This window comes from Streptomyces sp. NPDC104226 (assembly GCF_055584085.1).
This window is the reverse complement of record NZ_JBVJMS010000006.1, coordinates 53,168-166,936: the sequence shown is the minus strand read 5'-3', so window position 1 is coordinate 166,936 and position 113,769 is coordinate 53,168. Positions and strand designations below refer to the sequence as shown.

105 protein-coding genes and 3 tRNA genes (1 of these 108 running past the window's edge) are annotated in these 113,769 nt (G+C 71.7%); 50 read left to right on the top strand and 58 right to left on the bottom strand.

What is annotated here, in order from left to right; all coding sequences use genetic code 11:
- From ACZ60J_RS20025 to ACZ60J_RS19985, 9 genes are all read right to left on the bottom strand, one after another.
- Nucleotides 1–550: the 5' portion of a UDP-N-acetylmuramate dehydrogenase gene (locus ACZ60J_RS20025; protein ID WP_469683537.1), read on the bottom strand. 506 nt of this gene lie to the left of the window's left edge; the window shows 550 of its 1,056 coding nt (coding positions 1–550); it begins with the start codon at nt 548–550; its stop codon lies off the left edge, out of view.
- 92 nt (nt 551–642) lie between these two features.
- Nucleotides 643–1,068, bottom strand: a complete 426-nt coding sequence (locus ACZ60J_RS20020) for a DUF3291 domain-containing protein (RefSeq protein ID WP_469683536.1) — start codon at nt 1,066–1,068, stop codon at nt 643–645.
- Nucleotides 1,069–1,176: 108 nt separating this feature from the next.
- Entirely contained in the window at nt 1,177–2,688 is a 1,512-nt protein-coding gene (locus tag ACZ60J_RS20015; RefSeq protein WP_469684093.1) for a DHA2 family efflux MFS transporter permease subunit, read from the bottom strand.
- A gap of 168 nt (nt 2,689–2,856) precedes the next feature.
- On the bottom strand, nt 2,857–3,411 hold the full coding sequence (locus ACZ60J_RS20010) for a TetR/AcrR family transcriptional regulator (protein ID WP_469683534.1): 555 nt from the start codon (nt 3,409–3,411) through the stop codon (nt 2,857–2,859).
- Between the two features lie 200 nt (nt 3,412–3,611).
- Complete coding sequence (locus ACZ60J_RS20005; RefSeq protein WP_469683532.1) at nt 3,612–4,043, bottom strand: MaoC family dehydratase; 432 nt, start codon at nt 4,041–4,043, stop codon at nt 3,612–3,614.
- A gap of 1 nt (nt 4,044) precedes the next feature.
- Nucleotides 4,045–4,521: a MaoC family dehydratase N-terminal domain-containing protein gene (locus tag ACZ60J_RS20000; RefSeq protein ID WP_254387409.1), complete on the bottom strand. Its 477-nt coding sequence runs from the start codon at nt 4,519–4,521 to the stop codon at nt 4,045–4,047.
- A gap of 118 nt (nt 4,522–4,639) precedes the next feature.
- Nucleotides 4,640–4,804, bottom strand: a complete 165-nt coding sequence (rpmG, locus tag ACZ60J_RS19995; RefSeq protein ID WP_003956487.1) for a 50S ribosomal protein L33 — start codon at nt 4,802–4,804, stop codon at nt 4,640–4,642.
- 89 nt (nt 4,805–4,893) lie between these two features.
- Nucleotides 4,894–4,966, bottom strand: a tRNA-Met gene (locus tag ACZ60J_RS19990).
- Between the two features lie 48 nt (nt 4,967–5,014).
- Nucleotides 5,015–5,087: transfer RNA gene (locus ACZ60J_RS19985), tRNA-Thr, on the bottom strand.
- 1,608 nt (nt 5,088–6,695) lie between these two features.
- Here ACZ60J_RS19985 and ACZ60J_RS19980 point away from each other — a divergent pair.
- A complete protein-coding gene (locus ACZ60J_RS19980; protein WP_469683531.1) occupies nt 6,696–8,033 on the top strand; it encodes an amidohydrolase family protein in 1,338 nt (445 codons plus the stop codon).
- 54 nt (nt 8,034–8,087) lie between these two features.
- Nucleotides 8,088–8,744 (top strand): SDR family oxidoreductase, encoded by a 657-nt coding sequence (locus ACZ60J_RS19975; RefSeq protein ID WP_469683530.1) that lies wholly within the window; start codon nt 8,088–8,090, stop codon nt 8,742–8,744.
- A gap of 75 nt (nt 8,745–8,819) precedes the next feature.
- Here the strand turns inward: ACZ60J_RS19975 and ACZ60J_RS19970 are convergent, their stop codons facing one another.
- From ACZ60J_RS19970 to ACZ60J_RS19960, 3 genes are all read right to left on the bottom strand, one after another.
- On the bottom strand, nt 8,820–9,257 hold the full coding sequence (locus ACZ60J_RS19970; RefSeq protein ID WP_469683528.1) for a DUF3574 domain-containing protein: 438 nt from the start codon (nt 9,255–9,257) through the stop codon (nt 8,820–8,822).
- Nucleotides 9,258–9,343: 86 nt separating this feature from the next.
- Nucleotides 9,344–9,724, bottom strand: coding sequence for a hypothetical protein (locus ACZ60J_RS19965; protein ID WP_469683527.1), 381 nt, complete (start codon nt 9,722–9,724; stop codon nt 9,344–9,346).
- Between the two features lie 201 nt (nt 9,725–9,925).
- Nucleotides 9,926–10,007: transfer RNA gene (locus ACZ60J_RS19960), tRNA-Tyr, on the bottom strand.
- A gap of 198 nt (nt 10,008–10,205) precedes the next feature.
- Here ACZ60J_RS19960 and ACZ60J_RS19955 point away from each other — a divergent pair.
- The 3 genes from ACZ60J_RS19955 (at nt 10,206) to ACZ60J_RS19945 (ending at nt 13,651) form a co-directional block, all read left to right on the top strand.
- Complete coding sequence (locus tag ACZ60J_RS19955) at nt 10,206–10,694, top strand: YajQ family cyclic di-GMP-binding protein (protein WP_469683525.1); 489 nt, start codon at nt 10,206–10,208, stop codon at nt 10,692–10,694.
- A gap of 242 nt (nt 10,695–10,936) precedes the next feature.
- Entirely contained in the window at nt 10,937–12,370 is a 1,434-nt protein-coding gene (locus ACZ60J_RS19950; protein ID WP_469683523.1) for a SulP family inorganic anion transporter, read from the top strand.
- Between the two features lie 57 nt (nt 12,371–12,427).
- Entirely contained in the window at nt 12,428–13,651 is a 1,224-nt protein-coding gene (locus ACZ60J_RS19945) for an APC family permease (RefSeq protein WP_469684091.1), read from the top strand.
- 182 nt (nt 13,652–13,833) lie between these two features.
- Here ACZ60J_RS19945 and ACZ60J_RS19940 read toward each other — a convergent pair whose 3' ends face one another.
- The 13 genes from ACZ60J_RS19940 to ACZ60J_RS19880 all read right to left on the bottom strand — a co-directional run bounded on the left by ACZ60J_RS19940 (nt 13,834) and on the right by ACZ60J_RS19880 (nt 27,023).
- Nucleotides 13,834–14,868 carry a glycosyltransferase family 2 protein gene (locus ACZ60J_RS19940; protein ID WP_469683522.1) on the bottom strand — a complete coding sequence of 345 codons (1,035 nt, stop codon included), beginning with the start codon at nt 14,866–14,868 and terminating at the stop codon, nt 13,834–13,836.
- A 102-nt stretch (nt 14,869–14,970) separates the two neighbouring features.
- Nucleotides 14,971–15,363: a YccF domain-containing protein gene (locus ACZ60J_RS19935; protein ID WP_469683520.1), complete on the bottom strand. Its 393-nt coding sequence runs from the start codon at nt 15,361–15,363 to the stop codon at nt 14,971–14,973.
- Entirely contained in the window at nt 15,360–16,223 is an 864-nt protein-coding gene (gene htpX / locus ACZ60J_RS19930) for a zinc metalloprotease HtpX (protein ID WP_250740894.1), read from the bottom strand. The genes ACZ60J_RS19935 and htpX overlap by 4 nt, the downstream gene beginning before the upstream one ends.
- A 285-nt stretch (nt 16,224–16,508) precedes the next feature.
- Nucleotides 16,509–18,044 carry an NADH-quinone oxidoreductase subunit N gene (locus tag ACZ60J_RS19925; protein WP_469684089.1) on the bottom strand — a complete coding sequence of 512 codons (1,536 nt, stop codon included), beginning with the start codon at nt 18,042–18,044 and terminating at the stop codon, nt 16,509–16,511.
- Nucleotides 18,045–18,133: 89 nt separating this feature from the next.
- Complete coding sequence (locus ACZ60J_RS19920) at nt 18,134–19,702, bottom strand: complex I subunit 4 family protein (RefSeq protein WP_469684087.1); 1,569 nt, start codon at nt 19,700–19,702, stop codon at nt 18,134–18,136.
- Nucleotides 19,703–19,740: 38 nt separating this feature from the next.
- Nucleotides 19,741–21,807, bottom strand: coding sequence for an NADH-quinone oxidoreductase subunit 5 family protein (locus tag ACZ60J_RS19915; RefSeq protein ID WP_469683518.1), 2,067 nt, complete (start codon nt 21,805–21,807; stop codon nt 19,741–19,743).
- Complete coding sequence (gene nuoK, locus ACZ60J_RS19910; protein ID WP_469683516.1) at nt 21,804–22,184, bottom strand: NADH-quinone oxidoreductase subunit NuoK; 381 nt, start codon at nt 22,182–22,184, stop codon at nt 21,804–21,806. The genes ACZ60J_RS19915 and nuoK (ACZ60J_RS19910) overlap by 4 nt, the downstream gene beginning before the upstream one ends.
- Nucleotides 22,184–22,783 (bottom strand): NADH-quinone oxidoreductase subunit J family protein, encoded by a 600-nt coding sequence (locus ACZ60J_RS19905; protein ID WP_469683514.1) that lies wholly within the window; start codon nt 22,781–22,783, stop codon nt 22,184–22,186. Before ACZ60J_RS19905 ends, nuoK (ACZ60J_RS19910) begins: the two co-directional genes overlap by 1 nt.
- Nucleotides 22,783–23,397 carry a NuoI/complex I 23 kDa subunit family protein gene (locus tag ACZ60J_RS19900; RefSeq protein ID WP_469683512.1) on the bottom strand — a complete coding sequence of 205 codons (615 nt, stop codon included), beginning with the start codon at nt 23,395–23,397 and terminating at the stop codon, nt 22,783–22,785. Before ACZ60J_RS19900 ends, ACZ60J_RS19905 begins: the two co-directional genes overlap by 1 nt.
- The gene (locus tag ACZ60J_RS19895) at nt 23,397–24,365 is read right to left on the bottom strand and encodes a complex I subunit 1/NuoH family protein (RefSeq protein WP_469683510.1); all 969 of its coding nucleotides are present in this window, start codon (nt 24,363–24,365) and stop codon (nt 23,397–23,399) included. Before ACZ60J_RS19895 ends, ACZ60J_RS19900 begins: the two co-directional genes overlap by 1 nt.
- The gene (locus ACZ60J_RS19890; RefSeq protein ID WP_469683509.1) at nt 24,362–25,999 is read right to left on the bottom strand and encodes an NADH-quinone oxidoreductase subunit C; all 1,638 of its coding nucleotides are present in this window, start codon (nt 25,997–25,999) and stop codon (nt 24,362–24,364) included. Before ACZ60J_RS19890 ends, ACZ60J_RS19895 begins: the two co-directional genes overlap by 4 nt.
- Nucleotides 25,996–26,625 (bottom strand): NADH-quinone oxidoreductase subunit B, encoded by a 630-nt coding sequence (locus tag ACZ60J_RS19885; RefSeq protein ID WP_469683508.1) that lies wholly within the window; start codon nt 26,623–26,625, stop codon nt 25,996–25,998. Before ACZ60J_RS19885 ends, ACZ60J_RS19890 begins: the two co-directional genes overlap by 4 nt.
- Complete coding sequence (locus tag ACZ60J_RS19880; protein ID WP_250740903.1) at nt 26,616–27,023, bottom strand: NADH-quinone oxidoreductase subunit A; 408 nt, start codon at nt 27,021–27,023, stop codon at nt 26,616–26,618. Before ACZ60J_RS19880 ends, ACZ60J_RS19885 begins: the two co-directional genes overlap by 10 nt.
- A gap of 155 nt (nt 27,024–27,178) precedes the next feature.
- On the opposite strand from ACZ60J_RS19880, the gene ACZ60J_RS19875 reads away from it, so the two are divergent.
- The 6 genes from ACZ60J_RS19875 (at nt 27,179) to rarD (ending at nt 35,460) form a co-directional block, all read left to right on the top strand.
- Complete coding sequence (locus ACZ60J_RS19875) at nt 27,179–28,372, top strand: sensor histidine kinase (RefSeq protein ID WP_469683506.1); 1,194 nt, start codon at nt 27,179–27,181, stop codon at nt 28,370–28,372.
- Between the two features lie 410 nt (nt 28,373–28,782).
- Nucleotides 28,783–30,087: a sensor histidine kinase gene (locus ACZ60J_RS19870; RefSeq protein WP_469683505.1), complete on the top strand. Its 1,305-nt coding sequence runs from the start codon at nt 28,783–28,785 to the stop codon at nt 30,085–30,087.
- Nucleotides 30,088–30,463: 376 nt separating this feature from the next.
- The gene (locus ACZ60J_RS19865; RefSeq protein WP_308313410.1) at nt 30,464–31,123 is read left to right on the top strand and encodes a response regulator transcription factor; all 660 of its coding nucleotides are present in this window, start codon (nt 30,464–30,466) and stop codon (nt 31,121–31,123) included.
- Nucleotides 31,124–31,267: 144 nt separating this feature from the next.
- Nucleotides 31,268–33,244 (top strand): 2-oxoacid:acceptor oxidoreductase subunit alpha, encoded by a 1,977-nt coding sequence (locus ACZ60J_RS19860; protein WP_469683504.1) that lies wholly within the window; start codon nt 31,268–31,270, stop codon nt 33,242–33,244.
- Nucleotides 33,237–34,304: a 2-oxoacid:ferredoxin oxidoreductase subunit beta gene (locus ACZ60J_RS19855; RefSeq protein WP_469683502.1), complete on the top strand. Its 1,068-nt coding sequence runs from the start codon at nt 33,237–33,239 to the stop codon at nt 34,302–34,304. Before ACZ60J_RS19860 ends, ACZ60J_RS19855 begins: the two co-directional genes overlap by 8 nt.
- A 190-nt stretch (nt 34,305–34,494) precedes the next feature.
- Entirely contained in the window at nt 34,495–35,460 is a 966-nt protein-coding gene (gene rarD / locus ACZ60J_RS19850; RefSeq protein ID WP_469683500.1) for an EamA family transporter RarD, read from the top strand.
- A gap of 52 nt (nt 35,461–35,512) precedes the next feature.
- On the opposite strand, the gene ACZ60J_RS19845 is transcribed toward rarD, so the two are convergent.
- Nucleotides 35,513–35,914, bottom strand: coding sequence for a DUF6193 family natural product biosynthesis protein (locus ACZ60J_RS19845; protein WP_469683499.1), 402 nt, complete (start codon nt 35,912–35,914; stop codon nt 35,513–35,515).
- A 454-nt stretch (nt 35,915–36,368) separates the two neighbouring features.
- Here ACZ60J_RS19845 and ACZ60J_RS19840 point away from each other — a divergent pair, with 454 nt between their 5' ends.
- The 13 genes from ACZ60J_RS19840 (at nt 36,369) to ACZ60J_RS19780 (ending at nt 49,303) form a co-directional block, all read left to right on the top strand.
- Complete coding sequence (locus tag ACZ60J_RS19840; protein ID WP_469683498.1) at nt 36,369–37,046, top strand: YybH family protein; 678 nt, start codon at nt 36,369–36,371, stop codon at nt 37,044–37,046.
- A 185-nt stretch (nt 37,047–37,231) separates the two neighbouring features.
- Nucleotides 37,232–37,855, top strand: coding sequence for an isochorismatase family protein (locus tag ACZ60J_RS19835; RefSeq protein ID WP_469683497.1), 624 nt, complete (start codon nt 37,232–37,234; stop codon nt 37,853–37,855).
- Nucleotides 37,852–39,777 (top strand): anthranilate synthase family protein, encoded by a 1,926-nt coding sequence (locus tag ACZ60J_RS19830; protein WP_469683495.1) that lies wholly within the window; start codon nt 37,852–37,854, stop codon nt 39,775–39,777. Before ACZ60J_RS19835 ends, ACZ60J_RS19830 begins: the two co-directional genes overlap by 4 nt.
- Complete coding sequence (locus ACZ60J_RS19825) at nt 39,774–40,121, top strand: hypothetical protein (RefSeq protein ID WP_469683494.1); 348 nt, start codon at nt 39,774–39,776, stop codon at nt 40,119–40,121. The genes ACZ60J_RS19830 and ACZ60J_RS19825 overlap by 4 nt, the downstream gene beginning before the upstream one ends.
- The gene (phzG, locus tag ACZ60J_RS19820; RefSeq protein WP_469683493.1) at nt 40,118–40,738 is read left to right on the top strand and encodes a phenazine biosynthesis FMN-dependent oxidase PhzG; all 621 of its coding nucleotides are present in this window, start codon (nt 40,118–40,120) and stop codon (nt 40,736–40,738) included. Before ACZ60J_RS19825 ends, phzG begins: the two co-directional genes overlap by 4 nt.
- 44 nt (nt 40,739–40,782) lie before the next feature.
- Nucleotides 40,783–42,621: an asparagine synthase (glutamine-hydrolyzing) gene (asnB, locus tag ACZ60J_RS19815; protein WP_469683491.1), complete on the top strand. Its 1,839-nt coding sequence runs from the start codon at nt 40,783–40,785 to the stop codon at nt 42,619–42,621.
- Nucleotides 42,622–42,667: 46 nt separating this feature from the next.
- Entirely contained in the window at nt 42,668–43,159 is a 492-nt protein-coding gene (locus tag ACZ60J_RS19810) for a PhzA/PhzB family protein (RefSeq protein ID WP_469683489.1), read from the top strand.
- 51 nt (nt 43,160–43,210) lie between these two features.
- Entirely contained in the window at nt 43,211–43,621 is a 411-nt protein-coding gene (locus ACZ60J_RS19805; protein WP_469683487.1) for a VOC family protein, read from the top strand.
- Between the two features lie 113 nt (nt 43,622–43,734).
- Nucleotides 43,735–44,754: a methyltransferase gene (locus ACZ60J_RS19800; protein ID WP_469683486.1), complete on the top strand. Its 1,020-nt coding sequence runs from the start codon at nt 43,735–43,737 to the stop codon at nt 44,752–44,754.
- 16 nt (nt 44,755–44,770) lie between these two features.
- Complete coding sequence (locus ACZ60J_RS19795) at nt 44,771–45,256, top strand: DUF488 domain-containing protein (protein ID WP_469683485.1); 486 nt, start codon at nt 44,771–44,773, stop codon at nt 45,254–45,256.
- Nucleotides 45,256–46,971, top strand: a complete 1,716-nt coding sequence (locus ACZ60J_RS19790) for an asparaginase domain-containing protein (protein WP_469683483.1) — start codon at nt 45,256–45,258, stop codon at nt 46,969–46,971. The genes ACZ60J_RS19795 and ACZ60J_RS19790 overlap by 1 nt, the downstream gene beginning before the upstream one ends.
- Nucleotides 46,972–47,008: 37 nt before the next feature.
- On the top strand, nt 47,009–47,860 hold the full coding sequence (locus ACZ60J_RS19785; RefSeq protein WP_469683481.1) for a PhzF family phenazine biosynthesis protein: 852 nt from the start codon (nt 47,009–47,011) through the stop codon (nt 47,858–47,860).
- A gap of 69 nt (nt 47,861–47,929) precedes the next feature.
- On the top strand, nt 47,930–49,303 hold the full coding sequence (locus ACZ60J_RS19780; RefSeq protein WP_469683480.1) for a replication-associated recombination protein A: 1,374 nt from the start codon (nt 47,930–47,932) through the stop codon (nt 49,301–49,303).
- 53 nt (nt 49,304–49,356) lie between these two features.
- On the opposite strand, the gene ACZ60J_RS19775 is transcribed toward ACZ60J_RS19780, so the two are convergent.
- Nucleotides 49,357–49,752 (bottom strand): RidA family protein, encoded by a 396-nt coding sequence (locus ACZ60J_RS19775; RefSeq protein WP_407837737.1) that lies wholly within the window; start codon nt 49,750–49,752, stop codon nt 49,357–49,359.
- A 138-nt stretch (nt 49,753–49,890) separates the two neighbouring features.
- Here ACZ60J_RS19775 and ACZ60J_RS19770 point away from each other — a divergent pair, with 138 nt between their 5' ends.
- Together ACZ60J_RS19770 and ACZ60J_RS19765 are read left to right on the top strand one after the other, a co-directional pair.
- Nucleotides 49,891–50,889, top strand: a complete 999-nt coding sequence (locus ACZ60J_RS19770; RefSeq protein WP_469683478.1) for a helix-turn-helix transcriptional regulator — start codon at nt 49,891–49,893, stop codon at nt 50,887–50,889.
- Nucleotides 50,890–51,056: 167 nt separating this feature from the next.
- Nucleotides 51,057–52,373: a M28 family metallopeptidase gene (locus ACZ60J_RS19765; protein ID WP_469683476.1), complete on the top strand. Its 1,317-nt coding sequence runs from the start codon at nt 51,057–51,059 to the stop codon at nt 52,371–52,373.
- Nucleotides 52,374–52,421: 48 nt separating this feature from the next.
- Here ACZ60J_RS19765 and ACZ60J_RS19760 read toward each other — a convergent pair whose 3' ends face one another.
- From ACZ60J_RS19760 to ACZ60J_RS19745, 4 genes are all read right to left on the bottom strand, one after another.
- Nucleotides 52,422–52,844 carry a hypothetical protein gene (locus ACZ60J_RS19760; protein WP_469683474.1) on the bottom strand — a complete coding sequence of 141 codons (423 nt, stop codon included), beginning with the start codon at nt 52,842–52,844 and terminating at the stop codon, nt 52,422–52,424.
- The gene (locus tag ACZ60J_RS19755; protein ID WP_239516343.1) at nt 52,841–53,044 is read right to left on the bottom strand and encodes a ribbon-helix-helix domain-containing protein; all 204 of its coding nucleotides are present in this window, start codon (nt 53,042–53,044) and stop codon (nt 52,841–52,843) included. Before ACZ60J_RS19755 ends, ACZ60J_RS19760 begins: the two co-directional genes overlap by 4 nt.
- Before the next feature lie 110 nt (nt 53,045–53,154).
- A complete protein-coding gene (locus ACZ60J_RS19750; protein WP_469683472.1) occupies nt 53,155–54,393 on the bottom strand; it encodes a LolA family protein in 1,239 nt (412 codons plus the stop codon).
- Nucleotides 54,394–54,634: 241 nt separating this feature from the next.
- Entirely contained in the window at nt 54,635–55,645 is a 1,011-nt protein-coding gene (locus tag ACZ60J_RS19745; protein ID WP_407837741.1) for a polyprenyl synthetase family protein, read from the bottom strand.
- A gap of 201 nt (nt 55,646–55,846) precedes the next feature.
- Between ACZ60J_RS19745 and ACZ60J_RS19740 the strand changes: the two genes are divergently transcribed.
- From ACZ60J_RS19740 to ACZ60J_RS19730, 3 genes are all read left to right on the top strand, one after another.
- A complete protein-coding gene (locus ACZ60J_RS19740) occupies nt 55,847–57,364 on the top strand; it encodes a peptide MFS transporter (protein WP_469683470.1) in 1,518 nt (505 codons plus the stop codon).
- A gap of 14 nt (nt 57,365–57,378) precedes the next feature.
- Nucleotides 57,379–59,385 carry a CocE/NonD family hydrolase gene (locus ACZ60J_RS19735; RefSeq protein ID WP_469683468.1) on the top strand — a complete coding sequence of 669 codons (2,007 nt, stop codon included), beginning with the start codon at nt 57,379–57,381 and terminating at the stop codon, nt 59,383–59,385.
- 91 nt (nt 59,386–59,476) lie between these two features.
- Nucleotides 59,477–60,238 carry a hypothetical protein gene (locus ACZ60J_RS19730; RefSeq protein WP_469683466.1) on the top strand — a complete coding sequence of 254 codons (762 nt, stop codon included), beginning with the start codon at nt 59,477–59,479 and terminating at the stop codon, nt 60,236–60,238.
- Nucleotides 60,239–60,265: 27 nt separating this feature from the next.
- Here ACZ60J_RS19730 and ACZ60J_RS19725 read toward each other — a convergent pair whose 3' ends face one another.
- A complete protein-coding gene (locus ACZ60J_RS19725; RefSeq protein WP_469683465.1) occupies nt 60,266–61,072 on the bottom strand; it encodes a Cof-type HAD-IIB family hydrolase in 807 nt (268 codons plus the stop codon).
- Between the two features lie 141 nt (nt 61,073–61,213).
- On the opposite strand from ACZ60J_RS19725, the gene fahA reads away from it, so the two are divergent.
- The 9 genes from fahA (at nt 61,214) to ACZ60J_RS19680 (ending at nt 74,127) form a co-directional block, all read left to right on the top strand.
- Nucleotides 61,214–62,437, top strand: coding sequence for a fumarylacetoacetase (gene fahA, locus ACZ60J_RS19720; RefSeq protein ID WP_469683463.1), 1,224 nt, complete (start codon nt 61,214–61,216; stop codon nt 62,435–62,437).
- Between the two features lie 150 nt (nt 62,438–62,587).
- Nucleotides 62,588–63,358, top strand: a complete 771-nt coding sequence (locus ACZ60J_RS19715) for a GntR family transcriptional regulator (protein WP_469683461.1) — start codon at nt 62,588–62,590, stop codon at nt 63,356–63,358.
- Between the two features lie 32 nt (nt 63,359–63,390).
- Entirely contained in the window at nt 63,391–63,618 is a 228-nt protein-coding gene (locus ACZ60J_RS19710) for a 4Fe-4S dicluster domain-containing protein (RefSeq protein ID WP_030710222.1), read from the top strand.
- Between the two features lie 14 nt (nt 63,619–63,632).
- Nucleotides 63,633–65,015 (top strand): ABC transporter substrate-binding protein, encoded by a 1,383-nt coding sequence (locus ACZ60J_RS19705; protein WP_469683459.1) that lies wholly within the window; start codon nt 63,633–63,635, stop codon nt 65,013–65,015.
- Nucleotides 65,012–65,863, top strand: coding sequence for an ABC transporter permease (locus ACZ60J_RS19700; RefSeq protein ID WP_469683457.1), 852 nt, complete (start codon nt 65,012–65,014; stop codon nt 65,861–65,863). Before ACZ60J_RS19705 ends, ACZ60J_RS19700 begins: the two co-directional genes overlap by 4 nt.
- Nucleotides 65,864–66,477: 614 nt before the next feature.
- Nucleotides 66,478–67,212 (top strand): ABC transporter ATP-binding protein, encoded by a 735-nt coding sequence (locus tag ACZ60J_RS19695; RefSeq protein ID WP_469683455.1) that lies wholly within the window; start codon nt 66,478–66,480, stop codon nt 67,210–67,212.
- A gap of 11 nt (nt 67,213–67,223) precedes the next feature.
- Nucleotides 67,224–69,899, top strand: a complete 2,676-nt coding sequence (locus tag ACZ60J_RS19690; protein WP_469683453.1) for a fumarate reductase/succinate dehydrogenase flavoprotein subunit — start codon at nt 67,224–67,226, stop codon at nt 69,897–69,899.
- 664 nt (nt 69,900–70,563) lie between these two features.
- On the top strand, nt 70,564–71,175 hold the full coding sequence (locus ACZ60J_RS19685; protein WP_469683451.1) for a hypothetical protein: 612 nt from the start codon (nt 70,564–70,566) through the stop codon (nt 71,173–71,175).
- 198 nt (nt 71,176–71,373) lie between these two features.
- On the top strand, nt 71,374–74,127 hold the full coding sequence (locus tag ACZ60J_RS19680; RefSeq protein ID WP_469683449.1) for a PKD domain-containing protein: 2,754 nt from the start codon (nt 71,374–71,376) through the stop codon (nt 74,125–74,127).
- A gap of 70 nt (nt 74,128–74,197) precedes the next feature.
- Here ACZ60J_RS19680 and nuoN read toward each other — a convergent pair whose 3' ends face one another.
- From nuoN to ACZ60J_RS19610, 14 genes are read right to left on the bottom strand one after another with little or no spacing between them, the layout of a single operon-like run.
- Nucleotides 74,198–75,817, bottom strand: coding sequence for an NADH-quinone oxidoreductase subunit NuoN (gene nuoN, locus ACZ60J_RS19675; RefSeq protein WP_469684085.1), 1,620 nt, complete (start codon nt 75,815–75,817; stop codon nt 74,198–74,200).
- Nucleotides 75,818–75,855: 38 nt separating this feature from the next.
- The gene (locus ACZ60J_RS19670) at nt 75,856–77,448 is read right to left on the bottom strand and encodes an NADH-quinone oxidoreductase subunit M (protein ID WP_469683447.1); all 1,593 of its coding nucleotides are present in this window, start codon (nt 77,446–77,448) and stop codon (nt 75,856–75,858) included.
- Between the two features lies 1 nt (nt 77,449).
- A complete protein-coding gene (nuoL, locus tag ACZ60J_RS19665) occupies nt 77,450–79,345 on the bottom strand; it encodes an NADH-quinone oxidoreductase subunit L (RefSeq protein ID WP_469683445.1) in 1,896 nt (631 codons plus the stop codon).
- A gap of 12 nt (nt 79,346–79,357) precedes the next feature.
- A complete protein-coding gene (gene nuoK / locus ACZ60J_RS19660) occupies nt 79,358–79,657 on the bottom strand; it encodes an NADH-quinone oxidoreductase subunit NuoK (RefSeq protein WP_112449176.1) in 300 nt (99 codons plus the stop codon).
- Entirely contained in the window at nt 79,654–80,496 is an 843-nt protein-coding gene (locus tag ACZ60J_RS19655; protein WP_469683443.1) for an NADH-quinone oxidoreductase subunit J, read from the bottom strand. The genes nuoK (ACZ60J_RS19660) and ACZ60J_RS19655 overlap by 4 nt, the downstream gene beginning before the upstream one ends.
- The gene (gene nuoI / locus ACZ60J_RS19650) at nt 80,493–81,107 is read right to left on the bottom strand and encodes an NADH-quinone oxidoreductase subunit NuoI (protein WP_469683442.1); all 615 of its coding nucleotides are present in this window, start codon (nt 81,105–81,107) and stop codon (nt 80,493–80,495) included. The genes ACZ60J_RS19655 and nuoI overlap by 4 nt, the downstream gene beginning before the upstream one ends.
- A complete protein-coding gene (nuoH, locus tag ACZ60J_RS19645) occupies nt 81,100–82,470 on the bottom strand; it encodes an NADH-quinone oxidoreductase subunit NuoH (RefSeq protein ID WP_254387237.1) in 1,371 nt (456 codons plus the stop codon). Before nuoH ends, nuoI begins: the two co-directional genes overlap by 8 nt.
- Nucleotides 82,467–84,971 carry an NADH-quinone oxidoreductase subunit G gene (locus tag ACZ60J_RS19640; RefSeq protein WP_469683440.1) on the bottom strand — a complete coding sequence of 835 codons (2,505 nt, stop codon included), beginning with the start codon at nt 84,969–84,971 and terminating at the stop codon, nt 82,467–82,469. The genes nuoH and ACZ60J_RS19640 overlap by 4 nt, the downstream gene beginning before the upstream one ends.
- Nucleotides 84,968–86,317, bottom strand: coding sequence for an NADH-quinone oxidoreductase subunit NuoF (gene nuoF / locus ACZ60J_RS19635; RefSeq protein WP_469683438.1), 1,350 nt, complete (start codon nt 86,315–86,317; stop codon nt 84,968–84,970). The genes ACZ60J_RS19640 and nuoF overlap by 4 nt, the downstream gene beginning before the upstream one ends.
- Nucleotides 86,317–87,054, bottom strand: a complete 738-nt coding sequence (gene nuoE, locus ACZ60J_RS19630) for an NADH-quinone oxidoreductase subunit NuoE (RefSeq protein WP_469683436.1) — start codon at nt 87,052–87,054, stop codon at nt 86,317–86,319. The genes nuoF and nuoE overlap by 1 nt, the downstream gene beginning before the upstream one ends.
- Nucleotides 87,051–88,376: an NADH-quinone oxidoreductase subunit D gene (locus tag ACZ60J_RS19625; protein WP_469683435.1), complete on the bottom strand. Its 1,326-nt coding sequence runs from the start codon at nt 88,374–88,376 to the stop codon at nt 87,051–87,053. The genes nuoE and ACZ60J_RS19625 overlap by 4 nt, the downstream gene beginning before the upstream one ends.
- On the bottom strand, nt 88,376–89,116 hold the full coding sequence (locus ACZ60J_RS19620; protein WP_469683433.1) for an NADH-quinone oxidoreductase subunit C: 741 nt from the start codon (nt 89,114–89,116) through the stop codon (nt 88,376–88,378). The genes ACZ60J_RS19625 and ACZ60J_RS19620 overlap by 1 nt, the downstream gene beginning before the upstream one ends.
- The gene (locus tag ACZ60J_RS19615; RefSeq protein ID WP_243339941.1) at nt 89,113–89,667 is read right to left on the bottom strand and encodes a NuoB/complex I 20 kDa subunit family protein; all 555 of its coding nucleotides are present in this window, start codon (nt 89,665–89,667) and stop codon (nt 89,113–89,115) included. Before ACZ60J_RS19615 ends, ACZ60J_RS19620 begins: the two co-directional genes overlap by 4 nt.
- Before the next feature lie 14 nt (nt 89,668–89,681).
- On the bottom strand, nt 89,682–90,041 hold the full coding sequence (locus ACZ60J_RS19610; RefSeq protein WP_030010013.1) for an NADH-quinone oxidoreductase subunit A: 360 nt from the start codon (nt 90,039–90,041) through the stop codon (nt 89,682–89,684).
- A gap of 828 nt (nt 90,042–90,869) precedes the next feature.
- Here ACZ60J_RS19610 and ACZ60J_RS19605 point away from each other — a divergent pair.
- Nucleotides 90,870–91,727 (top strand): C40 family peptidase, encoded by an 858-nt coding sequence (locus tag ACZ60J_RS19605; RefSeq protein ID WP_469683432.1) that lies wholly within the window; start codon nt 90,870–90,872, stop codon nt 91,725–91,727.
- A gap of 161 nt (nt 91,728–91,888) precedes the next feature.
- Here the strand turns inward: ACZ60J_RS19605 and ACZ60J_RS19600 are convergent, their stop codons facing one another.
- Nucleotides 91,889–92,302 carry a hypothetical protein gene (locus ACZ60J_RS19600; protein ID WP_469683431.1) on the bottom strand — a complete coding sequence of 138 codons (414 nt, stop codon included), beginning with the start codon at nt 92,300–92,302 and terminating at the stop codon, nt 91,889–91,891.
- 379 nt (nt 92,303–92,681) lie between these two features.
- Between ACZ60J_RS19600 and ACZ60J_RS19595 the strand changes: the two genes are divergently transcribed.
- Nucleotides 92,682–93,008, top strand: a complete 327-nt coding sequence (locus tag ACZ60J_RS19595) for a hypothetical protein (RefSeq protein WP_469683430.1) — start codon at nt 92,682–92,684, stop codon at nt 93,006–93,008.
- A gap of 16 nt (nt 93,009–93,024) precedes the next feature.
- On the opposite strand, the gene ACZ60J_RS19590 is transcribed toward ACZ60J_RS19595, so the two are convergent.
- On the bottom strand, nt 93,025–94,029 hold the full coding sequence (locus ACZ60J_RS19590; RefSeq protein WP_469683429.1) for a hypothetical protein: 1,005 nt from the start codon (nt 94,027–94,029) through the stop codon (nt 93,025–93,027).
- 191 nt (nt 94,030–94,220) lie between these two features.
- Between ACZ60J_RS19590 and ACZ60J_RS19585 the strand changes: the two genes are divergently transcribed.
- Nucleotides 94,221–94,577 carry a hypothetical protein gene (locus ACZ60J_RS19585; RefSeq protein ID WP_469683428.1) on the top strand — a complete coding sequence of 119 codons (357 nt, stop codon included), beginning with the start codon at nt 94,221–94,223 and terminating at the stop codon, nt 94,575–94,577.
- Here the strand turns inward: ACZ60J_RS19585 and ACZ60J_RS19580 are convergent.
- Nucleotides 94,543–95,826 carry a geranylgeranyl reductase family protein gene (locus ACZ60J_RS19580; protein WP_469683426.1) on the bottom strand — a complete coding sequence of 428 codons (1,284 nt, stop codon included), beginning with the start codon at nt 95,824–95,826 and terminating at the stop codon, nt 94,543–94,545. The genes ACZ60J_RS19585 and ACZ60J_RS19580 overlap by 35 nt on opposite strands.
- A 95-nt stretch (nt 95,827–95,921) precedes the next feature.
- Here ACZ60J_RS19580 and ACZ60J_RS19575 point away from each other — a divergent pair, with 95 nt between their 5' ends.
- Nucleotides 95,922–96,452, top strand: coding sequence for a GNAT family N-acetyltransferase (locus ACZ60J_RS19575; RefSeq protein ID WP_469683425.1), 531 nt, complete (start codon nt 95,922–95,924; stop codon nt 96,450–96,452).
- A gap of 106 nt (nt 96,453–96,558) precedes the next feature.
- Here ACZ60J_RS19575 and ACZ60J_RS19570 read toward each other — a convergent pair whose 3' ends face one another.
- Entirely contained in the window at nt 96,559–97,470 is a 912-nt protein-coding gene (locus tag ACZ60J_RS19570) for a glutaminase (RefSeq protein ID WP_469683424.1), read from the bottom strand.
- 6 nt (nt 97,471–97,476) lie between these two features.
- A complete protein-coding gene (locus ACZ60J_RS19565; RefSeq protein WP_469683423.1) occupies nt 97,477–98,169 on the bottom strand; it encodes a demethylmenaquinone methyltransferase in 693 nt (230 codons plus the stop codon).
- A 395-nt stretch (nt 98,170–98,564) separates the two neighbouring features.
- Here ACZ60J_RS19565 and ACZ60J_RS19560 point away from each other — a divergent pair, with 395 nt between their 5' ends.
- On the top strand, nt 98,565–99,437 hold the full coding sequence (locus ACZ60J_RS19560; protein WP_469683421.1) for a DUF3152 domain-containing protein: 873 nt from the start codon (nt 98,565–98,567) through the stop codon (nt 99,435–99,437).
- 34 nt (nt 99,438–99,471) lie between these two features.
- Here ACZ60J_RS19560 and ACZ60J_RS19555 read toward each other — a convergent pair whose 3' ends face one another.
- The 4 genes from ACZ60J_RS19555 to ACZ60J_RS19540 form a co-directional block, all read right to left on the bottom strand.
- Nucleotides 99,472–100,137, bottom strand: coding sequence for an imidazolonepropionase-like domain-containing protein (locus ACZ60J_RS19555; RefSeq protein WP_469683419.1), 666 nt, complete (start codon nt 100,135–100,137; stop codon nt 99,472–99,474).
- A gap of 7 nt (nt 100,138–100,144) precedes the next feature.
- Nucleotides 100,145–101,344: a cyclic dehypoxanthinyl futalosine synthase gene (gene mqnC, locus ACZ60J_RS19550; protein ID WP_469683417.1), complete on the bottom strand. Its 1,200-nt coding sequence runs from the start codon at nt 101,342–101,344 to the stop codon at nt 100,145–100,147.
- Nucleotides 101,345–101,477: 133 nt separating this feature from the next.
- Nucleotides 101,478–102,284 carry a prepilin peptidase gene (locus ACZ60J_RS19545; RefSeq protein WP_469683415.1) on the bottom strand — a complete coding sequence of 269 codons (807 nt, stop codon included), beginning with the start codon at nt 102,282–102,284 and terminating at the stop codon, nt 101,478–101,480.
- 221 nt (nt 102,285–102,505) lie between these two features.
- On the bottom strand, nt 102,506–103,369 hold the full coding sequence (locus ACZ60J_RS19540) for a menaquinone biosynthetic enzyme MqnA/MqnD family protein (RefSeq protein ID WP_469683414.1): 864 nt from the start codon (nt 103,367–103,369) through the stop codon (nt 102,506–102,508).
- A gap of 237 nt (nt 103,370–103,606) precedes the next feature.
- Here ACZ60J_RS19540 and ACZ60J_RS19535 point away from each other — a divergent pair, with 237 nt between their 5' ends.
- The 3 genes from ACZ60J_RS19535 to ACZ60J_RS19525 all read left to right on the top strand — a co-directional run bounded on the left by ACZ60J_RS19535 (nt 103,607) and on the right by ACZ60J_RS19525 (nt 105,487).
- The gene (locus tag ACZ60J_RS19535) at nt 103,607–103,810 is read left to right on the top strand and encodes a cold-shock protein (protein WP_112451444.1); all 204 of its coding nucleotides are present in this window, start codon (nt 103,607–103,609) and stop codon (nt 103,808–103,810) included.
- A gap of 275 nt (nt 103,811–104,085) precedes the next feature.
- Nucleotides 104,086–104,685 carry a TetR/AcrR family transcriptional regulator gene (locus ACZ60J_RS19530; protein WP_469683413.1) on the top strand — a complete coding sequence of 200 codons (600 nt, stop codon included), beginning with the start codon at nt 104,086–104,088 and terminating at the stop codon, nt 104,683–104,685.
- A gap of 196 nt (nt 104,686–104,881) precedes the next feature.
- Entirely contained in the window at nt 104,882–105,487 is a 606-nt protein-coding gene (locus tag ACZ60J_RS19525) for a hypothetical protein (RefSeq protein WP_469683411.1), read from the top strand.
- Here the strand turns inward: ACZ60J_RS19525 and ACZ60J_RS19520 are convergent.
- A complete protein-coding gene (locus ACZ60J_RS19520) occupies nt 105,484–107,202 on the bottom strand; it encodes a lytic transglycosylase domain-containing protein (RefSeq protein WP_469683409.1) in 1,719 nt (572 codons plus the stop codon). The genes ACZ60J_RS19525 and ACZ60J_RS19520 overlap by 4 nt on opposite strands.
- A 309-nt stretch (nt 107,203–107,511) precedes the next feature.
- Here ACZ60J_RS19520 and ACZ60J_RS19515 point away from each other — a divergent pair, with 309 nt between their 5' ends.
- From ACZ60J_RS19515 to ACZ60J_RS19505, 3 genes are all read left to right on the top strand, one after another.
- Nucleotides 107,512–108,309: a thioredoxin domain-containing protein gene (locus ACZ60J_RS19515; RefSeq protein WP_469683407.1), complete on the top strand. Its 798-nt coding sequence runs from the start codon at nt 107,512–107,514 to the stop codon at nt 108,307–108,309.
- Nucleotides 108,310–108,428: 119 nt separating this feature from the next.
- Nucleotides 108,429–108,914 (top strand): hypothetical protein, encoded by a 486-nt coding sequence (locus ACZ60J_RS19510; RefSeq protein ID WP_469683405.1) that lies wholly within the window; start codon nt 108,429–108,431, stop codon nt 108,912–108,914.
- Nucleotides 108,915–108,946: 32 nt separating this feature from the next.
- Entirely contained in the window at nt 108,947–111,109 is a 2,163-nt protein-coding gene (locus tag ACZ60J_RS19505; protein WP_469683403.1) for a tetratricopeptide repeat protein, read from the top strand.
- Nucleotides 111,110–111,295: 186 nt separating this feature from the next.
- Here the strand turns inward: ACZ60J_RS19505 and ACZ60J_RS19500 are convergent, their stop codons facing one another.
- Both ACZ60J_RS19500 and ACZ60J_RS19495 read right to left on the bottom strand, forming a co-directional pair.
- Nucleotides 111,296–111,631 (bottom strand): hypothetical protein, encoded by a 336-nt coding sequence (locus tag ACZ60J_RS19500; protein WP_469683402.1) that lies wholly within the window; start codon nt 111,629–111,631, stop codon nt 111,296–111,298.
- Nucleotides 111,628–112,149, bottom strand: a complete 522-nt coding sequence (locus ACZ60J_RS19495; protein WP_469683401.1) for a DUF6232 family protein — start codon at nt 112,147–112,149, stop codon at nt 111,628–111,630. Before ACZ60J_RS19495 ends, ACZ60J_RS19500 begins: the two co-directional genes overlap by 4 nt.
- A gap of 548 nt (nt 112,150–112,697) precedes the next feature.
- Here ACZ60J_RS19495 and ACZ60J_RS19490 point away from each other — a divergent pair.
- Nucleotides 112,698–113,639: a hypothetical protein gene (locus ACZ60J_RS19490; RefSeq protein WP_469683399.1), complete on the top strand. Its 942-nt coding sequence runs from the start codon at nt 112,698–112,700 to the stop codon at nt 113,637–113,639.
- The last annotated feature ends 130 nt before the right edge of the window (nt 113,640–113,769 follow it).

The following is a 113,769-nucleotide window of genomic DNA, read 5'->3' as shown; positions in this document are numbered from 1 at the left end:
CCGCGTCTTCCAGGGCGAAGCGGACGCGCAGTACGACGTACCGGTCGGGCTGGTGCTTGAAGAGGCTGTCGCGGTACGCGAACGCGCAGTCGGCGGCCGAGAGCGTGACCGTTTCCCCGCGGGTGCGGTCGTAGGCGACGACCTCGGTGATCGTGTCGCAGACCTCCTGGCCGTACGCCCCGACGTTCTGGATCGGGGTGGCGCCGGCCGAGCCGGGGATCCCGGCGAGGCATTCGATGCCCGCGAGCCCGGCGTCGACGACGCGGGCGACGGCCTCGCTCCAGTTCTCGCCGGCCGCGAGCTCCAGCCGGGTCCCGTCGAGCGCGAACCCGGTGGTCGCGATCCGCAGGGCGGTGCCGTCGAAGCCCTGGTCGCCGATGACCAGGTTGCTGCCGCCGCCGATGACCAGGAGCGGGGTGCCGCTCTCGTCCGCGGCGCGCACGGTGGCGACGACCTCGGCGTCGGTGGTCGCGGTGACGAGCCGGGCGGCGGGGCCGCCGAGCCGGAAGGTGGTCAGCGGGGCGAGGGGGGCGTCGTGGAGTTCCTGCACGTGGACAAGAGTACGGTCCGCGTCCCCCCGAGCAGGCGGGGCCACGGACCGTACACGTACCGCAGGGCCGTACGGGGCAGGGACGGCCCCCTTCACCCGCGCTCCGACCGCTGCTCCTTCTCCTTCCCCCGCTCCTGCTCGGCGAGCCGACGCTCGGCCTCCGCCCAGCTGATGGGGAGCTCACCGGCCGGGACGGTCCAGAAGACGAACCCGGCCTCCTTGGTGTAGGCGGCGGCCGCCCGGGAGCTGGAGCGGTGCGGTTCGCTGCCCGCGAAGCGGTAGAGCGCGTCCCGGTCCTCCCAGGCGGACAGGGTCAGGAAGGTGCGGCGCAGGACCCGGGCCCGCAGGGCGACCCCGTGGGCGCCGGGGGCCTTGCGCATCTGGAGGATGATGCCGGGCGACCTCAGGAAGAACTTCAGCGCTCCGGTCAGGCTCACGGTCTCGAAGCGGGAGGCCATGACGTAGACCTCGGCGCCGGGAGCGGGGCGGGTGGGCGTGGACCAGGGGATGTCGGGCATGACGGGCCTTCCCTCTTGACGACGTGTCGTACGGGACTGCGTGCGGGGCGGCGGCTGCGGTTCCCCCGCCGGCCGCCGCGCAGGCACCGGCCGGCGAGCGGGACCCGCTCAGACGGCCACCTTCTCGGCGGCGCGCCCGCCGGCCGGGGCCTCGCCCTGGCCGTCCGCCGGGACCTCGCCCGTCGGGAGATCCTGCACCATCGGCTCCCCCACCGACAGGGACTGCGCGGCGCGGGCCTTCTCCGCGGTCCGGCCGGGGAGCAGCAGGGCCAGTACGGCCGCCAGGGCGACGGCTGCGCCGCCGATCCAGAGGGCGGGGACGGTGCCGTCGGTGAAGGCCTGCCCGGACTGGTAGCCGCCCTGGGCGGAGAAGACGGAGGCGAGGACGGCGACGCCGAGGGCTCCGCCGACTTCGCGCAGGGCGCTGTTGGCGCCGGCGGCCTTGCCCTGGTCGGCGGGGGCCACGGTGGACATGAGGGCGTTGGAGGCGGGGGCGAAGAACAGGCCCATCCCGATGCCACTGACGATCATCGCGGGGAGCTGGGCGGCGTAGGAGACTTCGGTGCCCAGGATCACGGCGAACCAGCCGAGGCCGACGGCCTGCAGCGCCAGCCCGGCGACCACGACGGGGCGGCTGCCGATCCGGTCGGAGAGGATCCCGGAGATCGGGGCGGCGATCATGGGCATCGCGGTCCAGGGGAGCATGCGCAGCCCGGCTTCGGTGGGCGAGTAGCCGAGGACGCCCTGGAGGAACTGGCTCAGCAGGAAGATCGAGCCGAACATCCCGACGAACATCAGCAGGCTCGCCATGTTGATGCCGAAGAAGCCCCGGTCCCGGAAGAGCCGCATGGGCAGGACCGGGTTGGCGTTGCGGAAGCCGTGGTGGATGAACCCGCCGACGAGTGCGGCCCCCACCAGCAGGGCGCTGAGCACGGGAAGGCTGGTCCAGCCGTGCGCGTTGGCGTTGACCAGGCCGTAGACGATGCCGAAGAGGCCGCCGCTGATGAGCAGGGTGCCGGGGACGTCGAGCTTCGCCTGCGGGGCGGTGGACTCGCCGAGCTTCATCCGGGAGAGCGGCATGAGGGCCAGCCCGATCGGGACGTTCAGCCAGAAGATCCACTGCCAGGAGATGTGCTCGGTGAGGCTGCCGCCGATGAGCGGCCCGCTCGCGACGGCGAGGCCGGTGAGGGCTCCGTAGATGCCGAGGGCCATTCCGCGCCGGGCGGCGGGGACGGCGACGGTCAGCAGCGTGAGCGAGAGGGGCATCATGATCGCCGCGCCGACACCCTGGACGGCGCGGGCGGCGATGAGCTCGTTGATGCCGGGCGACAGGGCCGCGGCGGCGGAGGCGACGGTGAACACCGCCGTACCGGCGATGAAGAGCCGGCGACGGCCGAACCGGTCACCGAGGGCCGCGCCGAACATGAGCAGGACGGCGAAGGTGAGCGTGTAGGCGTTCACCGTCCACTCCAGGTCCTCCAGCTTCCCGCCGAGGTCCTCGCGGATGGAGGGGAGCGCGGTGGTGACGACGAGGTTGTCGAGCGCGGCCATGAAGCTGGCGGCCCCGGTGATGACGAGGGCCCAGACCGCAGGCCCGCGAAGCTTGGTGTCTTGCACGATTCCCCCAAAACTAGTTATTGATCACTAACTTCAACGGGCAGGGCTGGGCCCAGCACCGGACGATGCGCGGTACGCGCGGTACGCGCGGTACGCGCGGCCGGCGAACGAACGAACGGACGGAGGGGTGGACGGGACGGGCGTACCGGTGTCCGGTGTCGGGCGTACCCGCTACTCGGGCCGGGCGCCCGGATAGCAGCCGTCCCAGACCCGGTGCCCCGGCGGGAACCCCATGGCGGACAGGACGTTGATCAGCATTCCGTAGGCGAGGAAGCTGCTCGTCTCCTGCGGGTCCGCCCCGAGCGGGACGTGCAGGGTGTCCCACAGCTCCATCCAGGCGGCCCGCACCATCTCGCCGAACTCGGGCTCCCCGGCAGCCTCGGCGGCGGCGACGGTCACGTACGTCTGGAGCTGCATCTGCAGCTTCTCGGGCTGCTCGGCGATCAGCTTCATGTACGCCGCGCTCATCTCCTCGACCGCGTCCTCGCCCTGGAGGTCCTTGGCGGCTCCCTCCAGGACCCGCCGGATGTCCTCCATGCAGCGGGCGGCGGCGGCCAGGAAGATGGCCTGCTTGTTCGGAAAGAGCCGGAAGAGGTACGGCTGCGACACCCCGACCCGCTTGGCGATCGCCTCGGTGGAGGTCCCGTAGTACCCACCCCGCGCGAACTCGCCCATCGCCGCCAGGATGACGCTCTCGCGCCGCTCTTCCGCACTCATCCTTGCCATGCTTCGAAGTTAGTGCTCAATCACTAACCTTGCAAGCCCTCCTATGACCCGACCACCGAAAAGGCCCTGCCCTGCGACTCTCTTCGCAGGTCAGGGCCTTACCGGTAAAGCAAAACGCAGGCACCGCAGGGCCGAATGAGCCGCACGGGGGGCTCACCAGGCGGCGTGGTGGCGAAGCGGGGCGGGGCGGGGCGGGGGCCCTACGGCGCGAGAGCAACCACCGCGCGCGACATCCCCAGGACCTTCTGCCCGGCGCTGGTGGCCGTCAGGTCGACCCGTACCCGGTTGTCGTCCAGCTTCGCCCCGACCTTGGCCGTGACCTCGATCAGCGCACCCTGCCCGTCGTTGGGGACGACGACCGGCTTCGTGAACCGCACGCCGTACTCGACGACCGCTCCCGGGTCGCCGACCCAGTCGGTGACCACGCGGATCGCCTCGGCCATGGTGAACATGCCGTGGGCGATGACGTCGGGCAGTCCGACCTCGGTGGCGAACTTCTCGTTCCAGTGGATCGGGTTGAAGTCGCCCGACGCACCCGCGTACCGCACCAGCGTCGCCCGCGTGACGGGGAAGGACGCCGCCGGCAGCTCGGTGCCGACCTCGACGTCGTCGTACTGGATCTGGGCAGCCATCTCAGGCCTCCTCGGGGGCGGAACCGGCGGCGGGCTCGGGCGCCCGGGAGACGAGCTTCGTCCAGGCGGTCACCACGTGTTCGCCGGACTCGTCGTGGACCTCACCGCGGATGTCGATGACGTCGTTGCCCGCGAGCGACTTGATGGCCTCGATGGTCGAGGTCACCGTCAGCCGGTCGCCGGCCCGCACGGGCCGGGTGTACGCGAACTTCTGGTCGCCGTGGACCACGCGGCTGTAGTCCAGCCCCAGCTGCGGGTCGTCGACGACCTGGCTGGCCGCCGCGAACGTGATGGCGAACACAAAGGTCGGCGGAGCGATCACGTCTTGGTGACCGAACGCCTTGGCAGCTTCGGGGTCCGTGTACACCGGATTGGCATCGCCCACCGCGACCGCGAATTCGCGGATCTTCTCCCGGCCGACCTCGTACGGATCGGTGGGCGGGTAGCTCCGCCCCACGAAGGACTGGTCGAGCGCCATGACTCTCTACCTCCCTGTTGAAACGATCTGTCTGTCGAAACGACACAAGGCCGCCCCCAATGAAGGGGACGACCTCATGACGTATGACTCAGCCTGTTGTACGAGACTTCGCCTGGTGTTAGCGGGTCTCGCGGTGCGCGGTGTGCGAGTTGCAGCGCGGGCAGTGCTTCTTCATCTCAAGACGGTCCGGGTTGTTACGCCGGTTCTTCTTGGTGATGTAGTTCCGCTCCTTGCACTCCACGCAGGCCAGCGTGATCTTCGGGCGGACGTCGGTGGCAGCCACGTGAGTGCTCCTTGACGGACAATTGGGACGGATGAACGCATAAAAGAGTAGCCGATCGGGAGACCGACCCCGCAATCGGCTACTGGGTGTAGCGGCGACCGGACTTGAACCGGTGACACAGCGATTATGAGCCGCTTGCTCTACCGACTGAGCTACGCCGCTTTGATGAGATCCGTTCCCCACCCGAGGGTGGGGAACCTCTCTCACCAGAGCCCCAATGCGGAATCGAACCGCAGACCTTCTCCTTACCATGGAGACGCTCTACCGACTGAGCTATTGGGGCGAGCGAGGAAGACATTACACGGTCGCCAGCCGATCGCCCAAATCCTTTGCGGGGCCTGGCCTCGGAGCACCACCGCGGCCTTTCTTGATCCCCCCGAAACCCGCCTCGGGCCCCCCTCGAAGCACCTTTCCCCCCGAAAGGTGTCAGGCATCACACCCCACTCCCCTCCCGCCCGCCGAACCGGCCCGGCCCGGGGGCGAACGCGCGGCGGCCCCCGGAGTCCACGCCAGAGAGCGGGAACGGGTCGAACCGGCGGGAGCCGCGGCCGTGCACAGGAGCACGAAGGCCGGGGCCAAGGCCGGGGCCGGGGGCTGGGGCGTGGTCCGGGGCTGGGGCTGGGGCTGGGGCCGGGGCAAGGGCAGGGGCAGGGGCCGAACCACGTTGGCGGGGACGGGGACCGGGCAGGCTGACGGGGGGCCGGACCAGGCTGGCGGGGACGAGCACGGGGCGGGACAAGGCTGGCGGAGGCGGGGCCAGGGCCGGGCGCGCGCGGAGGCAGAGACCGGGCAAGGCGGCCGGAGCCCGGGGCACAGCCCGGGCCTGCAGCATCGCCAGGTGCCACGAGCAGGCCCACGGCGGCGGCTCCGGAGCTGACCGCGGAGTCCGCACTGCAGGCCGGGGCGGCCGCAGCGCGGCACAGGCAGGGCGGTCGCCGCACGGCACAGGCGGGGCGGTCGCCACGCGGCAGCCACACGGCCAAGGCCGCAGCAAGCCCAGCCGGGGGCGACTCCGGACATGAACCCCAGCCGGCCCCAGGATCTACTCCGGGTCCAGGCCCCGGGCCTTGAGACGCAGCCGGGCCTGGGCCCGTGCCCACGGTCGGAACCTGGGGTCGGGGTCGGGGTCGGAGCCCGAGGCCGGGACTGGGGTCGGCACCAGGGGTCGGAACCCGGGGCCGGTCCGCGGCCGGCACCGAGACCGGAGCCCGAGGCCCCGGACGAGGGCCGGAACCTAGGGCCGGAGCCGCGGCCAGGACTGAGGTCGGCACCCACGGTGGGAACCCCGAGGCGGGTCCGCGGCCGGCACCGCGGCGAAGACCCAGCAGTCGGGACCGGAAGGGAGCGCGCAGCCAGGACCGGGACCGGATCCAGGGTCGGGACTGGGGCCGGAGCCGCGGCCCGGACTGAGTCCAACACTTGGGGTCGGAACCCCGGGGCGTGTCCACGGCCCGGACGAGGTCGTGACCCGGAACCGGAGCCCGCGGCCGGGTCTGATGCCGGGACCCGGGGCGGAATCCGGGGCGCGACCCAGGCCGGGACCCGGGGCCGAAGCCGGGGCGCGACCCGGGGCCGAAGCCGGGATGGGCCCCGAGGCGGAAGCCGAGGCGCGACCCAGGCCGGGATCAGAGGCGGAAGCCGGGGCGCGACCCGGGGCCGAAGCCGGGGCGGAAGCCGGGGTGGGAGCCAGAAGCGGGACCCGGGAGCGGGCTCGGGTCGGGCTGTGAGGGGCCGCGGAGGAGGGTGGGGCGCCCAGACGCAGCGGTACGACTATTGCCCTCCTCCGCGAAGCAGGCACCCCCGCCCCCTAGGCTCTGAGCACGCTGCGTGATCTTGGGCCGCGGGCCGCGGCCACGGCTCCAGGAACCGCCCGAGCCACCGCAGGAGCGCGATGTCCGACAGCCCGCCGCAGCAGCCGTCCCACTCCCCGCGCAACCGCCCCGGCGGCGGCCAGGGCCCGGGGCAGGGGCAGGGGCACGGCCCCGAGGGCACCCAGGGAAGTCCGGGAGCCCCGGGCCCGGCGGCCCCCGAGCCCACCACCCTGCTCCTCGCCGGCGCCCGCCTCACCGACGGCCGCACCGTCGACGTCCGCCTCGGCGGCGGCCGGATCCAGGCCGTCGGTACGGCCGGCAGCCTGCCCGCCGCCGCGGGCGCCCGCGTCGACCTCACCGGCTACCTGCTCCTCCCCGCGCCCGCCGAGCCCCACTCCCATGGGGACACCGCCCTGACCGCGGACAGCGAAGGGCCCGTCTCCTACGCCCCCGACGAGGTGCAGCGCCGCGCCACCGAGGCGGCCCTGCTCCAGCTCGGGCACGGCGCCACGGCCGTCCGGTCCCACGTGCGCATCGGCGACGTGCACGGCCTCGGCCCCCTGGAGGCCGTGCTCCAGGCCCGCCGCTCCCTGCGCGGGCTCACCGATCTCACCACCGTCGCCGTTCCCCGCCTGCTGACCGGGGTGGCCGGGGCCGACGGGCTCGCCATGCTGCGGGACGCCGTGAAGATGGGCGCCTCCGTCATCGGCGGCTGCCCCGACCTCGACCCCGACCCCACCGGCTTCCTCGAAGCCGTACTGGAACTCGCCTCCGAGCACGGCTGCCCCGTCGACCTGCACACCGACGGCGACGACCCCGCCCGCCTGTCCCGGCTCGCGGCGATGGCCGGCGGGCTGCGGCCCGGGGTGTCCATCGGGCCCTGCGGCGGCCTGTCCCGGCTCCCGCTGGACGTGGCGACCCGGGCCGCCGACCAGCTGGCGGCCGCCGGCGTAGGGGTGACCTGCCTCCCCCAGGGCGACTGCGCGGCCCTGGAACGGCGGGGCCTGCGCACCGCCCCCGTACGGCTGCTGCGCGCCGCCGGGGTGCGCGTCGCGGCCGGCAGCGGGGCCCTGCGCGACGCGGGCAACCCGGTCGGGCGCGGAGACCCGCTCGAAGCCGCGTACCTCCTCGCCTCCCAGGGCGGGCTCCGCGCCACCGAGGCCTACCACTCGGTCTCCGGCGCCGCCCGCGAGGCGATGGGCCTGCCGGAGGTCCGGGTGGAGGCCGGGTTCCCCGCGGAGCTGCTCGCCGTGCGCGGGGACCGGATCGCGAGCGTGCTGTCCCTCGCGTACAGCCGGATCGTGATCCACCGCGGGCGGGTGGTAGCCCGGACGAGTGCCGTACGGGAGTACTGCGACTCGGCCGTCGCGGTGGCCCTGGACCTGCCCCGGCAGGGCCGTATGGAGCCCGGCCCCTGAGCATTCACCGCATGTTCCCGGGCGCGGTCGCCCGGCTCGTCGTACGGTCGTGGCATGCGCATCGTCATCGCGGGTGGACACGGTCAGATCGCGCTGCGGCTGGAGCGCCTGCTCGCCGCGCGCGGGTACGAGGTCGCGGGCATCATCCGCGATCCGGCACAGGGCGACGACCTCAGGGAGGCGGGCGCCGAACCGGTGCTGTGCGACCTGGAGTCGGCGTCGGTCGAGCACGTGGCGGGCATCCTCCAAGGCGCGGACGCCGCGGTGTTCGCGGCGGGCGCGGGTCCCGGCAGCGGGGCCGGGCGCAAGGACACGGTGGACCGGGGCGCGGCCGTGCTGTTCGCGGACGCCGCCGAACGGGCCCGGGTACGCCGCTTCCTGATGGTCTCCTCGATGGGCGCGGACACCCGCCGCGAGGGCGACGAGGTCTTCGACCACTACCTCCGCGCCAAGGGCGAGGCCGACGAGCACGTCCGCACCCGTCTGGGCCTGGAGTGGACGGTCCTGCGCCCGGGCTCTCTGACCGACGACGCGGGTACAGGCCTGGTCCGCCTGGAGGCGCAGACGGGCCGCGGGCCGGTCACCCGCGACGACGTGGCGGCGGTCCTCGCCGAGCTGATCGACACGCCCGCGACCGCGGGCCTCACCCTGGAACTGATCGCGGGCTCGACCCCGGTCCCGGTGGCGGTCAAGGACGTGGCGGGCAACTAGGCCGCCTCTTCCGGTTCTTGCAGCAGCCCCACGGCCGGGGGCCGGAACGGCACCCCGGCCGTGGGGCCGCCCCCGTCAGAAGTCGACGGTCAGGCGGTCGTCGGAGCGGCCGACCGAATCCTGCTGGAACCGCTGCTCGTACGCCTCCCGGATCCGCTCGATGCGCGCACCGCGCTCGTCGGCCTCCTTCTCCGGGTACAGCAGCACCACCTCGTACGAGACCTCGCGGATGAGCTTCCCGTCCCGCTGCCACTGGCCGCGCCCGTCCTGGAGGGTCAGCCCCTCGGGGAAGGCCGGGGTGATCTCCCGTTCGAGGAACCCCATGAACTCCCGCTCCCCGACCGGCGGACGGCCGCCCGGCCGCTCGGTGCCGAAGTAGAGCCGGGTCTCCTGGTAGGGATTCCCCACATGGGTGTCGAGCGCTGCTCCGACCAGTGCCGGGATCCCCGCTCCGAGCAGGGCGAGGAGCACCCCGCCACCGACCTTTCCGCGCGCGTCAGAAGTCCATTTCACGCCGGATGAACGACCGGGGCCCCACATCGGTACGCCCGGTTCCGCCCGATGGACCAGCCGCGCCCGTGCCTCCTCCGTCCGGCCCCTCATGCCGTCTCCAGGCGGCGCTGCCACCACGGGTCCCCCGGCGGGGCGTGGGGATCGTCGAGCGTCCGGGCGAGGAACCGCGCATCGAGCGGAGCGAGCACGGCCCGCAGTTCCCGCGCGGCGCGACGGGGCAGGGCGAGGCACAGGCCCTCCAGGACTTCCCGGTGATCGCCACCCCAGGGGGGCGAGCAGCAGGGGTCGTCGTACCGGCTCGGGTAGAGGATCCACGAAGGGCCCCGCCCGTACACCGTCGCGCGCCAGGCGGACAGGGCCCGATGGGCCGCGCCCGGCTCGTACCGGTGGCGTTCGACGCGGGCGATCTCCCTGAGGGTGCCGGAGGAGACCCCGGGAACGACGGCTCGGTCGCCCTCTCGGGGCATCCAACGTGGCAGGTCCGACCGGACCTGCGAGGGCGCCTTACGCGCCATGGCCCTTTCGGCCGCTGATGCTGATCATGCGGAGAGCATGCACCCCGGGCCACTACGCCGCCCAGTGGATTTCACAGGAGGCCCTCTGCTTCCGGGTGTACGAGAAAACCCCCGCCCACTGCATTTCTGCAATGGGCGAGGGTCTCACTCGCGTGGCGGCGCCAGGGTTCGAACCTGGGTAGGCTGAGCCGGCAGATTTACAGTCTGCTCCCTTTGGCCACTCGGGCACACCGCCATGATCGCTGCCTTCTTTCCGCCTTGCGGCGGCGCTCCTTGGCAACGACGTAAACGATACCTGATGACCGGGGGTGCTTCGCCACCGGATTGATCAGCGCCGCACGTGGGCGTGGTGGCTAGGCTTTGCGGAGCGGTCCGGGGATGTCCGGCCGCGCCCTTCGGGGCCGTCACTACCGACTTCAAGGAGCCACAGCACATGGCCGACTCCAGTTTCGACATCGTCTCGAAGGTCGAGCGGCAGGAGGTCGACAACGCCCTCAACCAGGCCGCCAAGGAAATCGCGACGCGCTTCGACTTCAAGGGCACGAACGCCTCGATCGGCTGGTCCGGCGAGAAGATCCTCATGGAGGCGAACGGCGAGGAGCGCGTCAAGGCCATCCTGGACATCTTCGAGACCAAGCTGGTCAAGCGCGGGATCTCGCTCAAGTCGCTCGACGCCGGTGAGCCGCAGCTGTCCGGCAAGGAGTACAAGATCTTCGCCACGATCGAGGAAGGCATCTCCCAGGAGAACGCCAAGAAGGTCGCCAAGATCATCCGCGACGAGGGCCCCAAGGGCGTCAAGGCCCAGGTCCAGGGCGACGAGCTGCGCGTCACCTCCAAGAGCCGCGACGACCTCCAGGAGATCCAGGCCCTGCTCAAGGGCAAGGACCTGGACTTCGCGATCCAGTTCGTGAACTACCGCTGATCACCGGCTTCGGCCACGGTTCAGCCCACACGCCGGCCCGGCGGTCCTTCGAGGACCGCCGGGCCGCGGTCGTTGCGGCGGCGGGGCTCGGTGCGTGGCGCCCCGGGACCGGCGCGCGGTGGGTGTGTGCCCGGCGTGAGCGGCGTACGCGCCCGTGCCGTCCTCCGTGTGCACTTGGGCGGGCGGCAGTGCGCCCACCAGGGTGAGGGGTGTCCGTCAGCGCCTCGACAGGGGGTTCCCGCATGCCTGTGCCTGGGGCCGGCACGCTACGTGAAGACTTCGGGGCGTCCGTGGTGGTCGCCCTGGTCGCGCTACCGCTCTGCGTCGGGGTGGCCGTCGCCTCCGGGGTGCCGGCCGAACTCGGGATCCTCACCGGGGTGGTGGGCGGACTGGTCACCGGCTGGTTCCGGGGCAGCGCCCTCCAGGTGAGCGGCCCGGCCGCCGGGCTCACCGTGCTCGTCTACGAGGCCGTGCAGACCTACGGGCTGCCCGCGCTCGGCGTGCTCGTCCTGGCCGCCGGCCTGGTGCAGCTGGGCATGGGCGTGCTCCGGCTCGGGCGGTGGTTCCGGGCGATCTCCGTGGCCGTCGTGCACGGGATGCTGGCCGGTATCGGGCTCGTGCTGATCGCCGGTCAGCTGTACTCCCTGGCCGGCGTGGAGGCCCCGGGGCAGACCCTGGAGAAACTCGCCGGGGCGCTGGAGCTCGGCTGGCGCGCCGACTGGACCGCCGTGGCGCTCGGGGCCGGGACGGTCGCCGTGCTGGTGGCCTGGCGGCGGATGCCCGACCGGCTCCGGCTCGTGCCGGGGGCGCTCGTCGGGGTGGCGGCCGCGACCGCCGTGGCCGTGCTGCTGCGGCTGCCCGTGGAGCGGGTCCGGGTCACCGGCGTCATGTCGGCCGTGACCCTGCCCGGCTGGGCCGACTTCGGCGTGCTCGCCTCCGTGGGGGCCGTGGGGACCGTGGTGGCGCTCGCGCTGATCGCCTCCGCCGAGACGCTGTTCAGTGCGGCGGCCGTGGACCGCATGCACGACGGGCCCCGGACCGACTACGACCGCGAACTGGTCGCCCAGGGCGTCGGGAACACCTTCTGCGGGCTGCTCGGGGCCCTGCCGATGACCGCCGTCATCGTCCGCAGCGCCGCCAACGTCGAGGCCGGCGCCCGCACTCGGGCCTCCCGGATCCTGCACGGCGGCTGGCTGCTGCTGTTCGCCGTGGCCGTGCCGGGGCTGCTGGAGTCCGTCCCGCTCGCCGCGCTGGCCGGGGTACTGCTGCATGCCGGCTGGAAGCTGCTTCCGGTGCGGGCGGTGGCCGCCCTGTGGCGCTCGCACCGGGGCGAGGCGGTCGTCCTGGTGGCGACGGCCGCGGCGATCGTGACCACGAACCTCTTCGAGGGAGTGCTCGTCGGGCTGGGGCTCGCCGTCGCCAAGGCGGCCTGGGAGACCTCCCACGTGCACATCGAGCCGGTGTGGGAGGGCGACGAACTGCGCGTGCGGATCCTGGGGAACGCCAGTTTCCTGCGACTGCCCAAACTGCTCGACGAGCTGGACGCACTGCCCCGCGGCGGAGTCGTCCGCCTCGACCTGAGCGGGCTGCGCCACCTCGACCATGCCTGCCTGACCGCCCTGGACGGCTGGGAGCGCAGCCGTACGCCGGCCCCCGGCCGGGAAGGCGTCGCCTAGGCCGTCTACGCTCCGCCCGTGAACGCCACCCACCCCGCGCATCCCCCGCACCACGAGATGAAGCGCACCCTGGGCGTCTTCGACGCGGTCGTCGTCGGGCTCGGCGCGATGGTCGGCGCCGGGATCTTCGCCGCCCTGGCCCCGGCGGCGCGCGCGGCCGGCGGAGCGCTCCTCGCGGCGCTCGCGCTCGCGGCCCTGGTGGCGTACTGCAACGCGCACTCCTCGGCGCGACTGGCCGCCCGCTACCCCTCCTCGGGCGGCACCTACGTGTACGGACGCGAACGGCTCGGGCCCTTCTGGGGATACCTGGCCGGCTGGGGCTTCGTCGTCGGCAAAACGGCCTCCTGCGCGGCGATGGCCCTCACGGTCGGGGCCTACGCGTGGCCCGGGCAGCAGCACGCGGTGGCCGTGGCGGCGGTGGTGGCACTGACCGCCGCGAGCTACGGAGGCGTGCAGAAGTCCGCCCGGATCGCCCGGGTGATCGTGGCGGTGGTGCTGGCCGTCCTGGCCGGCGTCGTGGTGGTGTGCCTGTCCTCCGGCACGGCCGACGCCGGCCGTCTCGGCGGCTCGGACTGGGCGGCGGCGGGGCTGCTCCAGGGCGCCGGGCTGCTGTTCTTCGCCTTCGCGGGCTACGCCCGGATCACCACCCTGGGCGAGGAGGTGCGCGACCCGGAGCGCACGATCCCGCGGGCGGTGCCCCTCGCCCTGGGGATCGCCCTGCTCGTCTACGCCGCGGTCTCGGTGGCGGCGCTGTCGGTGCTCGGTGCCGACGGTCTGGGGCGGTCGGCGGCCCCGCTGGCCGACGCCGTGCGCGCGGCCGGGTGGCCCGGGCTGACTCCCGTCGTCCGGGTGGGCGCGGCCTTGGCGGCGCTCGGCTCGCTGCTGGCGCTCGTACTCGGGGTGTCGCGGACCACCCTGGCGATGGCGCGGGACGGCCATCTGCCGCGCGCGCTGGCCGCCGTACATCCCCGGCATCAGGTGCCGCACCACGCCGAGCTGGCGGTGGGCGCGGTGGTGGCGGTGCTCGCGGCCACCACCGATCTGCGGGGCGCGATCGGTTTCTCCTCCTTCGGCGTGCTCGCCTACTACGCGATCGCGAACGCTTCCGCGTGGACTCTCGATTCAGGTGTCAAGGACCGGGCCGTGGCAGCGGTGGGGCTGTCCGGCTGCGTGGTGCTGGCCTGCGCGCTGCCCGCCGCGTCGACGGTCACGGGGGCCGCGGTGCTGGCGCTGGGCGCGCTGGCCTACCGGGTGCGCCGACGCCTCGCTCCCGGGCCCTGAGGCCCGCGTACCGGCCTGGTGGGAGGTGCGCACGGGGGCCGGCGACTCGCTTCGGCAACTGCTCGATGTCATTCATGCACACAGAGTGACAGCCCCCACTGACAATCGCCCTGACCTGCGGTTTCAGCCGCGGTAAGGGTGCGACGAGGAAGGGCGGCGGGGGCGCAGACGGGGGCGCGGCCTCAGTCCGCTTGGCGCTCCGCGTTCCGCGCCGGGGCGTGCGAGTCGTACCCGACGAAGAAGGTGGGGCGGCGCTGCACGGCCGTGTAGATGCGGCCGATGTACTCGCCGAGCAGGCCGACGCAGATCAGCTGCACGCCGCCGAGGAAGAGCATCACGATGAACAGCGAGGTCCAGCCGGGGACGGTCTGGCCCTTCAGGTAGATCGCCAGGGTCGCGCCCACCATCAGCAGGCAGCCGAAGAAGCTGGCCACCCCCAGCCAGGTGGCCAGGCGCAGCGGGGCGGCGGAGAAGTTGATGACGCTGTCGACGCCGAGCCGGAACATCTTGCTCAGCGGGTACTTGGTCTCCCCCGCCACCCGCTCCTCGCGCTGGTAGCTGACCTGCCCGCTGGGGAAGCCGAGCCACGGCACGAGCAGGCGGTACACCTGGTGCTGGTCGGGCATGGCCTTGACCGCGTCGACCGCCGCGCGGCTGAGCAGCCGGAAGTCGCCCGCCTGCGCGGGCACCTGCTTGCCGACCAGGCGGCGCACCAGCCAGTAGTACGCGCCGGCCGTGTGCCGCTTGAAGCCGGTGTCCGTGCTCCGGTCGGCCCGGACGCCGTAGACGATGTCGAGACCGTCCGCGCGGGCCAGGTCGAGCATCTCCGGGATCTTCTCCGGCGGGTCCTGGAGGTCCGCGTCGATGCTGGCCACGTACGCGCCCGAGGCGCTGTGCAGGCCCGCCGTGAGGGCGGCCTGGTGGCCGGAGTTCCCGCGCAGCCGCACGACCCGCAGCTCGGGCCACTTGGCCTGGAACTCGGTGAGCAGCTCCGCGGTGCGGTCCTTGCTGCCGTCGTCGACGGCGACGACCTCGTAGCGGACGGCCATGGCGTCGAGCGCCGGGCGCAGTCTGCCGACCAGGGCCGGCAGCGCGTCCTCCTCGTTGTACATCGGCACGACCACGGAGAGGGTCGTGGAGGGCTCGGAGGGCTCGGAGGGATCAGAGGGCTCGGAGAACTCGTAAGGCTCAGAGGGGTCAGAGGGCTCGTTCGACATCGGTTCTTCCCTGCCCGTTGTGCGTGCCGCTCGTCCGCGTCACTCGTCCGCAACCCGGAACTTTAATACGAGTGGATGAACCGGATCCGGGCTCGGCGCGGCTCAGCGCGAGGCGAACGGAGCGTCCGTGGGGACGATCTCGCGGCCCAGCGGGAGCAGGGAGAGCGGGACCATCTTGAAGTTGGCGATGCCGAACGGGATGCCGATGATCGTGACGCACAGCGCGATGCCGGTGACGATGTGGCCGAGGGCCAGCCACCAGCCGGCGAGGACGAGCCACAGCACGTTCCCGATGCAGGACGCGGCACCCGCGTCACGCCGCTCGACGGCCGTGTACCCGAAGGGCCACAGGGCGTACACGGCGATGCGGAACGAGGCTATGCCGAAGGGGATTCCGATGATGGTGATGCAGAGGATCACACCCGCCAGGCAGTAGCCCAGGAAGAGCCAGACTCCGCTCAGGACGAGCCAAATGAGGTTCAGGATGGTCTTCACTGACTACGGCCTGCCATCTGTTCGAGCCGGGCGATGCGCTCGGCCATCGGAGGGTGTGTGGAAAACATCTTGGACAATCCTTCGCCGGGACGGAAGGGATTGGCGATCATCATGTGGCTCGCTGTCTCCAGTCGGGGCTCGGCGGGCAGCGGAAGCTGCTTGGTGCCGGCGTCCAGCTTGCGCAGGGCGCTGGCGAGGGCGAGCGGGTCCCCGGTGAGCTGGGCCCCGGAGGCGTCCGCCTCGTACTCGCGCGAGCGGCTGATGGCGAGCTGGATCACGGAGGCCGCGAGCGGTCCCAGGATCATGATCAGCAGCATGCCGAAGAGTCCCGGTCCCTCGTCGTCGTTGGAGCGGCCGATGGGGATCAGCCAGGCGAAGTTGACCAGGAACATGATCACGGAGGCCAGGGCGCCCGCGACGGACGAGATGAGGATGTCGCGGTTGTAGACGTGGCTGAGCTCGTGGCCGATGACCCCGCGCAGCTCACGCTCGTCGAGTATGCGCAGGATGCCCTCGGTGCAGCAGACCGCGGCGTTGCGCGGGTTGCGGCCGGTGGCGAAGGCGTTGGGGGCTTCGGTCGGCGAGATGTAGAGCCGGGGCATGGGCTGGCGCGCGGACGTGGAGAGCTCGCGCACCATGCGGTACAGCTCGGGCGCCTCGAACTCGCTGACGGGGCGGGCGCGCATCGCGCGCAGGGCGAGTTTGTCGCTGTTCCAGTACGCGTACGCGTTGGTGCCGAGGGCCACGAGGACGGCGACGATCAGGCCGCCCCGGCCGAAGAAGCTTCCGATCAGGATGATGAGGGCCGACAGACCACCGAGGAGTACGGCGGTCTTCAGCCCGTTGTGCCGGCGGTGCACGGTGCGCCCTCCAAGTGGTGCGGCAGGGGGACCCGTCCAGGATCTGGGGATCGGAGGGCCTGCTGTCCATACGGTCCAGTGGACCCTTCCTTCCTGGTCAACGCCAGGTGAGGGCGGCAGGTTCCCCGGGCACGCCGGACCCCGCCGCCCCGGTGGACCGGGGGGCGGGGCGGCGGCAGGGCTGTGGCGGGGCTTCCGCGGGGCTGTGGCGGGCCTCTCGCAGGGCTGCCGCGGTGCTGCCGCGGGCGGGGCGCAGGTTAGGCCGTACGGGTTACGGGCGCGGCCCTACAGCGGGAAGAGGCTCCCCGTGGCGAAGCGCAGGACGAGCTGCGGGGCACCCGAGAGGACCAGCGCGGTGGCGGCGGTGAGCACGATGGCCACCATGACCGGCCAAGGGGTGCGCGTACGGGGCTGCGCGGCCTCCTGCGCGCCCTCCGGCGCCGTGTCCGGGACGGCCCCCTCGGGGGTGCGGAAGAGCAGGGCGGTCCAGCGCAGGTAGTAGTACAGCGCGATGACGACGTTGACGGCCATGACCACGGCGAGCCAGCCCAGGCCCGCGTCGACCGCCGAACGGAAGACGGTGACCTTCGCGAAGAGCCCGATGATGCCCGGCGGCAGACCGGCCAGGCAGAGCAGGAAGAAGGCCATCGCGAGGGCGGCGAGCGGGCTCTCGGCGTACAGGCCCCGGTAGTCGGCGAGCCGGTGCAGCGGCTTCGTACGGGCCACCAGGGCGGCCACGGCGAAGGCGCCGAGGTTCACGGCGGCGTACATGAGGGCGTAGGCGACGGTGGAGCCGATCTGGTCGCGGCCGGCGTAGGCGGCGGCCGCGATCGGGACCAGCAGGTAGCCGGCCTGGCCCACGGAGGACCAGGCGAGCAGCCGTACGGCCCCGCCCGGCCGGTCGGCGGACTGGCGCAGGGCCGCCGCGTTGCCGAGGGTCATGGTGAGCGCGGCCAGGACGGCGAGGGCCGGGCCCCAGACGTCGGAGTACGCGGGGAAGGCGATCACCGTGACGAGGATGAGGCCGGTGAAGCCGACGGCCTTGCCGATGACCGACAGGTATCCGGCGACGGGCAGCGGGGCGCCCACGTAGGTGTCCGGGACCCAGAAGTGGAAGGGGACGGCGGCCGTCTTGAAGGCGAAGCCGACCAGGGTGAGCGCGACGCCGGCCATGGCCAGCGTGTCGAGCTGTCCGGGGACGTTCCCGAGCCGGTCGGCGACCTGGGTGAGGTGCAGGGAGCCGGTGGCGGCGTAGACGAAGCTGACGCCCATCAGGGACACGGCGGTGGCCGTGACGGAGGACAGGAAGAACTTGAGGGCGGCCTCGGAGGAGAGCCGGTCGCCGCGGCGCATGCCGACGAGGGCGAAGGCCGGCAGCGAGGCGACTTCGAGGGCGACGATCAGGGTGGCGAGGTCGCGGGAGGCGGGCAGCAGGGCGGCGCCGGCGGCGGAGGAGAGCAGCAGGAACCAGTACTCGCCGGCCGGCATGCGCGCCTCGCGGACGGCGGTGACCGACAGCAGGGCGGTGACCAGGGCGCCGCCCAGGACGAGGAACTGCACGACGAGCGCGAAGTGGTCGGCGGCGTAGCTGCACGCGGCCGGGTCGGCCGTACCGGGTCCGGTGAGGCAGAAGGTGCTGCGGTCGCCGGCGCGCAGCGGCAGCAGGGTGGCAGTCGCGGCTGCCAGCCCGGCCACGGAGATCCAGCCGAGCAGCGGCTTGCGGCGCTCCGGCAGGAAGAGGTCGGCGACCAGCACGAGGAGGCCGACTGCGGCGGTGATGACGACCGGCGCGATGGCGAGCCAGTCGACGGACTGGACCATGCTGGGCGCGTCGGCGGCGCCGATGGTGGCGGCGATGGTGGTGCCAGTACCAGTGCCGATGCCGGTGCCGGCGATGGACTGAAGGACCGTCATGAGTTCCCTCCCGCGAGGAGCTTCTGGACGGCCGGGTCGGTGAGGCCGAGGAGGACCGCGGGCCACAGGCCGGCGAGGAGGGTGAGGGCGACGAGCGGGCTCCAGGCGGCGTACTCGTAGCGCTGGATGTCCGCGAGGACCACCGGGGCGGCGGTCCCTTCGCGCGCGGCCTTCGGGTCGCCCATGCACACCCGCCGTACGACGATCAGAAGGTAGGCGGCGGTGAGCAGGGTGCCGAACGCGCCGACGGCCATGTACGTGAGGAACGCCGGCCGGGGCAGGCCCTCGGCGGGGTCGAACGCGCCGAAGAGGGCCAGCATCTCGCCCCAGAAGCCGGCCAGGCCGGGGAGGCCGAGCGAGGCGATGGCGGCGAAGGCGAGCAGGGCTCCGAGGCGGGGGGCGCGGCCGTAGAGGGCTGCTCCGGTGGCTCCGGCGAGGGTGTCGAGATCGGCCGTGTTGTAACGGTCTTTGAGGGAACCGACAAGAAAGAAGAGAAGGCCGGTGATCAGACCGTGCGCGACGTTGGCGAACAGAGCGCCGTTCACACCGGTCGGGGTCATGGACGCGATGCCGAGGAGGACGAAGCCCATGTGGCCGACGGAGGAGTACGCGATGAGGCGCTTGAGGTCGCCCTTGTTGCCCTTGCGGGCGAGGGCGAGGCAGGCCAGGGACCCGTAGACGATGCCGACCGCGGCGAAGGCGCCCAGGTACGGGGCGAAGGTGGCCATGCCGTCGGGGGTGGCGGGCAACAGGATCCGGACGAAACCGTAGGTGCCCATCTTCAGCAGGACGCCCGCGAGGAGGACGGAGCCGACGGTGGGGGCGGCCGTGTGGGCGTCCGGCAGCCAGCTGTGCAGCGGCCACATCGGGGTCTTCACGGCGAGGCCGATCCCGATGGCCAGAACGGCCAGGACCTGGGTGGTGTGGGACAGTTCGCGGCCGTTGTCGGAGGCCAGTGCCACCATGTCGAAGGTGCCGCTGTTCAGCCCGATCAGCAGCAGGCCGAGCAGCATCACCACGGAGCCGAGGAGGGTGTAGAGGATGAACTTCCAGGCGGCTGCCTGCCGCTGAGCACCGCCCCAGCGGGCGATGAGGAAGTACATGGGGATGAGGACCATCTCGAAGGCGAGGAAGAACAGCAGCAGGTCGAGGACGGCGAAGGTGGCGAGGGTGCCGGACTCCAGGACCAGGAGCAGGGCGACGAAGGCCTTCGCGGAGGGGCCCGCGGGGAGCTTGAAGTAGCTGTAGAGCGCGCAGAGGAAGAACAGCAGCGCGGTCATCAGGAGGAGGGGGAGCGAGATGCCGTCGATGCCGAGGTGGATCCGGACGTTCAGGGCCTGGATCCAGCTGATGTCCGTCGTCGCCTGGAAGCGGGACGGGGCGTCGTGGTCGAAGCCCACGGCGAGGACGATCGCCGCGGCGAGGATCGCACCGGTCACGGTCACGCCGTGGCGCAGTACGGCCTGTTCGGGGCTCTTGCCCTTCAGTCCGGGCGGGGCCGGCAGGAGGGCGGCGACGGCGCCGACGAGCGGGCCGGCCACGACGAACGCCAGAAGGAACTGCATCACGGACGGGCTGATATCAATCACGGCTGACTCACGGCTCACGATCCGGCGTTGACGTTGGCGAGGACGGCGGTGGCGATCGCCAGGACCACGGCGCCGGCGAGCAGGGCACTCAGGTAGCTCTGCACGTTGCCGGTCTGGGCGCGGCGCACGAGCGTGCCGAGCAGCCGGGGGCCGAGGCCCGCGCCACGGACGTACGAGTCCACGACCTCGCGGTCGAGGAAGCGCACGAGGGCTGCGGCACCTCGGACGGGTCGGACGAACAGGCGGTCGTAAACGGCGTCGAGGTGGAAGCCGACGGCGGCGTGCCGGTGCAGCGGTCCGAGGAGCGCGCGGCCGGGGTCGGCAGCGGGGGCCGTGGAGACGGCCGGGTGGTCGTGGGTGACCTCGGCGACTTCGGGGCTCTCGGCGGCGGACTCTGCGGCGACGACGGAGGCGGGCACGGCGCCGGTGGCGGGCACGGGGGCGGCGCCGGTGGCGGGCGCACCGGCGGTGGCGGGGCCCGCTCCGGCCGGGGCTGCCGGGGTCAGGGCGGCCTGGGCCTGGGCGCGCTGCCACAGGGCATAGGTCAGCACCGCGCCGACGGCGGCGGCGCCCGTGCCGAGGACCGAGGTCGTCAGCGACGGGGTGAGCTCGCGGCCGTCGAAGAAGTCGGAGAGGGGACCGGCCAGCAGACCGAAGCCCACGGACGGGACCGCCAGCAGCCACAGCACGCCGGTCATGGCGACGGGCTCCTTGCCGTGGTCGGGGGCGGCTGCGCCCCGGCCGCGGAAGGCCATCAGCCACAGCCGGGTGGCGTAGGCGGCGGTGAGCAGGGCGGTCAGCACGCCGGCGACGAGGACCACCCAGCCGGCCGCGCTCGGGGCGAGCTCCGAGTGGCCGCCGGCGGTGTGCTCGGCGGCGACGAGGACGGCTTCCTTGGAGAAGAAGCCGGCGAAGGGCGGGAAGGCGGCGAGCGCGAGCAGCGCGATCGTCATCGTCCAGAAGGCGTCGGGGATGCGCTTGGACAGTCCGTCCATGCGGGACATGGCGGCGAGGGAGTTCGTCCCGGCGGCGTGGATGATCACGCCGGCGCCGAGGAAGAGGAGCGCCTTGAAGGCGCCGTGGGACAGGAGGTGGAAGACGGCGGCCGCGCGGTCGCCGACGGCCAGGGCCCCGGTCATGTAGCCGAGCTGGCCGATCGTGGAGTAGGCCAGCACCCGCTTGATGTCGTCCTGGGCCAGGGCGGCGAGGGCGGAGCCGACCATCGTGACGGCCGCCATGACGGCCAGGACCACCAGTGCGGCCCGGGACGCCGCGAAGACGGGGAGGAGGCGGGCGACGAAGTAGACGCCGGCGGCGACCATCGTCGCCGCGTGGATCAGCGCGGAGACCGGGGTGGGGCCCGCCATGGCGTCCGGAAGCCATGTGTGCAGCGGGAACTGCGCGGACTTGCCCGCGACTCCGGCCAGCAGGAGGAGCGCGATGAGCGTCGGGTGGTCGAGTCCGCCCGCGGCGACGGTGCCCAGGATCTTGGTGATCCGGAAGGACCCGGCGTCGGTGGCGAGCGCGAACAGGCCGATGAGGAAGGGGACGTCGCCGAGCTTGGTGACGAGGAAGGCCTTCAGGGAGGCGGAGCGGGCCGCCTCGGTCTCCCAGTAGTGGCCGACCAGGAAGTACGAGCAGATGCCCATGATCTCCCAGCCGACCAGCAGCACCATCAGGTCGCCGGAGTAGACGACGAGCAGCATGGCGGAGGTGAACAGTGAGACCAGAGCGGCGTAGGACGGGTAGCGCGGGTCCTCGCGCAGGTACGCCGTCGAGTAGATCTGCACGCAGGTGGCGACGAGGCCGACGAGGACGGCCACCATGACGGCGAAGCCGTCCAGGTGGAGCGAGAGCTCGATGGGCACCGAGCCGGTCGGGGTCAGCTCGGTCGCCGTGTCGATCGCCTTGCCGCCGCCCTGGCGGACGGCGACCAGGACCGCGAGGACCGCGGCAGCCAGCGTCGGCAGCACGGCGAGCGGCTTGACGAAGCCGGGGGCGGTGCGGCCGAGGAGCAGTCCCGCCAGTGCGCCCAGGAAGGGCAGGAGGGGGACCAGTACGGCGAGGGTCGGTGTGCTCACGCGGCGGCTCCGGTCGCAGGGTTCGCGCTGCCCGGGTTCACGCCGGCCGGGTCCGAGCCGTCCGGCTCGTGGCCCTCGGCGGTGTCGCGCAGTCGGTCGACGTCGGCGGTGCCCCGGTTGCGGTAGACCATCAGCACGATCGCGAGGCCGATGCCGATCTCGGCGGCGGCGATGGCGATGGTGAAGAGGGTGAGGGCCTGGCCGGCGTGCAGGCTGTCGCGCAGCCAGACGTCGAAGGCCACCAGGTTGAGGTTGACGGCGTTGAGCATCAGCTCGACGGACATCAGGACCAGGATGGCGTTGCGGCGGGCGAGCACTCCGTACAGGCCCGTGCAGAAGAGGAGCGCCGCCAGCACGGCGGGGTAGGCGAGGTGCATCAGCGCTGCCCGCCCTTCGGGTCGGCGGGGGTCGCGGTGGCGGGCGCGTCCTTGCGGGACAGCACGATGGCGCCGATCAGGGCCGCGAGGAGGAGGACGGAGAGCGCCTCGAAGGGCAGCACCCAGTGCCGGAAGAGGATCTCTCCCGAGACCTTGGTGGAGCCCTGGGCGGGGCCGTCGAGGTCGATCCAGGTGGTGCGGAAGGCGTCGACGACCACCCAGACGAGCGCGGCGGCCGCGACGAGGGCCACGCCGAGCGCGACCGGGCGGTTGCCCGAGTCGGCGTCCGGTGAACGGCCGATGGGGGCCTTGGTGAGCATCAGCCCGAAGAGGAGGAGGACGACCACGGAACCGAGGTAGATCAGCACCTGGACCCAGGCGATGAACTCGGCGGTCAGCAGCAGGTACTCGACGGCGATCCCGCCGAGGGCGACGACCAGCCACAGGGCGGCGTGCACAAGCTGCTTGGTGGTGACCGTGACGGCGGCCGCGCCGAGGGTGGCGAGGCCGACGAGGACGAAGGCGATCTCGACGCCGGTCGGGGAGAGGAAGCCGTTGCCGGTGCCTTGGGCGGCGGCCGCGAGGTGGGCGGTGAGCATCAGACGGCGCCTCCCGCCGGGTTCGGGGGGTTGCCGGGCTGCACCGGGTAGCCGGGCTGCGCGGGCGCGGCCGGGGACTGCTCGGCGGCGGCCGCGGCCTCCGCCTTCTCCACGGCCTTGCGGGCGGCCGCGATCTCCTTGGGTTCCTCGGCGCCCGGATCCAGGGCCGGCGGGGCCGGGACGGTCCACATCCACTCGCGCAGCTTGTCGCGCTCGTGGGTGAGCTCGTGGATGTCGGTCTCGGCGTACTCGAACTCCGGCGACCAGAACAGTGCGTCGAAGGGGCACACCTCGATGCAGATGCCGCAGTACATGCAGAGGGAGAAGTCGATGGCGAAGCGGTCGAGGACGTTGCGGCTGCGCTCACGGCCACCGGGGGCGGCGGCCGGCACCGTCTCCTTGTGGGAGTCGATGTAGATGCACCAGTCGGGGCACTCGCGTGCGCACAGCATGCAGACCGTGCAGTTCTCCTCGAACAGGCCGATGACCCCGCGCGAGCGCGGCGGGAGTTCGGGCTGCACCTCGGGGTACTGGGCGGTGTGCGAGCGCTTCGTCATCGTGCGCAGCGTGACGGCCAGGCCCTTGGCGAGGCCGGAGCCAGGGATGGGAGGCATTACTGGATCGCCACCTTCACGATGCCGGTGAGCGCGATCTGGGCGAGCGCGAGGGGGATGAGTACGGTCCAGGCGAGCTTCTGCAGCTGGTCCTCGCGCAGGCGGGGGTAGCTCACGCGGAGCCAGATGACGACGAAGGACAGCGCGGCGATCTTGATCAGGGTCCAGGCCCAGCCGAAGTCGTCACCGCCGAAGGGGCCGTGCCAGCCGCCCAGGAAGAGGACGGTGGTCAGGGCGCACAGGACGACGATGCCGGCGTACTCGGCGAGCAGGAACAGCGCGAAGCGCAGGCCGGTGTACTCGGTGTACGCGCCGAAGATGATCTCGGAGTCGGCGACGGGCATGTCGAAGGGGGGCCGCTGGAGCTCGGCGAGGCCGGCGGTGAAGAAGACGAGTCCGCCGACGATCTGCCAGGGCAGCCACCACCACTCGAAGGCGCCGACGATGCCGGGGAGCGAGACGGTTCCGGCGGCCATGGCGACCGAGGCCGCCGCGAGCAGCATGGGGAGCTCGTAGGCGAGCAGCTGGGCGGCGGTGCGGAGGCCTCCGAGGAGGGAGAACTTGTTCGCGGAGGCCCAGCCGGCCATGAGCGAGCCGAGCACGCCCACGCCCATGACGGCGAGCGCGAAGAAGAGCCCGGCGTCGATGACCTGGCCGACGGCGCCCTCGCCGGGGCCGATCGGGATGGCTAGGAGGACCAGGAGGTAAGGGAGGAGCGCGACGGCGGGGGCGAGCTGGAAGACACGGCGGTCGGCGTTGGCCGGGACGATGTCTTCCTTCTGCGCGAACTTGACTCCGTCGGCGACGAGCTGGGCCCAGCCGTGGAAGCCGCCGGCGTACATGGGGCCGAGGCGGCCCTGCATGTGGGCCATCACCTTGTGCTCGGTCTGCCCGACGACGAGCGGGAGCACGAGGAAGACGGCGAAGACGACGATCAGCCGCAGGGCGACGTCGAGGACGTCGTTCACGCGGCGCCTCCGGTGGGGTCGTTGGGGGTGGGGTCCGTCTCCGGGTCGTCCGGGTCGGCGGGGTCCGCGGGGTCCGCCTTGGGGGCGGACTCGGACCCGGACTCGGAGTCCTGCTCGGATCCGGCGGGGGCGGCCGGGGCCGCCTGGTCCTTGGGGGTGGCCGGGTCGGCGAGTTCGGCCAGGGTGGCCGGGGCCGTCGGGTCTTCGGGGGTGGCCGGGACCTCCGGAGTGGCCGGAGCCGCGGGGGCGGCCGGGGCCGCCTGGTCCTCGGGGGCGGCCGGTTCGGCCGGGTCCTCCGGGGTTGCCCGGTCGACCGGGGCTTCCGGAGTGACCGGGGTTGCCCGGTCGGCCGGGGTCTCCGGAGTCGCCGGGGTTGCCCGGTCAGCCGGGGCCTCCGGGGTTCCCCGGTCGACCGGGGCTTCCGAAGTGGCCGGGGTTGCCCGGTCGGCCGGGGCTTCCGGAGTCGCCGGGGTTGCCCGGTCAGCCGGGGCCTCCGGAGTCGCCGGGGTCGGCCGGGGGGCCGGGGGCTCCGGGGTGTCGAAGGCCGGCTTCGGGTTGTGCCAGGGGGCGTCCGTGCTGCCGCGCACCGGGCGGGCGGGGGGTCGCGGTTCCGCCTCGGGTGTGGCTTCGGCCGCGGCCTGGCTCGCCGAGCCGTCGGATGCCGAGCGGGAGCGGCGCGCCGGGCGGGCCGGGGCCGCCTCGGACGCAGCCGGGCCGGCGTCGGGCGACGGCGCCTCGGCCGGGGTGGCCGGTTCGGCCGGTGCCGGGGTGGTCGGTTCGGCTGCGGCCTGGCTCGCCGAGCCGTCGGATGCCGAGCGGGAGCGGCGCGCAGGGCGGGCCGCCTCGGACGGGGCCGGGCCGGCGTCGGGCGACGGTGCCTCGGCCGGGGTGGCTGCGGCCTGGCTCGCCGAGCCGTCGGCTACCGAGCGGGTACGGCGGACCGGGCGGGCCGGGGTTTCCTCGGGGGTGGTTGCCGGGGCGCCTTCGCGGGGGGTGCGGGCCGGGCGGTCGCCGGCTGCGCGCGGGGTGCGGGCGGGGCGGGTGGGGGCCGGGGGGAGCTGGCCCTTCATCGGGCCCCAGTCGTTGGGGTCCGGTACGCCCGGCGGGAGCATCTGGCGGCGCTTCGGGGCGTCCGGGTCGTGCGCCTCGCCCGGCTCCTTCGCGCCCGGCCATGCCTTGGCGACCCGCGCCGCGAGGACGAAGTCCTTGCGCAGCGGGTGGCCCTCGAAGTTCTCGGGGAGGAGCAGCGGAACCAGGTTGGGGTGGTCGGTGAAGGCGACCCCGAACATCTCCCAGGTCTCGCGCTCGTGCCATTCCGCGCCGGCGTAGATCGAGACCGCCGACGGCAGGGAGGGCGCCGAGTGGGGGACGGTGGTGCGCAGCAGGAGGCGGCGTACGCGGTGGTTCTCCAGGGAGACGACGTGCGCGCAGATGCGGAAGCCGGTGCCCGGCTCGTCCACCGCGCTCAGCCAGTCGAAGTAGGTGCAGCCCAGCTTGTCGCGGGCGATCTCCAGCGCGGGGATCCAGCTCGCGGTGGGGACGTCGACCGTGAGGACGGAGTAGGAGAGGGAGCCGACCGCTTCGGCGCCGAAGACCGTTCCCGCCGCGTCGGGGAGGGAGTCGTAGAGGTTCACGCGTCCGTCCCGGGAGCGGCGGTGGGGGTGGGCGGAGGGGTGATCAGGCCGCTCGTGAGCTGCGCCGGGGACGGCGCGGGCGTGGTCGTGTAGCGCTCCGCGAGCGATTCGCGGGCGATCTTCTCCTGGAGCTTGAGGATGCCCTGGAGGAGGGCCTCGGGGCGCGGCGGGCAGCCGGGGACGTAGACGTCGACCGGGATGATCTGGTCGACGCCCTTGGTCACCGAGTACGAGTCCCAGTACGGGCCGCCGCAGTTGGAGCAGGCGCCGAAGGAGATGACGTACTTGGGCTCGGGCATCTGCTCGTACAGCCGCTTGACGGCCGGGGCCATCTTGTCCGTCACCGTGCCGGAGACGATCATGAGGTCCGCCTGGCGCGGGCCGGGCGCGAAGGGGATGACGCCGAGCCGGATGAAGTCATGGCGGGCCATCGAGGCCGCGATGAACTCGATCGCGCAGCAGGCGAGGCCGAAGTTGAAGACCCACAGGCTGTAGCGGCGGCCCCAGTTGAGGACCACCTTCATGGGCTCGGGCGCGAGGCGGGACAGGACGCCCAGCCGCTTCGGCTCCGGGAGCAGCTGCGGCTCCGACTCCGTGGCCGGGGTACCGGCCGGGGTCACAGCCATTCGAGGACGCCCTTCTTGTACGCGTAGAGCAGGCCGACGGCCAGGAAGCCGAGGAAGATGAACATCTCCACCAGCGTCGTGGCGCCGTAGCCGGCGGCGGCGAACACCGTCGCCCAGGGGAAGAGGAAGATCGAGTCGACGGCGAAGATGACGTAGAGGAAGGCGTAGACGTAGTAGCGGACCTGGGTGTGCGCCCAGCCCTCGCCCACCGGGTCCACGCCGCACTCGTAGGTCAGGAGTTTCTCGCGGGTCGGGACGGACGGGCTCAGCAGGCGGTTGGCGCCGAACGCCACGGCCACGAAGAGCACACCGAGCGCGGCCAGGAGACCGACGACCGAATACGTTCGGAAGTAGTCCGCTGCGAGCACGGATACGGTCGATACCGTTGGTTCGGGCACGTCCGTTCCTCGTTCCTCGGCCACTGTCGACGATCAGGTTGATCTGGTACGGACGGGAGTCTAGGGCCTGGGCTCCGCGGGGTGGGGTTATCCCCCGTTTACCTCGGCCCGGCTACCCCATGGCATCGGGCCTGCGGGCTTGGCAGGGTGGGCGCATGACCGCGAGCAAGCACACCCCCGACGACGGCGCCCCTCCTCCCGTACGCGCACCTTTCGATGCCGTGACGTGGAAGGAAATCGCTTATCTGCTGAGCAATTTGCCCGCCGCCCTCATCGGGTTCGTGTACACGGTGGTGATGGTGTCGACCGCGGGCGGGCTGTCCGTGACCGCGATCGGTCTGCCGCTGCTCGCATGTGGTCTGTTCGTGTCTCGCCAGTTGGGACGGCTGGAACGGTCGCGGGCCCGCGACCTCCTGGGCGTACGGGTCGACGAGCCGACGCCGATGCCGGGGCCGGGCCGGTCCGGGGGGTTCTTCCCGTGGCTGTGGGCGAGCCTCAAGGACCCGGTGGCATGGCGGACCGTGCTGTTCGAGCTGATCCGGCTGCCGTGGGCGATCGCCACCTTCACGGTGGCCCTGACCGGGCTGTTCGTACTGTGGCCGGTGCTGCCGTGGGTGGTCCGCGGGCTCGCGAACGTGGACCGGGCGATGGTACGGGGCCTGCTGTCGCCCTCCGACGAACTGGAGCGGCGCATCGCCGAGCTGGAGTCCGACCGGGGTGTCGTGGTCGACACGGCGGCGGCGGACCTGCGGCGCATCGAGCGGGACCTGCACGACGGGGCGCAGGCCCGGCTGGTGGCGCTGGCGATGGGGCTGGGCCTGGCGAAGGAGAAGCTGCTGGAGGACCCCGAGGGGGCGGCGGCGATGGTGGACGAGGCGCACGGGGAAGTGAAGATCGCCCTTCAGGAGCTGCGGGACCTGGCCCGCGGGATCCACCCGGCGGTACTGACCGACCGGGGGCTGGACGCGGCGCTGTCCTCGGTGGCCTCCCGGTGCCTGGTTCCCGTGAAGGTGTCGGTGGACCTGCCGGCGCGGCCGGCGGAGGCGATCGAGGGGATCGCGTACTTCGTGGTCTCGGAGCTGCTGCAGAACGTGAGCAAGCACGCGGGGCCGGGAGCACGGTTGGCGGAGGTCGAGGTGTGGCGCACGGGTGGCTCCGCCGACGGGCGGCTGCTGATCCGGGTGTCGGACGACGGGCGGGGCGGCGCCGATGCGGGTGCCGGGTCCGGGCTGGCGGGGCTGGGTGAACGGCTCGACGCGGTGGACGGCGTGCTGGTCGTCGACTCCCCCGAGGGGGAAGGGACCGTGGTCACGGCGGAGCTGCCGTGGCGGGAGCGCGCCTCGCGGTAACGCGCCGCGGAGCGGTGCGGGCGGGGTCCCGGGCGACGGGAGCCCCTTCCCGCCTCCGGCGACGGGGTAGGGGTCCCGGCCGGCCGGGACCCCTTCGCGCCCCGGCGGCGGAGGCGGGGTGCCGCGCCGTACCCGGGGGGGGGGGGCCGGCCCCGGACCCCCGCGCCTCAAACGCCGGCGGGGCCGGATGTGGCCGGCGGCGGCATACGGGTGGGCCGGATCGTCTTCGGGACGGTCCGGCCCCTTCTGCGTTCGAGGCACGGCGCCGGGCGGAGCCCGCTGGGCCCCGGGCCCCGGGCCCCGGGGGTGGGGTTAACCCCCGGGGGGAGAGGCCGACCTGCCGGATGTCGTGGGGGGCGGGGCGCGCGGGAGGGTGGGGGGACACAGTGGAGGAAGGGCAGGTCGGGGACATGGGTAGCGGCGGACACGGCGGCAGCGGTATCGGCAGGGTGCTGCGGGCTCCCTTCGAGGGGCGGACCTGGCGGGAGTTCGGGTACCTGATGCTCGGGCTGCCGCTCAGCACCCTGTACTTCTCTCTCGCCATCACCGGCGTCAGCCTCGGCGCGGGGCTGCTCGTCACCTTCCTCGGAGTCCCGGTGCTGGCCGGGGTGCTGGCCATGTGCCGCGGGTTCGGGCGCGTGGAGCGGGCCCGGGTGCGCGGCATGCTCGTCGTCGACATCGCCGAGCCGGCTCCGATCCGGGCGAAGAAGGGCGGGGCGATCGCCGCGATGGCGGCGCTGCTCAAGAGCGGGAGCGCCTGGCGGCACGTGCTGTACTCGGTGATCCACTTCCCGTGGGCGGTGTTCGCCTTCTGCACGGCCCTGACGTTCTGGGCCTACGGGTGGGCCATGCTGCTGTACCCGCTCTGGTTCTGGGTCTTCCCGGCGTTCACCGATCAGCCGGGGCTGCAGCTCTTCCAGAACGACGACTACTCCTTCTATCTGGACTCCCCGCTCGCCATCGCGGCGACCTGCGCGGCCGGGCTCGCCTTCACGCTGGCCACCCCCTGGCTGCTCCGGGCCCTGACCACCGTGGACCGGCTGCTCGTCTCCGGGCTGCTCGGGCCCTCGCGGCTCGCGCACCGGGTGAGCGAGCTGGAGTCCGACCGGGGTGTCGTGGTCGACACCGCCGCGGCGGACCTGCGGCGCATCGAGCGCGATCTGCACGACGGTGCGCAGGCCCGGCTGGTGGCGCTGGCCATGGACCTGGGGATGGCGAAGGAGAAGCTGACGGAGGACCCGCGGGCCGCCGCCCGGATGGTGGACGAGGCGCACGGGGAAGTGAAGATCGCCCTGCAGGAGCTGCGGGACCTGGCCCGCGGGATCCACCCGGCGGTACTGACCGACCGGGGGCTGGACGCGGCCCTGTCCTCGGTGGCCTCCCGGTGTGCGGTGCCGGTACGGGTGGCGGTGGATCTGCCCGCGCGGCCGGTGGCGGCGATCGAGGGGATCGCGTACTTCACGGTGTCGGAGCTGCTGCAGAACATCAGCAAGCACGCGAGGGCCCGTACGGCGTCGGTCGACGTGTGGAGGTCCGGCGAGCGGCTGCTGATCCAGGTGGCCGACGACGGGGTGGGCGGGGCCGCCACCGTGACCGGTTCGGGACTGGCGGGGCTGGCCGAGCGGCTCGACTCCGTGGACGGGCTGCTGGTCGTCGACTCCCCCGCCGGCGGCGGCACGACCGTCACCGCGGAACTCCCCTGGCGGGCCGTCTGAGGTCCCCCCTGAACCCCCCTGCACCCCCCTGATGATCCTCCTGCCGACCCCGACGGCCCAGACCACCCCCGACCACCGCACGGATGCCCCGCAGGGGTGTCCAGGCAGTGGTCGGGGGTGGCGTCATGTGACGCCCCGGTCCCTGTCTCCTCCGGCCCCCCGGGGTGTGTCCTTCGGCCTGCCGGAAGAGGGGTCCAACGCCCTGACTTCGAGGGGTGGCGGGCGACGAGCGGCACTCGGGGCCGAAAACAGCCGTTCCAAGGGTGCGCGTTGATCGAGATCCGGCTGCATCCGGGCTCAAGACTGGGATGCTTGGCTCAGTCAGGGACAACGGGGAACGAACGGACGCGGGAGCAGCGGAGTCGTGGAAGACAGGGTGCGGGTGGTCATCGCCGAGGATTCAGTGCTGCTGCGTGAGGGCCTGACCCGGTTGCTGACCGACCGGGGGCATGACGTCGTCGCAGGCGTCGGGGACGCGGAAGCCCTGATCAAGACGGTGGCGGAGCTGGCGGCGGAGAACGCGCTGCCGGACGTGGTGGTTGCCGACGTGCGGATGCCGCCGACGCACACGGACGAGGGCGTGCGGGCCGCCGTGCGGCTGCGGCGCGATCACCCCGGCATAGGTGTGCTCGTGCTGTCCCAGTACGTGGAGGAGCAGTACGCCACCGAGCTGCTGGCCGGCTCCAGTACCGGGGTGGGGTACCTGCTGAAGGACCGGGTGGCCGATGTGCGCGAGTTCCTCGACGCCGTCGTCCGCGTGGCCCGGGGCGGTACCGCCCTGGACCCGGAGGTCGTGGCGCAGCTGCTCGGCCGCAGCCGCAAGCAGGACGTGCTGGCGGGGCTGACCCCGCGCGAGCGCGAGGTGCTCGGGCTGATGGCCGAGGGGCGGACCAATTCCGCGGTGGCCAAGCAGCTGGTGGTGAGCGACGGCGCGGTGGAGAAGCACGTCAGCAACATCTTCATGAAGCTGGGCCTGTCGCCCAGTGACGGGGATCACCGGCGCGTGCTGGCCGTTCTCACCTATCTAAGATCTTGATCAACTGACACTCTGTCAGGTAAGGCCGGATTCGGACAGACCGCCGAAGGGGCGGTCCAGAAAATGAGCGGCCCGGGGAAACGATCCCTACGGACGTAGGGTTGACCTCGGGCAGTGCTCACGCCTCGGAGGAGGTCCAGTTCAGTGACCAGCCAGGTCAGTAGCCCAGCCGAACAGTCCGACGGGGCCGGAGGCGCGGTCCTCGGCGAGCAGCGGACCCCGCCGGGCCCGGATGCAGACGGGCCGGACGGCCCGAGCGACCCGAACGGCAAGGAAGTACGCCGGCTCGACCGGGTGATCATCCGCTTCGCGGGTGACTCCGGTGACGGCATGCAGCTCACCGGTGACCGTTTCACCTCGGAAACCGCCTCCTTCGGCAACGACCTCTCGACGCTGCCGAACTTCCCGGCCGAGATCAGGGCGCCCGCCGGCACCCTCCCGGGCGTGTCCTCCTTCCAGCTGCACTTCGCCGACCACGACATCCTGACGCCGGGCGACGCCCCGAACGTCCTGGTGGCGATGAACCCGGCGGCGCTGAAGGCGAACATCGCGGACGTGCCGCGCGGCGCGGAGATCATCGTCAACACCGACGAGTTCACCAAGCGCCCGATGGCCAAGGTCGGCTACGAGACCTCCCCGCTGGAGGACGGCTCGCTGGAGGCCTACAACGTCCACCCGGTGCCGCTGACCACCCTCACCGTCGAGGCGCTCAAGGACTTCGGGCTGTCCCGCAAGGAGGCCGAGCGCAGCAAGAACATGTTCGCGCTCGGGCTGCTGTCCTGGATGTACCACCGCCCCACCGAGGGCACCGAGAACTTCCTGCGGCAGAAGTTCGCGAAGAAGCCCCAGATCGCGGAGGCGAACGTCGCCGCCTTCCGGGCCGGCTGGAACTTCGGCGAGACCACCGAGGACTTCGCCGTCTCCTACGAGGTGGCCCCGGCCACCCGCGCCTTCCCGACCGGCACCTACCGCAACATCTCCGGGAACCTCGCCCTGTCCTACGGGCTCATCGCCGCAGGCCAGCAGGCCGATCTGCCGATCTACCTGGGCTCGTACCCGATCACCCCGGCCTCGGACATCCTGCACGAGCTGAGCAAGCACAAGAACTTCGGCGTCCGCACCTTCCAGGCCGAGGACGAGATCGCCGGCATCGGCGCGGCGCTGGGCGCGGCCTTCGGCGGCGCGCTCGGCGTGACCACCACCTCCGGCCCCGGCGTGGCCCTGAAGTCCGAGACGATCGGCCTCGCGGTCTCCCTGGAGCTGCCGCTGCTGATCGTGGACATCCAGCGCGGCGGCCCGTCGACCGGGCTGCCGACCAAGACGGAGCAGGCCGACCTGCTCCAGGCCATGTACGGGCGCAACGGCGAGGCCCCGGTGCCGATCGTGGCCCCGCGCACGCCGGCCGACTGCTTCGACGCCGCGCTGGACGCGGCCCGGATCGCACTGACCTACCGGACCCCGGTGTTCCTGCTCTCCGACGGGTACCTCGCCAACGGCTCCGAGCCCTGGCGGATCCCGGACGTGGCGGACCTGCCGGACCTGAAGGTCCAGTTCGCCGCCGGCCCGAACCACGAGCTCGCGGACGGCACCGAGGTCTTCTGGCCGTACAAGCGCGATCCGCAGACCCTGGCCCGCCCCTGGGCGGTCCCGGGCACTCCGGGGCTGGAGCACCGGATCGGCGGCATCGAGAAGCAGGACGGCACGGGCAACATCTCGTACGACCCGGCCAACCACGAGTTCATGGTCCGCACCCGCCAGGCCAAGGTCGACGGCATCCTCGTCCCCGACCTGGAGGTCGACGACCCGGACGGCGCGCGCACCCTGGTGATCGGCTGGGGCTCGACGTACGGGCCGATCACGGCCGCCGTGCGCCGGCTGCGGCTCGCCGGGATGCCCATCGCGCAGGCCCACCTGCGCCACCTCAACCCCTTCCCGAGGAATCTGGGTGAGGTCCTGAAGCGTTACGACAAGGTAGTGGTGCCGGAGATGAACCTCGGGCAGCTCGCAACCCTCCTGAGGGCGAAGTACCTGGTCGACGCGGAGTCGTACAACCAGGTGAACGGCATGCCGTTCAAGGCCGAGCAGCTCGCCAACCATCTCAAGGAGGCCATCAATGACTGAGGTGACCGACAGCCCGACGCTTCTCTCGCTGGTGCCCAAGGCGGCCGCCAAGCAGTCGATGAAGGACTTCAAGTCGGACCAGGAGGTCCGCTGGTGCCCCGGCTGCGGCGACTACGCGGTCCTCGCCGCCGTCCAGGGCTTCATGCCCGAGCTGGGGCTGGCGAAGGAGAACATCGTCTTCGTCTCGGGCATCGGCTGCTCCTCGCGCTTCCCGTACTACATGGACACGTACGGGATGCACTCCATCCACGGCCGCGCCCCGGCCATCGCCACCGGGCTCGCCACCTCGCGCCGCGACCTGTCGGTCTGGGTCGTCACCGGTGACGGGGACGCGCTCTCCATCGGCGGAAACCACCTGATCCACGCCCTGCGGCGGAACGTCAACCTCAAGATCCTGCTGTTCAACAACCGGATCTACGGGCTGACCAAGGGGCAGTACTCCCCCACCTCCGAGGTCGGCAAGATCACCAAGTCCACCCCGATGGGCTCGCTCGACGCGCCCTTCAACCCGGTCTCCCTGGCGATCGGCGCGGAGGCCTCCTTCGTGGCCCGTACGGTCGACTCCGACCGCAAGCACCTCACCGAGGTGCTGCGCGCGGCGGCCGCCCACGAGGGCACGGCGCTGGTGGAGATCTACCAGAACTGCAACATCTTCAACGACGGCGCCTTCGAGGTCCTCAAGGACCACGAGCAGGCCCAGGAGGCCGTGATCCGGCTGGAGCACGGGCAGCCGGTCCGCTTCGGCGTCGACAACGCCAAGGGCGTCGTACGGAACAACGCCACCGGCGATCTGGAGGTCGTGACCGTGACCCCGGAGAACGAGTCCCGGATCCTGGTCCACGACGCCTCCTCGGCCTCCCCGACCAACGCGTTCGCGCTGTCCCGGCTGGCCGACCCGGACACGCTGCACCAGACGCCCATCGGGGTGTTCCGCAACGTGCGCCGACCCGTCTACGACACGCTCATGGCCGAGCAGCTGGAGACGGCCGTGGACCGCAGCGGCAAGGGCGACCTGGGCGCGCTGCTGAGCGGGAACGACACCTGGACGGTCGTCGGCTGAGGCGTCCGCCGCAGCCCTTCGAAGCCCGGACCCGCAGGGAGGGTCCGGGCTTCGCCGCGTCCCGGCTGCCGGGCCGCCGGACCGCCGGACCGCCGGACGAGCGTAATGAGCATCTCGCCTGACGCTGATGACTTTCGGCGCGGGCGGCGCTACCGTCGTCAGGTTGGCTTGAAGTAGCTCTGGAGGTCCCGTGAAGGCACAGAACGACCAGCGCACGGGGTTGCTCTACGGATTCGCCTCGTACGGGATGTGGGGGCTCGTCCCCCTCTTCTGGCCGCTCCTCCAGCCCGCCGGAGCGATCGAGATCCTCGCCCACCGCATGGTGTGGTCCCTCGCCGTGGTCGGCGTGGCCCTGCTGGCCCTGCGGCGCTGGGGATGGGTGTCGGAGCTGCTGCGCCGGCCGCGCAAGCTCGCCCTCACGGGGGCGGCCGCCGCCCTGGTGACCGTGAACTGGGGCGTGTACATCTGGGCGGTCAACAACGGCGCCGTCGTCGAGGCGAGCCTCGGCTACTTCATCAACCCCCTGGTCACCATCGCGCTCGGCGTCCTGGTCCTGGGCGAGCGCCTGCGCCGTACGCAGTGGGCGGCCGTCGGAATCGCCGTCGCCGCCGTACTGGTCCTCGCCGTCGGGTACGGGCGGCCGCCGTGGATCTCGCTGATCCTGGCCGTCACCTTCGCCCTGTACGGGCTGATCAAGAAGCAGCTCGGCATGGGCGGCCTGGAGTCGCTGACCGCCGAGACCGTGATCATGTTCCTGCCCGCCCTCGGCTACCTGCTGTGGCTCGGCTCGCGCGGCGAATCCACCTTCACCGCACAGGGTCCGGGCCACGCCCTTCTGCTGGCCTCGGCCGGGCTGGTCACCGCGATCCCGCTGATCTGCTTCGGCGCGGCCGCGATCCGGGTCCCGCTGTCCACCCTCGGGCTGCTCCAGTACATGGCCCCGGTCTTCCAGTTCGGCCTCGGCGTCCTCTACTTCCACGAGGCCATGCCGCCCGCGCGCTGGGCCGGCTTCTCCCTGGTCTGGGTCGCCCTCTCGATCCTCACCTGGGACGCCCTGCGCACCGCCCGCCGCTCCCGCGCCCTGCGCCTGGACGGCCTGCCGGCCCCGCTGCCGGCGCCCCTGCAGACGCCGGCTCCGGCGCGCGAGACCGCGTGACACCGGTACCACCGCTCGGCGCGCCGCCCGCTCCCTCCCGCACGCCCCGGGGCTACTCGTCCATCGGCAGCCCCGTCGTGGCGAGCCGGAGGCGGGGCGGCGCGTGCGCCACCACCAGGGACACGGCCTCCCCGGCCGTGTCGACCTCCTCGCCGACCTGCCCGGAGGGGTCGCGCCGCATGACGCGGAACCGCCCGTCGGGCAGCGGGATCACGAAGGGGACCGCCTCCTCGTAGGGGAAGCGGGTCGTGCTGCTGAAGTGCACGTGCCAATGGCTCGTGTACGGGTACAGCTGCCGCAGGAGCGGGTCCTGGTGGGCCGCCTCCAGCACCGCGAGGGTGCCGAGGCCCGGGCTCGTGAACCCGCGGCGCTCCAGGATGTCCGCCCATGCCAGCCGCCTGTCGAGCCACTGGGCCTCGACGACCGCCGCACGGGTCTCTTCGTTCACGTTCATCCCCCCAGTGTGCTCCCGGGCCGGCCGCGCGGGCGGCTCCGCCCGCCTTCCGAACGGGTGTGACCGGATCTGACTCCTGACGGATCATCACGCCGTCGTACGTCGCCCGCCCCGCCCCTCCGGGCGGAACAGGGGTTTCCTCTTATTTTCTTCGGCCGCCCCCGCCTCCTCGGCCGCGTCCGGCAGGCCGAATTCCGGGACCGGCGATCTCCGCAGGCCGTCACGGCCGGGCCGATATTCCGCTTCCCGCCCCGGCCGGAACGGGATCCCGCTGCGGGCGGGCCGAATTGCACACCAGCGACATAGGCATTTTTAGCCTCGTTGACAAGCCCGAGTCGCCGACGGTTATATGAAGTCACCGAAGGGGGGGATGGCGAATGCGGACCAACCAAAAGGCCCCATTCCGCAGCCGAATTGAATTAGTCCACCGCCATCTCCAATTCAAGGAGATGAAATGAGCATAATCAAGCACACACTTCCGCTCTCCGCCGCCGCCATTGTGCTGACGATCGCGAGCATCGCAGGGCCCAGCTACCTCCAGACCCAGTCGGCGGCCGCGAGCACCTCGGCCGTCGCCGAGACTCCGGCGGCAGCCGCTGAAACGCCGGCGGCCCCGGCAGCCACCGAAGCCCCGCCGGAAGCAGGCCAGGCGGGCGGCATCTTCAACCCGCGGCCCGTCGCGAGAACCCCCGAGCAGCTGCTCCAGCTGCTCGGGGAGCGGATCAAGGCCAAGGACATCGAGGGCATCATCGCCCTGCACGAGCCCGAAGCGGCGATCGTCGACTGGGACCTCTCGGTCATCAGGGGCCACGACGCCATCAGGGCCTTCTACGTCGGATGGTTCAACCTGAACCCGGTGCTCACCGTCAACGCCCGCCAGACCGTGGCGACCGGAGGATGGCGCGGGTGGGACGGCGTGGTCCGCCAGCGCACGGCGTCCATCATGGGCGACTACAGCCTGGAGCAGGCCGGCACGGCCGGCGGCCCCCGCGTGAGCTTCACCGGCAACTTCTGCGACACGGTGGAAGAGCAGCTGGACGGCACGTGGCTGTACGTCCTGGACAACCCGTACCCGCCCCACGGCGGCGGCACGCCGGCGGCGGGTGCTCCGGCGGCGGCCTCCCACCACTGATCCGGGCTTCTCAGCGGTCTCGGCCTTTTCCGCCCGGTCATTCGGCCGGTGAATTCTTCACACGCATTGCGCACGGTGTCCACCGCGCCGAAAAACAAGCAGGGCGAGGAAATTCCACCCGCCCATGGGGATTCGATCGTCCCCATGGGCGGCCGGCCCACACTCAATCAACCCGAGGGGGAACCGTGCCGGGCATAGCCCCGATCTCGTCATACCCGCTGCCGACGGCGGCCGAACTGCCCGCCAGCCAGGCCCCGTGGAAACCCGACCCCGACCGAGCGGCCCTGCTCGTGCACGACATGCAGCGCTACTTCCTCGCACCGTTCGCCGCGGAGATCCGCGATCCGCTGGTACGCCACTGCGCGCTCCTGCGGGAGCGCTGCGCCGACCTCGGGGTCCCGGTGTTCTACACCGCGCAGCCCGGTGGCATGACCGACGGGGAACGAGGCCTGCTCAAGGACTTCTGGGGTCCGGGCATGAAGGTGGACCCCGCCGACCGCCAGATCGTCACGGAACTCGCTCCGCGGCCCGCGGACCGGGTGCTCACCAAGTGGCGCTACAGCGCGTTCTTCCGCTCGGACCTGCTGGCCCAGATGCGTGCCCAGGGGCGCGATCAGCTGATCGTCTGCGGGGTGTACGCACACGTCGGCGTGCTGGCGACGGCCCTCGAGGCGTTCACCAACGACATCCAGCCGTTCCTGGTCGCCGACGCCCTCGGCGACTTCTCCGCCGAGTACCACCAGCTGGCCCTCGACTACGCGGCGGCCCGCTGCTCGGTGGTCACCACCACCGAGGAGGTCTTCCGATGAACCCGACGCAGCTGCTCGAACACGTGCTGGGTCCCAATCCGGGTCCCTTCGCCCTGCTGCACCGCCCCGAGGCGCTGGGCGCGGACAGCGTGGAGATCCTGCTGGGCGAGGTCACCACCCCGGCCCGGCTGGCCGACATCCCGCTGGCCGACGTCTCCCCGGCCGACGCCGACCGGAGCGGGCGCCCCGGCGGGCCCCGGCACGAGACGCTGGTCCTGGTGCCCCACCAGCAGATCACCGAGCGCGGCTTCATCGCCGCCGCGGACGGATCGCCGCTGATCGCCATGTCGGTGACCGGCCAGGGCCGGATCAGCACGCCGGACGCGCTCAGATGCCTGCCGGACGAGCCGATCAGCCTGGACGGCGGGCACTTCGACACCGAGGACGAGGCGTACGCCGACACGGTCCGCGCGGTCCTCGGGAACGAGATAGGCACCGGCGAGGGCTCGAACTTCGTCATCAAGCGCTCGTTCGTCACCACCATCACCGGGTACTCGACGCGCAGCGCGCTCAGCCTGTTCCGCCGGCTCCTCACCCGGGAGAGCGGCGCCTACTGGACCTTCATCGTGCACACCGGCACCCGGACCTTCGTGGGCGCCACTCCGGAGCGCCACGTCAGCCTGCGGGACGGCATCGCGGCGATGACCCCGATCAGCGGCACCTACCGCTACCCGCCCACCGGGCCGGTGCGGTCGGAGGTCATGGAGTTCCTCACCGACGGCAAGGAGACCGACGAGCTGTACATGGTCCTGGACGAGGAACTCAAGATGATGGCCCGGGTCTGCCGGGGCGGCGGCCGGGTGAGGGGACCGTTCCTGCGGGAGATGGCCCACCTCGCGCACACCGAGTACGTCATCGAGGGGCGCAGCGAACTCGACCCCCGGGACATCCTGCGGGAAACCATGTTCGCCCCCACGGTGACCGGCAGCCCGCTGGAGAACGCCTGCCGGGTGATAGCCCGCTACGAGCCGCGCGGCCGCGGCTACTACGGCGGCATCGCGGCCCTCATCGGCCGCGACGCCGACGGCGCGCGCACCCTGGACTCGGCCATCCTCATCCGCACCGCCGACATCCGCGCCTCGGACGCCGACGGCACCGGCCACGTGGAGGTCGGGGTGGGCGCGACCCTGGTCCGGCACTCCGATGCCGGCGCCGAGGTCGCGGAGACCCGTACCAAGGCCGCGGGCGTGCTCGCGGCACTGGGCGCCGCGAACCGGCTCGTCGAGGACCCGCTGATCCAGAAGGCCCTGGGAAGCCGCAACGAGACGCTCGCACGCTTCTGGCTCACCGACACGGCATCGCGGGCACGGCCCCATCCGATGCTCGACGGCCGCAGGGTCCTGATCGTCGATGCCGAGGACACCTTCAGCTCGATGCTGGCCCACCAGCTGAGCGCCATCGGGCTGACCGTGGAGCTCGGCAGCTTCGACGCGGCCCACCGCTTCGACGACCACGACCTCGTCGTCATGGGCCCGGGACCCGGCGACCCGCGGGAGGGCGGCGACCACCGGATGTCCCGGCTCACCTCGGCGATCGAGGAGTTGCTCGCCCGGCGCATCCCCTTCCTGGCCGTGTGCCTGAGCCACCAGCTGCTCTCCCGCCACCTCGGGCTCGAACTGAGGCGCCGGGACGTCCCGAACCAGGGCACCCAGCGGGAGATCGACCTGTTCGGCTCCCGGGAGCGGGTCGGCTTCTACAACTCCTACGAGGCCCGGTCGCGGGCCGAGCAGCTGGAGTGCCCCGGCGTCGGCGAGGTGAAGGTGAGCCTCGACCCCCGCACGGGAGAGGTGCACGCGCTGCGCGGGCCGCACTTCGGATCCGTCCAGTTCCACCTGGAGTCCGTGCTCACCCAGGACGCCGAGCGCGTCCTGACCGAACTGCTCGTCCCCCTGCTGGAAGCCTCGAAGGTGGTGAAGGTATGAAGGCCGCCGTCTCCTGGTGGGACCTCTCCGGGTCCGACCAGACCATCGACTCCCTGCGCGTCTACCTGCGCGACGAGGGAGTGGAACCGTGGACCGGGGTCCGCGGCATGCGACTGAAGTTCTGGATCTCCGACCGGCAGCAGAACCGGTGGGGCGCGGTGATGCTGTGGGACACCGACGCCGACCTGACGCAGCCGATGCCACCGAACCGGGCCACCGAACTCATCGGCTACCCGCCGACCGACCGGATGATGACCGAGGTCGAGGCGATCGTCGAGGGCCTGCACTCGGGTGCGACGTCCGAGCGCGGCCTGGCCTTCGAGACCGCCGGGAACGCCTCGTGAGCGCCGCGGCCCGGCCCCTGGTGGCCGACGAGTTCACCGCCCCGCCCGCCGGGCCGATGGACCTGCTGCGGACCTGGTACGACAGCGCCGTCGCGAACTCGGTGCGCGAACCGGGCGCGCTGGCACTGGCCACCGCCGATGCCCGCGGCCGCGCCTCCAACCGGATCGTGCAGGTGCTCGCGGTACGCGGTACGGGGCTGGTGTTCGCCAGTCACTCCGACAGCCGCAAGGCCCGGGACTTCGACGAGACGGGCTGGGCGTCGGGCGTCTTCTACTGGCGCGAGGCCGGCCGCCAGGTGAGCGTGAGCGGCCCGGCCCGCGCGCTGCCCGCCGAGGAGTCCGATGCCCTGTGGGCCGCCCGGCCCGCCGCCGCGCACCCGATGTCGGTGGCCTCGTACCAGAGCGCACCGCTCACGGACGAGGACGCGCTGCGCGAACGGGCCCGGGAACTGGCCCGGGGCGGCGCCCCACTGACCCGCCCGGACCGCTGGCTGGGCTACCTGCTGGAGCCGGCTTCGGTCGAGTTCTGGCAGGCCGACCAGGAGGACCGGCTGCACCGGAGGCTGCGCTACGAGCGCGACGACTCCGGCTGGCGTACGGACCGGCTCCAACCCTGACCGTGCTCCGAACCCCTGAGACCAAGTGAGAGAAAGGCAAGCCGATGTGTGGAATTACGGGCTGGATCTCGTTCGACCGTGATCTGGAGCTGCAGCGCACCCAGCTGGACGCGATGACGCAGACCATGGCGTGCCGGGGTCCGGACGCCGGTGGTGCCTGGATCGAGCGGCACGCGGCCTTCGGGCACCGGCGGCTGTCGGTCATCGACCTCGAGGGCGGCGCCCAGCCCATGGTGGTGCCGACCGACAACGGACCGGTGTCGATCACCTACAGCGGTGAGGTCTACAACTTCAAGGAGCTGCGGGCCGAGCTGGTGCGCCGCGGCCACCGCTTCCGGACCGACAGCGACACCGAGGTGGTGCTCAACGGCTACGTCGAGTGGGGCGAGGCGCTCGCCGACCGGCTCAACGGCATCTACGCCTTCGCCGTCTGGGACGCCCGCGTCGAGAAGCTCGTCCTGATCCGCGACCGGATGGGCGTCAAGCCCCTCTACTTCTACGAGACCGAGGACGGGGTGATGTTCGGCTCCGAGCCGAAGGCGATCCTCGCCAACCCGCTGGCGGAACGCGCGGTCGACCTCGCCGGGCTGCGGGAGCTGGTCAGCTTCACCCAGACGCCGGGAAGCTCGCTGTGGGTCGGGATGCGCGAGGTGGTGCCGGGGGGCATCGTCATCGTGGACCGTGCCGGCCTGCGCGAGCGCCGCTACTGGACGCTGCCCACCCGGCAGCACACCGATGACCTGAAGACCACCATCGGCAACGTGCGGGACCTGCTCGAGGACATCGTGAACCGCCAGGTCGTCTCCGACGTCCCCCGGTGCACCCTGCTCTCCGGCGGCCTGGACTCCAGCGTGATCACCGCACTGGCCGCCGCCAAGCTCGGCGAGTCCGGCGAGAAGGTGCGCAGCTTCGACGTGGACTTCGTCGGACGGGCGGACGACTTCGTCGCCGACGAGCTGCGCGGCACGACGGACGCCCCGTACGCCCGGGAGGTGGCCGAACGCGCCAAGACGCAGCACCAGTCGATCGTGCTCGACCACGCCTCGATCGCCGACCCGGACATCCGGCGCAAGGTCATCACCGCACGGGACAGCCCGCTCAGCCTCGGCGACATGGACACCTCGCTCTACCTGCTGTTCCAGGCCATCCGACAGCACTCCACGGTCGCCCTGTCCGGGGAGTCCGCGGACGAGGTCTTCGGCGGGTACCGGTGGTTCCACCAGCCGGAGGTCCAGGCCGCGAAGACCTTCCCCTGGATGGCGGTCTTCGTCAGCGGCGCCAAGGCCCAGGTGTCCGACCGGTTCAACCCGGGCATCACCGCCGCCCTCGACCTGCCGACGTACATCGCCGACCAGTACGCGGCCGCGGTCAAGGAGGTCGAGCGGGCGGAGGGCGAGAGCGACCACGAGATGACGATGCGGGTGATGAGCCACCTGCACCTGACCCGCTTCGTCCGGATGCTCCTGGAGCGCAAGGACCGGATCAGCATGGCGGTGGGGCTGGAGGTCCGGGTCCCGTTCTGCGACCACCGGCTCGTGGAGTACGTCTACAACGCCCCGTGGTCGATGAAGACCTTCGACGGCCGGGAGAAGAGCCTGCTGCGCGCCGCGACCGCCGACCTACTGCCCCAGTCGGTGCTGGAGCGGACGAAGGCCCCCTACCCGGCGACGCTGGACCCGCAGTACACGAGCGCGCTGCTGCAGCAGTCCAAGGAACTGCTGACGACCGACGACCCGGTCTTCGGCCTGGTCGACCGCAGCTGGCTGCAGGACATCACCCAGCAGGACCCGGCCTCCATGCCGCTCGACGTCCGCAACGGCATGGAGCGCGTGCTCGACCTGAGCACCTGGCTGGACATCTACCGCCCCGAACTGCGCCTCTGACACGGCATCCGACACGGAAATCGACACGGGAATCGAGGAAACCGAGATGGAAACGATCCACGCCCAGCCCGAAGGGCTCGAAGCCGACCGCGACCTCCGCGCCCGGCACCGCGCCGTCGTCGCCGACTACATGAGCCGCAAGGGCGAGACCCGCAAGACGCGCTACCTGCTCTTCGCCGAGGACGGCAGCGCCGGCCTGTGGACCAGCGACACCGGACAGCCGATCACCTCCCAGGGGCACGAGAAGCTCAAGGCGCACGGCGAGTGGTCGCTGCGCATGTTCCCCGACTGGGAATGGTCGAACGTCCAGATCTTCGAGACGCAGGACCCCAACCAGTTCTGGGTCGAGTGCGACGGGGAGGGCCAGATCCTCTACCCGAACTATCCGCCCGGCCACTACAGCAACCACTTCATCCACTCGTTCCTGCTCGAAGACGGAAAGATCAAGCAGAACCGCGAGTTCATGAACCCGTTCCAGCAGCTGCGCGCGCTGGGCATCGAGGTACCGAAGGTCAACCGCGGCGGGATCCCCACGTAGGCACCGGCAGGCACCGGACCCGCGATCGCACTCACACCAAGGAGAAGTCCCGTGGGATCTCAGCTCAACCCCTACATCGCCTTCGACGGGGATGCCCGCCAGGCGCTGGAGTTCTACCACGACGTCCTCGGCGGAAAGCTGGAGCTGGGGACGTTCGGGGACTTCGGGAACCCCGAGTCGCCCGACGCCGACAGGATCATGCACGCCACGCTCAGCACCGCGGACGGTTTCACGGTGATGGCCTGGGACGTCCCGGAGCGGGTCCCCTTCAACCCGGGCACCAACGTCGCGCTCTACCTCGGCGGCGACGACCCCTCCCTGCGCGACTACTTCGGGAAGCTCTCCGCCGGCGGCACCGTGGTGATGCCCCTCAAGCAGCAGATCTGGGGCGACGAGGCCGGCACGCTCGTCGACCGGTTCGGGATCACCTGGATGTTCAACATCACCCAGGGCCGGTCCTGATCGCACCCCCGGTGTGCGGGGCGGGGCCTTCCGACGGCTCCGCCCCGTGCACGGGGAACCGTTCGCCTCCCGGACGAGGGGCGAAGTCATGTCACACAGATGGTGAGGGAACCATGACAGTCGACGTGCAGGCCACCCGGAACGTGGTCGACCTGATCACCGGCGGGTGGAGGGCGCAGGCGCTCTACACCGCGGTCAAGCTCGAACTGCCCGACCACATAGCGGCCGGCCGCGACTCCGGCGCCGAGCTCGCGAAGGCGACCGGGGCGGGCGAGCAGGGCATCCACCGCCTGATGCGCCTCCTGGTGGCCATGGGCGTGTTCGCGGGCAGCGAGTCCACCGGCTACCGCGGCACCCCGGTGAGCGCGGCCCTGCTGGAGGGCCCGCAGTCGCTGCGCGACATGTGCCTGCTGTACGGCGAGGAGTTCTACTCGGCGTGGGGCCACGCCCACCACGCCATCAGCACGGAGAGCTCGGGCTTCGAGGTCGCCTACGGCCGGCCGCTGTACGACTACCTCGGCGAGGACCCGGCCACCGCCAGGCGGTTCCAGCACACCATGAACGCCGCGAGCATGTTCTTCCACCAGGTGCCCGAGGTCTTCGACTTCGGGGGCAAGACCGTCGTGGACGTGGGCGGCGGTGGCGGGCAGCTGCTCGCCACGATCCTCGGCGCCGTCCCGGACGCCCGCGGCGTGCTCTTCGACCGCGAGCACATGATGCCGAAGGCGCGCGAGCACCTGTCCGCCGCCGTCGGCCTGGACCGCGTCGAGCTGGTCGGCGGCGACATGTTCGCGGAGGTCCCGGCGGGCGGGGACGTCTACCTCCTCTGCCGGGTGCTGGCCGGCCACGACGACGAAGCCGTCGTCGGCCTCTTCGAGAGCCTGCGCCGGGCCATGGCCGACTCCTCGTCGCGGCTGCTGATCCTCGACCGTTTCGTCGAGGACGAGGACTCCACCGTGCTGCCCGCCCTGTGGGACCTGCACCTCCTGGTGACGACGGGCGGCGAACACCGCACCCTCGACCGGATCACCCGGCTGCTGCACCGGGCCGGCCTGGAGATCGCCGGGACCGCGGAGCTGCCCAGTGAGACGAGCGCCCTGATCATCGCGCCGCGCACCCCCTCGCACACGTAGGGAAAGGAGACCTCCGGTGCTCACGTTGGCAACGATCGGTGTGTACGGCTTCGACGCCGATTCCTACCTGCAACGACTTCAACAAGCCGGTGTGCGCCTGGTGCTCGACGTGCGCCAGCGCCGCGGCGTCCGCGGCCCGGACTACGCCTGGGCGAACTCACTGCGGCTGCAGGCGGCCCTCGCCGAGGCCGGGATCGCCTACGAGCACCACCGCGAGCTCGCTCCCACCACGGAGCTGCGCCACCTCCAGTACGCCGAGGACGACCGCCGGGGCGTCGGCAAGCGCTCCCGCCAGGAGCTCGCCGCCGAGTACACCCGCCGCTACACCGCCGAGATCCTCGACCCGGCCGACCTCGACCCGATCGTGGCGGGGCTGCCGGCCGAAGGGACCGCCGCGCTGTTCTGCGTGGAGCGCGACGCGGCGGCCTGCCACCGCTCGCTGGTGGCACGGCGCCTGGCCGAGTGGCACGACGTATCGATCGAACACCTGGGGCCGCTGTGATGGACACCGGAACGCACACCGAGACGGGCGAGAGGGACGAGAGGGACGAGACGGATCCGCGCCCCGCGCGGCGGCCGCGGATCGCGGTGTTCGCCGGACCGACGGCGACGATCCTGAACACACCGGACCTGGTCACCTCGAACAAGGCGCGGCTGCGCCACGGTCTGCCGCTGCTCCCCTCCCGCTTCGACGTCCTGCGCTCCCAGCGGCTCGCGGCGCCCGTGACCCTGTACGTCGAGGCGTTCAGCGCACACCCGCTCGAACGGGAGTCGGCCGGGCTGTACGCCCCGCCGGACGGCTGGCTCGACAAAGAAGGAACGTTCCACCAGACGCAGCCCTTCGACGACGCCACCCCGGTGTACGTCGTCGAGCTCGATCCGGCCGACGGCCTCTACCCCCTCCCCTACATGGCCAGACAGGCGGACGGTTCCGCCTGGGAGGAGACCGCGGCGGCCCCCTTCGCACCGGCGGCGGCCGCCCGGCAGACGTTCTACCCCGATGCCCGGCGCCTGTACGAGGAGATCGACCGGTACGGCCTCGCCGACCTCGGCGCCCCCGTGGAGCTCGGGTCGCTCGCCGAGTTCGACTTCTTCCGCGCGGCCCCGTCGGGCGGGTACACCTCGGGCCCCGACGCCGAACGCCCCGGCAAGGACTTCTTCGTCTACTACCCGTACCACCTCCAGAGCGAGCCGGGCCTCGCGAACCTGGCCGAGGCCACCAACCAGGTGCAGGCCGTCCTCGACACGGGAGGGTTCGACGGCGTGCAGTGGCTGGAGGGCAGCCCGACCGTCGACGAGACCCTGTACTGGCTCGGCCTGCTCGTCGACACCACGGTGCCGCTCGTCGGGCACGCGGCCCAGCGCCGCCACCAGTCCGCGAGCGCCGACGGCGACCGCAACGTGGTGGACGGCGTGAAGTTCATCGCTTCGGGCGTCGCCCTGGACGACGCCGGCACCGACCGCCTCGGCGCCTGCGTGATCGTCGACGAACTCGTCTACTCGGCCCGCGACGTGACCAAGGTCGACGCCCGGCCCGGGGGGTACGAGGTCACCGGCGGGCACGGAGGAGTGGTCGCCGACATGGGCGGCTACGGTCCCCCGCAGGTCACCTACCTCCCGGCGCGCCGGCACACCCACCGCTCGGAGCTGCGCCTGACCGTGCTCCCCGACCGGGTCTCCGGCGTGACCGGGGCCCTGGCCACCGGCGTGTCCCTGGTCGACGTGGAGACGAAGGACGCCGGCGGGCTCGTGCCGGCCGCCGTGCCGCACGTCTCGATCACCAAGTACAGCCGGTACGCGGCCACGGCCGCGGGCTCCGACCATCCCTCCCTCGCCGACGACGAGGCCGAGATCCTGGCCCGGATCGACGCCGGCCTCGCGGGCGCGCCGCTGACCGGGTTCGTCTGTGAGGGCATGTCGCCCTTCGGGATGGCCGACCCGGCGAAGAACTCCGCCCTGAGCGTCGCCCTCTTCGCGGGCATGCCTGTGGTCCGTACGGGCCGCGGCAACACCGGGGGCATGGCGTACCGGATGGATCCGGCGTTCATCTCGGGCAACAACCTCACCGCCACCAAGGCCCGCCTGCTCCTCATGGCCGCGCTGCTCAAGTTCGGCGCCCTGCCCCCGGCCGCGGATCCGTTCCGCCCGACTCCCGCCGAGTACGCGGCCACGGTGCGGGCGGTCGCCCGGTACCAGGCCCTGTTCGACACGCACTGACGCCATTTCTGGACATCTGGACTTCTGGACGGAACGCATGGATACGTACGAGTACGTGGTGGCCGACGTCTTCACCAAGGTCCCACTGGAAGGAAATCCGACCGCGGTCTTCCTGGACTCCGCCGGGCTGTCGGCCGAGCGGATGCAGCAGATCGCGCAGGAGATGCACCTGTCGGAGACGGTCTTCGTCCTCCCAGCGGAGGCCGACGGCGATGTGAAGGTCCGCATCTTCACGCCCGTCAACGAGCTGCCGTTCGCCGGGCACCCGACCCTGGGCACGGCCATCGTGCTCGGCGAGTCGCACGCCTCGAAGGAGCTCCTGATGGAGACCGCCATGGGCACCGTCGCGTTCGAACTGGAGCGTGACGACGACGGCCGGGCCGACGCGGCCGGCATGTGGCAGCCCGTCCCCACCTGGGAGGCCTACGACCGCGCGGACGAACTGCTCGCCGCCCTCGACCTGTCGGCCGCCGGCAGCACCCTGCCGGTCGAGGTCTACCACAACGGGCCGCGGCACGTGTTCGTCGGCCTGGACGGCGTGGCCGCGCTCTCCGCCCTGGAGCCGGACCACAGGAGTCTCGCCCGGCTCCCCGACATGGCCGCCAACTGCTTCGCCGGCTCGGGCACCGAGTGGAGACTGCGGATGTTCTCGCCCGCCTACGGCGTGGTCGAGGACGCGGCCACGGGCTCGGCCGCCGGGTCCCTCGCCGTACACTTGGCGCGGCACGGCCTGATCCCGTTCGGGGAGTGGATCAGCATCCGCCAGGGGGTCGAGATGGGCCGCCCATCGACGATGCACGCCCGGGCCATGGGGACGCCGGAGCGGATCGATTCGGTCCATGTGGCGGGATCCGCCGTGGTCATCGCACGGGGAACGCTGTACGCGTAACCAGCCCTGTGAGGAACCGAGGAACCGAGGAACCGAGGAAGGGCCGCCGCAGTGTCCGATGGTGACGGGTTGTTCGAGTTACCGCTGTCCGAAGCCGCCCCGCCGCCCCCGGAGACGGAGGCCGCACGGGCCACCGCGCCGCTGGCCGCGCGGATGCGTCCCCGGACGCTCGCCGAGGTCGTCGGCCAGGCGCACCTGCTGGGTCCCGGCGCACCGCTGCGCCGGCTGGCGGAGGGCGGCGAGGCCTCGTCCGTACTGCTCTACGGGCCCCCCGGCACCGGGAAGACCACGATCGCCCGGCTGCTCGCCGCCGTCGACACCCGCCACTTCGTCGCCCTGTCCGCGCTGTCCAGCGGGGTCAGGGAACTGCGCGAGGTGATGGACGCGGCGCGGCTGCGCCGGGACCGTCAGAACCGGCGGACCGTGCTGTTCATCGACGAGGTGCACCGCTTCTCCAAGAACCAGCAGGACGCCCTGCTGAGCGCCGTCGAGGACCGGCTCGTCCTGCTGGTCGCCGCCACCACGGAGAACCCGTCGTTCTCGGTGGTGACGCCGCTGCTCTCGCGGATGCTGGTGCTCCAGCTCCAGTCCCTGGACGAGGAGGACCTCCGCGCCCTGCTGCGGCGTGCGGTGAAGGACGAGCGCGGGCTCGGCGGTTCGGTCTCGCTGTCCCCCGAGGCCGAGGACGCCCTGGTGCGGCTCGCGGCCGGCGACGCCCGCAGCGCACTGACCGCACTGGAGGCGAGCGCAGACGGGGTGACCGACACCGGCGGCACGGTGATCGACGTACCGGCCGTGGAACGGGCCGTCACCGAGACCACCGTGCGCTACGACCGCCAGGGCGACCAGCACTACGACGTCATCAGCGCGTTCATCAAGTCGATCCGCGGCTCGGACCCCGACGCCGCGCTGCACTACCTGGCCCGGATGCTCGTGGCCGGGGAGGATCCGCGGTTCATCGCGCGACGGCTGCTGGTGCACGCCAGCGAGGACGTCGGGCTGGCGGATCCCACGGCCCTGCAGGCGGCCGTCGCGGCGGCGCAGACGGTCCAGCTGATCGGCATGCCCGAGGCCCGTCTCGCCCTCGCGCAGGCCACCGTGCACCTGGCCACGGCGCCGAAGTCGAACGCCCTGATCACCGCGATCGACGAGGCCATGTCCGACGTCCGGGCGGGCGCCGTCGGAGAGGTCCCCGCCCACCTGCGGTACGGCCGCTACAAGGGTGCCCGGGAGCTGGGCAACGCGATCGGCTACCGGTACCCGCACAAGGCCCCGGACGGGGTCCAGGAGCAGCAGTACCCGCCGGACGGGCTCGTGGGGAAGGACTACTACCGCCCCACTCGGCACGGCGGGGAGCACGTCCTGCACGAGCGCCTCGCCAAGCTCCGCCGCGTGATCCGGGGCGACCGGGGAGACCGAGGGGACCGCGGAGACCGGGGATAGCCCACTGCCCGTGCCGGTTCTACGGGCGCGGGCAGCGGACGGACACGGTCGCGTTACGCGACGGCAGTGCCTTCGAGCTCGACCAGCTGGCCGGGGATCGCCAGACGCGAGACCCCGAGCATCGTGGTGGTCGGCGCGACCTGGGCGGCGCCCAGACGTCCCGCCAGCACGCCGTAGTGCTGGAAGAGCAGGTCGACGTCGGTCGTGTAGACGTTGAGGCGGACGAGGTTCGCGAGGGTCATGCCGGCCTCGGCGAGCACCGCCTCGATGTTGTCGATGCTCAGGGCCAGTTGGGCCGCCAGGTCACCGTCGTGCTCGGGCTTGCCTTCGCTGCTCATCGCCGTCTGGCCCGAGATGTACAGGGTGCGCGAGTGCCCGGAGACGACCTCGCCCTGGTTGAACCCCATCTCGACCGACCACGACACCGGGTTGACCGCAGTTCGTTCCATGTCGCACAAGCTCCATTCGGATCACGTGAAGGTACGGACGCCCATCGGCCCGGCAGGAGCCCAGCTCTGACGTCGTGTCATCGAGCCTTGCAACTAAACCTGACATCCTCGGTCACGTATTTTGGTTAAAATTTCTATGTGCGCGCTGACCGATTAGTCTCGTTGGTACTCCTTCTGCGCCAGCGCGGACGGATGACCGCCGACGCCCTGGCCCGCGAACTGCGCGTGTCCACCCGTACGGTGCTGCGCGATGTGGAGGCGCTGTCCGCGGCCGGCCTGCCGGTCTACGCCGAACGCGGCCGGCACGGCGGTTTCGTGCTGCTGCCCGATTTCCAGACAGCGCTCACCGGACTGAACCACGACGAGGCGCTCGCCCTGGTGGTCGCCGGATCGCGCCGCGGATCAGAGCTGTTCGGCCTCGGTTCGGCGCTCGCCTCGGCCATGCTCAAACTGGTCGACGCCCTGCCCGAGGGCCTTCGGGAATCCGCGGCCGGCGCGGCGCAGAGGCTGCTCATCGAACCGGAGACCGACCTCCTCTCGCGCCGGGCGGCCGCGGACGAGGTGCCCGACGGCATCGTGGCGGAGATCCGCCACGCCGTCTTCTCAGGACGCAAGCTGAAGCTCAGTTACGCGGCCGCGGGCCAGGTCCCGAAGTGGCGCACGGTGGATCCGATCGGCCTGGTCACCGTGCGCGGGCAGGGCTATCTGCTGGCCACGCGGTACGGCGCGGACCGCACGTACCGGCTGTCCCTCGTACTGGCCGCCGAGGCGCTCGACGCGCCCGCGCAGCGGCCGGACACCGTCGACCTGGACCGGACCTGGCAGGAGCACAACGCGCAGTTGCGGACCGGGGGCGACCAGGTCACCGTGCTGGTCCGGGTGGACCCGGCGCGGCGGGACCAGCTGGTGGACACCGCGCTGGCCGTCCGCGACGAAGAGGCCCATGCGGACGGCTGGCTGCGGATGAGCGTGGTGTTCCAGGACGCGCGGCACGCCGAATGGGCCCTGTGGCAGCACTCCACGTACGCGGAGGTCCTGGCCCCGCAGGGACTGCGCGCCTCCCTGCACCACCGCGCCGCCACGATCGCCATCCGGTACGGGGGCGGGCCCGCCCGTCCGGTTTCCGAACAGGATTGACCGGATTACGTTCTTGACGGACAGTCACCCTCTCGCCCACCATCAGGCTCGCACTGACGCACGACGCACTGCCGTACCCACGCAGGAGCGACGGCGCCCAGGCACGCTCACCCGCGCCACCCGCACGTTCCGCACACATCCCCAGTACGGAATCCCGGAGCCCCCACATGAGCCTGTCCGTCTCCCGGCGTCTGGCCGCCGTGACCGCCCTCGCGGTCGCCGGTCTGTTCGCCGCCACCGCCCCCGCCGCGCTCGCCTCGCCGACCTCGGTCGCCGCCGCGCCCACGCCGCCCGACATCCCGCTGGCCAACGTCAAGGCACACCTGACGCAGCTGCAGTCCATAGCCACCGCCAACGGCGGCAACCGCGCCCACGGCAGGGCCGGCTACAAGGCCTCGATCGACTACGTGAAGGCCAAGCTGGACGCGGCCGGTTTCACGACCAGCCTGCAGACCTTCACCTCCAGCGGCGCCACCGGCTACAACCTGATCGCCGACTGGCCGGGCGGTGACCCCAACTCGGTCCTGATGTCCGGCTCGCACCTCGACTCGGTGACCTCGGGCCCGGGCATCAACGACAACGGCTCCGGCAGCGCCGCCGTCCTGGAGGCCGCGCTCGCCGTCTCCCGGTCCGGCCTGACGCCCACGAAGCACCTGCGCTTCGGCTGGTGGGGCGCGGAGGAGCTGGGCCTGATCGGCTCGAAGTACTACGTGAACAACCTGCCGGCGGCCGAGAAGTCGAAGATCTCCGGCTACCTGAACTTCGACATGATCGGCTCGCCGAACCCGGGCTACTTCGTCTACGACGACGACCCCACGATCGAGCAGACCTTCAAGAACTACTACGCGGGCCTCGGCGTCCCCACCGAGATCGAGACCGAGGGCGACGGGCGCTCCGACCACGCGCCGTTCAAGAGCGCGGGCATCCCGGTCGGCGGCCTGTTCTCCGGCGCCGACTACACCAAGACGGCGGCCCAGGCGCAGAAGTGGGGCGGCACCTCCGGTCAGGCCTTCGACCGCTGCTACCACTCCTCCTGCGACACCACGGCGAACATCAACGACACCGCCCTGGACCGCAACTCCGATGCCATCGCCTACGCGATCTGGAACCTCGGCTTCGCCACGCCGGTCCCCCCGGGCCCGTCCTTCGAGAACACCGCGGACGTCACGATCCCGGACTCCCCCGCCGCCGCGGTGACCTCGCCGATCACGGTCTCGGGCGTCCCGGGGAACGCGCCGGCCACCACCAAGGTCGACGTGAACATCGTCCACACCTACATCGGTGACCTCGTGGTCGACCTGCTCGCCCCCGACGGCACCGTGTACAACCTGCACAACCGCACCGGCGGCAGCGCGGACAACATCGTCAAGTCCGTCACGGTCAACGCCTCCTCGGAGGTCGCCAACGGCGTGTGGAAGCTCCGGGTCAAGGACGCGGCCGCCCAGGACGTCGGCTACATCAACAGCTGGAAGATCACCTTCTAGCAGGGCCCCGGCCGGCCCGGCCCGGCGCAGCCCGGCCCGGCAGCCGATCTAGTCCTTCGGAGCTCCGGTGTGATCCGCGCGGATCATGCCGGAGCTCTCCTGGATCCGGGCGCGCAGCTCCTCCGCGACCGCCGCGACATCGGCGTGTCCCAGCTTCGCGGCCTCCACCAGATCGCCGAGTTCCTCCGGCGACGGCAGCTGCTTGGCCCCGGCGACGCGCAGGTACGAGCGGGTCGCGGCGGCGGCGTAGAACTCGTTCATCGGGGATTCCAGCGCCGGGCACACCGCGAGCGTGTGCAGAAACGCCGCGGCCCGCCACGCGGTGTCCGGGGCGGGCTGTTCGGGGACCAGGACGAGGTCGTTCTGGTGCCGGGCCACTGCGGCGGCCACTCCGGAGGGATCCCACACGGCGGGATCGGACGGGAGATGGTGGGCCAGAGCGGTCCAGGCCCACTCCATGGTGATCTTCAATGCCCGAACCGCTCCTGGAAGTAGCCCCAGTGGTCGGCGAACTCCTCGATCCCGGACAGGAAGTTCTTCCGGTCCTCGTCGAGCTCGCGTTCCGTGACTTCGGTGATCAGCGCGGTGACCGTCGTGCCCAGGGCCGCCGCCCGCGCCTTCAGGCGTTCGTGGAACTCTTCTTCCAGGCGGATGGTGACGTGTCTCGACATGGTTTTCACGGTACAGCGGGGTTGCTGTACAGAGGACCGGAACGGCCCAAGGGTGGGCAGGGACACAGCCCCCGCCCACCCTCGGACTTCCGTTCCGGCTCCGTGCCGGACTACTTGTTGGCGTCGGCCGCCTTCACCAGCTCGGCCTTGGTGACCGCGCCGACGTAGACCTTGCCGTCGTCCGTGATCAGGGCGTTGACCACGCGGGTCTTCAGGACGCGGCCCTCGCCGAACTTCCCGGAGACCTTCTCCCCGAGCGAGTCGAGGAACTGCGCGGCCCCCTTGGGCGCGTTCTTGTCCTTGGCCGCGTCGTCCATGCCCTTGAGGGTGTTGGTCGCGCCGGTCTCGATCCGGGCGATCGAGGTCCAGCCCTCGCCGAGGACCTTCGGCTCGCCCTTGCCGGCCTCGGCGCCGCCGATCAGGCCGCCGAGACCCGGGATGGACTGCAGCGCGTCCAGGCCGGCGTCCTTGTCGCCCTTGCCGTGCTCGCCGGCCGCGCCGCCCTCGGTCACCTTGGCGTCCTTGGGCGGGGTGAAGGCGAAGGTGTCGGCGGCGGGCTTGGAGAAGTCGACCTTGGTGAAGCCGGCGTCCACGATCGGCTTGCCGCCGTCGGTGGAGAGCACCTGCACGCGCAGCGGCACGCCGTTCTTCGCGTCCACCGCGATCTTCACCGAGGCGACCGTCGAGCCGGTCCCCTTCGGCTTCAGGACCAGCTGGTAGGCGTCGCGCCCGGCCACCTGGGCCGTGTCGCCGACGCTGACGTCGGTGGTCGTTCCGGCGGCCTTCAGGACCTCCTGGGCGATCTCCTGCGGGGAGGCCGGGAGGCCGTCGGCCTTGCGGTCGGCGCCCTTGTCAGCCTTTTCGCCCTTCTCGATCTTGTTGGAGGCATCCTTCTCGTGGAAGACCTCCTTCGACTTGGAGTCGTATCCCCAGACGTCGTCGCCGTTGTGGAGGAGGCTGTACTCGTCCTTGCCGTCCACGAAGGTGAGCTTCTGGCGGTCCGGGCCGTCGGCGGCCACGCGGAAGGTCTGGGTGCCGCCGCTCACCAGCTGGCTGAGCTTCTCCTGCGGGTCCGCGGAGCCGCCGGTCACGCCGCCACCGCCGCCCAGCAGGCCGGCCGGGAGGCTCGGCAGGCCCAGGTCCGTGCTGATCTTGGCGCTGCCGGACAGCTGCTGCACGTCCGAGGCCGCGATCTTCTCGATGAGCTGCTGGGCCGTGACCTTCGGCAGGTCCGGTCCGCCGGCGTTCGCGAAGGCCGGGACCATCGCGATCGTGCCGGCGACCACACCGAACACCGCGACCGGTACGGCGTACCGAGCGGCCTTGCGGGTCTTTGCGTTCGTTGCCATGTCTGTCTGCCCTACCTCTGTGTGTACGGCGGCGACCTACCGTCCAACGTGTACACGTCCACCCCGCGCCGCCACTCTCACCCGATCTGGTGGGGATGTGTCTCCATCTGACCAAAGAAGAGGGGGTCGGGGCGTCAGCCCCCGGAGCCAACTGTGCGTACGCCCCAGGGATGACATGACGAGGGCCCGGCCTCCCCCACCCGTAGGGGTTGCCGGGCCCTCGCCGCTGTTCCGTGCCCGGTCAGCCCGCGCGGTGGACCACGGCGTCGCAGAGCTCCACCAGCGCCGACTTCGCGAAGCAGTCGGGCAGCGGGGCCAGCGTGGCCCGCGCCTCCTCCGCGTACCGCACGGTGTCCTTGCGGGCCTGCTCCAGCGCCGGGTGGACCCGCAGCCGGGCGAGCACCTCGGCGTGCAGCGCGTCGTCCGTCAGATCGCCGTCCAGGAGCCGTACGAGCTCCACGTCCGCGGGGTCGCCGCCCTGGGCCGCCATCTCCCGCAGCCGCAGGACCGGGAGCGTCGGGATGCCCTCGCGCAGGTCGGTGCCGGGGGTCTTGCCGGACTCGTGCGAGTCGGAGGCGATGTCGAGGACGTCGTCGGCGAGCTGGAAGGCGGTGCCGAGCCGCTCGCCGTACTGGGTCAGGATGTCGACGACCGACTCGTCGGCGCCGGACATCATCGCGCCGAAGCGGCCGGAGACCGCGATCAGCGAGCCGGTCTTGCCGGCGATGACGTCGAGGTAGTGCTCGACCGGGTCGCGGCCGTCGCGCGGGCCCGCCGTTTCCAGGATCTGGCCCGTCACCAGCCGCTCGAACGCCTCGGCCTGGACCCGTACGGCCTCGGGGCCGAGGTCCGCCAGGATGTGCGAGGCGCGGGCGAACAGGAAGTCACCCGTCAGGACGGCCACGGAGTTGCCCCAGCGGGCGTTGGAGCTCTCCACGCCGCGGCGCACGTCCGCCTCGTCCATGACGTCGTCGTGGTAGAGCGTCGCCAGGTGGGTCAGCTCCACGACCACGGCGGAGGGGACGATCCCGGGCGCGTAGGGATCGCCGAACCGGGAGGCGAGCATCACCAGCAGCGGCCGGAAGCGCTTGCCGCCGGCGCGCACCAGGTGCTGTGCGGCCTCGGTGATGAAGGGGACTTCGCTCTTGGTGGCTTCCAGCAGACCCGCCTCGACGGCGGCCAGTCCGGCCTGGACATCGGTCTCAAGAGCCTGGTCCCGCACGCTCAGTCCGAACGGCCCGACGACGGTCACGAGGGGTACTCCTGTCTGCTGACGATCACCTTGACGATCACACGGATTGTCGATGTGTCGCTGCCATCACTCAAGCCAGCGTATCCGGTCTGTTTTCGATCACCCAGGGCGCCCGTCCGGCCACGGGCACCCTACAGGCCGGGCGACGCCCCATGCGCCCCGGTATGTTCTAGAGCAGCCGAAACAACCGGAGAATGCGTTTTGTCCAGAACTGCTACCGATATAGACGAGCCTTCGGACCCGGAGGCCGACCAGCCGCCGCCCGGCGACGACCACGCCTTCCTCGGGCACCCCAGGGGCCTGGCCACGCTCTCCGGGCTGGAAGTCTGGGAGCGCTTCTCGTTCCTGGGCATGCAGGCCATCCTCGTCCTCTATTTCGCGGACACGGTGGCGAACGGCGGCCTGGGGATGAACCCGGGCACCGCGGCCTCCGTCTCGGCGGCCTACGGGACCATGGTCTACCTCGTCTCCGTCGCCGGCGGGTGGCTCGCCGACCGGATCCTCGGTTCGTACCGCGCCGTGCTCTGGGGCGGCATCCTGATCGCCTGCGGCCACTACGCCATGGCCGTGCCGACCGCCGCCATGACCTGGGTGGGCCTCGGCCTGATCAGCGCCGGCACCGGCCTGCTGAAGCCGAACGTGGCCAGCATGGTCGGCAAGCTGTACAGGACGGACGACGACCGGCGCGACGCCGGCTTCGCCCTGTACTACATGGGCATCAACATCGGCGCCTTCGCCGGCCCCCTGATCACCTCCTGGCTCGGCGAGCACCAGGGCTGGCACTGGGGGTTCTCCGCCGCCGCGATCGGCATGACCGCGGGCCTGATCCAGTACGTCCTGGGCCGCCGCCACCTGGCCGGGCGCAAGCACTCCGCCGAGTTCGCGCTCGCGCCCGACGCGATGCGCTCGGCCGTGACGAAGATCATTGGCGGCATCGTGCTCTTCGCCGCCGTCGCCACTCTTCTGGCGGTACTGGGCTGGCTGACGATGGACCGGTTCGTCGACCTGCTCACCCTGATCTCGGTGATCGCGCCGATCGTCTACTTCGCCGTCATGTTCCGCAGCGACCGGGTGACGCCCGCCGAGCGGGGGCGCCTGCGCCCGTACGTGGTCCTCTTCCTGGCCTCGGTGGCGTTCAACTTCATCCTCTTCCAGGCGTACTCGACGATGATGCTGCTCGCCTCGACGAACGCCCGGACCGAGATCCTCGGCTTCGACTTCCCGGCCGGCTGGTACGCCTCCGCGCTCGGCGCGTTCGAGGTGCTCCTGGCCCCGGTCGTGGCCGCGCTGTGGGTCCGGATGGGCCGCCGGCAGCCGCACGCCTCCAACAAGATCGCCATCGGCGTGGTCCTGGGCGGCCTGTCCTTCCTCCTGATGGTCATCCCCACCTCCGGGCACTCGGGCGACACGTACAAGATGGCCGCCTGGTGGATCGTCGGCTCCTACCTGCTGCTCGGACTCGGTGACGTCCTGCTGGAGACCTCCGGCATGTCGGCCACCACGAAGCTCGCCCCGAAGGCGTTCGCCAGCCAGACGATGGCCCTGTGGTTCCTCTCCCTCGCCCTGGCCAACGGCATCCAGGCGCAAGTGGTCAAGCTCTACGGCCAGGTCTCCAACCCCGCCTACTTCGGCGTCAACGGCGCCATCGCCGTCGCGGTGGGACTGGCCGTGATGGCGCTGGCGCCGTGGCTCAAGCGCACGATGCACCCCGTCCACTGACCGCCGGAGCTCCGATGATCATCCGTACCGAGTTCCCCTACGGGACCACCCACGAGGACGTCCGGATCCCGATGCGGGACGGCACCGAGCTGTACGCCCGCATCTGGCGGCCGGTCACCGACGAGCCCGTCCCGGCCCTGCTGGAGTACCTCCCGTACCGCCTCACCGACTGGACCGCCCCGCGCGACTGGCAGCGCCACCCCTGGTACGCGGGCCACGGCTACGCCTCCGTACGGGTCGACGTCCGCGGCCACGGCAACAGCGGCGGCGACCCGGGCGACGAGTACGACGCGCAGGAACTCGCCGACGGGGTCGCGGTCGTCGAATGGCTGGCGGCCCAGCCCTGGTGCACGGGGTCGGTCGGCATGTTCGGCATCTCCTGGGGCGGCTTCAACAGCCTCCAGATCGCCGCCCTCGCACCGGAGCCGCTCAAGGCCGTCGTCACCGTCTGCTCCACCGACGACCGCTTCGACAACGACGTGCACTACATGGGCGGCTCCCTTCTCGCCGTGGACATGCACGCCTGGTCGGCGACCATGCTCGCCTTCGCCTCCCGCCCGCCGGACCCGCTCTACGCGGGCGAGGGCTGGCGCGACCAGTGGCTCTCCCGCCTCGGCGCGGTGGAACCCCTCGTGCACACCTGGCTCTCCCACCAGACCCGCGACGCGTACTGGCGCCACGGCTCCGTCTGCGAGGACTACGGCGCGATCGGCGCGGCCGTCCTCGCCGTCGGCGGCTGGCACGACCCGTACCGCGACACCGTGCTGCGGCTGGTCGCCGCGCTCCCCGCCGACCGGGTCCGGGGCCTGATCGGCCCCTGGTCGCACCAGTACCCCGACCGGGGGCTGCCGCCGGGGCCCGCCATCGGCTTCCTCCAGGAGACCCTGCGCTGGTGGGACCACTGGCTCAAGGGCAAGGACACCGGCGTGATGGCCGAGCCGGCACTGCGCTCCTGGATCTCCGAGTCGCACCCGCCCGCGACGACGTACGAAACCCTGCCCGGCCGCTGGGTCGGCGACCCGTCCTGGCCCTCGCCGAACGTCGACCCGGTCACGTACGCCTTCCAGGGCGCGCCGGTGATCGTGGCCTCCCCGCAGCACACGGGCCTGGACGCGGGCCGCTTCTTCCCCTTCGGCAACGACGCCGACCTGCCTCCGGACCAGCGCGAGGAGGACGCGAAGTCGGCCTGCTTCGAGTTCCCGGTGGGTGACGGCTCCGGCCCGGTGGAGATCCTGGGCCGCCCGGTGGTCCGGCTGCGGCTGCGCATGGACGTCCCCTACGGGCAGGTCGTGGCCCGGCTCTGCGACGTGGCCCCGGACGGCTCCTCGACGCTGGTCACGCGGGGCGTGCTCAACCTGTCCGCCCGGCAGGGCCGGGACAAGGCGGTCCCCTGGCCGCCGGGCCGGTACGAGGACGTGGTCTTCGAGCTGAACGGCATCGGCCACTCCTTCCCGCCCGGCCACCGCATCCGCGTCGCCCTGTCCTCCGCCTACTGGCCGTGGATCTGGCCGCGCGCCGGCTCGGAGCACGGCTGGACCCTGGACCCGGCGGGCAGCGCGGTGGAACTCCCGATCCGCGACCCTTCCTCCGACGGGGAGCCGATCCTCTTCGAAGCTCCCGAGCAGTCGGAGGCGCTGGGCGTCTCCTACCCGGCGACCCTGGACGCCCCCCGCCCGGAACGGCTCGTCGTACGGGACGTCGCGCGCGGGACGTGGCGCCTGGAGGTGGACCCGCGCTACGGCGGTACCCGGGTCTACCCCGACGGCCTCGAATTCAGCGAGGACGCCCTCGAAATCTACGAGATCCAGGAGGCGGACCCCCTGTCCGCCCGGACCCACTCCACCTGGACGGTCCGCCTGCACCGGCCGGAGCTGGGCTGGGACGTGTCGGTGGTGACCCGCTCGGAGATCACCTGCGACGAGGGCGGCTTCCTCACCTCGAACGAGGTGGTCTGCCGCGAGGCCGACGAGGTCCTCTTCCACCACACCTGGGAACGCCGCCTGCCCCGCGCGGCGGTCTGAGGGCGGCACACGGGCTGACCGGAACCCGCCCCGGGGCAGGACCTGTTCGGTTTCAATGGGGGAGGGAAGCGGTCGTCACGTAGGGGGAGCGATGAGCGGCAGCCTGCCCGCCGGGAACGACGTGCCGACGGCCACCCGGACGACGCGCACCAGGCGCATGTCCGAGGTCGCGGCCGTGGTGTCGGCCGGCACCGCCCTGGCGGCCCTGCTGTTCGGGCTGTTCGGTCTGACCGGCTCGGGCAACGGCGCGCGTACACCGGGGGCGGCCCCGGGCACCACCACGTCCCAGCCGCCTCCCGAAACGCCTTCTGCCACCCCCACCACGACGGCCACGCCCACGCGGTCCGCTGCCGCCTCCCCGACGCCCACGAAGCCGCTCGCACCGCCGCCGGCCGGTTGGCACCGGGTCGACGCCAAGGCGCTCACCGCCTCGCTCGCCGTCCCCGCCGGCTGGAAGATCAACGACGACGACGCGCTGCACGTCAACTGGTTCTCCCCCGACGGCCGCTACGTGATCGGCGTCAAACGCGACAGCACCCACGGCAGCAGCGCCCAAGCGGCCTCCATCGGACAGCTCGCCTGGTACCGCAAGCCCGCCGAGTCCAAGATGCAGGACCTCTCGTTCGAGTCCCAGCCCATCGAACAGGACGGCAGGACCGCTGTCCGGCTGGACCTGGACTTCCGCTGGGAGGGCCAGACCGCACGCGCCCACCGGATCGAACTCTTCGTGGCGGGTGAGGGTGGTCAGGTCTACCAACTGCTGGTCGAGGACAAGGAGCGGCAGAAGGATCCGGCATCCGTCACCGAACTCTTCGAGACCGCCCGCGCCCACCTGCGCATCGACGTGCGCTGATCCGCCCCCTCCGGCCCCGGCCGACGGCTAGCCGAACAGCCGCTCCAGGACCACCGCGATGCCGTCCGCCTCGTTCGAGAGGGTGACCTCGTCGGCGACGGCCAGCAGCTCCCGGTGGGCGCCGGCCATGGCGACCCCGTGGGCCGCCCACGCGAACATCGGGATGTCGTTCGGCATGTCGCCGAAGGCGATCGTCGAGGAGCCGGCGACGTCCAGGAGCGCCGCCGCCACCGCGAGGCCGCTCGCCTTGTCGATCCCCGGGGGCTGGAGCTCCACCGTGTGCTCGCCCGCCATGGTGACGTTGACCAGGTCCCCGACCACGCCCCGGGCGATCTCCGTCAGTTCGTCGTCCGAGAGGCGGGGGTGCTGGAGGAGCACCTTGTTGATCGGGGAGGCCCAGAGGTCGGACCGCCGGGCCACCGCCACCGTCGGCAGGTGCGGGTGCCACATCCGGTAGCCCGGCCCTATCAGCATCTCCGCGTCGACGCCCTCCTGGTTGACCGCGGCCCAGACCTCGCCGACCTCCGCCTCGATCTTCCCGAGGGCCACCTCCGCCAGCTCCCGGTCCAGGGACACGGAGTGCAGCATCCGGCTCGCCGCCGCGTCGTAGACCTGCGCTCCCTGCCCGCACACCGCGAGTCCCGTGTAGCCGAGGCCGTCCAGGACGTGGCGGACCTGCGGGACGGGGCGGCCTGTCACGATGATGTGCCGGGCGCCGGCCGCGCGGGCGGCGGCGAGAGCGGCGGAGGAACGGGCCGAAACGGTGTCTCCGGCGCGCAGCAGAGTCCCGTCCAGGTCGGTGGCCACGAGTGCATAGGGGAGGGCGGAAGTCACGCGTTCAAGGATACGGACCCCCTCGGACAAGTCCTACAAATACTGCCCGAATCCGGCCTCCCGCACGCCCCACCAGCCCCTTAACCTGTCAAGCAGCCCCCGGGACACCCCCGGGCAGCGTCGAAAGCGAGGCAGCACCCCATGCCCCAGCAGAGCCCCCTCGACATCCCCGAGGGCGACCCGTTCGGGCCGCACAACCTCCCCTACGGCGTCTTCTCCACCGCCGGGGACGAGCGCCGCCGCATCGGTGTCCGCATCGGCGGGTACGTGCTCGACGCCGGCGCCGCCGCGGCCGCGCTCGGCTCCCCGTACGCCGGACTGCTCGGGCAGCCCTCCCTCAACCCGCTGCTCGCCGCGGGCCGCACCGCCTGGAAGGACGTGCGCCGCGCGCTGACCGCGTGGGTCACCGACCCCGGCCACCGGCCCTCCGTGGAACCGCACCTGCTGCCCCTCGAAGACGCCGTGCTGCACCTGCCGTACGAGGTCGCCGACTACGTCGACTTCTATGCGAGCGAGCACCACGCCACCAACGTCGGCAGGATGTTCCGGCCGGACGGGGACGCTCTGACCCCCAACTGGAAGCACCTGCCCATCGGCTACCACGGCCGGGCCGGAACCATCGTGGTGTCCGGCACCGACGTCGTGCGCCCCGCGGGCCAGCGCAAGGCTCCCGCCGACCCGGCGCCCGTCTTCGGGCCCTCCGTGAAGCTCGACATCGAGGCCGAGGTCGGCTTCGTCGTCGGCACCCCCTCGGAGCAGGGCCGCCCCGTGGCCCTCGCCGACTTCGAGGAGCACGTCTTCGGGCTGTTCCTGCTCAACGACTGGTCCGCGCGCGACATCCAGGCCTGGGAGTACGTGCCGCTCGGCCCCTTCCTCGGCAAGTCCTTCGCCACCTCCGTCTCCGCCTGGGTCACCCCGCTGGAGGCCCTCGACGCGGCCCGGGTCGCCCCGCCCGCCCGGGACTTCCCGCTCCTGCCCTACCTCGACGACTCCGCCGCCGACCGGCCCGGCGGCTTCGACCTGCACATCACCGTTTCCATCAACGGGCAGGAAGTGGCGCAGCCGCCGTTCGCGTCGATGTACTGGACCGCCGCCCAGCAGCTCGCCCACATGACCGTCAACGGCGCCTCCCTGCGCACCGGCGACGTGTACGGCTCGGGCACCGTCAGCGGCCCCGAGGTCGACCAGCGCGGCTCGCTGCTGGAGCTCACCTGGAACGGCCGCGACGCCATCGAGCTCACCGACGGCAAGCGCACCTTCCTGGAGGACGGGGACACCGTCACGCTCACCGCATGGGCACCGGGCGCCGACGGCACCCGCGTGGGCCTCGGCGAGGTCAGTGGCCGCATCGTGGGCACCCGCTAGTCCGCATCCCGGGACGCGCCGCTACGGCGGGGTGGCGGATCTTTCCGCCGCCCCGCCGTTTGCGCAGGTCACAGCCGTACGCGAACACCCGCGAGTGGCGCAACACTGCGGCAACACCACCGACCCGGCCCCCTCGGTATGTTCCGTGCCATGCCAGCCGAACGCACCCGCGAACACACCGTCCCGGTCGCCGCCGCGCGCCGCCGGCGGCTGCGCGCGGACCAGGCGCGACAGCTCGCCGACCTGCTGCGCCACCAGATCCTGGCGGGCGGCTACCCCACCGGCGTCCTCCCGCTGGAGGACGCCCTCGCCGCCGACTACGGCGCCGGCCGCAACACCGTGCGCCAGGCCCTGGACCTGCTGCGCGGCGAACAGCTCGTCGAGCGCCGCCCCGGGGTCGGCACCGTCATCGTGTGCGCCAAGTACCCGCACGGCCTCGACCGCCTGCAGGGTCTGGCCGAAACCCTCCACGAACACGGCCGCGTCACCAACGAGGTCCGCACCGTCGGCCCCGTCCGCGCCCCGGCCCCCGTCGCCGGCCGGCTGCGCCTGCCCGAGCACTCCGACGTGCTGTACATCGAGCGGCTGCGCCGCCTGAACGGGCTGCCGCTCTCGCTCGACCTGACGTACGTCCCCCTGGACATCGGCGCGGACCTGATCGGCTGCGACCTGGAGAACACCGACGTCTTCCGGCTGCTGGAGTCCCTGACCGGGCAGCCGCTCGGCCACGCCGAGATCACCCTCGAAGCCGTCAACGCCGACGCGCACTCCGCCGCCGTCCTGCAGGCCCCGCGCGGGGCCGCCGTCCTGATGCTGGAGCGCCTCACCCACCTCGGCGACGGCCGGCCCGTGGACCTGGAGTTCATCCGCTTCCGCGGAGACCGGATCACCATGAGCGGCCTGCTGCACCGCACCGCCTGACGTCCCCACTCCCCCCTTTCCTGGAGACAGCCATGCCTCTGGTCCCCCAGCGCGGCGACGTGCCCGTGACCATCGACGAGTCCCTGTGCATCGACGGCTGCACCCTCTGCGTCGACATGTGTCCGCTCGACTCCCTCGCGATCCGCGAGGACAACGGCAAGGCGTACATGCACGTGGACGAGTGCTGGTACTGCGGCCCGTGCGCCGCCCGCTGTCCCACCGGCGCGGTGACCGTCAACATGCCCTACCTGCTCCGGTGAAAGGCCCCGTCCCGATGCGTGCGCACTCCAAAGCCCTCGCTCCCGCCCTGCCCGCCCTGCTCCTCCTGGCTCCCCTGGCCACGGGGTGTTCCGAGGCCTCCGGCGCGGACGGCGGCTCCAAGACGGTCACGGTGACCGTCGGCTACCAGTCCAAGACCATCAACACCGTCACCGCCGGTACGCTCCTGCGCTCCCTCGGATACTTCGAGCAGGAGCTCGCGGCGCGCGGCAAAAAGGACGGGGTCACCTACAAGGTCGACTGGCAGGACTACGCCACCGGCGCCCCCATCACCGCCCAGATGACCGCCGGGAAGATCGACATCGGCTCGATGGGCGACTTCCCGCTCCTCATCAACGCGGCGCGCGGCAAGGAGCTGAAGCAGCCCACCCGCCTCGTCTCCGTCACCGGCTACAACCTGCGCGGCGGCCTCAACACCGTGGTCACCGCCCCCGACGCGAAGCTGGAGTCGCTCGCCGACCTGCGCGGCAAGAAGGTCTCCACCTCGATCGGTTCGGCGGCCGACGGGACGCTCGTACGGGCCCTGCAGCGCGCCGGGATCGATCCCGAGAAGGGCATCGAGAAGCTCAACCAGCAGCCCAGCGTGGGCGCTTCCGCCCTCCAGGCGGGCAGCGTCGACGCCCTGTCGCAGTTCGTCGCCTGGCCGGGCCAGCTGGCCTTCGAGGGCCGGGCCAAGGCCCTGTACGACGGGGCCGAGCTGAACCTGCCGACCTTCCACGGGGTCACCGTCCGCGAGAAGTTCGCGGCCGAACGCCCCGCGGTCCTCGACGACTTCCTGCGGGCCCAGCGCAAGGCGACCGAGCACCTGCGCACCCAGCCGGTCGCGGCGGCCGAGTCGGTGGCCAAGGAGACCGGACTGCCGGCGGAGGTCGTGTACCTCTACAACGGGGCCAACGGCATCGCGACCTTCGACCCGGCGCTGCGGCCGGAGCTGCTGGCGGCGCTGAAGGAGGACGTGCCCGTCCTCAAGGCGGCGAAGCTGGTGGACTCCGTCGACGTGGACGCCTTCGTGGACCCCGCGCCCCTGGCGCGTCTCGGCGTGGGCGCGGACTACCCGGTGGCCGCGGCGGCGCGCCCGGAGCTGTGGCTGAAGGAGGGCAACCGCACCCAGGCCTTCGAGACCCCGGCGGCCCTGCTGAAGGCGCTCAAGGCCGCCGGGGCGGGGGGTGTCCGGGCGGCGTACGTACCGGACGCGGTGACGGGCACGCTCTGGTTCGCCGACAAGGCCGTCTGGGTGGCGGAGGGGGTCGGGGGTGCGGAGGGAGCGGTTCTGCGTGCGTTCGTCACCCCGTCGGGTGCCAAGGCGTACGTCGACCAGCACGCGGGGTCCGGGGCGCGGATCGTGAGCTTCGCCGAAGCCGGAGCCCTCGCGTCATGACGGTCCGCCGCCGGCTGCTACGGCTGACGTCGCTCGCCGCGGCCCTGGCCGTATGGCAGCTCCTGACCTCCCTCGACGTCAACCTGTGGCTCCGCTTCGAGCAGTTCCCGACCGTGGGCGAGGTGGCCTCGACGTTCGCCGACCGGGCGACGACCGGCCCCTACTGGCAGGACCTCGGCTTCAGCCTGCGGCGCATCGTGACGGGCTTCGTCCTGGCGGCCGTCCTGGGGGTGGCGGCGGGCACCGCGATCGCCCGTTCGCGGCTCGCGGCGGACCTGCTGGGACCGGTCCTCGAAGTCCTGCGGCCGATCCCGGCGATCGCGCTGGTCCCGGTGGCGATCCTGCTCTTCCCCTCCAACGAGCAGGGGATCGTCTTCATCACCTGCGCGGCGGCGTTCTTCCCGGTCCTCGTCTCCACCCGGCACGCGGTGTCCGCGCTGTCCCCGGTGTGGGAGGAGGCCGTGCTGACGATGGGCGGGGGCCGGGCGCGGGTGCTCTTCTCCGTGGTGCTGCCGGGGGCGCTTCCCGGGATCTTCGGGGGGCTGTCGGTCGGCATCGGGGTGTCCTGGATCTGCGTGATCTCCGCCGAGATGATCTCCGGGGAGTACGGGGTGGGGTACCGCACCTGGCAGGACTACACGGTCGTGGACTACCCCGGGGTCTTCGTCGGGATGGCCACGATCGGTGCGCTGGGCTGGCTCACGTCGACGGCGGTCGAACGCACGGGCCGGCACTTGACGCGGTGGCTGCCGGGGCGGGGGATTCCGGTTCGCCGCGCGGCCTCCCCTGCGCCTCAAACGCCGGCGAGGCTGGATCTTGGCCGGCGTCAGCGTTTGCGTGACGGGTAGTCGGGGGTGGGGGCGGCTGCGGGTGGGGCGGGGCCGGGGGTGGGGTGGGGTGTTGTTCTGGACTCATGATTTAGGCGCCCTGTGCCGGGCTCCGACAAGGTGGCGACCTGTTCTCGCGCCACAAATCACGTTTTACGTCCAGACCAACACCCCACCCCACCCCCGTCCCCACCCCGCGCACCCCGATCGACTCCGACCGGCCGCTTTCCCAGCCCCGGCCGGGGGGCCGCTACCCCGGCCGGGCCCAGCGAGCCGTAGGCCTTGGCGAGCCTTCTGGCCTGACCGGGCGGATTCTCCGCCCTGGTTGGGGTGGAATCCCGGGCCCGGCGAGGCATCGGCCCCGGCGGGCCTCCTACCCCGGCCGGGGTGTGTTCCTTTCAGCCGTCCGGCGTTTGAGGACCCGGGTCTGGGGCGGAGCCCCAGGTGGTGTACGGGCGCAGCCCGGGGCCTCTTCCCGGCCCCGGCCGGGGGTACCCACCCAGCCCCGTCGGCGTTTGAGGCGGGGGTCCGGGCAGCGCCCGGGGAACGGTGGAAGGGCGGGTAGGGGACTTCGCCCCGCAGGGCCCACTCAGCCCCCGCACGGGAACTTCGCAACCGCAGGAAGGAAAAGGCTCATGTCCGCAGACACCCTCACCCCCGCCCCACCCACCGGCGCCACCCTCCACCTCAGGGACGTCCGCCTGGGCCACGCCACCCCCGTCCTCGACGGCGTCGACCTGGCCGTCGCCGGAGGCGAGGTGCTCACCGTCGTCGGCCCCTCCGGCTGCGGCAAGTCGACCCTGCTCCGCACCCTGGCCGGGCTCCTGCCCCCGCTGGCCGGCACCGTCACCCAGGACGGCACCCCGGTCACGGGCCCGCACGCCGACCGCGCGCTGGTGTTCCAGGACGACGCCCTCCTCCCCTGGCGCACGGTCCGCGCCAACGTCGAGCTGCCGCTGGCCATCCGCGGAGCCCCCCGCGCGGAGCGCCGAAGCACCGCCACCGACTGGCTGACCCGCGTCGGCCTCGCCGACCACGCCCACAAGCATCCGCACCAGCTCAGCGGCGGCCAGCGCCAGCGCGTGCAGTTGGCGCGCGCCCTCGCCGCCGCGCCCCGCGCCGTGCTGATGGACGAACCCTTCGGCGCGCTCGACGCCCAGACCCGCGCCGAGATGCAGGACCTCCTGGTGACCGTGCTGGCCGGCACCGGTGCCACCGTCGTCTTCGTCACCCACGACGTGGACGAGGCCCTGCACCTGGGCGACCGCGTCGCGCTGCTCGCCACCGGCGAGCTGATCGACGTACCGCATCCGCGCTCGCGGACGGCGGACCGTTCCGCTCTCCGCCGCCGCATTCTCGAATCCCTCTGAAAGGCCCCGCCATGGACCTCCCCGCGATCGCCGACGCCGAGGAACTGACCTGCGACGTCCTCGTCATCGGCGGCGGCACCGCCGGCACGATGGCGGCTCTGACCGCCGCCGAGGCCGGTGCGCGGGTGCTGCTCCTGGAGAAGGCGCACGTCCGTCATTCCGGCGCTCTCGCCATGGGCATGGACGGGGTCAACAACGCGGTCATCCCGGGCCGCGCCGAGCCCGACGACTACGTCGCCGAGATCACCCGCGCCAACGACGGCATCGTCGACCAGTCCACGGTCCGCCAGACGGCGACCCGCGGGTTCGGGATGGTGCAGCGCCTGGAGTCGTACGGGGTGAAGTTCGAGAAGGACGAGCACGGCGAGTACGCGGTCCGCCAGGTCCACCGCTCCGGGTCGTACGTGCTGCCCATGCCGGAGGGCAAGGACGTGAAGAAGGTGTTGTACCGGCAGCTGCGCCGGCGTGAGATGCGGGAGCTGATCCGGATCGAGAACCGGGTGATGCCGGTCCGGGTCCTGACGTCGCCGGAGGACGGCCGGGCGATCGGCGCGGCCGCCTTCAACACCCGGACGGGCGCGTTCGTCACCGTGCGCGCGGGGGCCGTGATACTGGCGACCGGCCCGTGCGGGCGGCTCGGGCTGCCCGCCTCCGGATACCTCTACGGGACGTACGAGAATCCGACGAACGCCGGTGACGGGTACGCGATGGCGTACCACGCGGGCGCCGCGCTCACCGGCATCGAGTGCTTCCAGATCAACCCGCTGATCAAGGACTACAACGGCCCGGCCTGCGCCTACGTCGCGAACCCCTTCGGCGGCTACCAGGTCAACCGGCACGGCGAGCGCTTCGTCGACTCCGACTACTGGTCGGGCCAGATGATGTCCGAGTTCGCCGCCGAGCTCGCCTCCGACCGCGGTCCGGTCTACCTCAAGCTGAGCCATCTGCCGGAGGAGACCGTCTCCGCCGTCGAATCGATCCTGCACACCACCGAGCGGCCGACGCGCGGCACCTTCCACGCGAACCGCGGCCACGACTACCGCACCCACGACATCGAGATGCACATCTCGGAGATCGGCCTGTGCGGCGGCCACTCGGCCTCCGGCGTGCGCGTCGACGACCACGCCCGCACCACCGTGCCCCGGCTGTACGCGGCGGGCGACCTGGCCTCGGTCCCCCACAACTACATGATCGGCGCCTTCGTCTTCGGCGATCTGGCGGGAGCCGATGCCGCGCAGTACCGGCCGTACGAGGGCCCGTTGCCCGCGGAGCAGCTCGCGGCCGCTCACGAGCTCGTCTACCGGCCCCTGCGTCACCCGGACGGGCCGCCGCAGCCGCAGGTCGAGTACAAGCTGCGGCGGTTCGTGAACGACTACGTGGCTCCGCCCAAGACGGGCGCGAAGCTGTCGCTCGCCGTGGAGGCCTTCACCCGGATGGAGCGGGAGATCGGGGAGATGGGGGCGACGACCCCGCACGAGCTGATGCGCTGCGCGGAGGTCTCCTTCATCCGGGACTGCGCGGAGATGGCGGCGCGGGCCTCGCTGGCGCGTACGGAGTCCCGCTGGGGGCTGTACCACGAGCGCCTCGACCACCCCGAGCGCGACGACGCCGGCTGGCTGCACCACCTGGACCTGCGCAAGTCCCCTTCGGGGGCGATGGAGTTCACGGCGCGACCCGTTGACCCCTACCTCGTACCGGTCCCCGAGTTCGCCCCGGCGGGCGGGCCCTCGCGGCACCTGGGCGAGGTCGAGCTGGTCGGCGTGGCGCTGGCGGGTGGCGAGGCCCGGGCGGCGGCCCCCGCGAGCGTCCAGGCCGACCGGGACTCCGGGCCCGGCTCGCCCCGGATCCTCGACCTCCTCTCCCTCGCCGAGGAAGCCCCTGACCTGGAGGCCCTCCACCCCTACCTCTCCGACCCGGACCCGGCGGTCCGCGCCACGGCGGTGGCGGTGCTCGGCGAAACCGTTCCGGCGGGCGCCGGTCCCGCCCTCGGGGAGCGGCTCGCCGACCCCGATCCGGCGGTCCGCGCAGCCGCGGCAGCCGCCCTGCGCGAACTCCTGGAGGTGCTCGAACCCGACCCCGCCCTCGGTGCGGCCCTGCGGGCGGGCCTCGCGGTGGCGGACCCGGCGGTCCGGTCGTCGGCGCTCGAAGCCCTACGGGTCCTGCGGCTCGGCGAGCCCGCCCTGTACGAGCGGTCCCTGCGGGACGCCGACGTGGACGTACGCCTCCAGGCGGTGCGGGCGCTGGTCTCGGTGGACGCGGAGGGCCCGCTGGCTTCGGCCGCGGGGGACTCCTCCCGGGAGGTCCGGGTCGCCGTCGCCAAGGCCCTGGGCACCCTGCGGGCCGGCTCCGCCCTGCCGCCGCTCCTCGCGGACCCCGACGCCCTGGTCCGCGCGGCGGCCCTGGCGGCGGTGGCCCTGACCGGCGGCCACACGGAGCAGGCCGTCGCCGCCCTCTCCGACCCGGCATGGCAGGTCCGGGCCGGGGCCGCCACCGCCCTGTCCTCGGCACCCGCCGCGGTGGCCGTGTCCCCCCTCGCCCACACCCTCTCGGACCCGAACGCGGACGTCCGCAAGGCCGCCGTCCTCGCCCTGCGCACGCACCGCCCCGACCCGGCGGCGTCTGCGGCCCTGTCCACGGCCGCCTCCGACCCCGACGCGGACGTCCGCGCCTACGCCACCCGCCTGTAGCCCCACCTCCCCGCTGCGCGGGCCCCCGCCCACAGCCCCGGCTGCGACGGCCGCCGCTGCACGGGGCGAAGCTCCCCTACCCGCCCTTCCCCCGTTCCCCGGGCCGGCCCGGACCCGCGCCTCAAACGCCGGCGAGGCTGAAAGGGGGCCCCGGGCTGCGCCCGGACCCCTGGGGCTCCGCCCCAGACCCCGGTCCTCAAACGCCGGACGGCTGAAAGGAACACACCCCGGCCGGGGCGGAGATTCCCCCCCCGGTCGAGGCGGAGAATCCCCCCGGCCGGGGCTGGACATGTGGCCGGTCAGAGTCGATCGGGGTGCCCGGGGTGGGGACGGGGGTGGGGTGGGGTGTTGGTCTGGACGTAAAACGTGATTTGTGGCGCGCAAACAGGCCGCCACCCTGTCGAAGCCGATGTCAGGGCGCCTAAATCATGAGTCCAGACCAACACCCCACCCCACCCCCGGCCCCGCCCCACCCGCAGCCCGCACACAACCCACCACCCGCACACAAGCGCAGACCCCAGCCACACCCAGCCCCGCCGGCGTTTGAGGCGCAGGGGCCCGGGGGCCGGCCCCCGAAGCAGCCACCCGTCTGGCGCTCCGCCACGTGCAGCCCGCTCCCCCCGCCCGGATGGTGGACGAAAGCCCCCCAACGGCAGGAGCCCCGATGTCCCTCCGCCCCCGCAAGGCCGTCCTGACCTGCGCCGCCGCGATATCCGTCGGGCTGACGGCGATCGCCCCCGCCCACGGAGTGGACGGCCCCGCGCCCGACCCCCGCAACTCCAAGGCCATGCGCGACATGGCCACGGCCATCCGGGTGACGGCCAAGTACACGGACGAGCGCGAGGCCCTCAAGGACGGGTACGTGCCGCACGGCGAGGCCTGCATGACCAACCCCTTCGGAGCGGGCGCCATGGGCTACCACTACGTGAAGGAGGCCTACTGGGGCTCGACGGACCCCACCAAGCCGGCCGCGCTCCTCTACAGCACGGCCAAGGGCAAGGACGGCCGCCGCAAGCTGGAGGCGGTGGAGTGGATGTCCAAGGACCGGGACCAGGACTTCAAGACCACCGACGACCGCCCCACCATGTTCGGCCTCCCCTTCGACGGCCCCATGCCGGGCCACTGGGCAGGCATGCCGAAGCACTACGACCTCCACCTGTGGGCCTACCGCGAAAACCCGGCAGGCCGCTTCCACAACTGGAACACGGCCATCACCTGCCCCGCCAAGCCCGGCACCCCGACGAAGCCCACCGAAACCCACGACCACGGCCACTAGCCGGCTGAAGAGGGCCGAAGAGGGCTGAGCGCGTTCGATTTGCCATCGACAACGGCCCCCCGACCAAGGATCATGGCCAGCGTCTTTGTGGATTCTCATGCGCCTGGTGCCCTTGGGGGGGATGGGCCGTTCCGCGCGTCATGCAGTGCCGCTCCGAACCGAGATCCGCACAGCCCCTTTCCTGAAGGAATACCGCTGGTGCGTCCTACTCGTACGGGGGTCCTGCTCACCGCGGGCCTCCTCTCCGCCCTCGGAATGCCGGCGGTTCCCGCCGCGGCTGCCCCGGCGGACCTGTTCGTGAACAACAACGCGAACTCCAACTGCTCCGACACCCGCCCCGGTACCGGTACACAGAGCAGCCCGTTCTGCACTGTCCTGTCGGCGGCCAAGGCTGCCGAACCCGGCCAGACCGTACGGATCACGCCGGGCACCTACCCCGGGGCCCTCACACTGACCCGCTCCGGGGAACCGGGCAAGCCGATCACCTTTGCCTCCGCGGCAGGGACTTCCGCCAGCTTGCCGGCGGTGGCGCTGAGTGATCCGCTGACCGTGAACGGCGCCTCCCACCTGGTGTTCCGTGGGATCTCTGCGGACCGTGGCATGAAGATCGAGCGTTCCAGCGGCACCGTCATCGCATCGTCCGACCTCTGGGGCGGGCTCGTGATCGGTGCGGGAAGCTCGGACGTACGTGTCAGCCAGAGCTACGTGGACTCCGCGGAGATCGGATCCGGCGCCCAGCGCACGGTCCTCAACCGCAACACCTTCCGCAACAGCGGTTCCGGGCCCACGATCGAAGTGGTGGACGCACCCGGCACCGTCCTAGCCAACAACAACGTCACCGGCTACTGCGGCCCCGGCATCTCGGTCGGTGGCGTTTCCCCCGGAACCTCGGTGTTCAACAACGCCGTCAACGCCGCGACCCCCCAGTCCCCCTGCACGACACCTGCCGGACCGCGCCACGGTCTCCTGGTGGCGCAGAGCGCGGCGGCCGGGACCAGCGCGGACTACAACCTCCTCCTGAACCAGAAGGACGTCACGGCGGCTCCTTACCACTGGGCGGGCACCGACTACCGGACCGCCGAGGCCTTCAAGGCGGCCACCGGCCAGGGCGCGCACGACCTCCTGAACCCGGCGGACGCCAAGACCGCCCTCATCGACTCCGCCGACGCGACGGCGCCGGGCGCACTGGCCTCCCCGGACATGGGGGGGTTCGGCCCGATCGACAACCCCCTCGTGGCCAACACCGGCAAGGACGGCGGGTTCCTCGACCGCGGTGCCTACGAGACGAACGACCGCCTGACAAGCGCCTCCATGTCGGTGCTCAACAGCTGGGCGCCGGTGGGTACCACGGTGCAGGTGAATGCCTGGGCGACCACCGACTGGCCCTCCGGGATGTCGTACAGCGTGGACTTCGGTGACGGGAGCGCCCCGGTCGTCACCACCCCGAAGGACGGGTCCCTCGTGGCCGTCGCCTCGCACGTCTACAGCGCTCCTTGCGCGTGCGTGGTCAAGGTGACCGCCTCCAACGGCGCCGGGAAGAAGGTGTTCACGGAGCGGCCGGTCAAGGTGACCCCCGCCGGTCCCCTGACAGCGGCCTTCACCGCCACGCCGGTCCTGCCCACCTCGGACAGCCCGACGGAGCGCGTCTCCCCGCTGACCTTCCAGATCGACCCGTCGGCCACGGCGACACCGTGGCCGGTGAGCCGCGCCGACGTGGACTTCGGTGACGGCACCACCGCGCCCGCCACCGACCTGTCCAAGCTCACGCACACCTACCGGTCCCCGGGTACCTACACGGTGACCCTCACCACGCTGGACTCCAAGGGCGCCCAGTCCGCCGCCAAGCGCACGGTCAAGGTCGACTACGCGCCGTCCGGCTACGTCCCCGTCGGGCCGTACCGGCTCGGCGACAGCCGCGACGACACCCCCTCCATGCCGGGCGGCGCCCCGTTCTCCATGCAGGTGCCCAGGGGGCAGGACCGGACCGAGTTCCCGATCTCCGGCGGGGTGAGCGCGGTCGTCCTCAACGTGACCGTCACCGGGGCCTCGGAGGACACCCACCTCACCGTCTGGCCCGCGGATCAGCCCCGCCCGGCGACGTCGAACGTCAGCGTCCGCGCCGGCGCCACCACGTCCAACACCGTCACGGTCCCCGTCGGCGGCGGCCTGGACACGGTCCTGGCGCAGCTCAACTCCGGCTGGGCGTCGATCATCGTGGACATGGTCGGCTACTACCAGCCGAACATCGGCCAGCGCTTCTCCCCGCTCGCCCCGACCCGGGTCCTGGACACCCGTACGTCGGGCGGCGCACTGTCCGCCGCCAAGACCCGCACGGTCAAGGTCGCCGGCGTCAACGGCATCCCGGCGGACGCCAAGGCGGTCGCCCTCAACCTCACGGCCACCGGCGCCACGGAGCAGGCCCACGTCATCGCCTATCCCGATCCGGCCAAGCGTCCCGCCACCTCGAACCTGAACGTCGAGCCGGGCAAGGACAAGTCCAACCAGGCCATCGTCCCCGTCGGCCCGAACGGCACCATCACCCTGTTCACCAACAGCGGCTCGACGCACGTGATCCTGGACGCGGTGGGCTACTACGGCAAGGACGGCAAGACCCTCTTCACCCCGGCCGTGCCCAAGCGCCTCGCCGACACCCGCACCACCGGCAAGGTCGCCCCCGGCGCCACCACCACGGTCTCCGGCCTCCCGGCCAACGCCGTCGGTGCGGTCCTGAACGTCACCGCCACCGACTCCACCGGCCCCGGTTTCCTCACGGCTTACGCCTTCGGCGCCACCCGTCCCGGCGCCAGCAGCCTCAACACCCTCCCGGGCATCACCGTCCCGAACCACGTGACCACCCCCGTCGGCCCCGGCGGCAAGGTCAGCATCTTCAACAGCTACGGCGGCCCCAACCACGTGATCACCGACTTCCTCGGCTACTTCACGCAGCCGTAGGAGCACCCGGCACACCGAAGGGCCCGGCCCCCCGGAAGGGGGGCCGGGCCCTTGGTCGTGGTTCGGGCGGTCAGCGGACGAACGTGCTCGCGTTGCCCGCCAGGTCCAGGAAGTACTGCGGGGCCACGCCCAGCACCACCGTGACCGCGACGCCCACGGCGATCGTGGTCATCGTCAGCGGGGACGGGACGGCGACCGTGGGGCCGTCCGCCTTCGGCTCGCTGAAGAACATCAGGACGATCACCCGGATGTAGAAGAACGCGGCGATCGCGGACGAGATGACACCGACCACGACCAGCGCTCCCGCGCCGCCCTCCGCCGCCGCCTTGAACACGGCGAACTTGCCGGCGAAGCCGGAGGTCAGCGGGATGCCCGCGAAGGCGAGCAGGAAGACCGCGAAGACCGCCGCCGTCAGGGGCGAACGCCTTCCGAGACCGGCCCACTTGGACAGGTGCGTGGCCTCGCCGCCCGCGTCGCGCACCAGCGTGACCACCGCGAAGGCGCCGATCGTCACGAAGGAGTACGCGCCCAGGTAGAAGAGGACGGACTGGACGCCCTCCGCCGAGGTGGCGATGACACCGGCCAGGATGAAACCGGCGTGCGCGATGGAGGAGTAGGCGAGGAGCCGCTTCACGTCGGTCTGGGTGACCGCGATGACCGCGCCCGCCAGCATCGTGACGATCGCGACGCCCCACATGACCGGCCGCCAGTCCCACCGCAGGCCGGGCAGGACGACGTAGAGGAGGCGCAGGAGGGCGCCGAAGGCGGCCACCTTCGTCGCCGCCGCCATGAAGCCGGTGACCGGGGTGGGGGCGCCCTGGTAGACGTCCGGGGTCCACATGTGGAAGGGGACCGCGCCGACCTTGAAGAGCAGGCCCATCAGGATCAGCGCGCCGCCGATGAGCAGCAGTGCGTCGTTGCCCATGGTGTCGGCGAGCGCCGGGTCGATGTTGGCCACGGTGCCGTCGACGACCTCCGCGATCGCCGCGTAGGAGACCGAGCCGGCGTACCCGTAGACGAGGGCGATGCCGAAGAGGAGGAAGGCGGAGGAGAAGGCGCCGAGCAGGAAGTACTTGACGGCCGCCTCCTGCGACATCAGCCGCTGGCGGCGGGCGACGGCGCAGAGCAGGTACAGCGGGAGGGAGAAGACCTCCAGGGCCACGAACAGCGTCAGCAGGTCGTTGGCCGCGGGGAAGATCAGCATTCCGGCGATCGCGAACAGCGCGAGCGGGAAGACCTCGGTGGTGGTGAAGCCCGCCTTGACGGCTTCCTTCTCGCTCTCGCTGCCCGGTACGGACGCCGCCTGTGCGGCGAAGGAGTCCACCCGGTTGCCGTGGGCGGCCGGGTCCAGGCGCCGCTCGGCGAAGGTGAAGATCGCCACGACCGAGGCCAGGATGATGGTGCCCTGCAGGAAGAGCGCCGGTCCGTCGACGGCCAGGGCGCCCATGGCGGCGATGTGCGCCTTGGAGCTGCCGTACCCGCCGGCGGCGAGTCCGACGACCGCCGCGAAGGCCGAGGCCAGCGCGGCCACGGCGAGGAACACCTGCGTGTAGTAACGGGCCTTGCGCGGGACGAAGGCCTCGACGAGGACTCCGATGATGGCCGCGCCCAGCACGATGAGTGTGGGCGACAGCTGGGCGTACTCGATGTGCGGGGCCGGGATCTTGTCGATCGGCGCCGCGGCCGCCAGGTTCGGCAGCACGTTCTGGGCAGCAGCAGTCACGGTGCTCACTTGGCCGCCTCCCCATTCTTGGCCTCGACAGCCACTTCCGGCTTCGGGTCCGTCTGCTTCACGTCCGACATGGTGTGCTTCACCGCCGGGTTGACGATGTCGGTCAGGACCTTCGGGTAGACGCCCAGTCCGATCAGCAGCGCGATCAGCGGGGCGACCACCAGGACCTCCCGCAGGCGCAGGTCCGGCATGGTGCGGACCTCCTCCTTGACCGGGCCGGTCATGGTGCGCTGGTAGAGGACCAGCGTGTAGAGCGCCGCCAGCACGATGCCGACGGTGGCGATGATGCCGACGACCGGGTACCGGGCGAAGGTGCCGACCAGGACCAGGAACTCGCTGACGAACGGGGCGAGTCCGGGCAGCGAGAGGGTGGCGAGGCCGCCGATCAGGAAGGTGCCGGCCAGGACCGGCGCCACCTTCTGCACGCCGCCGTAGTCGGCGATGAGCCGGGAGCCGCGCCGGGAGATCAGGAAGCCGGCGACCAGCATGAGCGCCGCCGTCGAGAGCCCGTGGTTGACCATGTAGAGCGTCGCGCCGGACTGGCCCTGGGAGGTCATCGCGAAGATGCCCAGGATGATGAAGCCGAAGTGCGAGATGGAGGCGTACGCCACCAGCCGCTTGATGTCCCGCTGCCCGACCGCGACCAGCGCGCCGTAGACGATGCTGATCAGGGCCAGGACCAGGATCACCGGCGTGGCCCACTTGCTGGCCTCGGGGAAGAGGCCGAGGCAGAAGCGCAGCATCGCGAAGGTGCCGACCTTGTCGACGACCGCGGTGATCAGGACGGCGACCGGGGCCGTGGCCTCGCCCATCGCGTTCGGCAGCCAGGTGTGCAGCGGCCACAGCGGGGCCTTCACCGCGAAGGCGAAGAAGAAGCCGAGGAACAGCAGCCGCTCGGTGTTGGTCGCCATGTCGAGCGTGCCCGCGGCGCGGGCGGCGGCGATCTCCTGGAGCGAGAAGTTCCCGGCCACCACGTACAGCCCGATGACCGCGGCCAGCATGATCAGGCCGCCGACCAGGTTGTAGAGGAGGAACTTGACCGCCGCGTACGAGCGCTGCGCGGCCGCGTTCTCGTCGGACCCGGAGTGGGCCCGGTCCCCGAAGCCGCCGATGAGGAAGTACATCGGGATGAGCATGGCTTCGAAGAAGATGTAGAAGAGGAAGACGTCGGTGGCCTCGAAGGAGATGATCACCATCGCCTCGACCAGCAGGATCAGGGCGAAGAAGCCCTGGGTCGGCCGCCAGCGGGACGAGTGCGTCTCCAGCGGGTCGGCGTCGTGCCAGCCGGCCGCGATCACGAAGGGGATCAGCAGGGCGGTGAGGCCGATCAGCACCACCCCGATGCCGTCGACGCCCAGTTCGTAGCGGACGCCGAAGTCGGCGATCCAGGACCGGGATTCGGTGAGCTGGTAGCGGTCGCCACCGGGCTCGAAGCGGACCGCGACGAGCACGGCCAGGGCCAGGGTCGCCAGCGAGAAGAGCAGGGCGAGCCATTTGGCGGCGGTCCGGCGGGCGGCCGGGACGGCCGCCGTCAGGATCGCACCGACCGCGGGGACCGCGGCCGTCACCGTCAGAAGCGGGAAACTCATCTCACACCGCCCTCATCAGCAGGGTCGCGGCGATGAGGATCGCCGTGCCCCCGAACATCGAGACCGCGTAGCTGCGGGCGTAGCCGTTCTGCAGCTTGCGCAGCCGGCCCGACAGCCCGCCGACTCCGGCGGCCGTGCCGTTGACCACTCCGTCGACCAGGCTGTGGTCGACGTAGACGAGGGAGCGGGTCAGGTGCTCCCCGCCGCGGACCAGGACCACGTGGTTGAAGTCGTCCTGGTAGAGGTCCCGTCGGGCCGCCCGGGTGAGGAGCGAGCCGCGCGGGGCGACGACCGGGACGGGCTTCCTGCCGTACATCGCCCAGGCGATGGCGACGCCGATGACGAGGACCACCATGGTGGCTGCGGTGACCGTCGTGGCGCTGATCGGCGGGTGTCCGTGCTGGTGTCCGGTGACGGGCTCCAGCCAGTGCAGGAAGCGGTCGCCGATGCCGAAGAACCCGCCCGCGAAGACCGAGCCGAAGGCAAGGACGATCATCGGGATGGTCATGGACTTCGGGGACTCGTGCGGGTGCGGTGCGTGGCCCTCGGCATCGGGCTGCCAGCGCTTCTCGCCGAAGAAGGTGAGGAGCATGACGCGGGTCATGTAGAAGGCGGTGATCGCCGCGCCGAGCAGGGTCACCCCGCCGAGGATCCAGCCCTGGGTGCCGCCCTTGGCGAAGGCGGCCTCGATGATCATGTCCTTGGAGAAGAAGCCGGACAGGCCGGGGAAGCCGATGATCGCCAGGTACCCCAGTCCGAAGGTGACGAAGGTGACCGGCATGTACTTCCGCAGGCCGCCGTACTTGCGCATGTCGACCTCGTCGTTCATCCCGTGCATCACGGAACCAGCGCCGAGGAAGAGGCCCGCCTTGAAGAAGCCGTGCGTGACCAGGTGCATGATCGCGAACACGTACCCGATGGGGCCGAGGCCGGCCGCCAGGATCATGTAGCCGATCTGCGACATCGTCGAGCCGGCGAGGGCCTTCTTGATGTCGTCCTTCGCGCAACCGACGATCGCACCGAAGAGGAGCGTGACGGCGCCGACGACGGTGACCACGAGCTGCGCGTCCGGGGCGCCGTTGAAGATGGCACCCGAGCGGACGATCAGGTAGACGCCGGCGGTGACCATGGTCGCGGCGTGGATGAGGGCCGAGACCGGGGTCGGGCCCTCCATCGCGTCCCCGAGCCAGGACTGGAGCGGCACCTGGGCCGACTTGCCGCAGGCGGCCAGCAGCAGCATCAGGCCGATCGCCGTCAGCTTGCCCTCGGAGGCGTCGTCCGCCGAGCCGAGGACCGGGCCGAAGGCGAAGGTCCCGAACGTGGTGAACATCAGCATGATGGCGATCGAGAGGCCGATGTCGCCGACGCGGTTGACCAGGAAGGCCTTCTTGGCCGCGGTGGCCGCGCTGGGCTTGTGCTGCCAGAAGCCGATCAGGAGGTACGAGGCGAGGCCGACGCCCTCCCAGCCGAAGTACAGCAGCAGGTAGTTGTCGGCGAGGACCAGCAGGAGCATGGCCGCGACGAACAGGTTGAGGTAGCCGAAGAAGCGGCGGCGCCGCTCGTCGTGCTCCATGTAGCCGATGGAGTAGATGTGGATGAGCGTGCCCACGCCGGAGATCAGCAGGACGAACGTCATCGACAGCTGGTCCAGCTGGAAGGCCATGTCGGCCTGGAACCCCTCGACGGGGATCCAGGTGAACAGCCGCTGGTGCAGGGTGCGGTCCTCGGCTCCGCGGCCGAGCATGTCGGCGAAGAGGACGACGCCGGTCCCGAAGGAGGCGGCGGCGAGCAGGGTGCCGAGCCAGTGCCCCACCTTGTCGAGGCGGCGGCCGCCGCAGAGCAGCACCACCGCTCCGAGCAGGGGCGCCGCGATCAGCAGCACAATCAGGTTCTCCACTGTGAACGCCCCTTACAGCTTCATCAGGCTGGCGTCGTCGACCGAGGCCGAGTGGCGGGTACGGAACAGCGACACGATGATCGCGAGGCCCACCACGACCTCCGCGGCGGCGACGACCATCGTGAAGAACGCGATGATCTGGCCGTCGAGGTTGCCGTGCATCCGGGAGAAGGTGACGAAGGCGAGGTTGCAGGCGTTGAGCATGAGCTCGACGCACATGAACAGCACGATCGCGTTCTTCCGGATCAGTACTCCCGCCGCCCCGATGGTGAACAGCAGCGCGGACAGGTACAGGTAGTTGACCGGGTTCACTTCGAGGCCTCCTCACGGGCGTCGCGGCCGAGGTCGCTCGCGTCGCGGCCGAGCCGCTCGGACGACCGCTGCTCCAGGGCCTTCAGGTCGTCCATGGCCTTGCCGGAGACGTCCCTGATCTGGCCGCGGGCGCGCAGCGTCTGGTTGACGGTGAGCTCGGAGGGGGTGCCGTCCGGCAGCAGGCCCGCGACGTCCACGGCGTTGTGCCGGGCGTAGACGCCGGGTGCGGGCAGCGGCGGGAGCTGTACGCCCTCGCGCACGCGGCGCTCGGCGAGTTCGCGCTGGGTGGCGGCCCGCTCGGTGCGCTCGCGGTGGGTGAGCACCATCGCGCCGACGGCCGCCGTGATCAGCAGGGCGCCGGTGATCTCGAAGGCGAACACGTACTTGGTGAAGATCAGCGTGGCCAGGCCCTCGACGTGCCCGCCGGAGTTGATCCGGCCGAGTCCGTTGAAGTGGGTGAGCCTGGCGTTGCCGATGCCCGCGATGAGCAGGATGCCGAAGCCGAGTCCGCACAGGGCGGCCAGCCAGCGCTGCCCCTTGATGGTCTCGGTCAGCGAGTCCGCGGCGGTGACGCCGACGAGCATGACGACGAAGAGGAAGAGCATCATGATCGCGCCGGTGTAGACGACGACCTGGACGATGCCGAGGAAGTAGGCCCCGTTGGCGAGGTAGAAGACCGCCAGGATGATCATCGTCCCGGCCAGGCTCAAGGCGCTGTGCACGGCCTTCTTCATCAGGATCGTGGCCAGCGCGCCGATGACGGCGACCGTGCCGAGGACCCAGAACTGGGCCGCTTCACCGGTGGAGGTGAGGGTGGCGGCCGCGGCGATGGCGCTCATGCCCCGACCCCCTCGGAAGCGTCCTCCGGTGCGACCTCGCCCTTGGAGACGGCCACCTGGCGGACCGTGCCGGGAGCCGCCCCGGTCACCAGCCCGCGGTAGTAGTCCGTGTCGTCGGTGCCCGGGAAGATCGAGTGCGGGGCCTCGACCATGCCCTCGGTGAGCCCGGAGAGCAGCTGCTCCTTGGTGTAGATGAGCGCTTCGCGGCTGGAGTCGGCCAGTTCGAACTCGTTCGTCATGGTCAGCGCCCTGGTCGGGCACGCCTCGACGCACAGCCCGCACAGGATGCAGCGGGCGTAGTTGATCTGGTAGACCCGGCCGTACCGCTCACCCGGGGAGTAGCGCTCCTCCTCGGTGTTGTCCGCGCCCTCGACGTAGATCGCGTCGGCGGGACAGGCCCAGGCGCACAGCTCGCACCCGATGCACTTCTCCAGACCGTCCGGGTGGCGGTTGAGCTGGTGCCGCCCGTGGAAGCGGGGTGCGGTGGTCTTTTCCTGCTCCGGGTACTGCTCGGTGAGGCGCTTCTTGAACATGGCCTTGAAGGTCACGCCGAAGCCGGCCACCGGGTTCTGCCACTTCTCGCCCTGCTCGGACTCAGACTTGTCAGACATTCTCAGCACCCTCCTCTCGGTCACTGTCAGTATTCGCCGCGCCACTGACAATGAGCTCCCGCTCACTGCGGGGCCGCCTGCGCGGTACGGGTGCCAGGTGCTGGCCGGGCTTGGGCGGTACGGGGAATCCGCCCGCCAGGGGGTCGAAGGGTTCGGCGGCGGCCGCCAGTTCGGCGTCCGCGAGGGCCGTCTTCTCCTTCTTGTCGCGGAACAGGTCCGCGACGAAGGACAGCAGCAGGAGCGCGATGACCCCGCCGCCGACGTAGAGCACGATCTCCTGGAAGTCGTAGTTCTCGTTGCGCAGCGCCCGGACGGTGGCGACCAGCATCAGCCACACCACGGAGACCGGGATCAGCACCTTCCAGCCGAGCTTCATCAGCTGGTCGTAGCGCACGCGCGGGAGCGTGCCGCGCAGCCAGATGAAGAAGAACAGCAGCAGCTGGACCTTGAGGACGAACCAGAGCATCGGCCACCAGCCGTGGTTCGCGCCCTCCCAGTACGTGGAGATCGGCGCCGGGGCCCGCCAGCCGCCCAGGAACAGGGTGACCGAGACCGCGGAGACGGTGACCATGTTGACGTACTCGGCCAGCATGAACAGCGCGAACTTGATCGAGGAGTACTCGGTGTTGAAGCCGCCGACCAGGTCGCCCTCGGACTCCGGCATGTCGAAGGGGGCGCGGTTCGTCTCGCCGACCATCGTGATGACGTAGATGATGAAGGAGACCGGCAGCAGGATGATGTACCAGCGGTCCGCCTGGGCTTCGACGATCGCCGAGGTCGACATCGACCCGGAGTAGAGGAAGACCGAGGCGAAGGCCGCGCCCATCGCGATCTCGTAGGAGATCATCTGCGCGCAGGAGCGCAGGCCGCCGAGGAGCGGGTACGTGGAGCCGGAGGACCAGCCGGCGAGCACGATGCCGTAGATGCCGACCGAGGCCACCGCGAGGATGTAGAGCATCGCGATGGGCAGGTCGGTCAGCTGCATCGTGGTGCGCTGGCCGAAGATGGAGACCTCGTTGCCCGAGGGGCCGAAGGGGATCACCGCGATGGCCATGAAGGCCGGGATCGCCGCGATGATCGGGGCGAGGACGTAGACGACCTTGTCCGCCCGCTTGACGATGATGTCTTCCTTCAGCATGAGCTTCACGCCGTCGGCGAGCGACTGGAGCATGCCCCAGGGGCCGTGCCGGTTGGGGCCGATGCGCAGCTGCATCCAGGCGACGACCTTGCGCTCCCACACGATGGAGAAGAGCACGGTCACCATCAGGAAGGCGAAGCAGAACACCGCCTTGATGACGACGAGCCACCAGACGTCCCTGCCGAACAGGGAGAGGTCTTCGGCGGCGATCTGAACGGTGTTCACGCGCCCACCTCCGCAGGGGAGTCGCTGGTGTCGGCGGGGGTGGCCGGGCCGATGCGGACCAGCTCCCCCGGGCGGGTTCCGGTGTCGGCGAGGACCCCGGATCCGGTGGAGTTCATCGGGAGCCAGACCACCCGGTCGGGCATCTCGGTGACGCGCAGCGGCAGTTCCACGGAGCCGGCGGGGCCGGTCACCTTCAGGACGTCGCCGTTCTTGACCCCGGTCTCGGCGGCCGTGGCGGCCGACAGACGGGCGCTCGCCTCGTGGCGGGTGCCGGCCAGGGCCTCGTCGCCGTCCTGCAGGAGCCCCTGGTCGAGGAGGAGCCGGTGGCCCGCGAGGACCGCCTCTCCCGCACCCGGCCGGGGCAGCAGCGCCCGGTCCCCGGACTGCCCGGCGGCGCGTTCCCCGGCCCACGGGCCGAGCGCGTCGAGCTCCCGGCGTACGGCGTGCACGTCGGGCAGCGCGATCGGCCGGTCGGCCGCGTCGGCCAGCATGTGCAGCACGCGGGAGTCGGCGGGGGCGAGCCGGCGGGTCATCTGCTCGGGCTTGAGCGCGGCCTCGAACGGCCGGACCCTGCCCTCCCAGTTGATGAACGCACCCGGCTTCTCGGCGACGGCCGCGACGGGGAAGACCACGTCCGCGAGGTCGGTGACCTCTCCGGGCCGCAGTTCCAGGGAGACCACGAAGGCCTCCTGGAGCGCGGCCTTGGCACGGGCCGGGTCCGGCAGGTCGGCGAGTTCCACGCCCGCGACGAGCAGGGCGGACAGCTCCCGGGTGGCGGCGGCCTCGACGATCTGGCCGGTGTCGCGCCCGTAGCGGTGCGGCAGCTCGTCCAGGCCCCAGGCGGCGGCGACCTCGTCGCGGGCCCGCGGGTCGGTGGCCGGGCGGGCGCCCGGCAGCAGGGACGGCAGTGCGCCCGCCTCGACGGCGGCCCGCTCTCCGGCCCGGCGCGGGATCCACACCAGGGTGGCGCCGCTGGCGGCGGAGGCCCGTACGGCCGCGGTCAGCGCGCCGGGCACGCCCGCGAGGCGCTCCCCGACCACGATGACGGCGCCGGGCAGGCGCAGCGCTTCGGCGGCGGCCTGGCCGCCGTCCTCCAGGCCGGCCTGGGAGGCGAGGGCGTTCAGCCACTCGGGCTCGGTGCCGGGGGCTGCGGCGAGCAGGGTGCCGCCGGCCTTCTCCAGGCCGCGCGTGGCGAACGGGGCGAGGGCGAAGGTCCGCTGCTTGTGCTTGCGGTGGGCCTTGCGCAGCCGCAGGAAGACCCCGGGGGCCTCCTCCTCGGCCTCGATGCCGACGAGGAGCACGGCCGGGGCCGCCTCCAGGGAGGCGTTGGTGACTCCGCTGCCGTCGAGGTCCTTGCCGGTGCCGGCGACGGTGGCGGCCAGGAAGTCGGCCTCCTCGGCGCTGTGCACCCGGGCCCGGAAGTCGATGTCGTTGGTGTCGAGCACGACGCGGGCGAACTTGGCGTAGGCGTAGGCGTCCTCGACGGTGAGGCGGCCGCCGGTCAGGACGCCGGCCCGGCCGCGCGCGGCGGCCAGTCCGGTCGCCGCGGCCTCCAGGGCCTCGGGCCAGCTGGCCGGGGCCAGGACCCCGTCGCTGCCGCGGACCAGCGGGGTGGTGAGCCGGTCGGGGCGCTGCGCGTAGCGGAACCCGAAGCGGCCCTTGTCGCAGATCCACTCCTCGTTGACCTCGGGGTCCTCCGCGGCCATCCGGCGCAGCACCTTGCCGCGGCGGTGGTCGGTGCGCGTCGCGCAGCCGCCCGCGCAGTGTTCGCACACGCTCGGGGAGGAGACCAGGTCGAAGGGGCGGGAGCGGAACCGGTAGGCGGCCGAGGTGAGGGCGCCGACGGGGCAGATCTGGATGGTGTTGCCGGAGAAGTACGACTCGAAGGGGTCGTCCTCGCCGGTGCCGACCTGCTGGAGCGCGCCGCGTTCCAGGAGTTCGATCATCGGGTCGCCGGCGATCTCGTTGGAGAAACGGGTGCAGCGCGCGCAGAGCACGCACCGCTCGCGGTCCAGCAGCACCTGCGTGGAGATCGGGACCGGCTTCTCGTAGGTCCGCTTCTTGCCCTCGAACCGCGATTCGGCGTTGCCGTGGGACATCGCCTGGTTCTGCAGGGGGCATTCGCCGCCCTTGTCGCAGACCGGGCAGTCCAGCGGGTGGTTGATGAGCAGCAGCTCCATCACCCCGCGCTGGGCCTTGTCGGCGACCGGCGAGGTCAGCTGGGTCTTGACGACCATGCCGTCGGTGCAGGTGATGGTGCAGGAGGCCATCGGCTTGCGCTGGCCCTCGACCTCGACGATGCACTGGCGGCAGGCGCCGGCCGGGGAGAGGAGGGGGTGGTCGCAGAACCGGGGGATCTCGATGCCGAGCTGTTCGGCGGCCCGGATGACCAGGGTCCCCTTGGGCACCGACAGTTCGATGCCGTCGATGGTCAGGGAGATGTGGTCCGGCGGGACCACGGCCTCTCCGCCGCCGGAGGCTGCCGTAGTGGTCACGGTCATGCGGTCACCTCCGTGTCGGCCCAGAGGGTCGACTTCTTGGGGTCGAAGGGGCAGCCCTTGCCCGTGATGTGCTGCTCGTACTCCGCGCGGAAGTACTTGAGCGAGGAGAAGATGGGGCTGGCGGCGCCGTCGCCGAGCGCGCAGAACGACTTGCCGTTGATGTTGTCGGCGATGTCGTTCAGCTTCTCCAGGTCCGACATGACGCCCTTGCCGGCCTCGATGTCGCGGAGCAACTGGACGAGCCAGTACGTGCCTTCGCGGCAGGGGGTGCACTTGCCGCAGGACTCGTGGGCGTAGAACTCGGTCCAGCGGGTCACCGCCCGCACCACGCAGGTCGTCTCGTCGAAGCACTGCAGGGCCTTGGTGCCGAGCATGGAGCCGGCGGCTCCCACGCCCTCGTAGTCCAGCGGGACGTCGAGGTGCTCGTCGGTGAACATCGGGGTGGAGGAGCCGCCCGGGGTCCAGAACTTCAGCCGGTGCCCGGGGCGCATGCCGCCGCTCATGTCGAGGAGCTGGCGCAGGGTGATCCCGAGCGGGGCCTCGTACTGGCCGGGGCCGACGACGTGGCCGGAGAGCGAGTACAGGGTGAAGCCGGGGGACTTCTCGGTCCCCATCGACTTGAACCAGTCCTTGCCCTTGTTCAGGATCGCGGGAACCGAGGCGATGGACTCCACGTTGTTCACGACGGTGGGGCAGGCGTAGAGCCCCTCGACCGCCGGGAAGGGGGGACGCAGCCGGGGCTGGCCGCGCCGTCCTTCGAGGGAGTCGAGGAGGGCCGTCTCCTCGCCGCAGATGTACGCGCCCGCTCCCGCGTGCACGGTGATGTCGAGCTTGAGCCCGCTCCCGAGGATGTTCTCCCCGAGGTAGCCGGCCTCGTACGCCTCGCGCACGGCCTCGTGCAGGCGCCGCAGCACCGGCACGGTCTCGCCGCGCAGGTAGATGAAGGCGTGCTCCGAGCGGATCGCGTAGCAGGCGATGATCATTCCCTCGATGAGGGAGTGCGGGTTGGCGAAGAGGAGGGGGATGTCCTTGCAGGTCCCCGGCTCCGACTCGTCCGCGTTCACGACGAGGTAGTGCGGCTTGCCGTCGCCCTGCGGGATGAACTGCCACTTCATCCCGGTGGGGAAGCCGGCGCCGCCGCGTCCGCGCAGCCCCGAGTCCTTCACGTAGGCGATCAGGTCGTCGGGGGTCATGGCGAGTGCCTTGCGCAGGCCCTCGTACCCCTCGTGGCGCCGGTAGGTCTCCAGCGTCCACGACTGCGGCTCGTCCCAGAACGCCGACAGCACGGGGGCGAGGAGCTTCTCCGGGCTCGTGCCGTTCTTGCTCAGTTCGGTGGACACGCTCATCACTCCCCTCCCTCGATGGTGGCCTCGCCGCGCGGGTGCACGATCGGGGTGTGCGGGACTTCGCCGCGCGCGATGCGCAGGCCGATCAGCGACGCGGGACCCGCGCCGCCGCTGGCCTCGACGGCGCCTTCGCGCTCGTCGGGGAAGCCCGCCAGGATCCGCGCGGTCTCCTTGTACGTGCACAGCGGGGCGCCGCGGGTCGGCTCGACGGGGCGGCCCGCCAGCAGGTCGTCGACCATGGCCTTGGCGGACTCGGGGGTCTGGTTGTCGAAGAACTCCCAGTTGACCATCACCACGGGGGCGTAGTCGCAGGCCGCGTTGCACTCGATGTGTTCGAGGGTGACCTTGCCGTCGGGGGTGGTCTCGTTGTTGCCGACCCCGAGGTGGTCCTTGAGCTCCTCGAAGATGGCGTCGCCGCCCATGACCGCGCACAGGGTGTTCGTGCACACGCCGACCTGGTAGTCCCCGGAGGGCTTGCGCCGGTACATCGTGTAGAAGGTGGCCACGGCCGTGACCTCGGCGGTGGTCAGGCCCAGGACGTCGGCGCAGAACCGGATGCCGGTGCGCGAGACGTACCCCTCCTCGGACTGGATGAGGTGGAGCAGCGGCAGCAGCGCGGAGCGGCTGTCGGGGTAGCGGGCGATGACCTCGGCGGCGTCGGCCGCGAGCCGCTCGCGCACCTCGGCCGGGTAGTCGGGTGCCGGCAGCTGGGGCATGCCCAGGCTGATGTCGGTCATCGGTCGACGCCTCCCATCACGGGGTCGATGGAGGCGACGGCCACGATGACGTCGGCGACCTGGCCGCCTTCGCACATCGCCGCCATGGCCTGCAGGTTGGTGAAGGACGGGTCGCGGAAGTGGACCCGGTAGGGGCGGGTGCCGCCGTCGGAGACGACGTGGACGCCGAGTTCGCCCTTGGGCGACTCGACGGCCGCGTAGGCCTGGCCGGCCGGTACCCGGAAGCCCTCGGTCACCAGCTTGAAGTGGTGGATGAGGGACTCCATGGAGGTGCCCATGATCTGCTTGATGTGGTCGAGCGAGTTGCCGAGGCCGTCGGGGCCCATGGCGAGCTGCGCCGGCCAGGCGATCTTCTTGTCGGCGACCATGACCGGGCCCGGCTCCAGCCGGTCCAGGCACTGCTCGACGATCCGCAGGGACTGGCGCATCTCCTCCAGGCGGATCAGGAACCGCCCGTAGGAGTCGCAGGACTCGGTGGTCGGCACGTCGAACTCGTAGTTCTCGTAGCCGCAGTACGGGTCCGTCTTGCGCAGGTCGTGCGGGAGGCCGGCGGAGCGCAGGACCGGGCCGGTGGCGCCGAGCGCCATGCAGCCGGTGAGGTCGAGGTAGCCGACGTCCTGCATGCGGGCCTTGAAGATGGGGTTGCCGGTGGCGAGCTTGTCGTACTCCGGCAGGTTCTTCTTCATGGTCTTCACGAAGTCGCGGAGCTGGTCCACGGCGCCCGGGGGCAGGTCCTGCGCGAGGCCGCCGGGGCGGACGAACGCGTGGTTCATGCGCAGTCCGGTGATCAGCTCGAACACGTCGAGGATCAGCTCGCGGTCGCGGAACCCGTAGATCATGATCGTGGTCGCGCCCAGCTCCATGCCGCCGGTGGCGATGCACACCAGGTGGGAGGAGAGCCGGTTGAGCTCCATCAGCAGGACGCGGATGGCGGAGGCGCGGTCCGGGATCTGGTCGGTGATGCCGAGCAGCTTCTCGACGCCCAGGCAGTACGCCGTCTCGTTGAAGAACGGCGTCAGGTAGTCCATGCGCGTGACGAAGGTGGTGCCCTGCGTCCAGTTCCGGAATTCGAGGTTCTTCTCGATGCCGGTGTGGAGGTAGCCGATGCCGCAGCGGGCCTCGGTGACCGTCTCTCCGTCGATCTCCAGGATCAGGCGGAGCACTCCGTGGGTGGAGGGGTGCTGGGGGCCCATGTTGACGACGATCCGCTCGTCGTCCGCGCGGGCCGCCGACTGGACGATCTCGTCCCAGTCGCCGCCGGTGACGGTGTAGACGGTGCCCTCGGTGGTCTCGCGGGCGGAGGAGTGGTGGGAAGTGCTCATCAGCTGTACGACCTCCGCTGGTCGGGAGCCGGGATCTGGGCGCCCTTGTACTCGACGGCGATGCCGCCGAGCGGGTAGTCCTTGCGCTGCGGGAAGCCCTGCCAGTCGTCCGGCATCATGATCCGGGTGAGGGCCGGGTGCCCGTCGAAGACCAGGCCGAAGAAGTCGTACGTCTCGCGCTCGTGCCAGTCGTTCGTCGGGTAGACGGAGACGATCGAGGGGACGTGCGGGTCGGCGTCCGGGGCGGTGACCTCCAGCCGCACGATCCGGCCGTGGGTGAGCGAGCGCAGGTGGTAGACGGCGTGCAGCTCGCGGCCCTTGTCGTCCGGGAAGTGCACCCCGCTGACGCCGGTGCAGAGCTCGAAGCGCAGGGCCGGGTCGTCGCGCAGGGTCCTGGCGACGAGGAGGAGGTGCTCGCGCGCGATGTGGAGGGTCAGCTCCGCCCGGTCGACGACGACCTTCTCGATCGCGTTGTCCGGGACGAGGTCCTGCTCCTCCAGCGCCCCTTCGAGCTCGTCGACGACCTCGTCGAAGTACGAGCCGTACGGGCGGGCGCTCGCACCGGGCAGGGCCACGGTGCGCACGAGGCCGCCGTAGCCGCTGGTGTCGCCGCCGCTGCTGGCGCCGAACATGCCCTTGCGGACGCCGATCACCTCGGGGCCGGCCGCTCCGCGGGGTGCGGGCACATTGTCGCCGTTGCCTGCTTGGGGGCCGCTGTGCACGGCCGGGTCCTCGCTCACCGCAGGAGCCCCTTCATCTCAATGGTGGGGAGCGCCTTGAGGGCCGCCTCCTCCGCCTCGCGGGCCGCCTCTTCCCGGTTCACGCCGAGCTTGCCGCCCTGGATCTTCTGGTGGAGCTTGAGGATCGCGTCGAGCAGCATCTCGGGGCGGGGCGGGCAGCCGGGCAGGTAGATGTCCACGGGGACGATGTGGTCGACGCCCTGGACGATCGCGTAGTTGTTGAACATTCCGCCCGAAGACGCACACACACCCATGGAGATGACCCACTTGGGAGCGGGCATCTGGTCGTACACCTGCCGCAGCACCGGCGCCATCTTCTGGCTGACCCGGCCGGCCACGATCATCAGGTCGGCCTGGCGCGGGGATCCGCGGAAGACCTCCATGCCGAAGCGGGCCAGGTCGTACCGGCCCGCTCCGGTGGTCATCATCTCGATGGCGCAGCAGGCCAGGCCGAAGGTGGCCGGGAAGACGGACGCCTTGCGCACCCATCCCGCGGCCTGTTCGACGGTGGTCAGCAGAAAGCCGCTCGGCAGCTTCTCTTCCAGTCCCATGGAAATTCAGCCCCTCAGTCCCATTCCAGGCCGCCGCGGCGCCATACGTAGGCGTAGGCGACGAAGACGGTGAGCACGAAGAGGAGCATCTCGACGAGCCCGAAGATCCCCAGCGAGTCGAAGGTGACCGCCCAGGGGTAGAGGAAGACAACCTCGATGTCGAAGACGATGAAGAGCATCGCCGTCAGGTAGTACTTGATGGGGAAGCGGCCGCCACCGGCCGGCATGGGAGTGGGCTCGATGCCGCACTCGTACGCTTCAAGTTTTGCCCGGTTGTACCGTTTTGGACCGATCAGCGTGGCCATGACCACGGAGAAGATCGCAAACCCTGCGCCGAGGGCGCCGAGCACGAGGATGGGCGCGTACGCATTCACGCTCCTCGCTCCTTCCAGTCGTCCTTGACCGTTGGACCGCTGCCGGCGCCGCGCGTCCCGCCTCGCATGTGAGGCAGTTCACAAGCCGGACTGGTGCGCATCTTATGCCCGCCCATCTGTGATCTGCGACACGGGTTACAACAACGAGTTTGTGATCTCCACCACCTGACGAACGATCATGAAGCCCAATGAGTGGTGATCTTCATACGTGAAGCATCCACATGATCACCAAAGGTGACATCCGCACCTGTCGTTGCAGGTGGAAGGCGTGCTGCACTATCAAACCGTGGCCACTGCACGCAAATTGGCACGGCGGTGCGCGTGATGATAAAGGGATCGGCATCCCCCGGTCGGGGGACCTCGCGCGTACGGGAGTGGACGCGTGCACGCGTTCACGAAGTCGGGGCGGGGGAGGTCCGGGGGGAGCGGTCCGCGGGCGGTCCGGACCCGACCCCGATCCGGCTCCGACCCGATGCCGACCCCACCCCGACTCCACCCCGACCCGGCCCCGACCCCGCGGCGGGTTCACGGTTCGGTCACAGGAGGGCCACAGCGTCCGCATCGCGTGACGCTTCTGTGACCTGCGCCACTCGGAATTCGCGGCGCCGAAAGGGGGCTTGGCCATCTGTGCGGGTGGATGGTAGGCCCGGGATCAATTCGGACTTATTGCGGAAACCCCATGATCACAGCCTTGTGAGTGGGTGTCCGATTCGCCCGTTACGGCGTCAATAAGAGGTCCGACGCGCCCGGTTAGCCCGCTTCGCGCACAACTGTGGCGCAGACCACGTTTCTTGAACGGAACCTCAAGGCCCTGATAGCGGTTGACCCATGTCCCTCACCGCTCACATACCCAGCCACCGGAAGCCCCGCCGCAGCGCCTCGAAGCTCGCGGTCCGCGCCGGAGTTGCCGGTGGCGTCCTCAGCACCCTGGCCATGGCCGGCACGGCGAGCGCCACCCCCTCCGCCGAGCCCGTCCACGAGACCACCCTCGAAATGCCGGTCCTCAACCTGGACCTGAGCGCCGAGGTGTCCTCGTCCGTGGTCACGGCTGCGGAGAACACCCGCGCCGCCGCCGTCGACGGCGAGCTCAACGCCCTGGAGGAGACGGCCCGCACGGGCGCCGCCGCCGAGGCCAAGCAGCTGAAGGCCGACGCCCAGCAGAAGGCCGACGCCGAGGCCAAGGCGAAGGCGGAGGCGGACCGCAAGGCCGAGGCCGAGCGCGCCAACCGCAGCGCGGCCCGCACGCCGATCCAGAACAACTCCGGTTCCTCCTCGAACGGCTCCTCCGCGGGGTCCTCGCAGGGCAAGGGCACCGTCACGGCCCCCGTGACCGGCTCCGCCGCCGCCATCGTCAACTTCGCCCGCGCGCAGGTCGGCAAGGCGTACGTCATGGGCGGCACCGGCCCGTCCTCGTTCGACTGCTCGGGCCTCGTCCAGGCCGCGTACCGCCAGGCCGGCATCAGCCTGCCGCGCATGTCGCAGGCGCAGTCCTCGGCCGGCACCTCGGTCTCCCTGAACGCCCTCCAGCCGGGCGACATCGTGTACTGGGGCTCCAAGGGCAGCGCGTACCACGTCGCCATCTACGTCGGCGGCGGCAAGTTCGTCGGCGCGCAGAACCCCAGCACCGGCATCGTCGAGCGCTCCATGAGCTACGACAAGCCGACGGGCGCCGTCCGCGTCCTCTGACACCTCCCCGCAGTCCCGGGCCGCTCCCGGTGACGCACGAAAGGCCGGTACTCCCCCGCTCGGGGGCGGAGTACCGGCCTTTCGGCCGTCCTGGGGCTTCCGGAGGCACCCGGGGGCTCCCAGGCCCCCTGAGGGGCGTGAGGGGCTTCTGTGGCGTTCCGTCAGTCGAGGAACGTCGCCGAGGTGATCTTGTTCTTGAAGTTGAGGCTGGCGTTGCCCGCGTAGCCCGGGGGGAGCGACCCGACCAGACCGGCGAGGTTCGGATCGGTGGCCACCTTCCACGTGTACGTGTCCCGGTTCCGGTAGGACGCCGTGTCGTCGTTCGTCACCCGGTTCCGGCCGGCGCAGTCCTCCGGCCCGACGAAGAGGTTGTTGTAGAAGTTCCAGTCCGAGGACATCAGGTCGAAGACACAGCCCCCTTGGTTGGAGTTGTAGTAAAGGCCGAACTCGCTGGTTTCCAGATAGCCGTTCCGCTCCGTGTTGGCAACGGCCGGCCCGGCCGCCACCAGGAGAGCGGCGCCGACGGATACCGCGGCGACACAACCGGCGGCGATTTTGTTAAGAGCCTTGCTCATGGGGTGTTTTCTCCGTCTTCAGGGAATTGAGTTCCGGCCGGGATTAAACCTTCCGGGGCACCGCAGGGCAAGGGCCTTCTCAGCTGTTCGGGACCCAACCATGCTGGCCCGTAACGAACTTGTCGGCATTCCGGGCGCCCGCTTACGCTCTCCCGCGGCCTTCGCCCCCCTCCCCCCGCACCGACGCGACCTTCCACTCCGCCGACCGCAAGGGAAACACCTCGTGCGTGTACGCGAAATATCCTCGTCACTCCTTTTGTGCCTCGTACTGACCGGTTGCGGAGGCGGGGAAGTCACGGGGAAGAACTCCGGAGCGGGAAAGCCCGGAGCCACCGCCGCCCCCTCGCTCGCGGCGGCGGACGTTCCCTTCTACACGTGCATGCAGAAGCACGGAATGACCCTCTCCTACGGGGAGAACGGGGCTCCGCACATAGTGGAGAAGGACAGTCCGCAGTACCCCGAGGCCCAGAAGGCCTGCTTGCCGCTGCTCCCTTCGCCCTCCCCCGTGCAGGCGAGCCCGCAGGAACTCGCCGCCGCGCGCAAGTCCTCCGCGTGCATGAGGGAACGGGGCATCTCCTGGTATCCGGACCCGAATCCGGTCACCGGGGAGGTGCAGCAGCAGGACGGCGGCACCACCGAGCAGTGGCAGTCGCTCAAGAGGGACCACCTCGACGCGTACCGGACCTGCCTGCCCCGGCCCTCCTGAGCGGCCCGCGCAGGGCTCACAGGAGCCCGGCCGCCAGCTTGTAGCGGGCCTCGCGCTGCTTCTTGTACAGCGCGAGGGTCTCGGCCTGCTCCTCCACCAGCCTCTTCTGGTAGGCGGCTTCCACCGCGGCCCAGATGCCCACGAGGTTCACCTCGCGCTTGCAGGCGACGTCGGCCTTGGCCGCGGTGACGGCTCGGGGGCCGCCCGGATCGGCCTCCAGGCCGAGCTTCTGGACCACCTCGTAGGGATCCTTCAGCCCGGTGTACCCCGACTTCTCCATGCACGCCGACCAGTTCTTCAGCACCTCGGCCACCCGCGAATCGCCCTTGGAGCGTTCGTGCGCCTCCGATGCCAGCCCGAACGGGAACAGCAGGTCCACGCTGTCCTTCGTCGGCGCGTACAGCTTGCGGTAGGCCTCGCGCACGCATCCGCCGGGCGGCACCTTCTGCCCGCCGACGTCGAGGCCGCTGTCCACCTGCGCGGCCTCCTCCTCGGTCGCCGCGTCCGGGGGCTGGGCGGCGCCCTGCTGCCCGCCCGGCCGTTCACCGTGCATGACCAGGGCGGCGCTCTCGCTCAGCGGGGCGGCCGGGGGCCTGACCGGCGGCCCCTTGCCCGCGTTGACGTCGTAGCCGTGGGCGGCCGCGAACTCCGGATCGGCCGCTCCGAAGAGCACCCGGTGGCGCCCCTCGGGCCCCTGGGCTCCGGCCGAACCGGTCGGCCTGACCTCCTCGTACGGGAACCCGTACCGGGCCATGCACCGGGACAGCAGCCGCTGCTGCACCTGCCCCATGCGGACCGTCTCGGCGTCGGTGTCCGTGTACGCGTCCAGCGGCAGCGTGAGCGAGGCGGTGGCCGGGGCGACGGCGACCTCGCCGAGTTCAGGCTCCCCGTGCGCGGCGCCACCGCCCTCCGGATCCGAGCAGCCGGCCAGGACGAGCGCCAGCAGGACGGCGGCCGGGAGGGCTGGGCCCCGTGCGGGGCGGCGGAGCGGACGGGGGCGTATGCCGGAAGACCTGTTCACTCTCGGAAATTGAACAGCCCGGCCGCTGTCGGGGACAAGGCCTTCTCACCTGCTGGTCAGCCAAACTTCTTGCCTCGAAACCGACTTGCCGCCCCATCCCGTCCGGCGGGCATCTCGTGCCCCGCGGGCGGAGCCCTGCGAAGATGGTTCCAGGGCGAGCACGCCCGAGTCGCCCCAGGAAGTGGTGATCCGTGACGACCAGCCCGTCCGACGAAGCCCCGGGTACGGGTACCGGCGCCGTCCCGGCCGCCGCCGGGCTCGGCCTCCTGTCCCTCGGCGGCTGGCTGCTGACCACCACCCGCCCCTGGCAGAAGCCCGGCTCCACGCTCACGCTCACCCTGGACTGGACGGCCTCGGGAACCCTGATGGCCTGCGGCCTGGTCCTGCTGGCCCGCTGCATCCGCCTGGTCCACGCCACGCCCGAGCCCGGGGAGGGCGCCCCGCACGAGATCCCGTACGAGATCCCGCACCAGGCGCACCCGGTCACGCCCCCGGCCCCGGCCGGGCCCAGGGTCAGGCCTTGGGGGCGACCTTCGAAAGGCCGTTGATGACGCGGTCCATCGCGTCGCCGCCCGTCGGGTCGGTCAGGTTGGCCAGCATCTTCAGGGTGAACCGCATCAGCACCGGGTGGCTCAGCCCGCGCTGGGCGGCGACCTTCATGATCTTCGGGTTGCCGATGAGCTTCACGAAGGCGCGGCCCAGGGTGTAGTAGCCGCCGTAGGTCTCCTTGAGGACCTTCGGGTAGCTGTGCAGGGTCAGTTCGCGCAGGGCCGGGGTGGCCCGGGAGTGGGCCTGGACGATGACGTCGGCGGCGATCTGCCCCGACTCCATCGCATAGGCGATGCCCTCGCCGTTGAACGGGTTGACGAGGCCACCCGCATCACCGACCAGCAGCAGGCCCTTGGTGTAGTGCGGCTGCCGGTTGAAGGCCATCGGCAGGGCCGCGCCGCGGATGGGCTGCGTCATGTTCTCGGGGGTGTAGCCCCAGTCCTCCGGCATCGAGGCGCACCAGGCCTTGAGGACCTCGCGCCAGTCCAGCTCCTTGAAGGCGGAGGAGGAGTTGAGGATGCCGAGGCCGACGTTGGAGGTGCCGTCGCCCATGCCGAAGATCCAGCCGTAGCCGGGCAGCAGCCGGTCCTGGGCCCCGCGCCGGTCCCAGAGCTCCAGCCAGGACTCCAGGTAGTCGTCGTCGTGGCGCGGCGAGGTGAAGTACGTGCGTACGGCGACGCCCATCGGGCGGTCCTCGCGGCGGTGCAGGCCCATCGCCAGGGAGAGCCGCGAGGAGTTGCCGTCGGCGGCGACGACGAGGGGGGCGTGGAAGGTGACCTCGGTCTTCTCCTCGCCGAGCTTCGCCTTCACTCCGGTGATGTGGCCGGTACGGGGGTCGCGTACGGGCTCGCCCACGTTGCAGCGCTCGTACAGCCGGGCGCCGGCCTTCTGTGCCTGGCGGGCCAGGGTCTCGTCGAAGTCGTCGCGCTTGCGGACGAGTCCGTAGTCGGGGAAGGAGGCCAGCTCGGGCCAGTCCAGCTGGAGCCGCTGGCCGCCGCCGATGATCCGCAGGCCCTTGTTGCGCAGCCAGCCGGCCTCTTCGGAGATGTCGATGCCCATCGACACGAGCTGCTTGGTGGCGCGCGGGGTCAGGCCGTCGCCGCAGACCTTCTCGCGCGGGAACGCGGTCTTCTCCAGGAGCAGCACGTCGAGTCCGGCCTTGGCCAGGTAATACGCGGTGGTCGATCCGGCGGGCCCGGCCCCGACGACGATCACGTCGGCGGAGTGCTCGGAGAGGGGCTCGGTCACGGCGGGTCTCCCGAAGGCTCGATAAAGGGTGCCCAACGGCACAAGACATGTGCAGTCTATGCAGCGAGAGAGATCGCGATCCGAAGGGCTGCCCTGTGACCACCTCGCCGACCCGGCCGCTCCCCGTCGTCCAGCTCCGTGTGCCCACGGACGAGGACGCGCACGCCTGGCACCGGGTCTTCCACGACCCCGATGTCATGGAGTTCCTCGGCGGCCCCGCCGAGCTCTCCTTCTACGAGGAGATCACCGCCCGGCAGCGGATGCACGACGCCCGGCTCGGCTTCTGCCTGTGGACGCTGCTCGACGCGGACGGCGAGGTCCTCGGCTTCACCGGGGCCCAGCCGTGGCCGGAGTCGAAGGGGTGGGGACCGGTCGGGGAGATCGAGATCGGCTGGCGGCTCGGGCGCTCCGCGTGGGGGCGGGGGTACGCGTACGCGGCTGCGCTGGCGACGCTGGAGCGGGTGCGGGAGGCGGGGGTCGGGGATGTGGTGGCGATGATCGACGACGGGAACGTCCGCTCGATCGCGGTGGCGGAGCGGCTGGGGATGACCCTGGCGGAGCGCTTCCCGATCCCCGGCGGCCCCCGCGTGGCCCGCCGCTACGCCCTGCCCCTCCAGCCCGCCTGACCCCGCGCAGCGGGCGGAGCTCCCCCGGGGACCCGCCACCGCCGGGCGGAGTCCGGCGCAGCGGCGCGAAGCCCGCGCAGCGGTGCGATCGGCGCGTCAGGAGGGGTCAGAACACGCTCAGGCCCGTCAGGGTCGTGAAGCGGTCCAGGGCTGCCACCGCGGCCACGGAGTTGCCCTGGGCGTCCAGGCCGGGGCTCCACGCGGCCAGCGTGCACGCCCCGGGTACGACGGCGACGATGCCGCCGCCCACCCCGCTCTTGCCCGGCAGCCCCACCCGGTAGGCGAACTCCCCCGCCGCGTCGTACGTCCCGCAGGTCAGCATCACGGCGTTGACCTGCTTCGCCTCGCTGCGCGTGAGGAGCCGCGAGCCGTCCGCACGCAGGCCGTGCCGGGCCAGGAAGCGGCCCGCCCGGGCCAGGTCGGCGCAGCTCGTCTCGATGGAGCACTGCCAGAAGTAGTGCTCCAGCAGCGTCGGCACCGGGTTGTCGATGTTTCCGTAGGCGGCCATGAAGTGGGCCAGGGCCGCGTTGCGGTCGCCGTGTTCCTGCTCGGAGGCGGCGACCTCCGGGTCGAAGGCGAGGTCCGGGTTCTGGCTCTCCTCCCGGAGGAACCGCAGCAGTTCGCTGCTCGCGTCGCCCGTCAGCGTCTGGAGCCGGTCGGTGACGACGAGCGCGCCCGCGTTGATGAAGGGGTTGCGCGGGATGCCGTTCTCGTACTCCAGCTGTACGAGGGAGTTGAACGGGTTGCCGGAGGGTTCCCGGCCGACCCGCTCCCACAGGCTGTCGCCGCCCTCGGCGAGCGCGAGGGCCAGCGCGAAGACCTTGGTGATGGACTGGGCGGAGAACGGCGTCCGCCAGTCCCCCACCCCGAAGACGTTGCCGTCGAGGTCTGCGATGGCCATCCCGAACTGCCGGGGGTCCACGGAGGCCAGGGCCGGGATGTACTCGGCGGGCGCCCCGCTGCCCACCAGCGGGGCGATGTCCTTCGCGACCTGTTCCAGCAGCGCCTGGTAGTCCACGGGGAACTACCCCTTGGTGCCGCGGTGCAGGGCCACGATGCCGCCGCTCAGGTTGCGCCAGGCCACCTTGGACCAGCCGGCCTTCTGCAGCAGCGCGGCCAGCGCCGGCTGGTCGGGCCAGGCGCGGATGGAGTCGGCGAGGTAGACGTACGCGTCCGGGTTCGAGGAGACGGCACGGGCCACCGGCGGCATCGCGCGCATCAGGTACTCGGTGTACACGGTCCGGAAGGGGGCCCAGGTGGGCTGCGAGAACTCGCAGATCACGACCTGGCCGCCGGGCTTCGTGACCCGGTACAGCTCGCGCAGCGCGGCGTCGGTGTCCTGGACGTTGCGCAGCCCGAAGGAGATGGTGACGGTGTCGAAGGCGTCGTCCTTGAAGGGGAGCTTCGTCGCGTCGCCGGCCGTGAGCGGGAGCCAGGGGTTGCGCTTCTTGCCCTCGCGGAGCATGCCGAGGGAGAAGTCGCAGGGCACGACGTACGCGCCGGCCGCGGCGAAGGGCAGCGAGGACGTGGCCGTGCCGGCGGCCAGGTCGAGGACGAGCTGTCCGGGGCGCGCGCCGACCGCCTTGGCGACCTCCTTGCGCCAGACGCGGTCCTGCCCGAGGGAGAGCACGTCGTTGGTGAGGTCGTAGTTCGCCGCCACGCCGTCGAACATGGAGGCGACTTCGTGCGGCTGCTTGTCCAGGGAAGCGGATGTCACTGGCGTGGGCCCCTCGGGTGCGGGTACGGGTGCCCCGTCATTCTCGCAGGCCCGCCCTCCCCCGCACCCGCCCGCCCCGGCCACCGGGGGCCGCGCCGGGCCCGCGCCGGGCCCATGCCGTGACCCGCGCCGCGCCCCGCGCGGGCAGCGATCAGCCGGCGGTCCGGCGGCGATCACGCGGCGGTCCGCGCGCGTGGCGCCCGTCACACCGGGCGAGTAGACGCGGTCCTCAGGCAACGATCCGCGCTCAGGGACGTCTGGTAGGGCGGAGAACTCGCCCACCAGAACCGGCTGATCGAGCAGAACGCGGAGGTACTCGTCCTCGCCGGGCAGCAGCTGGAGGAGCGGATGCGGCTCGTCGCACGGCTCACTTCCGCGTGATCTTGGAACCAGTCATGCCGAAACAACGCACCTCACGCCCCACCACGCCCGCCCGGGGCAGCCGCCGGGGCGGCCGCCGCCGTGCGGGCCGCCGCAGACCCCCACGGTTCGCGCTCCCGCTGGTCTTCTGCTCGGGCGTCGCCGTCGCGGTGGCCGTCATGCTGGGGCTGCCCGGTGACGCCGACCCGCGTGCGCACCTGTCCGGCCCCCCGGCGCCGCGCTCCGGGCCGTCCGGACCCGCCGTGTCCGGGGCCGCGGACGCGCCGTCGCCCGCGGCGTCGCCGAAGCAGACCCCCGCGCAGCCGCCCGCGGCGGGCTCGGTCCCCGAGAGCGGGTCCGGAACCTTCCGGGCCTCCACCGCCTCGGGCCCCGTCCACGGTTCCGGCACCGTACGGCGCTACCGCGTCGAGGCGGAGGACGGCACGGGCATCGACCCGGACGAGGCCGCGCGCGCCGTCGACGCCATCCTGGCCGACCGGCGCGGCTGGACCGCCGACCCCAAGGTCGCGTTCCAGCTGACGGGTTCGGGGCCGGTGGAGTTCACCGTACGGATCGCCACGCCGGCCACCACGGACCGGATGTGCGACGTGGTGACCACCGAGCTCAAGGGCGAGACGAACTGCCGCACAGGACACGAGGTGGTGGTCAACCTGCGGCGCTGGCTGCTCGGTTCGCCGCAGTTCGACGGACCGCCCGCCGACTACCGGGCGCTGATCATCAACCACGAGGTGGGCCACGAGCTGGGCCGCGGACACGAGACCTGCCCCGGGCCGGGGCTGCCCGCGCCCGCGATGATGCAGCAGATCAAGGGCCTGCAGGGCTGCAAGTCCAATGCCTGGCCCTTCGACGCCCGGGGGACCTATGTGCGGGGCCCGGCCGTCCCCTGAGGACGCGGCCCGGCCACCGGCGTGGGCCCCTGGCTCAGCGGCGGCGGTGGAGCAGCCTTCCGCCGATGACGGTGGCCACACAGGTGGTCGGGCCCTGCACCAGCAGCTCGGCCGGGCCGGGGACCGCGAAGACCGCGAACCGCGCCGGAGCGCCCGGTTCCAGGACTCCGTGGAAGGCCTCCTCGGCCGCGCTCCGGCCGGCGAGCGGGTCCAGGGAGGCCGGTCCCTCGTAGGGGGCCGGCGGGACGACGGTGAGGCCGGAGCGGACCACGGCCGTCCGGACGGCCGGGCTGGTGAAGCGGCCGGCCACCGCGACCACCCCGCGGGCGAGCAGCTTCTGCGTGCCGCGCCGCGCGCTGTTGCCCCAGCGCGGCTCGGTCATCTTCAGGTCCGCCAGCGCCTCGGCGCCGCTGATCGGCTCGGTGCCGAGTTCGGTGATCTCGTACGGGTCGTCGGGGTAGTAGGTGCGCTCCAGCAGCTCGTCACCGCCGCGCACCAGCAGCCCCGGGGTCAGCACCCCAGGCCAGCTGCGGGCGCGCGCGTGCGGGTAGGCCGCGGCGAGCTCCTCGTACGGGCCCACCCGGGCGATGCGGTCCCCCTCGACCAGGACCGCGCCGCCGGGCAGCGGCGCGGTTGCGGTACCGGTGGCCGTGGCGGCCGGTCCGGTGACGAGGAGTTCGGCGGTGTGGATCGTCAGCACGGGCGCGTCAGTTCGTGGAGATGAGCTTCAGCTCGGGGTGGGCCGTGCCGCCCTCGATGGCGGTCGAGGAGATGTGCGAGACCACGCGGTCGTCGACCGGGTCGTTCGCCGGGTCGTCGTGCACGAGGAGGTGCTCGTACGTCGTCGCGCGCTGGGCCGGGGTGCGGCCCGCCTTGCGGATCAGGTCGATGATCTCCATGCGGTTGGAGCGGTGCTTGGCACCGGCCGAGGAGACCACGTTCTCCTCCAGCATGATCGAACCGAGGTCGTCGGCGCCGTAGTGCAGGGAGAGCTGGCCCGCCTCCTTGCCGACGGTGAGCCAGGAGCCCTGGATGTGGGCGACGTTGTCGAGGAAGAGCCGCGCGATGGCGATCATGCGCAGGTACTCGAAGACGGTCGCCTGGGTCCGGCCCTTGAGGTGGTTGTTCTCGGGCTGGTAGGTGTACGGGATGAAGGCGCGGAAGCCGCCCGTGCGGTCCTGGGTGTCCCGGATCATCGCGATGTGCTCGATGCGCTCGGCGTTGGTCTCGCCGGTGCCCATCAGCATGGTGGAGGTGGACTCCACGCCCAGCTTGTGGGCGATCTCCATGATCTCCAGCCAGCGCTCGCCGGACTCCTTGAGCGGGGCGATCGCCTTGCGGGGCCGCTCCGGGAGCAGCTCGGCGCCGGCGCCCGCGAAGGAGTCGAGACCGGCGGCGTGGATGCGCTGGATCGCTTCCTCGGCCGACACCTTGGAGATGCGGGCCATGTGCTCGACCTCGGACGCGCCGAGGGAGTGGATGACCAGCTGCGGGTAGGCCTGCTTGATGGCGGAGAAGTGGTGCTCGTAGTACTCGACGCCGTAGTCCGGGTGGTGGCCGCCCTGGAACATGATCTGCGTGCCGCCCAGCTCGACGGTCTCCGCGCAGCGGCGCAGGATGTCTTCCAGGTCGCGGGACCAGCCCTTCTTCGCGTCCTTGGGGGCCGCGTAGAAGGCGCAGAACTTGCACGCCGTGACGCACACGTTGGTGTAGTTGATGTTGCGCTCGATGATGTACGTCGCGATGTGCTCGGTACCGGCGTAGCGCAGCCGGCGGGCCGCGTCGGCGGCCTGGCCCAGCGCGTGCAGGGGCGCGTGGCGGTAGAGGTCGAGCGCCTCTTCCTTGGTGATCCTGCCCCCAGCGGCGGCTCGGTCGAGGACTGACTGGAGAGCGGCCTGGTCGGTCACCGGTGCGTCACCTTTCGGCTGTGTCGTTCCGCTGTGTGTCGTTCGGCTGGCGCCCGGCTGCGGTCGGGATTCCCGGACCGATCCAGCCTACGCCAGCTCCTCCGGCTCCCGGGCTGGCCCCCTGCGGGCCGCCTCAGGGAAGCAGTCCGGCCCCCAGGACGGGGTCCGACCCCAGGTCGAGCCCCATGCCCAGGCCCAGGCCCGCGTAGAGGACGCCCGCGAGGGCGCCGCCGGCCATGAAGGGCCCGAAGGCGATCGGGGTCCCGGGCTCCAGCCGGCGCAGGGCGGCCCGTACGTACCCGTGCACGGCGGCCGCGGTGAACCCGGCGAAGCTGCCCGCGAACAGCACGAACCACCCGTACCAGCCGAGGATCTGCCCCACGGTCAGGGCCAGGGTGACGTCGCCGAAGCCCATGCCGGGCGGGTGGATCAGGTGGAGGACCAGGTACACGGACCCGAGGGTGAGCCCGCCGAGCAGCGCGCGGGTCCAGGATCCGCCGGTACCCGTGAAGAGGGCGGCCACGCCGAGCGCGGCCGAGGTGGCGGCCGCCAGCGGGAGGGTCAGTACGTCGGGCAGCCGGTGCACGGCCTGGTCGACGAAGCAGAGCAGGACGGTGAAGGGCGCCAGCAGCAGCCAGGCCCCCAGCTCGGGCCGCGCCCCGACCCCGGCGCCGAGCGCGAGGCACACCAGGGTGGTGGCGAGCACGGCTCCCGCGACGGGCGCGTAGCCGCCGTGCCACCGGGCTCCGGGCGCGCACCGGGGGCAGACGGCGAAGCCCAGCCACCCGCCGGCCGGGCCCGTCAGCGGATGTCCGGCCGGGCAGTCCGACCGCCGGGCCGTGCCGACCTCCACGGAGAGGCGGTAGACGGCCCGGGGTAACAGCAGTCCCGCCAGCACGCCCCAGAGCGTGACCCCGGCCACGAATCCCGCGATGCCCATGCCCGCTTTCGCCCCCGCTCCGCCCGCCCCGGCCCGCCGCGTCTTGGCGACGGACGCTAGCAGGGGCGGCCGTCCCCCACTACCCGTCCCGAGGGGGACGGGTAGTGGGGCGGTGAAAGGGGACGGGGGGTGAAAGGGGGCGGCATTCGCGGTAAACGGCGGGCATTCTCCTTTCCGCCCCTTTCCGCTCTGCGGAAAGGGGAATGCCCTCATAAGCCGCGCTAATGACCCGGCACGCCCACCGGCAGGAGCTCCACGTTCACATCGGGCGCATAGCCCGTCGTGAGTCCCGTCCGGCGCGCGAATTCACGTACGCCGGCCAGCTGGTCGGCGCCGAAGCGGAAGTCGAGCGTCGTGAAGTAGCGCTCCAGGAGTTCCGCGTCGAAGGCCTCCCAGCGGGCCGCCTGCTCGGCGACCTTGCCGACCTCCTCCAGGGACACGTCCCGGGAGGCGAGGAAGGCCTCGTGGACCTTCCGCACGACCTCCGGCTCACGCTCCAGGTACTCCTTGCGGGCGGCCCAGACGGCGAAGACGAAGGGCAGCCCCGTCCACTCCTTCCACATCGCCCCCAGGTCGTGGACGGCGAGTCCGAGCCGGGGCGCGTCGTGCAGCGAGGCGCGCAGTGCGGCGTCGCCGATCAGCACCGCCGCGTCCGCCTCCTGCATCATCAGCCCCAGGTCGGGGGGGCAGGTGTAGTAGTCGGGCCGCACCTCGTACTTCTCCGCGAGCAGCAGCTGGGCCAGGCGCACGGACGTTCGCGAGGTGGATCCCAGGGCGACGCGGGCGCCGTCCAGCTGGTCCAGGGGGACCTGCGAAACGATCACGCAGGACATGACGGGCCCGTCGCAGCCGACCGCCAGGTCGGGGAAGGCGACGAGCTCGTCCGCGTTGCGGAGGAACTCCACGAGGGTGATGGGACCGATGTCCAGGCCCCCCTGGACGAGGCTCGCGCTGAGCTTCTCCGGGGTGTCCTTGGTCAGCTCCAGGTCCAGCAGCGTGCCGGTTCTGGCCAGCCCCCAGTAGAGGGGCAGGCAGTTCAGGAACTGAATGTGGCCGACACGGGGCCGGCTGCGATAGACGTCCACATCGCGAGACTAGCTCCCGCGTCTCCGTCAGCCGTCTGGCGGGTCTCAAACGTCCGGGTGACGTGATCTTTCCCTCTGGTCTCGGCCGGGAGGTGCGTGCTAGGCTCGACGCAAGTTGCAGTTTGGTTTCCCTTGCAGTACGAGGCCTGCGGAGAATGTGACCCGCAGGCTTTTGTAGTTTTCAGACTTCTTAGCAGGTTCTGGAGCAGGGCGACCCTTTGGCCCATAGGAGGGCTCATGGCTACCGGAACCGTCAAGTGGTTCAACGCTGAAAAGGGCTTCGGCTTCATCGCCCAGGACGGCGGCGGCCCGGATGTCTTCGTCCACTACTCCGCGATCAACGCCGCCGGCTTCCGCTCCCTTGAGGAGAACCAGCTGGTGAACTTCGACGTCACCCAGGGTCCGAAGGGCCCGCAGGCGGAGAACGTCACCCCGGCCTAGTCGCCTGGGCCAACCAGTCGCGGTTGGATATGCAGTACCCAAGGAGCCCTGTCTTCTCTGTGCGAGCAGAGTCGACGGGGCTCCTGCCTTTGCCCTGGCCGGGTCGTTGAACCGGGCCTGCGGCGCTGAGCCCCCGGCACCGTCGAACGGTGCCGGGGGTTTGCCGTATCCGCTCCGCCCTGTGCGGCACCGCATCACCGTTACCTAGGGCCCCTAGGTTCAAGCCTAAGACCACTAGGTATAAGTTGTGGGGACCGAACCAACGGGAGGGGTACATGGTGCGCGTACGGGTGGGGCTGACGGCGGAGAAGGTCACCGTCGTGGGGGCCGAGGTGGCGGACGATGTCGGGCTGCACCGGGTGACCATGGCGCAGGTCGCACGGCGGCTCGGGGTACAGGACGCGAGCCTGTACGCGCACGTCCGCAGCCTGGAGGATCTCCGCGGTCGGATCGCGCTGCTGGCGGCGGACGAGAAGACGCTGCTCATCGCGGAGGCGACGGCGGGGCTCGCCGGGAAGGACGCGCTCGTCGCGTTCGCCAACGCCTGGCGGGAGTACGCCCACAAGTTCCCCGGCCGGTACGCGGCGACGCAGACCCCGGGCAAGATCGACCCCGAGCTGGCCGCGAAGGCCCCGGGACCGCGCCGCGCGGTCGCGCTGACCTACGGGATGCTGCGCGGCTACGGACTGGCGGAGCCCGACCTGACCGACGCGGCCCGGCTGCTGCGCAGCACGTTCCACGGGTTCGTGGCCCTGGAGGCCTCGGGCGGCTTCGCCCACGCCCGGACCCCCCAGGCCTCCTGGCTCCGCTCCCTCGACGCCCTGCACATCCTGCTCCGCCACTGGCCGGCCCCCCGGGAAGCGGGCCCTGCGTGAGCACCCGGACCGGGGAACGCGGGGCGGCCTGCGCAGCGGGCACGGAGTGGTGTCCCCTACCCGCCCTTCCCCCGTTCCCCGGGCTCTGCCCGGACCCGTTGCCGCGTGCCTCTGACACCGGCGGGGCTGGATAAACCCGGCCCCGCCGGCGCTCGAAGCGCGGGGTCTGGGGCGGAGCCCCAGGGAACGGGGAAGGGTGGGTAGGGGACAGCCCCGCAGGGCACCTACGGCACGCGGCCCCGCACCCACCCGGCCCGAACGCCTCGTACGCCTCGTGGCGCACGAGCCCCCGATCGTCGAGGTGCTGCCGGACGCCCCCGCGCACCGCGCGTTCCTCGCCCGCGTACAGGACACCCTGGATGCGGAGGGGCTCATGCCCGCGATGGGAGTGTTCGCGGCGGGGCTGAAGAAGGCGGACGCGGAGGCGGACGGCGGGGGCACGGCCCACGGCCCGCGCCGGGCCGAGCGGCCCGCCGAGCAGCCCGCCCCCGCCGGGCTTCCGCCCGCCGCGGCCTCGCGGGCCGGGCGGACGATGGCCGACCTGCCGTACTTCCTCGGGCGCATCGTGCCGAACTTCATGGCCTACGTCCCCGACCTCCGGCGGCTGGAGGCGGAGGCGGTCGGGGACAGGCTCGTGCTCGCCGGCGGCCGGGACTCGGTGGGCGAGCTGCCCCACCGCCCGGCCGCGTTCCTCGCAGAGCAGTGGGGCAGGGAGCTGGTGCAGTTCCCGGGCGGGCACACCGGCCTGAGCACGCACCCCGCCGGGTTCGGCGGGGTGCTGCGGCAGGTGTTCGCGTCCTAGGCCTTGCGGGCCGCCGGCTGGTCCTTGGCCGGGGGCTGCGTCGCGGGCGGCTCGGTGGCCGGCGGCTCGGTGACGGTGACGTCCAGGAAGAGGACCACCGTGTCGGAGATCCGCACGCGGAGCGTGTACGTGCCCGCGGAGACGCCCGTGGTGGACAGTTCCGGCAGGTCGATCTTGCCGTCCGCCGCGGTCGCCGGGAGCGCCAGCTCCGTCAGCTTCTTGCCGTCCTTGTCCAGGAAGTACGGGGTCTCCCCCGCCTTGGCCGGGTCCGCCGGGACCCACTTCCCGTCCTTGTCCTTGGCGCCGAGCCCGGCCGTGGCCTGGGCTCCGGCGACGGCCTTGCCCTTCGCCGTCGCCAGGAACTGGACGCCCTTGATCCCGGTCCCGGCCTCCGCCGTGAGCGGCTTGCCGGCGTTCGCGTCGCTGCGGACCAGCTGGTCCGCGTCCGGGACGGGTACCGGCTTGGCCGGGGTGACCTTGCCGCCGATCCGCAGCGAGACCTCGACCGAGACCGCGTAGCCCGTGGCGCGCAGGGAGAAGGTGCCCGCCTTGGCGCCCGCCTTCAGCTTCGGAACCCTGACGAGGCCGTCGGTGTTGGTGCGCACGACCGCGAAGTCCTTGCCGTCGGCGGCGAAGACGGTGCGGCCGGTGGTGTCGTCGTCGACCGCGATCACGATCGGCTGGTCGACGGCCGGCATGCCGTCGCTCAGCACCGCCTTGATGAGCGGGGTGCGCGCGAACTCGGTCCCGGCCTCGGCCGAGAGCTCCGCGGTACCGACCCGGATCAGCTTGGCCAGGGTCGGCGTCGGCTTCGGCGGCGTGGGCTTCGGGGGCGTGGGCGTGGGCGGCACGGGCGCCGGAGGCGGCGTCGGGACCGGCGCGGGGGCCGGGGGCGTCGGCAGCTGCGGCGGGTTCGGCGTCGGGTAGTTGCCGGAGGGCGGGTTCGGAACCGGGGTGGCTCCCTGGCCGGCCTGGTACTGGCGCATGTAGCCGAGCACCGTGTTCACGTACTCGCGCGACCTGTTGTAGCTGAGGACCGCCTTGTCGAGGTCGCCCAGGTCGGTGAGGTTGCGCTGGCCCGCGCAGAGGTAGAGGCCGGCGCCCAGCGCGGCGTCGTAGATGTTGTTCGGGTCGCGCTTGCCGTCGGCGTTGCCGTCGGCGCCCCAGGTGGACCAGGTGGAGGGGATGAACTGCATCGGGCCGACCGCGCGGTCGTACTCCGGGTCCGCGTCCCACTCGCCCTTGTCGGTGTCCTTGATCTCGGCGAAGCCGTTGCCGTCCAGGCGGGGCCCGCGGATCGGCTTCTCGGTGTACCCGTCCGCCTTGAGCCCGTAGCCGGAGGCGTGGACCGACTCCACCCGGCCTATGCCCGCGAGCAGCTGCCAGGGGAGGTGGCAGCCGGGGAGCGCGGCGGCCACCGAGATCTCGGCGCGCTTGTAGGCGTCGAGGGCGGTCGCGGGTATGCCGGCGGTGGCCCCGCCGGGGCTGGCGGCGCCGGGGGGCGCGGGCGGCGGGTCGGCGACCAGGTCCGGAAGGTCCAGCCGGGCGTCACCGCGTTCGGTGGCCTGGGGGCTGTCGGGGGTCGGCTCGGCTTCCCCGGCACCCGCGATCGGCGTGTTGGTGACGACCGCGGCGGTGGTCAGGCTGGCCGCGAGGGCGGCCGTGCACACGACTTTGCGCGAGGTGTTGACGAGGTGACGGTGAAGTGGCTTCACAGTGCGGCGATCCCCCCAGAGCGGAGGCCGGTCCGGACCCCCGTAAAACGTACAAAGTCACATAAAGTCATTTGGTGCTCCGCTCCGCGCGCCCCTACCTCTTCGCGCGGACGGCCGATCGAACGGTCCGTGGAGGTTAACTGTCTATCAGTTCTTCGGCCGCGACTCACCGCCGCCCCCGGAGATGTGCCCCGCCATTCGTCTCATCTTCACGAACCTCTCGCAGGGATCGCGGCCAGGGACCAAAGCCCTGCCCGATTCAAACCAATGGCACATATTCGGGCTCTCTGCGCTCTTTATCCTTGTGGGATGGCAACCAGCAAGAAGGACCAGCGGCGCGAGGCCCGCGAGCGCATGCGCGAGGAGCGCGAGGCCCAGGCCCGTCGCGAGAAGCTGCGCGGGCGCGTGCTGATCGGCGGCGCGCTGGTCGCCGTACTGGCCCTCGCGGTCGGCATCGGCCTGTACGTGTCGAAGCCCTCCGCCGACCAGGAGGCCGCGGGCAAGCCCTTCGTCCAGCCGGCCAACACCACCGGCAAGGACGGGATCGTGATCCCGTACGGCAAGGCGGACGCGAAGAACGTCCTCTCCGTCTGGCTCGACCCGCGCTGCCCCTACTGCGCGGGCGTCGAGATCGGCCTCGGGAAGACCATCAAGGAGCAGGCGGACGCGGGCACGTACCGCGTCGAGTACCACTTCGCCACGTTCCTCGACAAGGCACTCGGCGGCGGCAAGGGCTCCAAGCGCGCGGTCAACGCCCTGGGCGCGGCCGTGAACGAGAGCCCGGAGAAGTTCATGGAGTACCTCCAGGTGCTCTACAAGAACCACCCGGAGAAGGAATCGGACGACAAGTTCGGCTCCACGGCCACCCTGCTGGACCTCGCGAACCAGGTCCCCGGGCTGCGCACGCCCGCCTTCAACCAGGCGGTCAAGGAACTCACCTACATGCCGTGGGTCGAGAAGGTCGGCCAGGCCTTCTACGACCAGAACATGCAGGGCACGCCGGACGTCTCCATCAACGGCAAGAAGCTCACGGTGAACTCCGGCCAGGGCATCGACTCGATCACCCCGGACGAGTTCAAGAAGCTGATCACCGAAAACCTGAAGTAGCACCGGTCCGTTCTCGGGCGAAAGGGGCGTGCACGCTCCCCCGTGGAAGTACGTTCGTCGGTAGCGCGGCGGCCCCCGGGCCGCCGGGCCGCAGACGAACGGGCGATACGGATACAGGGGTGGGTGGGCGCGAGGTGCTGGCCGAATCGTTGGAGGCACTGGCCGCGGCAGGGGGCGCCGCGGTGGTGCAGGCCGCGACGACGGACGCATGGACGGAAGTCCGCGCCCGGGTCGCGCGGTGGTTCGGGCGGGGCGACGCCGACCGCGAGCGGGTCCAGCTGGAGCGGCTGGACCGCACCGCCGCGGAACTCGCCTCCTCCGGCGGGACGGAGCAGGAGCGCAACCTCCAGGCACAGGTCTGGCGCAGCCGTTTCGCGGACCTGCTGGAGGGTCTCGGCGAGGCCGAGCGGGACGATGCGGCCGCCGGGCTACGGGCCCTGCTGGACGACACCGCCACAGCCCGCGCAGTCGCGGCCGGAACCGGCGGCGTGGCCGCCGGGCGGGACGTCAGCGTGCAGGCCGAGGGCGGATCGATCGCCGCGGCCGTGCTCCACGGAGGCGCGCACATCGGCCCCCCTCCGGTGCCGGATCCGTCCCAGGGCTGACCGGACCGGCGCTCCCAAGCCTCCCCGCCGCCGTGCCGCCGGCCGGCGGCGTCTTCGTGCACGCCGGGCAGGGCAGCCTGGCCGCGCACCACATCGGCCAGGTCACCTACCAGGCCGCTCCCCGGCACACCGTCTCCTGGCCGCACCAGGTCGGGGTGATCCCCCGCAGGGCCGGTTCGTTCCAGGACCGGTCCGAGGTGCACCGGCTGCGCTCCGCCGTGGAGGGCGGCGGCACGGCGGTCGTGTGCCAGGTCCTGGCCGGGATGGGCGGGGTGGGCAAGACCCAGCTCGCGGCCGACCACGCCCGGCACGCCTGGGGCAGCGGTGAGCTCGACCTCCTCGTCTGGGTCACCGCCGCCACCCGCCAGGCGGTCGTCGACGCCTACGCCCACGCCGCGGCGGACATCCTGCACACGGATCCCGCCGACCCGGAGCGGGCCGCGCGGGCGTTCCTGGCCTGGCTCGAACCGGCGCCCGGCCGGCCCCGCTGGCTGATCGTCCTGGACGACGTCGCCGACCCGGGCGACCTGCGCGACCTGTGGCCGCCCTCCCATCCCGGCGGACGGACCCTGGTCACCACCCGCCGCCGCGACGCCGCCCTCGCGACCCACGGACGGCTGGTCCCGGTGGGCCTGTTCACCCCGGCCGAGGCCACGGCCCACCTCCGGCACGCCCTGGCCGCCCAGGGCCGCAGCGAACCCGAAGCGGACCTCGCCGCCCTGGCCCGGGACCTCGGCCACCTGCCGCTCGCCCTGTCCCAGGCGGCGGCCTACCTGGTCGACACGGAGCTGTCCGCCGCCGACTACCGCACCCGCCTGGTCGACCGTGCCCGCCACCTGGCGGACCTCCTCCCGGAGCCCGGAGCCCTGCCCGACGACCAGCACACCCCCGCGGCGGCCGCCTGGTCCCTGTCCGTGGACCGCGCGAACGAACTCCGCCCGGCGGGCCTGGCCCGGCCGATGCTGGAGCTCGCCTCGATGCTCGACCCGAACGGGATCCCGGACCGGGTCCTGACCGGCGGTCCGGTCCTCGACTACCTGACGGCCCACCGAGCCTTCCATCACAGTGACGACCCTGTCCTTCAACCTTCCCGGGTCACCGAGGAGGAGGCGACCAGTGCGCTGCGCGCGCTTCACCGTCTGAGCCTCATCGACCACTCTCCCACCGAGGCCCACACGGCCGTACGGGTCCACCAGATCGTCCAGCGTGCCATCCGAGATCCCCTCGACCCCGACCACCGGGACTTGCTCGCGCGCTTTGCGGCCGACGCTCTGACTGCAGCCTGGCCCGAAACCGAACGCGACGTCGGCCTGGCAAGCGCTCTGCGCGCCAACACCGCCGCCCTGATCGTGTGCGCCGTGCGTGCCCTGTTCCGACCCGTCGGCCACCCAGTGCTGTACCGCTTTGGTGAGAGCCTCGGCCATTCCGGGCAAGTGGCTTCCGCAATCGACTACTTCCAGCGCGTCACGAACACCGCCACACAGTCCTTGGGGCCAGATCACCCCAGCACTCTCCGCAGTCGTTCCGACCTCGCAGCCTGGCGGGGAGAGGCCGGGGACACCATCGGGGCTGCGGAAGCGGCCACCCTCCTCCTGGTGGACCAGGTGAAGATCCTGGGCCCGGACCACCCCAACACCCTCATTGTTCGTTCCAACCTCGCACTCTGGCGTGGCAAGGACGGGGATGCGGCCGGGGCCGTCACCGCGTTCGCCGCTCTGCTGGACGACTACCTGCGCGTCCTGGGCCCGGACCACCCCCACACCCTCATCGTCCGTTGCAACCTCGCAGAATGGCGCGGTGAGGCGGGAGATGCGGCCGGGGCCGTCACCGCGTTCGCCGCTCTGCTGGACGACTACCTGCGCGTCCTGGGCCCGGACCACCCCCACACCCTCACCGCCCGGAACAACTTGGCGAGCTGGCGCGGAGAGGCCGGTGACCCAGACGGGGCCGCTTCCGCGTTCGCCGCCCTGCTGGAGGACAGGCTGCGCGTTCTGGGCCCCGACCACCTCGACACCCTCGCCACCCGGAACAACCTGGCCCATTGGACAGGCGAAGCGGGAGATGCGACAGGGGCCGCAAACGCGTTCGCCGCGCTGCTGGAGGACCACCTGCGTGTCCTGGGCCCAGGACACCCCCACACCCTCGTCACCCGGTCCAGCATCAGCCTCTGGCGCCAGCATTCCTGGGAGCAATGACCCACAAGCGGGCCCATACCGTCTCCCCCGGACCACCCTTCGCCCCGGACGTCACTCACCTCCGCGCGGACCCGCCGGCCTCCAGCTCGGCCTCAGCCCCGGCGCCCGGGCCGCGTTCCTCGGTGGGGTGCGGAATCGCAGGGCGAGGGGCCACTGCCCGTGGACCCCTCGCCTTCCGCTTCCCGTTCAGGCGAGCAGCGCCTTGACCGCCGCGATCACCGGAACTCCCGCTTCTCCGAGCAGTGTCGCAATTCCGGAGAAGGTCGCGAGGATTCTCCGGAATCTCGCCTCGGGGGGATTCTCCCCGAGTTCTTCCACCGCCGCGTCGACTTCCGCACGGTCGGTCTCGTCGAGGTACTGCCTCATCGCCCGGACTTCTTCGATGAGGTTGTCGAGCGCCGAGGCCTCCGGCGGAGTTCCGCCGACGTATTTGCCTCCGGCCACGATGTCGCCGGAGCCCGAGTGCTCGGCTTTTCCGATGGCCCCCGCGCCGGACACCGTGTACTGGTCGCCGGCCATCATCGACCGCCTCCCCTGATGTCTCCCGAACCGCTGTGCTGGGCCTGCCCGATGGCCCCGGCTCCGTACACCTTGAACTGGTCGCCCATCACCGCTTCCTTGATGTTGATGGTCACCGGGGCGGCGTCCGGCCGGCCGATGGCCTTGGTGATCTCGTAGACGAGGTTCTCGATCTCGGACCGGTCCAGGGACCAGACGGCCTCCCGCTGGATGCCGGAGGTGTTGAGGACGAGGCCGTACACCGGGGGCGTCCCGATCACCTTCACGAGCTGCCAGACCAGCAGCCCGAAGACGGCGAACGCGATGACCGCGGCGACGTTCCCGAAGACGGCCACCGCAATGGCGCCGAGGACGATGCAGAGGGCCGCCCGGCCGATGAACCTGCGCCAGGCCGCCCCTTTGTCCACCTCCAATACGCGCTGCCCCACGTGGGAGATGTTGTGCAACGGATAAGCCTCACCGTCGACCCACAACACCCCCTCTTGCACACGGACTTGGACCGTCGAATTGCTAACCGCCATTTCGCGCCCCCCTGGCTCTTTTCGGCGTTGACGGCTCGAAGTGTAGGGCGGGTCCGACCGGCCGAATAGGGATTGGCTCTTATCGACGTAGTCATGATCCATTCGGGATTCCGCTTGACAGTCCGCACCGCGGAATGCGGCCCTCCCCCTCTGCTGTCGGCAGGCCGGGACCGCGTCTTGGCCGTGGGTACGCACGACCCCGCGCGCGAGCGGTCCGGCGCCCTCCGGGCGGGGCGGCACCGCGACGGACGCCGTCGCGGACGCGGCTGCGGGCACGGATGCGGACGCCGGCCCGTGAGCGAGGGGGACTCAGCCATGGAGGGGGTGGTCCAGGCCGCTCTGGCGGGTCCATCGGTGCAGGTCGACGCGGGTTCGGCGGGTTTCAACCGTCGTGACAGTCCGGTGACATGGAGCGGACGCTTCGCCGACACAGCCTCCGTAATTTTCTTTCTGCAGCCCGCCAAGCCCAGACAGGCAACAGTCCGTCAGGCAGAGGAGGTGCCATGCAGAACCTCCTTCTTCCACCACCACCTGTCACGGAGTTCCCCATGTCGGTCCGCACCCGTTCCCGCCGCCAGACCCTCCTCCGCTCCGCCGTCGCCACCGCCGCCCTCGCGGGAGCCCTCCTGGCTCAGGGCACCGCCTTCGCGGCCGACGCCCCGAAGACCGCCGCTCCCAAGACCGCCTCCCCCAAGCCCGACCCGTCGGTCGAGGGCCTGGGCGGGGAGCTGGTCAAGCACCTCGTGCTGGCCAACGGCATCAAGGCGGACCTGTGGAAGAAGGGCAAGGCCTCCTACTGGCTGGACGTCTACTCCGAGGGCAGCAGCCAGCTCGGCTACCTCACCGTCGGCGGTCCCGGCGAGCAGGCGGAGGACGGCAAGCAGATCGCCGGCATGTGGGTCACCCTGGACAACAAGGGCCAGGTCCGGTCCTGGAAGAACCCGGAGTCCCGCGGCTTCGCACAGGGCGGCAGCGAGACCCGGCAGGGCTGCACGGTGACGACCCACATGGCCACTCCGCTGGAGGGCGTCAGCCTGCAGCTCTCCAACGGCCCTGCCGGCCCGGTCGCGAAGCTCATCGACGCGAAGGGGTCCGGGACGCTGGCCACCCTCACCAAGGCCAACCCCGTCGGCCTCGCCGGAGGCGCCCGCATCAAGGCTGCCGACGACCCGCTGACGCCGCAGCTCCAGGTGCGCGTCGCCGACGGCGTGATCCCGTGGCTGGGCGTCAGCTTCCCCAAGCCCCTCAAGGACTGCGGCGCCAAGCCCTCCACCCCGGCTGCCAAGCCGTCCGTGACCCCGAAGCCCGCGGTCTCCGCCCACGGCGGCGCGCAGACCGTCGTGGTGCCCAAGGGCGGCGTGGCGGCCGGCGCCGAGGTGGCCGACTCCACCAACGGCACGTCCGCGTGGATCGCGGCCGGCGCGGGCTCCGCAGTCCTCGGGGCCGGCGGCTTCGTCCTGCTGCGCCGCCGCTCGGCCCGCCGGCACTGAGCAGTCGCACAGACCGCCCCCGCAAGGCCCCCCGGCCTTGCGGGGGCTTCCGGGGTGCTCCGGGGACTCCTGGCGGCTTCCGCAGGGCTCCGGCTCGCCGGAGACCGGCTGGGAGGGATGCCACGGGGGT

Bases quoted from the DNA above. Each gene is read 5' to 3' on its own strand.
- ACZ60J_RS20020 (WP_469683536.1), bottom strand. From the start codon at position 1,068: ATGCCCGACATCCCCTGGTCCACGCCCACCCGCCCCGCTCCCGGCGCC.
- ACZ60J_RS20010 (WP_469683534.1), bottom strand. From the start codon at position 3,411: ATGGCAAGGATGAGTGCGGAAGAGCGGCGCGAGAGCGTCATCCTGGCG.
- ACZ60J_RS20005 (WP_469683532.1), bottom strand. From the start codon at position 4,043: ATGGCTGCCCAGATCCAGTACGACGACGTCGAGGTCGGCACCGAGCTG.
- ACZ60J_RS20000 (WP_254387409.1), bottom strand. From the start codon at position 4,521: ATGGCGCTCGACCAGTCCTTCGTGGGGCGGAGCTACCCGCCCACCGAT.
- ACZ60J_RS19980 (WP_469683531.1), top strand. From the start codon at position 6,696: ATGTCCGACAGCCCGCCGCAGCAGCCGTCCCACTCCCCGCGCAACCGC.
- ACZ60J_RS19975 (WP_469683530.1), top strand. From the start codon at position 8,088: ATGCGCATCGTCATCGCGGGTGGACACGGTCAGATCGCGCTGCGGCTG.
- ACZ60J_RS19965 (WP_469683527.1), bottom strand. From the start codon at position 9,724: ATGCCCCGAGAGGGCGACCGAGCCGTCGTTCCCGGGGTCTCCTCCGGC.
- ACZ60J_RS19955 (WP_469683525.1), top strand. From the start codon at position 10,206: ATGGCCGACTCCAGTTTCGACATCGTCTCGAAGGTCGAGCGGCAGGAG.
- ACZ60J_RS19950 (WP_469683523.1), top strand. From the start codon at position 10,937: ATGCCTGTGCCTGGGGCCGGCACGCTACGTGAAGACTTCGGGGCGTCC.
- ACZ60J_RS19945 (WP_469684091.1), top strand. From the start codon at position 12,428: ATGAAGCGCACCCTGGGCGTCTTCGACGCGGTCGTCGTCGGGCTCGGC.
- ACZ60J_RS19940 (WP_469683522.1), bottom strand. From the start codon at position 14,868: ATGTCGAACGAGCCCTCTGACCCCTCTGAGCCTTACGAGTTCTCCGAG.
- ACZ60J_RS19925 (WP_469684089.1), bottom strand. From the start codon at position 18,044: ATGGTCCAGTCCGTCGACTGGCTCGCCATCGCGCCGGTCGTCATCACC.
- ACZ60J_RS19920 (WP_469684087.1), bottom strand. From the start codon at position 19,702: ATGCAGTTCCTTCTGGCGTTCGTCGTGGCCGGCCCGCTCGTCGGCGCC.
- nuoK (WP_469683516.1), bottom strand. From the start codon at position 22,184: ATGCACCTCGCCTACCCCGCCGTGCTGGCGGCGCTCCTCTTCTGCACG.
- ACZ60J_RS19905 (WP_469683514.1), bottom strand. From the start codon at position 22,783: ATGCTCACCGCCCACCTCGCGGCCGCCGCCCAAGGCACCGGCAACGGC.
- ACZ60J_RS19900 (WP_469683512.1), bottom strand. From the start codon at position 23,397: ATGCCTCCCATCCCTGGCTCCGGCCTCGCCAAGGGCCTGGCCGTCACG.
- ACZ60J_RS19885 (WP_469683508.1), bottom strand. From the start codon at position 26,625: ATGGCTGTGACCCCGGCCGGTACCCCGGCCACGGAGTCGGAGCCGCAG.
- ACZ60J_RS19875 (WP_469683506.1), top strand. From the start codon at position 27,179: ATGACCGCGAGCAAGCACACCCCCGACGACGGCGCCCCTCCTCCCGTA.
- ACZ60J_RS19870 (WP_469683505.1), top strand. From the start codon at position 28,783: ATGGGTAGCGGCGGACACGGCGGCAGCGGTATCGGCAGGGTGCTGCGG.
- ACZ60J_RS19855 (WP_469683502.1), top strand. From the start codon at position 33,237: ATGACTGAGGTGACCGACAGCCCGACGCTTCTCTCGCTGGTGCCCAAG.
- ACZ60J_RS19845 (WP_469683499.1), bottom strand. From the start codon at position 35,914: ATGAACGTGAACGAAGAGACCCGTGCGGCGGTCGTCGAGGCCCAGTGG.
- ACZ60J_RS19840 (WP_469683498.1), top strand. From the start codon at position 36,369: ATGAGCATAATCAAGCACACACTTCCGCTCTCCGCCGCCGCCATTGTG.
- ACZ60J_RS19830 (WP_469683495.1), top strand. From the start codon at position 37,852: ATGAACCCGACGCAGCTGCTCGAACACGTGCTGGGTCCCAATCCGGGT.
- ACZ60J_RS19825 (WP_469683494.1), top strand. From the start codon at position 39,774: ATGAAGGCCGCCGTCTCCTGGTGGGACCTCTCCGGGTCCGACCAGACC.
- asnB (WP_469683491.1), top strand. From the start codon at position 40,783: ATGTGTGGAATTACGGGCTGGATCTCGTTCGACCGTGATCTGGAGCTG.
- ACZ60J_RS19810 (WP_469683489.1), top strand. From the start codon at position 42,668: ATGGAAACGATCCACGCCCAGCCCGAAGGGCTCGAAGCCGACCGCGAC.
- ACZ60J_RS19800 (WP_469683486.1), top strand. From the start codon at position 43,735: ATGACAGTCGACGTGCAGGCCACCCGGAACGTGGTCGACCTGATCACC.
- ACZ60J_RS19790 (WP_469683483.1), top strand. From the start codon at position 45,256: ATGGACACCGGAACGCACACCGAGACGGGCGAGAGGGACGAGAGGGAC.
- ACZ60J_RS19785 (WP_469683481.1), top strand. From the start codon at position 47,009: ATGGATACGTACGAGTACGTGGTGGCCGACGTCTTCACCAAGGTCCCA.
- ACZ60J_RS19775 (WP_407837737.1), bottom strand. From the start codon at position 49,752: ATGGAACGAACTGCGGTCAACCCGGTGTCGTGGTCGGTCGAGATGGGG.
- ACZ60J_RS19765 (WP_469683476.1), top strand. From the start codon at position 51,057: ATGAGCCTGTCCGTCTCCCGGCGTCTGGCCGCCGTGACCGCCCTCGCG.
- ACZ60J_RS19755 (WP_239516343.1), bottom strand. From the start codon at position 53,044: ATGTCGAGACACGTCACCATCCGCCTGGAAGAAGAGTTCCACGAACGC.
- ACZ60J_RS19750 (WP_469683472.1), bottom strand. From the start codon at position 54,393: ATGGCAACGAACGCAAAGACCCGCAAGGCCGCTCGGTACGCCGTACCG.
- ACZ60J_RS19735 (WP_469683468.1), top strand. From the start codon at position 57,379: ATGATCATCCGTACCGAGTTCCCCTACGGGACCACCCACGAGGACGTC.
- ACZ60J_RS19730 (WP_469683466.1), top strand. From the start codon at position 59,477: ATGAGCGGCAGCCTGCCCGCCGGGAACGACGTGCCGACGGCCACCCGG.
- fahA (WP_469683463.1), top strand. From the start codon at position 61,214: ATGCCCCAGCAGAGCCCCCTCGACATCCCCGAGGGCGACCCGTTCGGG.
- ACZ60J_RS19715 (WP_469683461.1), top strand. From the start codon at position 62,588: ATGCCAGCCGAACGCACCCGCGAACACACCGTCCCGGTCGCCGCCGCG.
- ACZ60J_RS19710 (WP_030710222.1), top strand. From the start codon at position 63,391: ATGCCTCTGGTCCCCCAGCGCGGCGACGTGCCCGTGACCATCGACGAG.
- ACZ60J_RS19705 (WP_469683459.1), top strand. From the start codon at position 63,633: ATGCGTGCGCACTCCAAAGCCCTCGCTCCCGCCCTGCCCGCCCTGCTC.
- ACZ60J_RS19700 (WP_469683457.1), top strand. From the start codon at position 65,012: ATGACGGTCCGCCGCCGGCTGCTACGGCTGACGTCGCTCGCCGCGGCC.
- ACZ60J_RS19695 (WP_469683455.1), top strand. From the start codon at position 66,478: ATGTCCGCAGACACCCTCACCCCCGCCCCACCCACCGGCGCCACCCTC.
- ACZ60J_RS19690 (WP_469683453.1), top strand. From the start codon at position 67,224: ATGGACCTCCCCGCGATCGCCGACGCCGAGGAACTGACCTGCGACGTC.
- ACZ60J_RS19685 (WP_469683451.1), top strand. From the start codon at position 70,564: ATGTCCCTCCGCCCCCGCAAGGCCGTCCTGACCTGCGCCGCCGCGATA.
- ACZ60J_RS19670 (WP_469683447.1), bottom strand. From the start codon at position 77,448: ATGAGTTTCCCGCTTCTGACGGTGACGGCCGCGGTCCCCGCGGTCGGT.
- ACZ60J_RS19655 (WP_469683443.1), bottom strand. From the start codon at position 80,496: ATGAGCGCCATCGCCGCGGCCGCCACCCTCACCTCCACCGGTGAAGCG.
- nuoI (WP_469683442.1), bottom strand. From the start codon at position 81,107: ATGTCTGACAAGTCTGAGTCCGAGCAGGGCGAGAAGTGGCAGAACCCG.
- ACZ60J_RS19640 (WP_469683440.1), bottom strand. From the start codon at position 84,971: ATGACCGTGACCACTACGGCAGCCTCCGGCGGCGGAGAGGCCGTGGTC.
- nuoF (WP_469683438.1), bottom strand. From the start codon at position 86,317: ATGAGCGTGTCCACCGAACTGAGCAAGAACGGCACGAGCCCGGAGAAG.
- nuoE (WP_469683436.1), bottom strand. From the start codon at position 87,054: ATGACCGACATCAGCCTGGGCATGCCCCAGCTGCCGGCACCCGACTAC.
- ACZ60J_RS19625 (WP_469683435.1), bottom strand. From the start codon at position 88,376: ATGAGCACTTCCCACCACTCCTCCGCCCGCGAGACCACCGAGGGCACC.
- ACZ60J_RS19615 (WP_243339941.1), bottom strand. From the start codon at position 89,667: ATGGGACTGGAAGAGAAGCTGCCGAGCGGCTTTCTGCTGACCACCGTC.
- ACZ60J_RS19605 (WP_469683432.1), top strand. From the start codon at position 90,870: ATGTCCCTCACCGCTCACATACCCAGCCACCGGAAGCCCCGCCGCAGC.
- ACZ60J_RS19600 (WP_469683431.1), bottom strand. From the start codon at position 92,302: ATGAGCAAGGCTCTTAACAAAATCGCCGCCGGTTGTGTCGCCGCGGTA.
- ACZ60J_RS19595 (WP_469683430.1), top strand. From the start codon at position 92,682: ATGCAGAAGCACGGAATGACCCTCTCCTACGGGGAGAACGGGGCTCCG.
- ACZ60J_RS19560 (WP_469683421.1), top strand. From the start codon at position 98,565: ATGCCGAAACAACGCACCTCACGCCCCACCACGCCCGCCCGGGGCAGC.
- ACZ60J_RS19545 (WP_469683415.1), bottom strand. From the start codon at position 102,284: ATGGGCATCGCGGGATTCGTGGCCGGGGTCACGCTCTGGGGCGTGCTG.
- ACZ60J_RS19535 (WP_112451444.1), top strand. From the start codon at position 103,607: ATGGCTACCGGAACCGTCAAGTGGTTCAACGCTGAAAAGGGCTTCGGC.
- ACZ60J_RS19530 (WP_469683413.1), top strand. From the start codon at position 104,086: ATGGTGCGCGTACGGGTGGGGCTGACGGCGGAGAAGGTCACCGTCGTG.
- ACZ60J_RS19515 (WP_469683407.1), top strand. From the start codon at position 107,512: ATGGCAACCAGCAAGAAGGACCAGCGGCGCGAGGCCCGCGAGCGCATG.
- ACZ60J_RS19500 (WP_469683402.1), bottom strand. From the start codon at position 111,631: ATGATGGCCGGCGACCAGTACACGGTGTCCGGCGCGGGGGCCATCGGA.
- ACZ60J_RS19495 (WP_469683401.1), bottom strand. From the start codon at position 112,149: ATGGCGGTTAGCAATTCGACGGTCCAAGTCCGTGTGCAAGAGGGGGTG.
- ACZ60J_RS19490 (WP_469683399.1), top strand. From the start codon at position 112,698: ATGTCGGTCCGCACCCGTTCCCGCCGCCAGACCCTCCTCCGCTCCGCC.